General features: G+C 69.3%; 104 protein-coding genes and 3 tRNA genes (1 of these 107 running past the window's edge). 64 read left to right on the top strand and 43 right to left on the bottom strand.

From position 1 onward, the window contains the following. On the bottom strand, positions 1-656 hold the 5' portion of the coding sequence (locus BSP109_RS05420) for a LysR substrate-binding domain-containing protein (RefSeq protein WP_101599646.1). It extends 247 nt beyond the left edge of the window; 656 of the gene's 903 nt are visible here — the first part of the coding sequence; it begins with the start codon at positions 654-656; the stop codon falls past the left edge of the window. Between the two features lie 114 nt (positions 657-770). Here BSP109_RS05420 and BSP109_RS05415 point away from each other — a divergent pair, with 114 nt between their 5' ends. From BSP109_RS05415 to BSP109_RS05395, 5 genes are all read left to right on the top strand, one after another. Continuing rightward, positions 771-1,718, top strand: a complete 948-nt coding sequence (locus tag BSP109_RS05415) for a CoA transferase subunit A (protein ID WP_101599645.1) — start codon at positions 771-773, stop codon at positions 1,716-1,718. Further along, entirely contained in the window at positions 1,718-2,494 is a 777-nt protein-coding gene (locus BSP109_RS05410) for a CoA-transferase subunit beta (RefSeq protein WP_101599644.1), read from the top strand. The genes BSP109_RS05415 and BSP109_RS05410 overlap by 1 nt, the downstream gene beginning before the upstream one ends. A gap of 48 nt (positions 2,495-2,542) precedes the next feature. After that, complete coding sequence (locus BSP109_RS05405) at positions 2,543-3,727, top strand: CaiB/BaiF CoA-transferase family protein (RefSeq protein WP_101599643.1); 1,185 nt, start codon at positions 2,543-2,545, stop codon at positions 3,725-3,727. Positions 3,728-3,733: 6 nt separating this feature from the next. Then, positions 3,734-5,149: an MFS transporter gene (locus tag BSP109_RS05400; protein WP_087009097.1), complete on the top strand. Its 1,416-nt coding sequence runs from the start codon at positions 3,734-3,736 to the stop codon at positions 5,147-5,149. 123 nt (positions 5,150-5,272) lie between these two features. Beyond that, a complete protein-coding gene (locus BSP109_RS05395; protein WP_146001086.1) occupies positions 5,273-6,697 on the top strand; it encodes an MFS transporter in 1,425 nt (474 codons plus the stop codon). 103 nt (positions 6,698-6,800) lie between these two features. Here BSP109_RS05395 and BSP109_RS05390 read toward each other — a convergent pair whose 3' ends face one another. After that, positions 6,801-7,556: an SDR family oxidoreductase gene (locus BSP109_RS05390; protein WP_101599641.1), complete on the bottom strand. Its 756-nt coding sequence runs from the start codon at positions 7,554-7,556 to the stop codon at positions 6,801-6,803. A 306-nt stretch (positions 7,557-7,862) separates the two neighbouring features. Between BSP109_RS05390 and BSP109_RS05385 the strand changes: the two genes are divergently transcribed. Then, positions 7,863-8,465 carry an SRPBCC domain-containing protein gene (locus BSP109_RS05385; RefSeq protein WP_101599640.1) on the top strand — a complete coding sequence of 201 codons (603 nt, stop codon included), beginning with the start codon at positions 7,863-7,865 and terminating at the stop codon, positions 8,463-8,465. Between the two features lie 134 nt (positions 8,466-8,599). On the opposite strand, the gene BSP109_RS05380 is transcribed toward BSP109_RS05385, so the two are convergent. Both BSP109_RS05380 and BSP109_RS05375 read right to left on the bottom strand, forming a co-directional pair. After that, complete coding sequence (locus BSP109_RS05380; protein WP_101599639.1) at positions 8,600-9,661, bottom strand: GTP-binding protein; 1,062 nt, start codon at positions 9,659-9,661, stop codon at positions 8,600-8,602. Between the two features lie 9 nt (positions 9,662-9,670). Beyond that, positions 9,671-11,359 carry an amidohydrolase gene (locus BSP109_RS05375; protein ID WP_101599638.1) on the bottom strand — a complete coding sequence of 563 codons (1,689 nt, stop codon included), beginning with the start codon at positions 11,357-11,359 and terminating at the stop codon, positions 9,671-9,673. Between the two features lie 127 nt (positions 11,360-11,486). On the opposite strand from BSP109_RS05375, the gene BSP109_RS05370 reads away from it, so the two are divergent. From BSP109_RS05370 to BSP109_RS05355, 4 genes are read left to right on the top strand one after another with little or no spacing between them, the layout of a single operon-like run. Continuing rightward, complete coding sequence (locus BSP109_RS05370; RefSeq protein ID WP_101599637.1) at positions 11,487-12,371, top strand: DUF5926 family protein; 885 nt, start codon at positions 11,487-11,489, stop codon at positions 12,369-12,371. Next, positions 12,368-13,183: a glycosyltransferase family 2 protein gene (locus BSP109_RS05365; RefSeq protein WP_101599636.1), complete on the top strand. Its 816-nt coding sequence runs from the start codon at positions 12,368-12,370 to the stop codon at positions 13,181-13,183. Before BSP109_RS05370 ends, BSP109_RS05365 begins: the two co-directional genes overlap by 4 nt. Next, positions 13,180-14,193 carry a prephenate dehydratase gene (gene pheA / locus BSP109_RS05360; protein WP_101599635.1) on the top strand — a complete coding sequence of 338 codons (1,014 nt, stop codon included), beginning with the start codon at positions 13,180-13,182 and terminating at the stop codon, positions 14,191-14,193. The genes BSP109_RS05365 and pheA overlap by 4 nt, the downstream gene beginning before the upstream one ends. Positions 14,194-14,230: 37 nt before the next feature. Then, complete coding sequence (locus tag BSP109_RS05355) at positions 14,231-15,307, top strand: LCP family protein (RefSeq protein WP_087009079.1); 1,077 nt, start codon at positions 14,231-14,233, stop codon at positions 15,305-15,307. 93 nt (positions 15,308-15,400) lie between these two features. Here the strand turns inward: BSP109_RS05355 and BSP109_RS05350 are convergent, their stop codons facing one another. Both BSP109_RS05350 and BSP109_RS05345 read right to left on the bottom strand, forming a co-directional pair. Next, positions 15,401-16,339 (bottom strand): NAD(P)-dependent oxidoreductase, encoded by a 939-nt coding sequence (locus BSP109_RS05350; RefSeq protein ID WP_101599634.1) that lies wholly within the window; start codon positions 16,337-16,339, stop codon positions 15,401-15,403. Positions 16,340-16,397: 58 nt separating this feature from the next. Then, on the bottom strand, positions 16,398-17,171 hold the full coding sequence (locus tag BSP109_RS05345; protein WP_101599633.1) for an enoyl-CoA hydratase: 774 nt from the start codon (positions 17,169-17,171) through the stop codon (positions 16,398-16,400). 127 nt (positions 17,172-17,298) lie between these two features. Between BSP109_RS05345 and clpB the strand changes: the two genes are divergently transcribed. Further along, positions 17,299-19,917, top strand: a complete 2,619-nt coding sequence (gene clpB / locus BSP109_RS05340) for an ATP-dependent chaperone ClpB (protein ID WP_101599632.1) — start codon at positions 17,299-17,301, stop codon at positions 19,915-19,917. An 87-nt stretch (positions 19,918-20,004) separates the two neighbouring features. On the opposite strand, the gene BSP109_RS05335 is transcribed toward clpB, so the two are convergent. From BSP109_RS05335 to BSP109_RS05305, 8 genes are all read right to left on the bottom strand, one after another. Further along, positions 20,005-20,724, bottom strand: coding sequence for a prepilin peptidase (locus tag BSP109_RS05335; protein ID WP_180959622.1), 720 nt, complete (start codon positions 20,722-20,724; stop codon positions 20,005-20,007). Continuing rightward, positions 20,708-21,109 (bottom strand): hypothetical protein, encoded by a 402-nt coding sequence (locus BSP109_RS16885; RefSeq protein ID WP_146001085.1) that lies wholly within the window; start codon positions 21,107-21,109, stop codon positions 20,708-20,710. Before BSP109_RS16885 ends, BSP109_RS05335 begins: the two co-directional genes overlap by 17 nt. 5 nt (positions 21,110-21,114) lie before the next feature. Beyond that, a complete protein-coding gene (locus tag BSP109_RS05330) occupies positions 21,115-21,669 on the bottom strand; it encodes a hypothetical protein (RefSeq protein WP_146001084.1) in 555 nt (184 codons plus the stop codon). Between the two features lie 86 nt (positions 21,670-21,755). Then, positions 21,756-23,258 (bottom strand): hypothetical protein, encoded by a 1,503-nt coding sequence (locus BSP109_RS05325; RefSeq protein ID WP_101599629.1) that lies wholly within the window; start codon positions 23,256-23,258, stop codon positions 21,756-21,758. Between the two features lie 141 nt (positions 23,259-23,399). Continuing rightward, on the bottom strand, positions 23,400-23,813 hold the full coding sequence (locus BSP109_RS05320; protein WP_101599628.1) for a hypothetical protein: 414 nt from the start codon (positions 23,811-23,813) through the stop codon (positions 23,400-23,402). Continuing rightward, positions 23,813-25,048: a hypothetical protein gene (locus tag BSP109_RS05315; RefSeq protein WP_101599627.1), complete on the bottom strand. Its 1,236-nt coding sequence runs from the start codon at positions 25,046-25,048 to the stop codon at positions 23,813-23,815. The genes BSP109_RS05320 and BSP109_RS05315 overlap by 1 nt, the downstream gene beginning before the upstream one ends. Then, complete coding sequence (locus BSP109_RS05310) at positions 25,045-25,503, bottom strand: DUF192 domain-containing protein (protein ID WP_101599626.1); 459 nt, start codon at positions 25,501-25,503, stop codon at positions 25,045-25,047. The genes BSP109_RS05315 and BSP109_RS05310 overlap by 4 nt, the downstream gene beginning before the upstream one ends. A 14-nt stretch (positions 25,504-25,517) precedes the next feature. Continuing rightward, on the bottom strand, positions 25,518-27,389 hold the full coding sequence (locus BSP109_RS05305) for an OmpA family protein (protein ID WP_101599625.1): 1,872 nt from the start codon (positions 27,387-27,389) through the stop codon (positions 25,518-25,520). Positions 27,390-27,593: 204 nt separating this feature from the next. Here BSP109_RS05305 and BSP109_RS05300 point away from each other — a divergent pair, with 204 nt between their 5' ends. The 15 genes from BSP109_RS05300 to BSP109_RS05235 all read left to right on the top strand — a co-directional run bounded on the left by BSP109_RS05300 (position 27,594) and on the right by BSP109_RS05235 (position 42,585). Continuing rightward, entirely contained in the window at positions 27,594-28,442 is an 849-nt protein-coding gene (locus BSP109_RS05300; protein ID WP_101599624.1) for a hypothetical protein, read from the top strand. Beyond that, on the top strand, positions 28,439-29,212 hold the full coding sequence (gene cpaB, locus BSP109_RS05295) for a Flp pilus assembly protein CpaB (RefSeq protein ID WP_101599623.1): 774 nt from the start codon (positions 28,439-28,441) through the stop codon (positions 29,210-29,212). Before BSP109_RS05300 ends, cpaB begins: the two co-directional genes overlap by 4 nt. A gap of 35 nt (positions 29,213-29,247) precedes the next feature. Continuing rightward, a complete protein-coding gene (locus BSP109_RS05290) occupies positions 29,248-31,011 on the top strand; it encodes an AAA family ATPase (protein WP_180959621.1) in 1,764 nt (587 codons plus the stop codon). Between the two features lie 8 nt (positions 31,012-31,019). Further along, a complete protein-coding gene (locus BSP109_RS05285) occupies positions 31,020-31,466 on the top strand; it encodes a TadE/TadG family type IV pilus assembly protein (RefSeq protein ID WP_101599621.1) in 447 nt (148 codons plus the stop codon). Position 31,467: 1 nt separating this feature from the next. Beyond that, on the top strand, positions 31,468-32,832 hold the full coding sequence (locus BSP109_RS05280; protein ID WP_101599620.1) for a CpaF family protein: 1,365 nt from the start codon (positions 31,468-31,470) through the stop codon (positions 32,830-32,832). Position 32,833: 1 nt separating this feature from the next. Then, complete coding sequence (locus BSP109_RS05275; protein WP_101599619.1) at positions 32,834-33,763, top strand: type II secretion system F family protein; 930 nt, start codon at positions 32,834-32,836, stop codon at positions 33,761-33,763. Continuing rightward, the gene (locus tag BSP109_RS05270) at positions 33,763-34,653 is read left to right on the top strand and encodes a type II secretion system F family protein (RefSeq protein ID WP_101599618.1); all 891 of its coding nucleotides are present in this window, start codon (positions 33,763-33,765) and stop codon (positions 34,651-34,653) included. Before BSP109_RS05275 ends, BSP109_RS05270 begins: the two co-directional genes overlap by 1 nt. Beyond that, entirely contained in the window at positions 34,653-35,957 is a 1,305-nt protein-coding gene (locus BSP109_RS05265) for a sensor histidine kinase (RefSeq protein ID WP_101599617.1), read from the top strand. Before BSP109_RS05270 ends, BSP109_RS05265 begins: the two co-directional genes overlap by 1 nt. Continuing rightward, positions 35,954-36,724 carry a response regulator transcription factor gene (locus tag BSP109_RS05260; protein ID WP_101599616.1) on the top strand — a complete coding sequence of 257 codons (771 nt, stop codon included), beginning with the start codon at positions 35,954-35,956 and terminating at the stop codon, positions 36,722-36,724. The genes BSP109_RS05265 and BSP109_RS05260 overlap by 4 nt, the downstream gene beginning before the upstream one ends. A 170-nt stretch (positions 36,725-36,894) precedes the next feature. Continuing rightward, positions 36,895-37,143 carry a hypothetical protein gene (locus BSP109_RS17245; RefSeq protein WP_180959620.1) on the top strand — a complete coding sequence of 83 codons (249 nt, stop codon included), beginning with the start codon at positions 36,895-36,897 and terminating at the stop codon, positions 37,141-37,143. A 22-nt stretch (positions 37,144-37,165) separates the two neighbouring features. Then, a complete protein-coding gene (locus tag BSP109_RS17240) occupies positions 37,166-37,822 on the top strand; it encodes a pilus assembly protein TadG-related protein (protein WP_180959619.1) in 657 nt (218 codons plus the stop codon). A 49-nt stretch (positions 37,823-37,871) separates the two neighbouring features. Further along, positions 37,872-38,411: a hypothetical protein gene (locus tag BSP109_RS05250; RefSeq protein WP_101599614.1), complete on the top strand. Its 540-nt coding sequence runs from the start codon at positions 37,872-37,874 to the stop codon at positions 38,409-38,411. A 100-nt stretch (positions 38,412-38,511) separates the two neighbouring features. Further along, positions 38,512-41,157 carry a hypothetical protein gene (locus BSP109_RS05245; RefSeq protein ID WP_101599613.1) on the top strand — a complete coding sequence of 882 codons (2,646 nt, stop codon included), beginning with the start codon at positions 38,512-38,514 and terminating at the stop codon, positions 41,155-41,157. A 57-nt stretch (positions 41,158-41,214) separates the two neighbouring features. Further along, positions 41,215-42,060, top strand: coding sequence for a lytic transglycosylase domain-containing protein (locus tag BSP109_RS05240; protein WP_101599612.1), 846 nt, complete (start codon positions 41,215-41,217; stop codon positions 42,058-42,060). A gap of 9 nt (positions 42,061-42,069) precedes the next feature. Then, positions 42,070-42,585 (top strand): hypothetical protein, encoded by a 516-nt coding sequence (locus BSP109_RS05235; protein ID WP_101599611.1) that lies wholly within the window; start codon positions 42,070-42,072, stop codon positions 42,583-42,585. Between the two features lie 36 nt (positions 42,586-42,621). Here BSP109_RS05235 and BSP109_RS05230 read toward each other — a convergent pair whose 3' ends face one another. Further along, positions 42,622-43,413 (bottom strand): exodeoxyribonuclease III, encoded by a 792-nt coding sequence (locus tag BSP109_RS05230; protein ID WP_101599610.1) that lies wholly within the window; start codon positions 43,411-43,413, stop codon positions 42,622-42,624. Positions 43,414-43,499: 86 nt separating this feature from the next. Here BSP109_RS05230 and BSP109_RS05225 point away from each other — a divergent pair, with 86 nt between their 5' ends. From BSP109_RS05225 to BSP109_RS17235, 7 genes are all read left to right on the top strand, one after another. After that, positions 43,500-44,414 (top strand): acyl-CoA thioesterase domain-containing protein, encoded by a 915-nt coding sequence (locus BSP109_RS05225; RefSeq protein ID WP_101599609.1) that lies wholly within the window; start codon positions 43,500-43,502, stop codon positions 44,412-44,414. Beyond that, positions 44,411-45,304, top strand: a complete 894-nt coding sequence (locus BSP109_RS05220) for an SDR family oxidoreductase (protein WP_087009064.1) — start codon at positions 44,411-44,413, stop codon at positions 45,302-45,304. The genes BSP109_RS05225 and BSP109_RS05220 overlap by 4 nt, the downstream gene beginning before the upstream one ends. A gap of 44 nt (positions 45,305-45,348) precedes the next feature. Then, on the top strand, positions 45,349-45,927 hold the full coding sequence (pyrE, locus tag BSP109_RS05215) for an orotate phosphoribosyltransferase (RefSeq protein WP_087009063.1): 579 nt from the start codon (positions 45,349-45,351) through the stop codon (positions 45,925-45,927). A gap of 146 nt (positions 45,928-46,073) precedes the next feature. After that, positions 46,074-46,973, top strand: a complete 900-nt coding sequence (locus tag BSP109_RS05210) for an ABC transporter ATP-binding protein (protein ID WP_257944567.1) — start codon at positions 46,074-46,076, stop codon at positions 46,971-46,973. A gap of 4 nt (positions 46,974-46,977) precedes the next feature. After that, positions 46,978-48,384 (top strand): ABC transporter permease, encoded by a 1,407-nt coding sequence (locus tag BSP109_RS05205; protein ID WP_101599607.1) that lies wholly within the window; start codon positions 46,978-46,980, stop codon positions 48,382-48,384. Then, the gene (locus BSP109_RS05200; protein ID WP_101599606.1) at positions 48,381-49,010 is read left to right on the top strand and encodes a TrmH family RNA methyltransferase; all 630 of its coding nucleotides are present in this window, start codon (positions 48,381-48,383) and stop codon (positions 49,008-49,010) included. Before BSP109_RS05205 ends, BSP109_RS05200 begins: the two co-directional genes overlap by 4 nt. Before the next feature lie 49 nt (positions 49,011-49,059). Then, on the top strand, positions 49,060-50,196 hold the full coding sequence (locus BSP109_RS17235; protein ID WP_180959618.1) for a hypothetical protein: 1,137 nt from the start codon (positions 49,060-49,062) through the stop codon (positions 50,194-50,196). A gap of 129 nt (positions 50,197-50,325) precedes the next feature. Here BSP109_RS17235 and BSP109_RS05190 read toward each other — a convergent pair whose 3' ends face one another. The 3 genes from BSP109_RS05190 to BSP109_RS05180 form a co-directional block, all read right to left on the bottom strand. Then, positions 50,326-51,486, bottom strand: a complete 1,161-nt coding sequence (locus BSP109_RS05190) for an acyl-CoA dehydrogenase family protein (protein WP_087009055.1) — start codon at positions 51,484-51,486, stop codon at positions 50,326-50,328. A 32-nt stretch (positions 51,487-51,518) separates the two neighbouring features. Then, complete coding sequence (locus BSP109_RS05185) at positions 51,519-52,712, bottom strand: acyl-CoA dehydrogenase family protein (RefSeq protein WP_087009054.1); 1,194 nt, start codon at positions 52,710-52,712, stop codon at positions 51,519-51,521. 71 nt (positions 52,713-52,783) lie between these two features. After that, on the bottom strand, positions 52,784-54,127 hold the full coding sequence (locus BSP109_RS05180) for an MFS transporter (protein WP_101599605.1): 1,344 nt from the start codon (positions 54,125-54,127) through the stop codon (positions 52,784-52,786). Positions 54,128-54,354: 227 nt separating this feature from the next. Between BSP109_RS05180 and BSP109_RS05175 the strand changes: the two genes are divergently transcribed. Together BSP109_RS05175 and fbaA are read left to right on the top strand one after the other, a co-directional pair. Beyond that, positions 54,355-56,349: a BCCT family transporter gene (locus BSP109_RS05175; protein WP_101599604.1), complete on the top strand. Its 1,995-nt coding sequence runs from the start codon at positions 54,355-54,357 to the stop codon at positions 56,347-56,349. 115 nt (positions 56,350-56,464) lie between these two features. Continuing rightward, positions 56,465-57,487, top strand: coding sequence for a class II fructose-bisphosphate aldolase (gene fbaA / locus BSP109_RS05170; protein ID WP_101599603.1), 1,023 nt, complete (start codon positions 56,465-56,467; stop codon positions 57,485-57,487). 3 nt (positions 57,488-57,490) lie between these two features. Here fbaA and BSP109_RS05165 read toward each other — a convergent pair whose 3' ends face one another. Beyond that, positions 57,491-57,994 carry a hypothetical protein gene (locus tag BSP109_RS05165; RefSeq protein WP_179207191.1) on the bottom strand — a complete coding sequence of 168 codons (504 nt, stop codon included), beginning with the start codon at positions 57,992-57,994 and terminating at the stop codon, positions 57,491-57,493. A gap of 128 nt (positions 57,995-58,122) precedes the next feature. On the opposite strand from BSP109_RS05165, the gene BSP109_RS05160 reads away from it, so the two are divergent. Then, entirely contained in the window at positions 58,123-59,409 is a 1,287-nt protein-coding gene (locus BSP109_RS05160; RefSeq protein WP_087009044.1) for an adenylosuccinate synthase, read from the top strand. Positions 59,410-59,530: 121 nt separating this feature from the next. Here the strand turns inward: BSP109_RS05160 and purL are convergent, their stop codons facing one another. Continuing rightward, positions 59,531-61,903 (bottom strand): phosphoribosylformylglycinamidine synthase subunit PurL, encoded by a 2,373-nt coding sequence (purL, locus tag BSP109_RS05155; RefSeq protein WP_101599602.1) that lies wholly within the window; start codon positions 61,901-61,903, stop codon positions 59,531-59,533. A 167-nt stretch (positions 61,904-62,070) separates the two neighbouring features. Between purL and BSP109_RS05150 the strand changes: the two genes are divergently transcribed. Further along, a complete protein-coding gene (locus BSP109_RS05150; protein ID WP_101599663.1) occupies positions 62,071-63,132 on the top strand; it encodes a Glu/Leu/Phe/Val dehydrogenase dimerization domain-containing protein in 1,062 nt (353 codons plus the stop codon). A 10-nt stretch (positions 63,133-63,142) separates the two neighbouring features. Next, the gene (locus tag BSP109_RS05145; RefSeq protein WP_087009038.1) at positions 63,143-64,033 is read left to right on the top strand and encodes a rhodanese-related sulfurtransferase; all 891 of its coding nucleotides are present in this window, start codon (positions 63,143-63,145) and stop codon (positions 64,031-64,033) included. 13 nt (positions 64,034-64,046) lie between these two features. Here BSP109_RS05145 and BSP109_RS05140 read toward each other — a convergent pair whose 3' ends face one another. The 4 genes from BSP109_RS05140 to purD all read right to left on the bottom strand — a co-directional run bounded on the left by BSP109_RS05140 (position 64,047) and on the right by purD (position 68,619). Next, positions 64,047-65,210, bottom strand: a complete 1,164-nt coding sequence (locus BSP109_RS05140) for a DUF6882 domain-containing protein (protein ID WP_101599601.1) — start codon at positions 65,208-65,210, stop codon at positions 64,047-64,049. A 39-nt stretch (positions 65,211-65,249) separates the two neighbouring features. Then, positions 65,250-66,026, bottom strand: a complete 777-nt coding sequence (gene purQ, locus BSP109_RS05135; protein WP_256970410.1) for a phosphoribosylformylglycinamidine synthase subunit PurQ — start codon at positions 66,024-66,026, stop codon at positions 65,250-65,252. Next, the gene (gene purS / locus BSP109_RS05130; protein ID WP_087009034.1) at positions 66,023-66,289 is read right to left on the bottom strand and encodes a phosphoribosylformylglycinamidine synthase subunit PurS; all 267 of its coding nucleotides are present in this window, start codon (positions 66,287-66,289) and stop codon (positions 66,023-66,025) included. Before purS ends, purQ begins: the two co-directional genes overlap by 4 nt. A gap of 77 nt (positions 66,290-66,366) precedes the next feature. Continuing rightward, positions 66,367-68,619, bottom strand: coding sequence for a phosphoribosylamine--glycine ligase (gene purD, locus BSP109_RS05125; protein ID WP_101599600.1), 2,253 nt, complete (start codon positions 68,617-68,619; stop codon positions 66,367-66,369). Positions 68,620-68,717: 98 nt separating this feature from the next. On the opposite strand from purD, the gene BSP109_RS05120 reads away from it, so the two are divergent. The 11 genes from BSP109_RS05120 (at position 68,718) to purM (ending at position 79,074) form a co-directional block, all read left to right on the top strand. After that, positions 68,718-69,584 (top strand): ABC transporter permease, encoded by an 867-nt coding sequence (locus BSP109_RS05120; protein ID WP_101599599.1) that lies wholly within the window; start codon positions 68,718-68,720, stop codon positions 69,582-69,584. Further along, a complete protein-coding gene (locus tag BSP109_RS05115) occupies positions 69,568-70,341 on the top strand; it encodes an ABC transporter ATP-binding protein (RefSeq protein WP_101599598.1) in 774 nt (257 codons plus the stop codon). Before BSP109_RS05120 ends, BSP109_RS05115 begins: the two co-directional genes overlap by 17 nt. Beyond that, positions 70,338-71,429 carry a glycosyltransferase family 2 protein gene (locus BSP109_RS05110; RefSeq protein WP_257944566.1) on the top strand — a complete coding sequence of 364 codons (1,092 nt, stop codon included), beginning with the start codon at positions 70,338-70,340 and terminating at the stop codon, positions 71,427-71,429. The genes BSP109_RS05115 and BSP109_RS05110 overlap by 4 nt, the downstream gene beginning before the upstream one ends. A gap of 5 nt (positions 71,430-71,434) precedes the next feature. Then, entirely contained in the window at positions 71,435-72,424 is a 990-nt protein-coding gene (locus BSP109_RS05105; protein WP_101599597.1) for a hypothetical protein, read from the top strand. Between the two features lie 34 nt (positions 72,425-72,458). Beyond that, positions 72,459-72,923, top strand: coding sequence for a DUF3151 domain-containing protein (locus BSP109_RS05100; protein WP_087009024.1), 465 nt, complete (start codon positions 72,459-72,461; stop codon positions 72,921-72,923). A gap of 5 nt (positions 72,924-72,928) precedes the next feature. Next, positions 72,929-73,951, top strand: a complete 1,023-nt coding sequence (locus tag BSP109_RS05095) for an asparaginase (protein WP_101599596.1) — start codon at positions 72,929-72,931, stop codon at positions 73,949-73,951. After that, on the top strand, positions 73,948-74,346 hold the full coding sequence (locus tag BSP109_RS05090) for a sterol carrier family protein (protein ID WP_087009020.1): 399 nt from the start codon (positions 73,948-73,950) through the stop codon (positions 74,344-74,346). The genes BSP109_RS05095 and BSP109_RS05090 overlap by 4 nt, the downstream gene beginning before the upstream one ends. A gap of 109 nt (positions 74,347-74,455) precedes the next feature. Then, a complete protein-coding gene (locus BSP109_RS05085) occupies positions 74,456-75,898 on the top strand; it encodes an aldehyde dehydrogenase family protein (RefSeq protein ID WP_087009243.1) in 1,443 nt (480 codons plus the stop codon). 65 nt (positions 75,899-75,963) lie between these two features. Continuing rightward, complete coding sequence (locus BSP109_RS05080) at positions 75,964-76,410, top strand: hypothetical protein (protein ID WP_087009018.1); 447 nt, start codon at positions 75,964-75,966, stop codon at positions 76,408-76,410. After that, positions 76,397-77,962 carry an amidophosphoribosyltransferase gene (purF, locus tag BSP109_RS05075; protein ID WP_087009016.1) on the top strand — a complete coding sequence of 522 codons (1,566 nt, stop codon included), beginning with the start codon at positions 76,397-76,399 and terminating at the stop codon, positions 77,960-77,962. Before BSP109_RS05080 ends, purF begins: the two co-directional genes overlap by 14 nt. Positions 77,963-77,964: 2 nt before the next feature. After that, positions 77,965-79,074 (top strand): phosphoribosylformylglycinamidine cyclo-ligase, encoded by a 1,110-nt coding sequence (purM, locus tag BSP109_RS05070; protein ID WP_087009014.1) that lies wholly within the window; start codon positions 77,965-77,967, stop codon positions 79,072-79,074. A 127-nt stretch (positions 79,075-79,201) separates the two neighbouring features. On the opposite strand, the gene BSP109_RS05065 is transcribed toward purM, so the two are convergent. Next, the gene (locus BSP109_RS05065) at positions 79,202-79,399 is read right to left on the bottom strand and encodes a DUF3073 domain-containing protein (protein WP_087009012.1); all 198 of its coding nucleotides are present in this window, start codon (positions 79,397-79,399) and stop codon (positions 79,202-79,204) included. Positions 79,400-79,615: 216 nt separating this feature from the next. Here BSP109_RS05065 and BSP109_RS05060 point away from each other — a divergent pair, with 216 nt between their 5' ends. The 3 genes from BSP109_RS05060 to BSP109_RS05050 all read left to right on the top strand — a co-directional run bounded on the left by BSP109_RS05060 (position 79,616) and on the right by BSP109_RS05050 (position 82,708). Then, positions 79,616-80,434 carry a hypothetical protein gene (locus tag BSP109_RS05060; RefSeq protein ID WP_101599595.1) on the top strand — a complete coding sequence of 273 codons (819 nt, stop codon included), beginning with the start codon at positions 79,616-79,618 and terminating at the stop codon, positions 80,432-80,434. A gap of 90 nt (positions 80,435-80,524) precedes the next feature. Further along, a complete protein-coding gene (locus BSP109_RS05055) occupies positions 80,525-81,784 on the top strand; it encodes an MFS transporter (protein ID WP_101599594.1) in 1,260 nt (419 codons plus the stop codon). A gap of 60 nt (positions 81,785-81,844) precedes the next feature. Beyond that, positions 81,845-82,708, top strand: a complete 864-nt coding sequence (locus BSP109_RS05050) for a fumarylacetoacetate hydrolase family protein (protein WP_101599593.1) — start codon at positions 81,845-81,847, stop codon at positions 82,706-82,708. A 15-nt stretch (positions 82,709-82,723) separates the two neighbouring features. Here the strand turns inward: BSP109_RS05050 and aqpZ are convergent, their stop codons facing one another. The 4 genes from aqpZ to BSP109_RS05030 all read right to left on the bottom strand — a co-directional run bounded on the left by aqpZ (position 82,724) and on the right by BSP109_RS05030 (position 86,125). Next, the gene (gene aqpZ, locus BSP109_RS05045; protein ID WP_257944565.1) at positions 82,724-83,494 is read right to left on the bottom strand and encodes an aquaporin Z; all 771 of its coding nucleotides are present in this window, start codon (positions 83,492-83,494) and stop codon (positions 82,724-82,726) included. 70 nt (positions 83,495-83,564) lie between these two features. Next, positions 83,565-84,599, bottom strand: a complete 1,035-nt coding sequence (locus tag BSP109_RS05040) for an acyltransferase (protein WP_087009006.1) — start codon at positions 84,597-84,599, stop codon at positions 83,565-83,567. Between the two features lie 68 nt (positions 84,600-84,667). Then, positions 84,668-85,810 (bottom strand): acyl-CoA desaturase, encoded by a 1,143-nt coding sequence (locus BSP109_RS05035; RefSeq protein WP_101599592.1) that lies wholly within the window; start codon positions 85,808-85,810, stop codon positions 84,668-84,670. Between the two features lie 111 nt (positions 85,811-85,921). Next, a complete protein-coding gene (locus BSP109_RS05030) occupies positions 85,922-86,125 on the bottom strand; it encodes a cold-shock protein (RefSeq protein ID WP_087009002.1) in 204 nt (67 codons plus the stop codon). A 505-nt stretch (positions 86,126-86,630) separates the two neighbouring features. Here BSP109_RS05030 and BSP109_RS05025 point away from each other — a divergent pair. Next, complete coding sequence (locus BSP109_RS05025) at positions 86,631-87,842, top strand: globin domain-containing protein (RefSeq protein WP_087009000.1); 1,212 nt, start codon at positions 86,631-86,633, stop codon at positions 87,840-87,842. A 142-nt stretch (positions 87,843-87,984) separates the two neighbouring features. On the opposite strand, the gene BSP109_RS05020 is transcribed toward BSP109_RS05025, so the two are convergent. From BSP109_RS05020 to BSP109_RS05005, 4 genes are all read right to left on the bottom strand, one after another. Further along, positions 87,985-88,704, bottom strand: a complete 720-nt coding sequence (locus tag BSP109_RS05020; protein ID WP_087008998.1) for a helix-turn-helix domain-containing protein — start codon at positions 88,702-88,704, stop codon at positions 87,985-87,987. Positions 88,705-88,994: 290 nt separating this feature from the next. Further along, positions 88,995-89,070 (bottom strand) — tRNA-Phe (locus BSP109_RS05015). Between the two features lie 92 nt (positions 89,071-89,162). Continuing rightward, positions 89,163-89,236 (bottom strand) — tRNA-Asp (locus tag BSP109_RS05010). A 45-nt stretch (positions 89,237-89,281) separates the two neighbouring features. Further along, positions 89,282-89,354: transfer RNA gene (locus BSP109_RS05005), tRNA-Glu, on the bottom strand. Positions 89,355-89,513: 159 nt separating this feature from the next. On the opposite strand from BSP109_RS05005, the gene BSP109_RS05000 reads away from it, so the two are divergent. Both BSP109_RS05000 and ybaK read left to right on the top strand, forming a co-directional pair. Next, positions 89,514-89,873: a metallopeptidase family protein gene (locus BSP109_RS05000; RefSeq protein WP_180959617.1), complete on the top strand. Its 360-nt coding sequence runs from the start codon at positions 89,514-89,516 to the stop codon at positions 89,871-89,873. Positions 89,874-89,961: 88 nt separating this feature from the next. Next, on the top strand, positions 89,962-90,459 hold the full coding sequence (gene ybaK / locus BSP109_RS04995) for a Cys-tRNA(Pro) deacylase (RefSeq protein ID WP_087009238.1): 498 nt from the start codon (positions 89,962-89,964) through the stop codon (positions 90,457-90,459). A 143-nt stretch (positions 90,460-90,602) separates the two neighbouring features. Here the strand turns inward: ybaK and BSP109_RS04990 are convergent, their stop codons facing one another. Then, positions 90,603-91,229 carry a YigZ family protein gene (locus BSP109_RS04990; protein WP_101599591.1) on the bottom strand — a complete coding sequence of 209 codons (627 nt, stop codon included), beginning with the start codon at positions 91,227-91,229 and terminating at the stop codon, positions 90,603-90,605. A 117-nt stretch (positions 91,230-91,346) separates the two neighbouring features. On the opposite strand from BSP109_RS04990, the gene BSP109_RS04985 reads away from it, so the two are divergent. Beyond that, positions 91,347-92,699, top strand: a complete 1,353-nt coding sequence (locus tag BSP109_RS04985) for an aspartate aminotransferase family protein (protein ID WP_101599590.1) — start codon at positions 91,347-91,349, stop codon at positions 92,697-92,699. Beyond that, a complete protein-coding gene (locus tag BSP109_RS04980; RefSeq protein ID WP_101599589.1) occupies positions 92,699-93,469 on the top strand; it encodes a GPP34 family phosphoprotein in 771 nt (256 codons plus the stop codon). The genes BSP109_RS04985 and BSP109_RS04980 overlap by 1 nt, the downstream gene beginning before the upstream one ends. Positions 93,470-93,478: 9 nt before the next feature. Here the strand turns inward: BSP109_RS04980 and BSP109_RS04975 are convergent, their stop codons facing one another. Together BSP109_RS04975 and BSP109_RS04970 are read right to left on the bottom strand one after the other, a co-directional pair. Then, positions 93,479-94,210: a DUF6308 family protein gene (locus BSP109_RS04975; protein ID WP_101599588.1), complete on the bottom strand. Its 732-nt coding sequence runs from the start codon at positions 94,208-94,210 to the stop codon at positions 93,479-93,481. Between the two features lie 154 nt (positions 94,211-94,364). Next, a complete protein-coding gene (locus BSP109_RS04970; RefSeq protein WP_087008988.1) occupies positions 94,365-95,021 on the bottom strand; it encodes a TetR/AcrR family transcriptional regulator in 657 nt (218 codons plus the stop codon). A gap of 149 nt (positions 95,022-95,170) precedes the next feature. Here BSP109_RS04970 and BSP109_RS04965 point away from each other — a divergent pair, with 149 nt between their 5' ends. From BSP109_RS04965 to BSP109_RS04955, 3 genes are read left to right on the top strand one after another with little or no spacing between them, the layout of a single operon-like run. Then, positions 95,171-96,319 (top strand): phosphotransferase family protein, encoded by a 1,149-nt coding sequence (locus BSP109_RS04965; RefSeq protein ID WP_101599587.1) that lies wholly within the window; start codon positions 95,171-95,173, stop codon positions 96,317-96,319. Then, positions 96,312-97,961, top strand: a complete 1,650-nt coding sequence (locus BSP109_RS04960) for a class I adenylate-forming enzyme family protein (protein WP_101599586.1) — start codon at positions 96,312-96,314, stop codon at positions 97,959-97,961. Before BSP109_RS04965 ends, BSP109_RS04960 begins: the two co-directional genes overlap by 8 nt. Positions 97,962-97,974: 13 nt before the next feature. Then, positions 97,975-99,387 (top strand): short-chain fatty acid transporter, encoded by a 1,413-nt coding sequence (locus tag BSP109_RS04955; RefSeq protein WP_101599585.1) that lies wholly within the window; start codon positions 97,975-97,977, stop codon positions 99,385-99,387. Between the two features lie 10 nt (positions 99,388-99,397). On the opposite strand, the gene BSP109_RS04950 is transcribed toward BSP109_RS04955, so the two are convergent. The 6 genes from BSP109_RS04950 to BSP109_RS04925 all read right to left on the bottom strand — a co-directional run bounded on the left by BSP109_RS04950 (position 99,398) and on the right by BSP109_RS04925 (position 106,832). Beyond that, positions 99,398-101,026 carry an amidohydrolase gene (locus tag BSP109_RS04950; protein ID WP_101599584.1) on the bottom strand — a complete coding sequence of 543 codons (1,629 nt, stop codon included), beginning with the start codon at positions 101,024-101,026 and terminating at the stop codon, positions 99,398-99,400. Between the two features lie 43 nt (positions 101,027-101,069). Further along, positions 101,070-102,779, bottom strand: a complete 1,710-nt coding sequence (locus BSP109_RS04945) for a thiamine pyrophosphate-dependent enzyme (RefSeq protein ID WP_101599583.1) — start codon at positions 102,777-102,779, stop codon at positions 101,070-101,072. 109 nt (positions 102,780-102,888) lie between these two features. Then, a complete protein-coding gene (locus tag BSP109_RS04940; protein WP_087008977.1) occupies positions 102,889-103,674 on the bottom strand; it encodes an amino acid ABC transporter ATP-binding protein in 786 nt (261 codons plus the stop codon). A 48-nt stretch (positions 103,675-103,722) separates the two neighbouring features. After that, a complete protein-coding gene (locus tag BSP109_RS04935) occupies positions 103,723-104,517 on the bottom strand; it encodes an amino acid ABC transporter permease (RefSeq protein ID WP_218777960.1) in 795 nt (264 codons plus the stop codon). Between the two features lie 146 nt (positions 104,518-104,663). After that, positions 104,664-105,497: an ABC transporter substrate-binding protein gene (locus BSP109_RS04930; protein ID WP_087008968.1), complete on the bottom strand. Its 834-nt coding sequence runs from the start codon at positions 105,495-105,497 to the stop codon at positions 104,664-104,666. Positions 105,498-105,674: 177 nt separating this feature from the next. Continuing rightward, a complete protein-coding gene (locus BSP109_RS04925) occupies positions 105,675-106,832 on the bottom strand; it encodes an MFS transporter (protein WP_257944564.1) in 1,158 nt (385 codons plus the stop codon). A 326-nt stretch (positions 106,833-107,158) separates the two neighbouring features. Here BSP109_RS04925 and BSP109_RS04920 point away from each other — a divergent pair, with 326 nt between their 5' ends. The 4 genes from BSP109_RS04920 to BSP109_RS04905 all read left to right on the top strand — a co-directional run bounded on the left by BSP109_RS04920 (position 107,159) and on the right by BSP109_RS04905 (position 112,302). Next, complete coding sequence (locus tag BSP109_RS04920; RefSeq protein ID WP_257944563.1) at positions 107,159-107,950, top strand: 1-acyl-sn-glycerol-3-phosphate acyltransferase; 792 nt, start codon at positions 107,159-107,161, stop codon at positions 107,948-107,950. A gap of 177 nt (positions 107,951-108,127) precedes the next feature. After that, a complete protein-coding gene (locus BSP109_RS04915; RefSeq protein ID WP_101599581.1) occupies positions 108,128-108,907 on the top strand; it encodes a glucose 1-dehydrogenase in 780 nt (259 codons plus the stop codon). A 99-nt stretch (positions 108,908-109,006) separates the two neighbouring features. Continuing rightward, positions 109,007-110,221 (top strand): cysteine desulfurase family protein, encoded by a 1,215-nt coding sequence (locus BSP109_RS04910; RefSeq protein WP_101599580.1) that lies wholly within the window; start codon positions 109,007-109,009, stop codon positions 110,219-110,221. A gap of 107 nt (positions 110,222-110,328) precedes the next feature. Continuing rightward, on the top strand, positions 110,329-112,302 hold the full coding sequence (locus tag BSP109_RS04905; protein WP_101599579.1) for a DNA/RNA non-specific endonuclease: 1,974 nt from the start codon (positions 110,329-110,331) through the stop codon (positions 112,300-112,302). A gap of 12 nt (positions 112,303-112,314) precedes the next feature. Here BSP109_RS04905 and BSP109_RS04900 read toward each other — a convergent pair whose 3' ends face one another. After that, positions 112,315-112,923, bottom strand: a complete 609-nt coding sequence (locus BSP109_RS04900) for a hypothetical protein (RefSeq protein ID WP_087008959.1) — start codon at positions 112,921-112,923, stop codon at positions 112,315-112,317. Between the last annotated feature and the right edge of the window lie 143 nt (positions 112,924-113,066).

Genomic DNA, 113,066 nt, shown 5'->3' with positions numbered 1-113,066 from the left:
CGGGGGGTGAAGCCGGCGGCGTAGCACCACTGGAGCGTCAGGTCGCGCATCGTGGACCCGGGATCGGCCGGGAGCAGGATGAACGCCTCGTCGCGCAGTTCGTCGACGGTGACGGACGAGCGGCCTGCCAGGCGATGGTCGGCGTGGACCGCGACCATGGGCCGCTCGATGATCACCGGACGGCCGATGACCCCGGGCGGCTGCGTCTGCCAGCGGACCAGTGCGAGGTCGAGCGAGCCGTCGTGCAGGCGAGCGATCGCTTCCTCCGAGTACACGTTGCTCTCCATCTCCACGGTGATGCCGGGCTTGCGGCGGTGCGTCGCGGCGACCATCCGGGAGGCGACGCGGTGGGAGGACAGCGTGCCCAGGCCCAGGCGCACGCGGCCGATGTCACCCGCGGATGCCATCTGCACGGACTGCTCTGCGGTCTCTGCGGCTGCGAGCAGGGCGCGGGCCGGACCCAGCAGGGCTGTGCCGGCCGGTGCGAGCGCGACCTGTCGGGTGGTGCGGTGGAAGAGTTCGGTGCCCAGTTCATGCTCGAACTGGCGGATCGCACGACTGAGCGGCGGCTGCGCGATGCCCAATCGCTCTGCCGCACGTCCGAAGTGCAGTTCCTCTGCGACGGCGAGGAACGCACGTACCTGCTGGAGCTCCATGGGGTGATTATGCCACGATTCATGCCCTCTTGGTAAGTATCGCCACTGGATTCCCTGTCGAAACTGACTTAATCTATCTGGGTCACAGTTGACCGATGAGGGGTGGAAGAACACATGGCGAAGGACAAGGTCCTACCGCTGCCGGAAGCGATCGCATCGCTGGTGCGCGACGGTGACACGATCGCGCTCGAGGGGTTCAGCCACCTCATCCCGTTCGCCGCGGGCCACGAGATCATCCGACAGAAGCGCCGCGGCCTGACCTTCTGCCGCATGACGCCGGATCTCATCGCGGACATGATGATCGCGGCCGGGTGCGTCGATCGACTGGTCTGCTCGTTCTTCGCGTCCGGATCTGCGGGCAGCCTCTACGAGATCCGCCGTCGGCTCGAAGACCACGACCCCGCGCCCCTGGCGGTCGAGGAGTACAGCCACCACGCGATGGTCCTGCGCTACCACGCGGGCGCATCTCGCCTTCCGTTCATCCCGATCCGCTCCTTCGCGGGCTCGGACCTGCCGAAGGTGAACCCGGACATCCGGCTGGTCGACAACCCCTACGGCGAAGGCACCGCGTACGTCGTCCCGCCGCTCAACCCCGACGTCACGATCATCCACGCGCAGCGTGCGGACAGCCGCGGCAATGCGCAGATCTGGGGCATCACGGGAGTGCAGCAGGAGGCCGTCTACGCGGCCGAGCGCGTCATCGTGACGGTCGAGGAGATCGTCGACGACGAGGTCATCCGCTCCGACCCCAACCGCACGCTCATCCCGGCCCACGCGGTCGATGCCGTCTGCGTCGTGCCGCGCGGTGCGCACCCGTCCTACGTGCAGGGCTCGTACGACCGCGACAACGCCTTCTACCGAATGTGGCCGAAGATGGCGAAGGACCCTCAGCGCCTGCAGGAGTGGCTCGACGAGCACATCCACGGCACCGCCGATCACGCGGAGTACCTCGCGACGATCGGTGAGGAGCAGCTGGACTCGCTGCGGGTCGCGTCGAAGCCGTCGCAGCCGGTGGACTACGGCAGGCGCATGCTCGCGGCCGCGAATGGAGGAGAAGCGTGATGACGACCGCCCCGGACTACTCCCAGACAGAGCTCATCGTGTGCGCGGCATCGAAGATGCTGGCCGACAAGCGCACGGTGTTCGCGGGGATCGGCCTGCCGACCCTCGCCGTGGACCTCGCACACCGCACCCTGAACCGCGACATCGAGCTCATCTACGAATCGGGTGTCGCCGGCGCCCATCCGGAGGCGATGGCCGAGGGCATCGCCGATTCGGTCGTGGTGTCCGGCTCGGAGTCCGTCGTGAGCATGCAGGCGCTGTTCGGCTACGTCCTGCAGGGCGGCAACGTCGACGTGGGCTTCCTGGGCGCCGCGCAGATCGACCGCCACGGATCACTCAACACGACCGTGATCGGCGACTGGGAGAAGCCCACCGTGCGGCTTCCCGGTTCCGGCGGTGCGGCGGACATCATGGCGAACTCGGGCGAGATCTTCGTGATCATCCGCCGTCACGATCATGCGTCGTTCCCCGCAGAACTGGATTTCATCACATCTGCCTCACCCGTCGCGGCGGCGGAGTCCGGCGACGGCATCCAGCCGCAGGGGCACGGCGTGAGCGTGGTCATCACACCGCTGGGCGTCCTGCAGCGGGCTGACAAGTTCGGCGAGCTCGTCCTCACGCACACCCACCCCGGCGTCACCGTCGACCAGGTGAAGGAGGCGACCGGCTGGGATCTCCAGGTCGCAGACGAAGTGCTGTCGACGATGGAGCCCACGGTCGAAGAGGTGCGACTGCTGCGCGACGAGATCGACACCGTCCGCCTCTACCTCCGCTGACCCTCGGATGACGACGCTCATCACCACGAACAAGGAGTACCCACGCACATGAGCACTGAAGACCTCCACGAGATCTTCGACCGGAAGGGCAGCGGTCCGCTGTCCGGGATCGTGGTCGCGGACTTCTCCCGCGTGCTCGCGGGCCCCTACGCGACGATGATGCTCGCGGATCTGGGCGCCACCGTCATCAAGGTGGAGGGCCCCGGCGGTGACGACACCCGCCTGTGGAGGCCGCCGGTGCGCGACGAGGACGCGACCTACTACCTGTCGATCAACCGCAACAAGTACGACGTGGTGCTCGACTTCAAGGACTCCGGCGACCTGGAGCTCGCGCGTGAGCTGGCGCGTCGCGCGGACGTCGTCGTGGAGAACTTCAAGCCCGGGGGCCTCGTGAAGTTCGGGCTCGACTACGACTCGGTGGCGAAGGACAACCCGAACGTCGTCTACTCGTCCGTCACGGGCTTCGGCCCGTCGAACCCGCAGCCGGGCTACGACCTGCTGGTCCAGGGGCTGTCCGGCTTCATGAGCCTGACGGGTGACGCGGACGGGCCTCCCTTCCGCGCGGGCGTCGCGATCTTCGACGTCATCACCGGTCTGCACACGACCATCGGCATCCTCGCCTCACTGCAGCACCGACTCAACACCGGCGAGGGGCAGAAGGTCGATACGAACCTCCTGTCATCGGCCCTGTCCGGGCTGGTCAATCAGACGTCCGGGTACGTCGCGGCGGGCAATGTCCCGCATCGGATGGGCAACGAGCACCCCAGCCTGTACCCCTATCAGCCGATGCCCACGAAGGACGGCGACCTCATCATCGCCTGCGGCAACGACCGCCAGTTCGTCATGCTGGCCAACGGCGTGGGTCGACCGGAATGGCTCGAGGACGACCGGTTCGCCACGGCCTTCCCCCGCAACACGCACCGGAAGGACCTCGAGCCGCTGCTCACAGAGGCCCTCTCGCACAAGGACGCGCAGGAATGGTACGAGATCCTCTCTGCTGCGGGCCTGCCGTGCGCACCGATCAACACGGTCGAGCAGGGCGTCCAGCTCGCCGAGTCGATGGGACTGGACCCAGTCGCCGAGGCCGGATCCGGTGACCGTGTCATCCCCACCGTCCGCAATCCGATCACGATGTCGAAGACGAAGGTCTCCTACGACCTCGCGCCGCCCACTCTGGGGCAGGACTCCGAGCGGGTCCGCGCGTGGCTGAGCACTCCGACGCAGGAGGACTGACCCGGGATGAGTCGACCGCCGGGACGTGGAGACGGGACACCCGGCGACCCTCCGGATGATGCGGGCGGCGGTGCGCCGTCACGGGTGCCGGGGCGCGCGGCGTACGTCGCGCTGCTGGGCACGACCTCGGCCGGCACAGTGGGCGGCACGATCATCAACGCGCCGCTGGACTGGATCAAGGAGGACTTCGGGGCGTCCGACAGCCGCGTCGTCCTGAGCATCGCGGCGTACACCGTCGCGATGGCCGTCTTCGTCCCGCTGGCCGGCTGGCTGTGCGACCGTCTGGGCGCCATCCGCGTCGTCGCGGTGGGGCTGGGCCTGCTGTCCGTCGCCCAGCTCGCCGCAGTCTTCTCGACGAGCCTGGAGATGCTGATCGTGCTGCGCGCCGTCCAGGGGATCGCGTGCGCGACGTTCCCACCGGGCGTGCAGAGGTCCCTGCCCGCGCTGTGGCCCGCCAAGGGCGCCTCCGCGCTGGCTGCGTGGGCGGCCGCGATCGGTGTCGGCCAGGCGATGGGTCCGCCCATCGGCGGTCTCGTCGCCCAGTTCTTCGGCTGGCGCGGCGTCTTCGGCTTCGCCGGGATCTTCTCCGCGATCCTCCTGGTGGCAGTACTCGTGACGGTGCCGCATCTCCCGGGCCGCAGGGTGCCGATCCATGCGCCGGGCGTCGTCGTCCTCATGCTGTCGATCGGGCTGTTCGTCGTGGCCGCCACGATGGTCGGCCAGCGCGTCGCCTGGGGCCCGGATGTGATGGTGGGCCTCGCCGCGCTGGTGAGCGGCGTGATCTTCCTCGTGATCGCGGCGAAGCGGCCGGACAGGCTCCTGCCGCCGAGGTCCCTGCTGGAGCGCAGGTACGCTCGCGCGACTGCGATGGCGGCGACGACGATGTTCATCATGGGGATCGTGCTGTCCTCGCTGCCGCTGTGGATCGCGCAGGAGCTGGGTCTGGGACCCGGCCCGGTCGGAGTGATCGTCTTCGCGATGGCGGCTGCGATGGCGACATCGGCGCGACTGACGTCTGCCCTGCGGACGAAGCTGGGCGGCTGGAGAGCCGCGATCACCTCGCTGGGCGCCCTGATCGCCGTCCCGCTGCTCCTGGGCGTGTGGATGGACTGGGGGCCGGGCACGGCGCTCGTCGGCGTGCAGTCGGTGGGCATCATCATCGCCCTGCTCCTGATGGGCGTCGCGATCAACGCGGGCCAGAGCATCTCCGCCTTCTCCGTGTCGCTGTCGCAGACGGGGAAGAACTCCCTGGCGTTCGGCATGCACAACACGGCGCGCTTCATGGGACTCGCGACGGGCTTCGCCTGGACGGCGCTGCTCTACCCGGTCGGGTCGATGCTGCTGCTGTTCGCCGGTGCCGCGGTCGCGGCCGCTGCGGCGATGTCGCTGGTGGTGTCCGGGGGACCGCTCACGGACCGGTGAGGCGCGTGCCGCCCAGCCAGCCCGTAGCCTGCTGCCTGACCCTCCGGTTCGAGAGCACCGCCGTGGTCTAGAGTGACGTGGAGTCGCTGTTTCTATCGAGTGTTCGACAAAGGTGTGGTGCAGATGCAGGAGTCGTCGCGACCCACTGTTTGGCCCCTCTACGTCGTCACCTTCCTCGCCACGTACACGATCGCCGTCGCCGCGATCTCCGCTCCCGGCATCCAGTACGGTCTGCAGATCTCCGAGTCCGGAACCTCCCTGGTCGTCGGCGCGTACTCTGCGACCTTCGCCGCGGGCCTCATCTTCTTCGGTCGTCTGGGAGACCGGTGGGGGCGCCGGCGCATGTTCCGCGCAGGCACCCTGGCCCTGGCGATCACGGCTCTTCTCACGGCCAGCGCCCCGACGATGGAGTTCCTCGTCGTGGCGCGCCTGGTGCAGGGCTGCGCGGCGGCGGTCACCACGCCGCAGGTGCTCGCGAGCATCCAGTCGATCCTCCAGGGGAGTGCGCGACTGCGAGCGGTGGGGCTCTACAGCGTCTTCGCCGGCAGCGGCACGGTGGCCGGACAGGTGATCGGAGGACTGGTCAACAGCGCATTCGGCCCGGACCTGGGATGGCGGGCGGCGTTCGCCACCGTGGGCGTGCTCGCCGTCATCGCGTGGGTCGGTGCGCGTCACCTCACGGAGACCCGATCGCCGAAACCACTGGGACTCGACGCTCGCGGATCGGTGCTCGTGGCGCTGGCGCTGCTGCTCCTCATCGCCGGGCTCACGAATGTCGCGGCCATCGACCTGGTCGCGCCGCTGTCTCCACCGGGCCCGCTGCTGTGGACCGCGGGACTGCTGGGGGCCTCGGCGGTGTGCTTCGGCCTGCTGGCCCTGCACGCACGCCTGCGCGAGCGCTCGCAGCGTCCCTCGATCCTGCCGCTGGAGGTCATGCGGGAACCGGCGGTGCGCACCGGGATGGCGCTCGCGTGCCTGCTGTTCATGATGATCGGCGGGTTCGCCTACAACTACGCGATCCTCAGCCAGCAGGGCTATGGGCTGGCGCCCTGGGAATCGGGACTGGCGACCGCGACACTGGCGCTCGCCTTCGTCATCGCATCCGCCCTGGCCCCGCGGATCGTGGTGCGGCTGGGCGGCACAGTGCACGGAGGGCGGCGGACGCTGCTCATGGCATCGGTGATCCAGGGCGTCGGGCTCGTGGGCCTGGGCATCGTCGCGATCGTGGGCGTCGACCACTTCTTCGTCTGGTACCAGTTCGCAGGGGTGCTGATCGGCGGCGGACAGGGGCTCATGATGGGGCCGCTGGTGTCCGTCGTCATGGCCGCGGTGCCCGATGAGGCGGCGGGGCTGACCGGCGGGCTGGTGGCCACGGCGCAGCAGACGGGGATCGGGCTGGGCATCGCCGTGCTGTCGACGATCTTCGCGGGGCTGACCCAGCTGCTGCCGATGACGACCGCGTATGGCTGGACCACCCTGGCGACCGTGCTGCTCACGGTGCTGTTCGCCCTCTTCGCCGCGCGGATCGTGGAACAGGCTGAGGAGTAGCGGAACGGGCTGAGGGGCAGGGGCGCGTCACGCCTCCCCTGCCCCTCAGCCTGCACGCCCCGCGGAGGATCTCCGTCAGGGCACGTCGGTCAGAGTGTCGCCCTCAGGCGCCTCCGCCCAGGGTGACGCCGCCGTCCGCGACGACCAGCTCGCCGGTGATCCACGAAGCCTCGTCCGACAGGAGGAAGGCGGCCAGGGCCGCGATGTCCTCCGGGACGCCCAGGCGCTTGGCCGGGTAGGCGGCCGCGACCTTCTCCTCGCCCTCCTCGTAGAGCTTCTCCGCGAACTTCGTCTTCACGACGGCCGGGGCGATCGCGTTGACGCGGATGTCCGGGCCGAGCTCCATCGCGTACTGCTTGGTGATGTGCGTGATCATCTGCTTCGTCGCGCCGTAGAACCCGATCATGTGGGGCTGGCGGACTGCGGCGACCGACGACAGGTTGACGATCGATCCGCCGCGCTCCTTCATCGACGCCGCGTAGACCTTGCGCGTCCACTGCATGGTGGAGAGGACGTTCACGTTGAACAGCTTCGAGATCGCCCGGTCCTCCATGTCGATGAGGGGGCCGTAGACGGGGTTGATGCCGGTGTTGTTCACGAGGATGTCGACGGGTCCGAAGGCCTCGGTCACCTGGGCGATGGCCGCATCCTGGTGGGCGTCGTCGTCGCCCTTGCCGGCGGCGTAGATCGCTTTGTCGGGTCCGCCCAGCTGCTCGACCGCCTCTTTGAGGGCGTCCTCGCCGCGAGCGGTGAGCAGGACGCGGGCGCCCTCATCGACGAGCCGCTGGGCGATCCCCAGCCCGATGCCGCGCGATGCGCCGGTGACGATCGCGACCTTGTCCTGGAAACGTGCTGACATGTTCTCTCCTTCGAGCGGGGTCAGATCAAGTGCGTGGACACGGGTCCCGCACTTCTTATCGTTCGTTCAGAATCTTTCACACCTGCGTGTGCGGGTCAACGGAATTGAGGACGATCTCAAGTGACGGACTCATCGGCCTCTGCGGTTCGTCCTCCGCTGTGCGGACCCGGCCGGGCTCGCCGCAAGGACCCAGCCGGGCTTACTGTGCGGAGCCTGCCCGGCGCGTCGCTCGGAGCCGGCCGGGCAGACCGCTCGGATAGGGTCGGATCGGATACGTCCCCCGCGCACGTGCAGAAGGAGTCCCGCATGCCGCTGACCGATCAGACCGTAGCCGCCGTCACCGGTGCGCTCGCCTCCCTCCCGGTGTCCGCGGAGTCGCAGTCGCTGTCGCACGGTACGACGCTGCTGACGCTGGGTCTGACGGTCGATGCTACTGCGTCGCGGGTCTGGGACCATCTCACGCAGCCGGAGCTGCTGGCGCTCTGGTCGCCGATCGTCCCTGACCGTCCACTCACCGAGGTCGGCCCGGCCCAGTCCCATGAGACCCCCGACGCGCCCACGACCGAGGCCCGGGTCATCGAACTCGAGCCCGGCACCGTCCTGCGCCATGCCTGGGGCATGGGCGAGGTGCTGTGGGAGCTCACGGAGTCCGAGGTTCATGCCGGAGCCGAAGCGGCCGACGGGCCGACTGGGGGCTCCGCCGCAGCGACGCATCTCGCACTCACCCAGACCTTCGCGCAGCAGGACCTGGTGCCGATGACGGCCGCAGGCTGGCACGTGTGCTTCACGGTGCTCTCGCTGGTGCTCGACGGCCAGGACGTCGAGCGGGTCGTCGGCGAGGACGCGCTGGCCGTGGGCTGGGAAGCCCTGCGCGACGCCTACGTCCGCAACTTCAACCCCACCGACTGACGCTTACGGACCCAGCCACCGGCGCCAACAACCAGCCCCCCCCCGCGCGAAAGCACAACATCCGCACGGTTCTGGGCCGCAGATCGTGCGGATGTTGAGCATTCGAATCCGCAGCACCGCCGCCGAGGTCCCGGTCACCGTCCGTGCCGACCCGCCAGTTCCTGCGCGGCTCGCTCCAGTGCCTCATCCGCGTCGGGCCCTGCCGCGATGAGGACGATGGCAGACGAACGGGCATCCGAGGCAGCGGACCCGGAAGCAGCCGAGCCAGCAGCTGCCGTCGCTGTCTCGACCGTCACCTCTCCTCCTGCCAGCTGCACCGCGACCCACGTGCCCGCCGCGTCCTGCACGATCCCCTTCGCCCGTACCAGGTGAGCGGCGTGCGATCGCAGCACCGCGATGATCGCGTCGACATCCGCGGGGCGTGGCACGTCGACGGTGACCGTCGAGTGGACCGCCGCATGCTCCATCGGGCGTGCTGGTGTGCGGTCCGTCGAGCGCGCAGTACGCACCCCCGCGCGGCTCGGCACCCTCTCGACGGCCCGCACCTCAGCGTCGGCCCGCACCTCGGCGCCGGTACTCACCTCGGCGCCGGCCCGCACCCCCTCGAGAGCCCGCAGCACCGGCGCCCAATCGTCGTCCCGCACGACCTCGACTGGCACCTCGGCCGCGATCGTCCCGCACGCCTCCACGGTCAGCGAGACCGCCGCCGTCCCCGCCGCTTCCGCCTTCGTCACCACCAGCAGGTCCGCAGCCTGAATCTGCGCCTGGACGACGTCGGCCACGAACTCGTCCCGCAGCCGCCTCACCGTCATGCCGGCATCGACGCACACGACGACGCCACCGGGTCGGAACCCCGGGTAGGTCCTCCACGCGCCTAGCTGCGCAGGGTCGCCGATCCCGCTCACCTCGCACACGACGTGGTCCAGGTCGTCGCGCGCCGCGAGCACGCCCATGGTCCGCTGCACGTCGTCCGTGATCTGGCAGCAGATGCACCCGTTCGTCAGTTCGATCGTGTCTGCACCGGACGACCGGATGAGCGCCGCATCGATGTTCACGTCGCCGAAGTCGTTGACGACGACCGCAGCCCGCCCCAGCGCTCCGCTGCGCAGGACGTGGTTGATGAGCGTCGTCTTCCCCGATCCCAGGTAGCCGCTCACCAGCGTGAGCGGCTTCGTGACGTCCGCCGAGGCCCCCATCAGATCACCTCACCGCTCCTGCACGTTGCTGGCGAAGTGCCGGCCTCCCACCACCGTGCCGTGGATGCGGATGTCGCCCATGGCCTCGGGCGCGACCGCCAGCGGATCCTCCGCCAGCACCGCCAGGTCTGCGAACTTGCCCGGCTCGATCGATCCGACCTCGTCGTCGCTCTTGAGCATGTACGCGCTGCCCAGCGTGATCGCCTCGAGTGCCGCCTCCGCACTGATCCGCTCCGTCTCGCCCATGACGCGCCCGGACTGCGTGAGGCGAGTCGTCGCGTGCTTCGCCGACGCGAGCGGACCCAGCGGGGTGATGGGCGAGTCCGAGTGCACGCTGATCGGCACCCCGCTTCGCAGAGCAGTGGCCGCGGCGTTGTTCCTGCGCGCCCGATCGGGCCCCATCGTGAGGTCCAGGTGCTGGTCGCCCCACTGCCAGATGTGGTTGGAGAAGATGTTCGCGCACGCGCCCAGGGCCGCGAGCCTGCGGTACTGGGCGGGTGTGGACATCTGCGAGTGCGTGCACGTGTGGCGGTGATCCGGCCGGGGGTGCGCGATGAGCACCCGCTCGAGCGTGTCGAGGAACAGCTGGGTCGACTGGTCGCCGTTGCAGTGGACGTGGATGAGGAGGCCGGCCTGGTGGAAGACCTCGAAGGCGCGGTGGAACTCCTCCGGACTCACGTTCCACATGCCGTTGGGCTGGTCGCCGTAGTAGCCGGGTTCCCGCACCCGGGCGGTGAAGCCCTGCAGGGTCCCGTCGAGCATGAGCTTCACCCCGCCGAAGCGCAGCGTGTCGGTCGACGAGTCCCGCAGCTCGACGAGCCGCTGCGCGTCCTCGACGAGCCCGGAGGACATCGGCCCCACGCCCGCACCGAAGTGGAAGACGTGCATCCGCGCCGGATAGTCCTCGCCCACCGATGTGCGGTAGAGGTCCACCCCCTCGTCGCTCATGAGCACGCGCGATCCCAGGTCTGTCACGGTGGTCGTGCCGGTGTTCACCGCGTTCTGCCCGAACTTCGCCAGTGCCTCCGCATCGACGCTCAGCAGGTCGCTGTTCTTCGCCAGCTCCTGCACGAGCCCCATCGCCACGAACTCGTGCAGCTCGCCGTTGGGCCTGCCGTCCGCGTCGAGGGCGACGCCGTCGACGCCCGCCGCCTCGTCCACCCCGCACCGCTGCATCGCCACGGTGTTGATGGTGCACGCGTGGCCGCTCGCCTGGTTGATGTAGATCGGGCGCGTCGTGGACACCCGGTCCAGGTCCGTCGCCGTGAGCGGCTCTCCGTCGAAGAAGATCGGGTCCAGGCCCCACGCGATCATCGTCTGCTCCGGGTCCGCGATCTTCGCCTCCTCCGCCTGCAGCCGGGAGATGACGTCCGCGACCGAACGGCAGCCGGGCCAGTGCACGCCGTCGGGATCCGTGCGGTCGACGAACCCGACGTACGTCCCCTTCCACACATTGCCGGTGCCGCCGTGGCTGTGCGCCTCGACGAACCCGGGCAGCAGGACCGCGTCCTTGTACCGATCGTCGACGACGGCGCGTGGGTAGGTGAGCAGCTCCTCCACCGTCCCGACGGCGCGGAAGCGGTCTCCGCGCACCGCGACGGCCTCGGCGGTGGGGCAGGTGGGATCCATCGTCCGCACCAGCCGTGCGGGGTAGATGATCGTCGGTTCTGTGGCTGACCGCTGGGTCGAGTCAGTCATGGGAGGCTCCTTCGCCGTGTCCGATGATGCGGGCTGTGACGCTCACCTCATCCTGCCAAACCACCCGGCCCCCCGTCCCACCGCATCTCACACTCCAGCCCTCCCCACCCCACGTAGACTCATCCGCATGGGAAAGAAGTCCAAGAAGTCCAAGGAAGAGATCATCGCCAAGCGCCTCGCGAAGGCGAAGGCCGGCGCATGGGTGCCCAGGCCGTTCGAGGGCCTGCCGTTCGAGGCGGACCTCGTCTGCCTGCGCGAGCTGGTCCCCGCCGCCACCGCCACCGCGAAGCTGACGGAGGAGTACGGGGGCCGTGAGGTCACCTTCGCCTCGCTGCTGCCGGCGGCCTGGCAGGCGCTGCACCGTCAGGACGGTCTCCTCATGGCGGGTCTGCAGGTGCCGTTCTCGTCGCCGGATCCGTCCCGCGACATCGCCGCCGCACTGCTGGCCGTCGCCGAGGGTGAGCCCGGCACGTTCCGCGAGGTCGACTCCCAGCCGGGTGAGGGCCCGCGCCTGCAGGACATCCTCGACCTGTCCGTGCCCTTCGACGTCACCGTCCACGAGACGTTCGACTTCTGGCTGCCGGAGGACGAATCGCAGCGTGACGAGGACGTCGTCGCCGCGCTCGATCAGGCCAACGAGGCGATCAGCCCCACGGAGAAGCTCGTGTCCGCACCGGCCGCCTACTGGACCAACATGGCCGGCCGCGTCTACGTCCGCTGGGCGCACACGGAGCAGGAGGACGTCGTCCTCAATGCCCTTGCCCGCCTCCATGCCAAGAGCGGCAACGACATGGGCGCGGACAGCGGCAAGTACCTGGGCTGCTTCCGCGCCCACGGCATCGCAGTCCCCGTCTGGGAGTTCGCTCCGGACACGCAGCCGGACGACCTCGAGGAGGGCCTCGCGGCCTTCGTCGCCCGGTTCGACGAGGCTGCAGCTGTCACGTCACCGCTCGATCACGAAGAGCGCCGAGCGAAGGCCGGCGTGGTCTCACGCCAGCTGACCATCCGATGAGCTCACCCGCGCAGAACTCCGCCGCCGAGGTCCCGGCCGGCGCCCCGCATGCCGTCGCCGTGATCATCCCGGCGAAGGACGAGGAGGATCGGATCGCGGCGACCGTCGCCTCGGCGAAGCGGATCCCGGGAGCGGATCTCGTGCTCGTCGTCGACGACGGGTCGTCGGACGGCACAGGGCCGCGTGCCCGCGCCGCCGGCGCCCAGGTCGTCACCCACCGCACCAACAAGGGCAAGGCCCAGGCGATGATGACGGGTTCGTTCGCCGTGCGGAACCGGGAGATCTCCGAGCTGGCCCCGGGGGAGCAGGCGCGCCACCGCGCGCTGCTGTTCATCGACGGGGACCTCGAGGACTCCGCCGTGAACACGGCACCGCTGGCCGGGCCGGTCCTTGCCGGCGAAGCGGACGCGACGATCGCGGTCCTGCCCGCGCAGAAGCGTGCGGGCGGCGGGTTCGGCTTCGTCGTCGGCCTCGCGAAGAAGGGCATCGAGCGGCTGTCCGGGTTCCAGGCCACCCAGCCGCTGTCCGGCATGCGCTGCATGACCCGGGAAGCGTTCACGGCGACCCAGCCGTTCGCCCCGGGGTGGGGCGTCGAGACCGGCATGACGATCGATCTCGTCTGGGCCGGCATGCGCGTGCGCGAGGTCGAATGCGACCTCCACCACCGCGTGACGGGCCGCGACCTCCGAGCACAGCTGCACCGCGCCGCCCAGTACCGGGACGTCGCGCGTGCGCTCGCCGCCCGTGAGCTGCGCGGTCGTGTGAGCGGTGGCCGACGGCCGGGTCGCGAAACCGGAGGCGCGCTCTCGTGACGGACCAGTCCAGCACGCGGTACGCCTACCTGGGCCCCGCGGCGACCTTCACCGAGGCCGCCCTGATCGGCCTCCTCACGGAGCGCGGAGTGCTCGAGACGGCCGAGCGCATTCCGATGCGCTCCGCCGACGCGATGCTCGAGGCGGTGCGCGCGGGCGAGGTCGATGCGGCGGTCGTGCCCATCGAGAACTCGGTCGAGGGAGGCGTGCCGGCCACCCTCGATGCGCTGACCCGCTACGGTCGGCTGCAGATCGTCGCCGAGGCCGTCGTCCCCGTCCGCTTCGTGCTCGCCGCCCTGCCGGGGACGGTCACGCGCGAGACGCTCAGGTCCTACGGCACCCACCCGCACGCGGAGGCGCAGACGCGGCTCTGGATGCAGCGGAACGCGCCCCAGGCCGAGTACCGGGTGACGTCCTCGACGGCGGCGGCCGCGCAGGAACTGGCGGCGTCCGCGGAGCCGGCGGGGGCCTCGGCGGGGGTGGCGGGTTCGACGGACCTGCCCTACCAGGCGGTCATCGGGCCGCTGCTGGCGGCGCAGACGTACGGGCTCGAGGTGCTCGCCGACGACATCGGCGACAACACGCTGGCGGAGACGCGGTTCATCTGCGTCGAGCGCCCGGGCGCGATCCCGGAGCCCACCGGCTGGGACCGCACGACGATCGTCGTGGGACTGGCGAGCGACAGGGCCGGTGCGCTGCTGGAGATGCTCGAGCAGCTGTCCGCCCGCGGCGTGAACATGTCACGCATCGAATCGCGGCCCACCGGCGACGGGCTGGGCCTGTACCAGTTCTCGATCGACGTGCTGGGGCACGTGGCGGAGGCGCGTGTGGCCGAGGCGCTGCGCGGCATCCACCGCGTTGCGGGGTCCGTGAAGTTCCTGGGCTCGTACCCCATGGCATCGGCCACCCGCACAGAGCTGAACGGAACGAAGAAGGCCGTCGATCCGCGGGTCGCGGACGACGCGTTCGACCGGGCGCAGGCGTGGCTCGACGACGTGACGGGCCGGTAGACTGCGGTGAACTCCGACCCGACCCGCAAGGACGCCTGTGTCTCAGAATCCTGACTTCGATGCGATCTTCGGCTCCGACGATGCGACGACTGCATCGGGCGGGGCCGCTGCGACGCGGACCGCTGCCCGCCCGCGCAAGAAGAAGACCGGTCGGAAGCTCCTGGCGATCCTCCTCGTCCTGGTCCTGCTCGTCGTCGCGGCCATCGCCGCCTACGTGTTCTACCTGGGCAGCCTGTGGAACGACAACTCGAACCAGATGGGTGAGGACGCGGTGTTCGGCGGCCAGCAGCCGGTCGCGGAGGACGACGGGGCCCTGAACATCCTCCTGCTGGGCTCCGACGCCCGTGACGAGGACGTCGACTACTCCGGCGATTCCAGCGGCAACCGCTCGGACACGATCATGGTCATGCACCTGAGCGGTGACCGCCAGGGCGCGCAGATCATGTCGATCCCCCGCGACACCTGGGTGGACATCGAGGGCCACGGGCAGGGGAAGATCAATGCGGCCATGAGCCACGGCGGACTCCCGCTCGCCACGCAGACCGTCAGCGACTTCATCGACGCACCCATCCACCACGTCGCGATCATGGACTTCGAGGGCTTCCAGGCGCTCACTGACAGCGTGGGCGGCGTGACGGTGGAATCGGAGAGCTCCTTCGAATCCGGCGGCCATTCCTTCACCGAGGGCGCGAACGAACTCTCCGGCGAGGAAGCGCTGGCGTTCGTCCGGGCGCGCAAGAACTTCGCGGACGGCGACCTCCAGCGCATCCGCAACCAGCAGGCGTTCCTCTCCGGACTCATGGACGAGATCATCACGGCCGGCACCCTGGGCAACCCCGTGAAGGTGGCGGGCTTGGTGCGGGACTTCTCCCCCTACATGACGGTGGACGACAAGCTGGACTCCTCGAAGATCGCATCGCTGGCCTACGAGATGCGCAGCATGCGGTCGGGGGACATGCAGTTCTTCTCCGCTCCGATCGCAGGTGCGGGCCGGTCGGGCGACGGGCAGGCGATCCTCAACGTCGACGAGGAGGAGCTCGAGACGATCAGGGACGCGTTCGCCGACGATGCCGTGGACGAGTACGCGGACAGTGCGGAGTCAGTCCACCTCTGACGGGGCGGAGGACGGCTCGAAGATGCCTCACGAATGAGTTCTGGTCTTTGAGCTGAGCCTGTCGTGCGTTCTGCGAACAGGCCGTCGACCCGTTCAGTCCTGCGGCGAGAGGTGCTGGACCGGCTCGATGTCCAGCAGGGAGCGCAGGCGCGACAGGTCGTAGGTCCGCTCCCGCACGTACGCCTCGATCTCCGCGGTCGTGTGCGGCGGACGGTTCCTGGCAGTCGGCGCCTTGATGCGCTTCTGGGCGATCCACGCGCGCGCCTTCGCCAGGTCGGCCGGACGAGAATCGAGCGTCATATGCGGGTGATCCGTCCGCGCGATGTAGGTGTTGATCGCCTCGTGGAGCACGTAGGGCTGCGGATCCGCGATGTTCACCGGGCCGCTGACGCGTGGGCGGTCGAGTCCCGCGATCGCTGCGGCGACGACGGTGTCCACATGCGCGAGCATCGTCTGGTTCTTCGCACCGTCAGGCAGGGTGAGGACGCCCCGTCGTGAGAAGCGCGTGAGCGTCTCGATCACGCCGTCGTCCTGACCGGGGGAGTAGAGGCGTGCGGGACGCAGCACCAGGGCGTCGGGGCGGACGCGCGTGAGCACGCCCTCTGCGAGCGCTGCGGTCCGCGCGAACTCATCGCGGTACTCGTCGATGTCGAGCGGCCCGGCCTCCTCGTAGAGCCGCGCATGATCCCGGTGCAGTCCGTAGACGGCGGTCGAGGACAGGTGGATGAAGCGTGCGCGGGGGAAGGCGTCGAGCACCTTCCGCGTGCCGACGACGTTGATGTCGTGGAAATCCTCCGGCGCACCCCAGTCGGTGCTCAGTCGGGCGCAGTGGACGACCGCGGTGACGCGTCGTGCGAGCGCCGTGACGTCGACGGGTGCGTCCTGGCGGAGGTCCCAGTCGATGTGGTGGACGTGCGACGGGAGGTCGGGGTTCTGTCGGCCGACGGTGAGGACGGGGGTGCCGCGCGCCAGCAGATCGCGCACGACGGCCTCTCCGACCAGTCCGGTGGCGCCGGTGACGATGACGGTCATGGGGTGGCGGGCTCCTCATTCCAAGGGGGTCGGCACCAGGCTAGCCTGTGGCGCGGGTTCAGCGGCCCTTCCACTCCGGTGCGCGCTTGGTGAGGAACGCGTCGATCCCCTCCTGCGCGTCATCGAGCACCGCGTTCGCGGCCATCGTCTTCGACATCTCCTGGTACGCGTCCTCGACGGGCATGCTGACCTGGCGGTAGAACGCCTCCTTGCCGATCGCCACGGTGGCGGAGGACGCCTGCGCGATCTTCACCGCGAGTTCGTCCGTGGCGCGGATCAGCTGGTCGTCGTCCACGACGTCCGACACCATCCCCAGCTCCAGCGCCCGCTCCGCGCTGACGGGGTCGCCGGTCAGCAGCATCCGCATGGCCTGCTTGGTGGGCAGGGCGCGCGCGATGGCCACGCCCGGGGTGGAGCAGAACAGTCCGATCTTCACGCCCGGCGTGGCGAAAGCGGCGGACTTCGCCGCGACCACCAGATCGCACGTCGCCGCCAGCTGCGCACCCGCAGCGGTCGCCAGCCCGTGGACGCGGGCGATGACGGGCTGGGGGATCCGCTGGATCGTGAGCATGAGCTCCGTGCAGACGTCGAAGATCTCCTGCTGGCGGGCGTGATCCGCGCCCCGGACCTCCTTGAGGTCGTGGCCGGAGGAGAAGGTGGGGCCCTCTGCCGCGAGGACGACGACGTGCACGGAGGTGTCCTCGCCGATCGCCGCGAGTGCGTCGCGCAGTCGACTCATGAGTTCGGTCGACAGCGCGTTGCGGGTCTGCGGTGAGTTGAGGGTGAGCGTCGAGACGGTGCCCTGTGTGGAGGAGAGGATCAGATCAGCCATGCCGCCATGCTAGGCGTCACATCATCCTGGCGACAGGACGTTCCAGAAACTTTGCCTTGAGTGGAATAGGCTCAACTTTGATGACGTTCTTCTGGCATACGAATCACCCCTGTGGGAAGAAGGACCTATGGAAGCGAAGTTCACCACCAAGAGTCAGGAAGTGCTGGGGGCTGCGGCGAAGGATGCCGTGGCTCGCGGTCACGGCCACATCGAACCCGCCCATCTGCTCGCCCAGCTCGTCGCCCAGCCGGACAGCATCGCGGTGTCGCTGCTGGAAGCGGCGGGGGCCTCGGCGGCGGATGCGGCGAGTGCCGCGAAGCGAGTGCTCGACGGCCAGCCGACCGTCTCCGGGTCGTCCGTGACCCAGCCGGGCCTCTCGCGGCCGTCCATGCAGCTCATCAATGCGGCGGAGCAGGAGATGCAGGCGCTGGGCGACCAGTTCGTCTCCACCGAGCACCTGCTGCTGGGGGCGGCGGCGGACACCGGCGACATCGGCCAGGCGCTGCAGCGCGCCGGCGCGGGCCGCGACGCGCTGCTGGCCGTGCTGGACCAGGTGCGCGGCGGGAAGAAGGTCACCAGCGAGGACCCGGAGTCCACGTTCCAGTCGCTCGAGAAGTTCGGCGTCGACCTCACCGCGGTCGCGCGCGAGGGCAAGCTGGACCCCGTGATCGGCCGCGACGCGGAGATCCGCCGGGTCGTGCAGGTGCTCAGCCGCCGCACGAAGAACAACCCGGTGCTGATCGGCGAGCCCGGCGTCGGCAAGACCGCCGTCGTGGAAGGCCTCGCGCAGCGCATCGTCGCCGGTGACGTGCCGGAATCGCTGCGGAACAAGCAGCTCGTCAGCCTGGACCTGTCCGCGATGGTCGCGGGCGCCAAGTACCGCGGCGAGTTCGAGGAGCGGCTCAAGGCCGTGCTCGAGGAGATCAAGGAGTCCGACGGCGAGGTCGTCACGTTCATCGACGAGATCCACACGCTCGTCGGCGCGGGCGCCGGCGGCGATTCGTCGATGGACGCCGGCAACATGCTCAAGCCCATGCTGGCGCGCGGCGAGCTGCGCATGATCGGCGCGACCACACTGGACGAGTACCGGGAGAACATCGAGAAGGACCCCGCGCTGGAGCGCCGCTTCCAGCAGGTGTTCGTGGGCGAGCCCAGCGTCGAGGACTCCGTCGCGATCCTCCGCGGGCTCAAGGAGCGCTACGAGGCGCACCACAAGGTGACGATCGCGGACTCCGCCCTGGTCGCCGCGGCGTCGCTGTCGAACCGGTACATCGCTGATCGGCAGCTGCCGGACAAGGCGATCGACCTGGTCGACGAGGCCGCCTCCCGCCTGCGCATGGAGATCGACTCCGCACCCATCGAGATCGACGAGCTGCAGCGCTCCGTCGACCGCCTCAAGATGGAGGAGATGGCGCTGTCGAACGAATCCGACGCGGCATCGAAGGAGCGCCTGAAGGCGCTGCAGCAGGAGCTCGCGGACAAGCAGGAGGACCTGGCCGGCCTCACCGCCGTCTGGGAGCGCCAGCGTGCGGGCCTCAACCGGGTGGGCGACCTCAAGGAGAAGCTCGACGACCTGCGCAACCAGGCCGAGGTCGCCCGCCGCGACACGGACCTGGCGACCGCCTCCCGCCTGCTCTACGGGGAGATCCCCGCCGTGGAGAAGGAGATCGCCGCCGCCGAGGCCGCAGAGGCCGAGGATGCGGGCTCCGGTTCCGGGACGGGCACCGGCCGGCCCATGGTGGGCGACCACGTGACGGCGGACGACATCGCCGAGGTCGTCGCCGCCTGGACCGGCATCCCCGCCGGCCGCCTGCTGCAGGGGGAGCGGGAGAAGCTGCTCCACGCGGAGGACGAGATCGGCAGGCGGCTCATCGGCCAGCATGCGGCGGTCGAGACGGTGTCGGACGCGATCAGGCGCTCACGCGCGGGAGTGTCCGATCCGGACCGGCCCACGGGCTCGTTCCTGTTCCTGGGCCCCACGGGTGTGGGCAAGACGGAGCTGGCGAAGTCCCTGGCCGACTTCCTCTTCGATGACGAGCGCGCGATGATCCGCGTCGACATGAGCGAGTACGGCGAGAAGCACTCCGTGTCCCGCCTGGTCGGCGCGCCTCCCGGGTACGTGGGCTATGAGTCCGGCGGTCAGCTCACCGAGGCCGTCCGCCGGCGACCGTACTCCGTCGTGCTGCTGGACGAGGTCGAGAAGGCCCACCCGGACGTGTTCGACATCCTGCTGCAGGTTCTGGACGACGGCCGGCTGACGGACGGGCAGGGGCGGACCGTGGACTTCCGGAACACGATCCTCATCCTCACGTCCAACCTGGGCTCGCAGTTCCTGGTGGATCAGAGCCTGGCCAAGGATGAGCAGCGGGCGAAGGTCATGGACATCGTGAACCTGTCGTTCAAGCCGGAGTTCCTCAACCGCCTGGATGACGTCGTCGTCTTCGACGCACTGAGCACGAAGGAGCTCTCCCGCATCGTCGACCTGCAGATCGGGCTGATGCAGAAGCGGCTCGCGGAGAAGCGGATCACGCTCACCGCGACGGACGCGGCGAAGGACTGGCTGGCGATCGAGGGCTACGACCCCGCCTACGGCGCTCGCCCGCTGCGCAGGCTCGTGCAGCGTGAGATCGGCGACCGGCTGGCCAAGCAGATCCTGTCCGGCGACATCCACGACGGCGATGCCGTGACGGTGGACCGACCGGCGGAGTGCGAGGAGAAGGGCCTGCGGCTGACCGCCGTGCGGTGACGCGAGCGGCACGCAGCACGATGAGCAGGGGCGTCCGACAGCAGATGCTGTCGGACGCCCCTTGGCGTGTGCTGTGCTGCCCGAGTCTCAGGCGTGCAGGACCAGGCCCAGGACGATCGTGGCACCCACGAGGAACGGGCCCATGGGCAGTGTGGTCTTCGCCCCGCGGGTGGACCGCCCCCGCAGGCGCTGCAGGAGGAGTGCGGACAGGCCCCAGAGGAGCGCGGCGACGAAGCCCAGGAAGACGCCCCCGACGATCTCCATCCAGCCGAATGCGCCCAGACACGCACCCAGGGTGGCGCCCAGCTTCACATCGCCCAGGCCGAAGTCGCCGCGGCTCACTATCGCCAGGACGAAGAAGACTGCAGTGAGGGCGACCAAGCCCAGCAGTGCGCGCCCCCCGGTCCCCCACTCGCCCAGCACCGTCGCGTGGACGGCGAGTGCCAGAGCGCTCGCCCCCGCCAGCGGCAGGCTCAGCAGATCGGGGATGCGCCGCTCCCGCACGTCGACCAGCGCGATGAGGGGCCCGCAGGCACTCAGCAGCGCCAGGGGGAGGACCCCCGCGAAGTCCCAGCCGTGCAGCGCGATCTGCACGAGAGCCAGGCCCAGACCCAGCCCCACGACTGCACTGACCACGAACCGGGATGGCGCCTCACGGCGGAAGACCCGCCACTCGAAACGGTCGGTCGCCGTGTCGCCGTCCGGGGCCGGACGCGTCGATGCCGACCGGACTGCGACCGACCCGTCGGAGGCCGGTTCGCCCGTCGTCGTGTCACCCGGTCGTGCTGCGTCAGCGTGCGTGCTCATGCGCATACCCCCGTGTCTCCGGTGTGTGCTCCAGCAGGGAGACGCGCACGAACGCGCTCAGCCCGAATCCGACGGTGGCCGCTGCCACCGCGATGACAGGGGAGACCCCATAGGCCCACGGCATGCCCGCGAACACGCCGCTGAACGCCGCGATGATCGCCTGCGACACCGCCAGCACGACGGGCACCGCGAAGACCGCGATGAGGTGGTCGCGCTCCAGCGGCCGTCCGTGCAGGGCGTGCACCCAGTCCGCCGCGACCGCGGCGAGGAACGGGCACATCAGGAACCAGAGCGGATCGGTCGTGCCCACCAGCAGGGAGATGAGCAGGTCGAGGGTGAAGTACACCCCGATCGCCCACAGCCAGGGTCGGATGAACTCCCGCATCCCGGTCAGCTCTCCGCCGAGGGATCGAACTCCAGCGAGTTGCGGATCTGTTCGATCTGGTCCTCGCTGAGGCCGCCCTCCGTGTTCGTCGTGAGCTCGACGACCGCGGTCTTCCCGCTGGACCGGTCCGCCACCGCCCAGAAGCGGCCGGTGTACGTCGCGCCGTCGCCGGCACCGGTGAACTCGAACTGCATCTCCTGGGCCTGGTCCGCGCCGTCGACGGAGATCTCCGATTCCGTGCCCTGCTGGAACGTGCCGCCGTACCAGCCCTCGAACGTCGCGCGGGAGGACACCTCCGACAGCGCCGAGGTCGCGTACGGTCCGGAGTCCAGCTCCGGTGCGATGCGCACGCGGGCCGTCGCGCCGTCCACGGAGCTGTCCGCGCCCACCGTCCACATGTCCGACAGTGCCTCGGAGGGGGAGTCCACCCACTCCTCGGGCACGGAGACGGTGACGGGGCCCGCCTGGATCTCACGCCCCGCGGGCTGACCGCAGCCTGACAGGAGGAGCATCGTGAGCCCCATCGTCGCAGCCAGCGCCATCCGTGCTCTGTGCATCATCGTCCATTCCTCTTTCCGTCGACGTCTTCGATTCCGACCACCGGACACCGGCGAGACGGCCGCTGTCCGTGCGCCTGCGGCGCTGCTCACTGTCCCAGGCAGTCCACGTTCTGGATCCTCTCCCAGCCGTTGGGTCCATGCCGCCACACGTACGCGTCGTTCAGGGTGCTCGACGACGAGTCGTCGTTGAAGCCGTAGCCCAGGCCGATGCCGAAGAGCTTGCCGCCCCACTCGTCGCCGTCGTCGTTGAAGACATTGTCGTAGTAGGTCTCCGTCAGATCCGTGACGTCCGGATCCTTGATGATATCCATGAGCCCCTGCTGCTCCGGGGTGAGCGCACCCTCGAACCCGTTGTTCTCGATGTCGCTCAGGTTGGGGATGCCGCCCGGGTTCTGGATCCAGGCCTCGAACTTCGCACGTGCAGCCGGGTCCGTCAGGTCGAAGTCCGCACTGTAGCGGACCGCGCTGCTGTCACTGGTGCCGTCGCCGCCGGCTTGGAACACCTGGGTGATGTCCACGCCCACCACATTGCCGTCGTTGTCGACGGTGTAGGAGAGGATCGTGCCCGTTCCCGCATTGCCGCCGATCGACTCGTCCAGGACACCGCCCTCGCCGGAGACGTCGCCCTTCAGCTCGATCGAGTACGTCCGCTGGTCATCGGCGGTGGAGTCGCGGTCGGATCCGCGATCGTGCTCGACGATGACCTCACCGCCCAGCGACAGTTCGCCCCCGGCCTCGGGCAGCAGGTCGACGATCTGCTGGGGGACGTTCGCGCCTCCATCCGACTCACCTTCGCCTGAGTCGCCGGATCCGTCCCCGCTGCCGTCCCCGCCGGATCCGTCCCCTCCGGATCCGTCTCCCGTGTCGTCACCGCCGCCCAGGTCGATGCCCGCATCGCCGCCGCCGTGCAGGTCCAGTTCGTACTGGTCGTACGTCTTCTGCGGGTCCGACGGCGGTTCGTGCGGGTTGAGCCAGGGGCCCACGAAGGGGACTTTGTTCCGCCAGTCCTCGACGCGGTCCTGCTGGTCCTGCGCGAACTGCTCCGCGTCCTCCCACGAGTCGAAAACCCAGGTATCGCCGTTGCCGTACGTGAAGGTGCCGCCCGCACCCAGATCGATCTCCACGTAATCGCCGGCCTTGACTTTGCCCGCATCGACGTCGACCCCACCGCCCCACTGGTCGACCAGGGAGACCTCCGCGGTGCCGTCGGAGTACTTGGTGATCTTCAACTGGACGCCGCCGTCCAGCGTGATGAAGAGGACGTCGACCTTGGAGCCGTGGCCGTCGGTCTCCTCCGACACCATGCAGGTGGGCAGATCGTCCTCGGGGCTCTCCTGCCCCTCGCAGGCACCGCCGCCACCGCCGGGGATGTGGGACAGGATCGAGCAGATGCTCTTCTCGATCCCCGCGTTGAGGTCCGCCTTCCACGGTGTCGCGGCGGTCGCGATGATGACGATTGAGACGACGACGATGACGCCCACGTACTCGACCGTGCTCGCTCCCCGCTCGCCGCGGGTGCGCCAGAGGCGTCGCAGATCGTCGAACCCGGACCGGGACGCGAAGCGCTCAGAGCGCGAGGAGGGGACCATGCCGTGATCGTATGGACGGACTCGCGCCGAGCGCATGGGCTCGAAGGCCCAAAGCGAGGCCCAACCTGGGGCCCAGACGGGGGCCCAGAACGGCCCCGTCCACAGCGGTTCCGGGCCCCGGCCTCGGCGGCGGTCACCGGTTCACGCACGGCGGGCTGTCCGCATCGCCCACAGGCAGCCGGCCGCTGCGGCGATGACCGCGGTGGCCGCGTCGATCCCCAGCCCTGCGAAGAGCAGCGGGTCCGGAGGCTGCGCCAGGAGGAGCGCGCAGACGGTGAACGGCAGGATGACCGTCGCCGTGCCCAGGAAGGCCCCCGGCAGGACGTTCGCGAACACGCGGCGCAGCGGTGCGCGACGGTCCAGCATCCCGCGAGCCACGATCTCCGAGTAGGCGAACCGGACCAGGCAGAGGGCGGCGACGAGGAGCACGACCGCGGGCATCGCCCCCAGCAGCATGCCCAACGCCGGTCCCGCGCAGATCGCCGCGACGATCATGACGAGGGTGATCGCCGCGTGGGACCACAGCGCGTGGAGGAAGGACGGACGGTGCAGCATCAGGCCGCATCCTCCTCGTCCGGCTGCTCCTCCGGATCGTCGCACGAGAGCAGCGGCTGGAGCTGCGAGCCCGCCACCGCCAGGTCCGCAGATCTCGCGTCGACCACCTGCTTCTCCATCGCCTGATCCGCGGATGACCGCACGATGCTCAGCCCCATCGACTCGACGAGGTCCTCCGGCTGCGCGTCCGGTCCCGTCGCGATGGTCGCCTCCGCGAAGACCGCATCGCCGGCGAGCCGGTCCTGGAGTGCGGCCGAGGCGTCGGTCCCGAACGCGTCCGCAGTGTCCCATGCGGCGTGGAAGACGGTCGCATTCGTCTGGCGGCGCAGGTCCAGCGAGTAGACCCGCCACACGGCACCGTCGTCGTCCAGGGAGAGCGAGCGGGACGGCTGGTCGCCGGCCGAGTCCGCGGCGCGCAGCGCATCGAGGCTCCACTGCTCGGAACCCCAGCCGGCGATCTCGACGCGCTGCGGCGTCCCGCCCTGCGCGTGCGTGACGCTCACAGACAGCAGTCCGGTGAGACCCAGCTCGGCTGCGAAGCGCGCCGCCTGGGGCTGCGGGGATGAACCGTCCTCCGTCCCCAGATCCAGGACGGTCACCCGGCGCGACGTGCCGGAGACCGAGTCGCGCTCCTCGAGTTCGCCCAGGACGCCGTCCCGGGGGCCGGTGCGCTGCGCGGTGGCGCGAGGTTCCTGCTCCGTGTCGCCGATGAGGCCGATCGTCCCGGCGGCTTCCCGGAACCCGTCCGCGACGCCGGCCGGGGCCGGACCGGCACCGGCGTCGATCGCGGCCGTCGCCGTCGACGATCCGGCCAGCAGCCAGCGCTGCGCGGCGGCACTGTCCGGGAACGCGTAGAGCAGCACGGAATCCTGCTGGTCCGGATCGTCGACGGCGACCTCGACCTGTCCGTCTCCGTAGGTCGAGGCGCGCTGCGCGCCGTCGATGCTGGTCGTGGAGAAGGCGAGCAACTGGCCGGCCATGAGCCGGTCGCGCCCCACCGCTTCGCACGTGGGCAGGACGGAGACGGGTTGATCGCAGCCGGTGCTGGAGCACACAGCGCCCGTCAGGCGGTTCCCCACGCTGCTGCCCACCGGCAGCAGGAGTGCCGCGACGATCGTGACGGCGATGAGCAGCTTGGGAGCGCGGGCGTCCGAGGCCGCCCGCCGCTCCTCCTTCGACGCCTTCTCTCGCGGCGGGAACACCGCGTGCAGCAGATCCCGCAGCCGGTCGTTCATGCCTGTGCCCCCAGCGCCGGGATGGGTTCCGGGACCACCCGGGCGCCCACCGTGATTCCCCAGCGCTCGAAGGACCCGGGCGCCGCCTCCAGCACCGCGACGCTATCGCGGACCAGGCCGTGCGCGTGCCACGGGCGCAGGGCGGCGGTTCGGAGGACCGTGCCGTCCTCCGCCAGGTAGGCCGTCTCGAGCGGCTGGGTCATCCCGATGCCGTGGACGGAGCTGCACGGGACGATGAGCAGGGCGGTCTCCCGAGACAGGAGGAGTCCGCGCAGGCGACGCAGTGAGTTCGCCGCGACCGGGACCTCGGGCGCGGTGCGATCCGAGGACGGGTCAGGGACCGGAGACGGCGCGTCATCTGCGTCTGCACCGGCGTTCGCCGCGGGCGGCTCGATGCGGAGGCGCGCGATCCGGGTCGAGGCGCGCAGCGGGGCGAAGACTCCTCGATGTGCCATGGGTCCGGGCCTCCTCAGCTCTGTGCGTCGGAAGGCTGTGCGTCGTCCGACTGAGCGTCTTCTGACTGCGCGTCGCCGGGTTGGGAGCCGTCCGCCTGCGCGTCGTCCGGCACCGGCAGGCGCAGCTGCGCGGTGTCGCTGATGCGCAGGACGACCTCGTCACCGGAGAACTCCGTGTCCGAGTAGTGGGCCCACAGGGTGAGCGGTTCGCCCGACAGGTCCGTGGCGATCGACGAACCCTGCGCGCACAGGCAGTCGGTCGACGCGGCGGTCGTGGGGGACAGGAGCGTCTGCGCGTCCTCGTCGAGGAGGCTGAAGTTCGCGGTCGTGGGGTAGGTCGACAGGGACGCATAGGGGTTCGGGCCGAAGTACTGCTCGCCGGCCCCCGGTCGCGTGACCGTCAGCGCGTCGTCCTCGTAGGACCCCGACGCCGTCGAGACCTGTGCCTCGAGGCGGATCCCGTCGTCGAAGCGCTCGAAGGCGGTGACGGACACCTGGATCTCCGAATCATCGCCGTCGCCGGTGCCCGTCATGACGCCCTCTGCGATCGCGTCCGGATTGGGAGTCGCGGCGTCCTCCATGTCCGGGATGTCCGGCAGCTCGCGGCCCGCATCGACCGCGGCATCGACGTCTTCGACGGACTCGAAGGAGAAGGACACGCGGCGGTTCTTCTCCTGGTTCGCCTCGATCGCCTGGTTCTGGGAATCGCGGTTGGGGAAGGCCGGGCGGGTCTCGCCGAAGCCCTCGGTCTCCAGCGTGATGTCGGAGCCCTCGAGACGGCCCGCCATCTCCTCCTCGACCGCGGCGGCGCGACGCTCGGAGAGTTCCTGGTTGTAGGGGTCCTCACCCTCGTCGTCCGTGTGGCCCTCGACCGTGACGGGCTGGCCTGCAGCATCCTCCTTCAGCTGCTCGGCGGAGTCGTCGAGGATGTCCTGGGCCTCGTCCGTCAGCTCGTCCGAGTCGAAGTCGAAGAGGACGTCCGCGGGCAGATTCACGCGCGTGATCTCCTGGTCCTTCTCCACGAAGGAGCCGCCGACCGTCTCCTCCGTGGAGGTGAGCGGGACGGAGCGCGAGACGGTGGCGCCGGCGCCGTAGCCCCACGGGAACTCCTGCGCGATGGACGAGCTGATCGTCACGTTCGTGAGCTCCTCGTCGTACGTCATCGCCTGCCCCTGGCTGACGGGCACATCTGCCAGCGGCTGGAGGGATTCGCCGGCGAGCACGTCGACCTCGTCGCTCGCAGGCGCGGGGAAGTCGAGGTAGAAGAGCTCGGTGGGGTCGCTCGACGGGTCGCTGGGCGTGGAGTTCGCGACCGCGGAGCAGACGCACTGCGTCTTGTGGACGGTGTCCGCCGCGGGACCGGCGTCCGGCACGTTCGCGGGGGAGCCGGGATCGAAGTTCCCGCTGCCGCCGTCGTGCTGGAGCGGTTCGAGCAGCGTGCCGGTCTCCCGATCGACGAGGCGCACCCACGGGCGCAGCCCCACACTCTCCGCGGAGCTCGTGAGGATGTCCGACGCCAGTCCCTCCCCGTCGACCGGCTGCAGCCAGGCGCCGATGAGGCGGACGGACTCCCCATCGGAGTCGAGCGAGACGATCTGCAGCTTCGCGCTCCCGGTCCCGCTCTCCGTGGGAAGAGTCACAATCTGCTCGGCCACCGGATCCGGGAGTGTGTTCGACCGGTGGAAGCCGCCCTCCTGGACGATCGCGGGCGGTGCGTCCGCCTGCTCCGAGGTGGCCGCACCGCTCTCGTCGGGCTCTCCGCCGCTCCCGTCCTCGCCCCCGGATGTGCACCCGGAGAGCAGGAGGACGGCGGTCGCGGCGAAGGCGCCCACGCGCCGGATCCCGAGTCCTGAGACGCGACGAACGTGCAGTGTCTGTGCGTGCATGGGGCAGACAGTACACGAGCCCAGAAGTCGTCAAAGTTTAAATGTATGCCGTATGACCTGCTGTGATACAAAAGGGGAGGCTTCATGAACGGCAGGTGACGGAGTGCGCGCAGCCAGTGGTTCGGTGGTAGCTTCACCGATGGACTGCGCCCGGGGTGCGGTAGCTGGACCACTTACTGAGAAGGATTCCGAAGAGAGGGCACGATGGCGGCGACGAGCTCCGCGATGCACCACGCCGCGCCTCCGCCGGCACCGACCGTGCCTCCACCGCCGGCCCAGGCCCCACCGCTGCAGGATCTCCCGCTCCGCATCGCGGGGCCGCCGGCCTCGATCGACGAGGCCCTGCGATCCGTCGCGGGGTCCGGTCCGGCCCTCGTCATCGTCGACGAGCGCGAGGCCACGGCACAGGAGCAGCTGGTCTCCCACGCCCGTGCCGCATCGACCTTCTCGGACGTGACGATCCACCGCTCGCGCCTGTCCCCGCTGGGCGTCAGTGCTCTGGTGCAGGCGGCGCGCTCGCTGGCCGAGGAGCTGCCCGCAGCTCGCGTGCACGATCTCCTGCCGCGGATCGAAACCTCGATCCGCTGCTTCGCCGTGCTCTCCACCGTGTCGAAGCTGCGCGACCCCAACCCGTCGCTGCTGCAGCACATGCGCAGTTGGTGGCCCACCACCCGCTTCCTCGTCGAGGCAGGCGGGACGGTGCATCGGTTCCGACCGCAGTCGACGACGGACCCGCTGGGCTCGCCGTCGGCCGGGACGCCCAGCGTGCTCCTCGTGGCGGGTGAGGATGGTGCCGTGCAGAACGAGCGCACAGGTCGGATCGTCCGGGGACTGGGTGCGGCCTCGGCGATGGCGAAGCAGATTCCCGCGCACACATGGTGGGGGACGAAGCCGATCGCGGAATACTGCCTCGCCCCGCTGGACCTGCACGGGATCATCACCGGCCACAGCGCGGAGGCACGGCACTGGCACTGCCCCTGGTGTCGGGAGAGCACCAGTGCTCACCCGTGCCGCCTGTGCGGCGGTCAGACAGAACAGGAAGACACTCCATGAATCCTCAGCAGCGACGCGGCGTCATCATGATGATCATCGCCGGACTGGGCGCTGTCGCCGTCTTCATCGCACTGGTCGTCTATGTGCAGTCGGTGAGTGCGGAGGTGGGGCCCCGCTCCACCGTCTACGTCGCGACGGAGGACATCCCCGCGCAGCAGTCGCTCGACGCGGCGCAGATGGAGACGCAGGAGGTGCCCAACAAGTACATCACTCCGCAGATGGTCACGAGCCAGGAGGAGCTGGCCGGGCAGAAGGCCTCCGTGCCGATCGCAGCGGGATCGTGGATGCAGACGGACATGATCGCGCCGGCCTCGGCCCTGGAGGACGGACAGCGCGAGATCTCCGTGAACTTCGAGGCGGACACCGGCATCAACGGGCGTGTGGCTCCCGGCGACACGGTCGACGTCATCGCGTCGTTCGCCAAGGAGCGCGAGAACGAGCAGGGTGCGGAGTCCTATCGCCGCGCGGACATCCCCTACAACACGGCGGGGATCCTGGTCCGCAATGCGCAGGTCGTGTCCGTGGGCCAGCCCGTCGACCCTAACGCGGCCGTGGGCGCGGCGGATGAGACCGGAGCGCAGGTGCAGATGGTGCCCGTCACCTTCGCCGTGAGTGTCGAGGACGCCGGCCGCCTGGCCTACGGCGAGTCCTTCGCGGTGAACATGCGCCTCATGCGGTCGGGCAACAACGAGACGGGCACGCAGGTGGACGAGGGCGCGACGACGTTCGACGACGTCGACCTGCAGGAGATCATCGGCAGCGACGGCTGACTAGTGGGCGATCGATGATGAGTGAGAAGGCAGGAATGAACGCATCCACCAGCACCGCCGTGCTCTGCTGCGCTGACAGCGGCCGAGCGTGGGAGATCCGCCAGGGATTCGCGGATACGGGCGTGAGCGTCGAGCGCCAGTACGGCTCGACAAGCGCTCTCATCCCTGCGCTCGCGGACCTCGACCCGGACTCCATCGATCTGCTGATCCTCGACGAGGGCGTCACCCCCATGAACGTGTGGGACCTTTGCCTGGAGGCCTCCGTCAAGCTGCCGTCCACGGCGATCATCCTCGTCCTCGACAGCCCGGACGGCACGAAGCTGTCGAAGGCGATGGACGTGGGCGCGCGCGGCGTCGTGGGATTCCCGCTCAGCTACGAGGACGTCGCAGCACGTGTGACATCCGCACTCAACTGGACGAAGACGGTGCGGACGGCTGTCCGCAGCCGCAGTGACGAGCAGCTGAGCGCGGACACGCGCGGCGGCTCGATGGTGACGATCGGTGCAGCGAAGGGCGGGACCGGAGCCAGCACCATCGCGCTGCACCTGGCCCGAGCTGCCCAGGCCGCACGCCCGCAGGCGAAGGTCGCCCTGGTCGATCTGGATCTGCAGAAGCCGGACCAGTCCATCCTCCTGAATGTGCCGCTGCACCGGACGGTGACGGACCTGCTGGGCGTCGTCGACGAGCTGACGCCACGCCAGCTGGAGGACGTGCTCTTCACGCACGAGGACGGCTTCTCCGTCCTCTTCGGCCCGCGCCACGGCGAGGAGGGCGAACTGGTGGGGGAGCGCGAGGCCCGGCAGATCCTGGGCATGCTCCGCTCCCGCTACGACGTCGTCATCGTCGACATCGGCTCCGTCATGGGAGAGGCCAACTCGACGGCCGTGGAGATGGCGGACGAGGCGTTCATCGTCTCGACCTCCGACGTCCCCTCCCTGCGCGGCGCGCGACGGCTCAGCGAGCTGTGGCAGCGGATCGGCGTGCGGAGCACGCAGGCGACGCGGATCATCCTGAATCGCTGCGATCGCACGGATGACATCCAGCCGGAGGCAGCGCGCAAGATCGTGAGCCTCCCCGTCGTCGACGTGCACCTGCCGGCGGACCAGCGCGCGCTGCAGTTGGCGGCAAACCGCCGCGATCCGTCGCTGGCACTGCCGGGCTGGACCAAGCGGATCCGTGAACTGGGAGTGGAGATGAAGGTCGTCCCGGCGGACAGCCTGGACCTGCCGGTCGAGCCGAAGGAGCGGAAGAGGAAGCGGCGCGGGAAGAAGGTCGCCGCTGCTGACCAGGACCTGTCCCTCGAAGGGGATGCCGCGGGCGGACCGGGGGAATCCGGTGGACGCGGTGATGCCCGAGGCGTCGACGGACAGGGCGCGGAATCGCTCGCACTGCCCGATGACCCGTCATCCGGCGATGCGGACGAAGTCCGCGGGGGGACCGGCAGGCGGGCGCTCAGCAGGCGTGCGGCAGCCGAGCGCGGCCAGTCGACGCTCGAGTTCGTGGGGCTCATCGCCCTGTTCGGACTCATCGCCGCAATCGGATTCCAGACGGTGCTCATCGGCATGACGTGGGTGTTCGCCGCGAACGCTGCGAACGAGGGCGCCCGGGCGGCGGCGGTGGGCGACAGCGCCCGCGCCGCGGCGGTGGCCCGCACCCCTGCCGCCTGGCAGGACGGCCTGAACGTGAGCGAAGGGACCTCCGAGGTGGACGTGCGCATGCGCACGCCGCTGCTGGTCGACATCAGCAAGGATCTGCAACTGGTGATCCCTGCCAGCGCCGGGATCGTGAAGGAGCCGTGAGGGGCACGATGACTAGGACCGAGGCCGTGCTGATCGACGCGGAGACGCCGGTGCAGACGCAGGGGAACAGACGGGCCTCGCGTGAGCGGGGGTCCGCGACGATCGAATTCACCGGGACGTTCTTCATCTGGCTCACCATCGTCATGGTGTGCCTCCAGGCGGCTCTTGCGATGTTCGCGCTCAGCCAGGCGAACTCCGCCGCCCGCAACGCGGCGCGCGCAGAGGTCGTGACGGTGGGCGCGGGACAGTCGGCGGGGAAGGCCGCGCTCTCCGCACCGCTGCGCAGCGGATCCTCGACCTCGTGCACCTCGTCAGCGATGGTGAGCTCGACGGGATCCGTCACGTGCTCCGTCACCGTCGCGATGCCCATCCTGGCGCTCGACTGGATCACCGAATGGGTGTCGCCGGTCACCGTCACGCGCGATGCCGAGCAGCCGATGACCGAGGTGCGCTGACATGTCACTGCTGCAGCGCGCGGAATACAGCCGCGAGGTGCGAGGGGAGGCGGACGACACCCGTCCCGCCGGACCGCGGACCCCGGAGGAGCGCTTCAACGACTCCGTCCGCGAGTACCGGCGTATGCTCCTGGACGAGATCGACCTCGAAGAGCTGGAGAAGCTGGGACCCTCGCAGCGGCGGGTGAGGCTCGAGCGGGTCATGAGCCACCTCGTCTCCCGCAACGGGCCGGTGCTGGCCGCGCGGGAGCGGCAGGCGATCATCAAGCGCGTCGTCGACGAGGCGCTGGGCCTGGGCATCCTCGAGCCGCTGCTGAATGATGAGTCGATCACCGAGATCATGGTGAACGGGCCGGACGACATCTACGTGGAGCGCAGCGGACGGCTGGAGCGCCTGCCGCTGTCGTTCTCCAGCGACGACCAGCTCATGCAGGTGATCGACAGGATCGTCGCCGGGGTCAACCGGCGCATCGACGAGGCCTCGCCCATGGTCGACGCGCGACTGGCGACCGGCGAGCGCGTGAATGTCATCATCCCGCCGCTGGCGCTGGACGGACCCACACTCACGATCCGACGGTTCCCCACCCCGTACTCGCTGGACGACCTGCAGGGCAAGGGCAGCTTCGACGCGCTCTCGCGCGAACTGCTGGCCGCCTGCGTGCGCGCGCGCTTCAACATCGTGGTGTCCGGCGGTACCGGTACCGGCAAGACGACGATGCTCAACGCCCTGTCCGGGCTCATCCCGGACGACGACCGCATCGTCACGATCGAGGACTCCGCGGAGCTCCAGCTCCAGCAGCCGCATGTCATCCGCCTCGAGTCACGGCCGGCGAATGTCGAGGGGCGCGGACAGGTGACGATCCGCGACCTCGTCCGCAACAGCCTCCGCATGCGTCCCGACCGCATCATCGTGGGCGAGGTGCGCGGCGGCGAGACCCTCGACATGCTCCAGGCGATGAACACCGGCCACGACGGGTCCCTCGTGACCGTCCACGCGAACAACACCCTCGACGCCGTCTCGCGTCTGGAGACCCTGGCCTCCATGAGCGAGGTGAAGATCCCGTTCGAGGCGCTGCGCGACCAGATCAACTCCGCCGTCGACCTCATCGTGCAGCTGTCGCGCGGAGCGGACGGCTCGCGCAGGATCACGGAGATCGCCGCGGTGACGTCGCAGAGCCGGGAGGAGTTCGAGCTCACGCCGCTCATGCGGTTCCGGTCGAACCCCGTGGGGGCGGACCGCCGCGTGTCCGGGGTCCACGAGATGCAGGAGATCCCGGCGATCGTGGCGGACCGGCTGTGGGGGGCCGGCCAGCAGCTGTCCGCGGGCTTCCGCATCGCCGCAGACTCACGGATCCCGAGGTCCTGACGTGCCCCTGTCCGTCGTGCTCGTCGGAGCCGTCGTCGTCCTCGTCATCGGTGCGATCGGCGTCACCTCCCTGGCGCTGGGCACCGCCTCGCAGTCCGATGTCGTCCGGTCGGAGCGCGGCGCGCGGGGCGCGAGCTTCCGCCACACCGTCATCCGCCGGATCAACTCCGCCTTCCTCCGCTTCCGCGTGGGCGAGGCGCTGTCGACCGCACTGATCCAGGCGAACATCCGACAGGTCTACGCGATCGAGTATTTCCTGGGCGGGCTGCTCGTCACACTGCTGGTGCTCGTGAGTCTGCTGAACGTGGTCGCGCCCTTCTACGCGCTGCTTCTGGCCGCACTGGTGGGCTGGGGGCTGTGGAGTCTCCTGTCGTACCTGCGCGAGAGGCAGCGCCAGCAGTTCATCGCTCAGCTGCCGGAGTTCGCCCGCATCATGGCGAACTCGACGAATGCGGGTCTGTCGATGACGTCCTCGCTGCGGGTCGCGGCGCATGAACTGGCGGACCCGGCCGGTCGCGAGCTCACGATCCTCGAGCGCGAGCTGGCCGTGGGTACGCCGCTGGATGTGGGGCTCGAGCGGATGTCCGACCGTATCAAGGGCCGCGACCTGGACGTCCTCGTCTCCACGCTCGTCATTTCGCAGCGTGCGGGCGGCTCGCTCATCAGTGCGCTGCGCGGTCTCTCGACCACACTCGAGGACCGCAAGGAGACCCGACGCGAGGTCAAGACGATCGTGACCCAGTCGAGCTTCACGGGGTACCTGGTCGTCGCCTTCGGCGTGGGCTTCGTCCTCGTGATGAACATGATGACCCCCGGTCTGCTGTACAAGCTGACCTCGACCGTCATCGGCCAGATCGCGATCGTGCTCGCCGCGCTCGCGTACGCCGCGGGCCTGCTCATGATCCACCGGCTCACGCGGGTGAAGCTCTGATGATCGCACTCCTCATCGCACTCGTGGGTGCGGGCATCGTCGTCATGGCCTACCTGGGGTACCGGAACTTCCGCGCCGACCCACTGGCCGAGCTGGCGCCCGAGGACCGCATCCTCGTGAACGAGCGCGGCCGCAGGCGGACGGCGACGGGACCGATCTCCCGCCTGGGGCAGCGCCTCAGCCCGCCGATGGCACGCATGCTGGGCACCGGGTACCGGAAGCAGTCGGACCACCAGATCGATCTGGCGGACGGGAAGCCGTACACGGATTTCGAGCAGTTCATGGCCTACAAGGTGTCGCTGGGCCTCGTCATGGGCGGTGGCGGTCTGGCCATCGCGATGCTGCTGAAGATGCCTCTGTTCATCCCGATCCTCCTGGTGCTGGGCTTCTTCCTCCCGGACCTGCAGCTGCGTCAGGCGGGGAGGAAGCGGCAGAGCGAGATCGACGATGCGCTGCCGGACTTCCTCGACGTGCTCGCGGTGACGGTCTCCGCCGGTCTCTCCTTCCGTTCCTCCCTGCGCAAGGTGGTCGAGCGGACGGATGGTCCGCTGGCCGTCGAGATGCAGCGGACCCTGCGCCAGATGGACGTGGGCGAACCACGGACGGTCGCCTTCACGAACCTGCGGAAGCGCACGGAGTCGGATGCGCTGGAGAAGTTCGTCGTCGCGCTGGTGCAGGCGGAGGAGTTGGGCGCCCCCCTGGTCGACGCCCTCGACCAGATCGCGCTCGACATGCGTCGCGACACCGCGCAGCGCGCCCGCCAACAGGCGTCCAAGGCGTCTCCGCAGATCGCCGGCGTCGTCACGATGGTCATGGTGCCCGGCACCATGGTGCTCATCCTCGCCACCATGTGGTTCGGTTCCGGCTTCGACTCGATGGAGCTGTTCTGATGGCGGGCGCGCGGGCGGTGGATGCACCGCGTGACTTCGCAGCGGCCGTGGGCAAGGTCGTCGTGACCGCCCGCATGCTCTTCGTCTACCCCGTGCTCCTGTCGTGGACGGAGCGGACCCCCACAGTGGGCGAGATCATCCTGGTCGTGGTCCTCGCCGGGCTGTCGCTGACCGCACTGCTCCGGTGGCGTTGGATGGCCCGCTTCATCCGCAGCCATCCGATCGTCCTGAGCTTCGAGATCCTCGCCGCCGTGGGGGTCATGATCCCTGCGGGGATCGATTCCCCCTATCTCCTGTACCTCAGCACCTCCGCCCTGCTCATCGGGATCCTCACCCGCGGACTGGGCCGGGCCCTGCTGGTTGTCACCCTTCTGCTGGGATACGCCATCAGCAGTCTCATCACGACGTCGCTGGGGGCGGTCATGGCGCCGGAGGAGTTCCTCATCCGCACCGGCACGTCGCTGGGCGGTCTGGTCCTCCTGTCCGTGCTCGTCTACCTGGGCAGCACGATCGACAGGCTGCAGGACCGCGTGGACCGTGCGGTGGAGCTCGCGACGCAGAACACGCGGGAGGCCGCGCTGGGAGAGGAGCGCAGCCGCGTGGCGCGGGAGCTCCACGACTCGACGGTCAAGTCGCTTGTGGGAATCCGCCTTCTGGCGAAGTCCACGACTCTGGACGCGTCGCAGACGGAGTCCGCGGTGAAGCTCATCGCGGACTCCGCGCAGGTGGCGATCGACGACTCACGTCGCATCCTGGCGAACCTGCGGACGGAGGAGGTGCCGCCGCTCTGGCCGTCCATCCGTCGAGTGGGGGCGGAACTGACCGCGCTCCACGGGCTGCCCGTCTCGATCGAGGGCGACACGACGGCGGAGCCCGTGTGCCGCATCCGCTACGGCGTGCGGAAGGTGCTCGAGGAGGCGCTCATGAATGCGGCGCTCCACTCCGGTGCAGAGCGGGTAGCGGTGCAGGCGGCTCTGGCTGCCGAGGGCCTGCAGATCGACGTGGTCGACGACGGGACCGGGTTCGACCTGGGCGATGCGGAGCGCGGCGGGCACTACGGGCTGGCTGGGATGCGCGAACGAGCGGCGGCACTGGATTGCCTGCTCCGCATCGAGTCGGCCACGGACGCGGGGACGACGGTCCGCCTCACGGTGCCGCTGGCACTGCTGGAGACGACCTCCGCCGAGGTCCCGTTCGGCGGAGTCGGTCCGGCTCCCCTCCCAGCCCAGGCCGTGGAGGACGACACACACGACGAGCGAGTGGAGAACGGGGCGGCGAACCTGGGAACGAGGGCGGGAACGTGAACAGACGACTCAGGGTGCTCATCGCGGACGACAATCCGATCGTGCGGATGGGACTCGAACGGATCATCGAGGCGAGTCCGGATCTGGAGCTCGCGGGATCCGCGCAGGACGGGGCCCAGGCGATCGAACTGGCCGCGGACGCGCAGCCGGACATCTGCCTGCTGGACGTGCGGATGCCGGGGACGAACGGGATCGAAGCCGCCCAGGCCCTCGCCACGACCTATGCGGTCGTCATGCTGACCCACAGCGAGGAGTCCGAGGTCATCACGGCCGCGATGCGGGCCGGCGCCCGGGGCTACCTCATCCACAGCGACCTGGAGATCGAGCACCTCTCCTCCGCGCTGCGGACGGTGGCCGCCGGTGGTCTCCTGTTCTCGCCCAGTGCCACTGCTGTCGTGAGCAGTGCGTTCGGTCCGGCTGCTCCGCAGGGGGAGCCGGGCGGAGACCCCACGGCGGCGACGGCCGCCAGCGCGGCGCAGACGGCCGTGCAGACCCGCCCCGCTGTGGGGACGGCCTCGCGCGGGGCCACCAGCGCGCTGTTCGGCGCGCGGACGGACGATCTGGGATTCGACCTCACCCGGCGCGAGACGGAGGTCATGGACCTCATCGCGGAGGGGTACACGAACAAGCGGATCGCGACGACCTTCTTCCTGTCGGAGAAGACCGTCAAGAACCACGTCAACAGCATCTTCTCGAAGCTGTCCGTCAGCTCGCGTGCGGAGGCCGTGAGCCTCTGGCTGCGCCGGGGAAACGGTAGCGAGTCGTGAGGGGACCCGGGTGCCGCATGGGTCCGCGGCTGGGCCTCCGGACCCATCTCCAGGATGAGCCCGCGATTGGGTCCAGGGTCTCTGTCAGCGGGACCGCCCGCCCGGAAGTATGGACACCGTCAGCACGACGGAATCCCCGGACAGGATCCGGACACGGAAGGAACAGAACGATGCAGAAGCTCCAGCGCATGGCCCTCACGATCGACAACCAGGCCAAGCAGTACGCAGAGGCCGCCAAGGGCGCTCTCGCGGATCGCCGCGAGGACGGTCAGGGCACCATCGAGTACGTCGGCATCATCGTCATCATCTCCATCGTCATCATCGCGGTCGCCGTGTTCTTCGAGAGCATCGGCACGGCGAAGCTCACGGAGGGCATCGGCACCGTCATCGACAACATCCTCGGCAAGACGGCCGCCTGAGCCACTGAGAGGCACACACCTCATGACGGATTTGTTCCGGCGGCGCGAGGACGGGCAGATGGCTCTGCCCGTCCTCCTGCTGTCCCTTGCGATCCTCGCCGCCACGATCGGCGGCTTCATCGTCGCCGAGGCGGTCGATACGCGCACGCGGGCCCAGAAGGGTGCGGACGCCGCAGCGCTCGCCGCCGCTCGCGACGTCCGGGACGACATGATCTGGACCTTCTCGCGCGGCCACATCGTAGTCTCGCCCGTGGGCCCGATCACCCGCTCCACGTGGCCCACAGCGTTCGGCATCTCGAGCATGAGCGGATCTCCGGGCGCCACGGACTTCGCCCGGCGCAACGACACGACGCTGTCCTCCTATCGACCCGGCATCCAGCGGATCACGACGGACGTGACGACCTCGTCGAAGGTCGAGTCACCCGTGGGCCGGAAGGCGCGGAAGTCCGTAACGGGCGAGGCGACCGCGACGGCCCAGATTGACTCGAGCGGCATCCGCTGCCGGCACCACACCATCATCCGGGAGCCGCGCACCCGCGTCATCGTCTCGTGGAAGGTCACGTGCCGGGGCAACGGTTCGGTGGCTCACGCGTCGTACACGGGACCCACGGCGCTCACTGCGGTCATCGCCAACGAGGACGCGTGGCGCAAGCTCTTCGACATCCGTTTGGTCGACTGATCAGACGCAGCGTCGCACGCACCATTCCACCCAGCAGCGAGGAGGCACCATGACAGACCAGCCGTGGCAGCAGGGACCGCAGCCGCGACCGCAGCAGCCCTACCGCTTCCGAATGCCGCAGTCCTGGCCGCGCTCGGTCCAGGACGTCCTGCCGGCCGGCGGTTTCGGCGGCCACATCTTCTCGCAGCAGGGCGTGCCCATGCTCGTCTCCATCGCGTTCTGGATCCTGCTCGTCAGCTCGGCGCTGGGCCTGATCCTGTCCGTCCTGGGACTCGTCGCGATGCTGGGCGTGGGCCTCTTCGCGTACAGCGGCGCCGTCGTGCCCGCGCTGGTCGCCACCGTGATCGTCGCACTCAGCGTCGTCATCTGCGCGCTGCAGGTGCTCCTGTCGTTCAAGATCCGCGAGGCCAGCGAATGGGCCCGCTTCGTGCTGTCCGTCCTCACCGTCGTGGGTCTCATCGTGGGAGCGGGCGGGCTCGTCGCCGGTGGCTCCGGCGGCGGGATGACCGGACTGCTGGGCATCGCCGTCGTGGTCCTCCTGTGGCTGCCGGAACCCAACGAGTGGTTCCTCGCGTCGCGGCCCTCGTAGTTCACATGCCGCTCACCTGGACCTGATGGTCTGCCCCCTGGCCCACGTGCGACAGCGCGAGGGCAGATCGTGCTCGAAGATCCAATTGGAGAACTGATCCGTGCCCCCTCCCGATTCCCGTCCGTTCTGGGGCGCCGCCCTCGCCGCTGCCCTCGTGGCCGCGCCTGCCCTCGCCGCGATCGCGATCCCACCCGGGGGCGCGGCCGCGCAGACGGCCTCCGCCGGCACCCTGACCGTGGGGTGGGGCGACACCGGTTTCGGCTGGTCTGACAAGGACGACGAGCCTCATGACGCCGCCGGCTCCGTGCTGACGCTGGACGACGGGCGAGCAGGTCTGTCGGTCGTTCCGCACTCGGACGGCGACACGGAGCAGCCGTACCCTCTGTCACTGCGCGGGGTCACCGCGCATCCGGTCGACGGGCAGGGCCGGATCGGCGAGACGATCGACGTCGACCCTCTGCTCTCCATCGACGAGGTGCCGCGCGAGGTCGAGGCCATGGATCAGGCGGACAGGTCCCTCCTGACGCCGCGCCGGCTGGCGGACTCCGGCCTGCCCAACAGCAGCGGCAGCGCGTTCGACATCGACCACGCACTCCACACGGAGTGGTCGTTCCTCATCCCCTCCGACGCGATGTCGGCAGAGACTGCGCAGGCGGACACGAGGGGAGGCATCGCCTACTGCGTCGCGGTGGAGACCGGCAGTGTCCGCACCGCGCAGAACGGCACGGCGGAGGGACACGGGGCGCAGTCCGTCCTCACATTCCGCGATGAGGACATGCAGCTGGAGCCGATGCCGGAGCCCACGAGGCCGGCCCCCACCCCCACCACGCTGCCGACGGGCACGCCCTCCCCGGTGCCGCCGGCGGACGAGGAGACACCCGGTCTGCGCGACGGCGAAACGGCCGGCGGTCTGGGCAGCACGACGGATGAGGAGCCCGGTCTGCAGGAGCCGGCGAACATCCCCTCGGCGATCCCGCCCACAGTCGATCCGGGTCCAGATCCCACGTTCACAGCGAACCCGCCCACGGCGGGGCCCACAGAGCCCGCTCCGACCGAGCCCGCGCCGGATCCCACGTTCACGGCGAACCCGCCCACTCTCGAACCCACCGAGGTCCCCACAGACGAGCCGACGGAGGAACCCGGTGACGCCACCTCGTGCGCTGAGACCGATGGCGCAGGTGAAACCGATGACCGGGGCGTGGGCGCGCCGGAGTTCGTCCACGGCTCCACGCAGGACGCGATCACGACTCAGGTCGATGCCGACGGCGAGCCCTACTTCCAGGTTCCCGCGCCGCAGCATGCGAACCCCGCCGCCGAGGTCCCGGTCGCCCAGGATCTGACCGGTCCCGGTCTGGACCTGGGAGTCTCCCTGATCTCGGCGCACAGCCTGGGCTTCCGGCTGACCGCGGCACCCGAGGACGGCGCGGTCACGTACCGCAATCAGACGGAGGACGGTGCGTTCGCGGATCGCGGTCATGCGCACCAGCGGATGCTGCTGGACCGCGACGTGCAGGTCGAGCACCGCTGGGCGCCCACGCGCGATGCGCACGCATCCTGGTCATTCACGGAGCGCGGTGTCTACTGCGTCGCGTACGCGGTGGACGGTCCGCGCGCCCGGGCGCTGGATACGGCGCCGGGTACGTCCAAGGGCCTGTCGCCGGATGACGTGCTGCGCTTCGTCGTGGGCGATGCGGATCCGACCTCGGTCGACTGCGCCCGGGAGTCCGAGGACGCGGTGATCTCGTTCCCCGCTGATGACGATGGGGACGGGGACGACGACGGCGGAGACGGCGACGGTCCCGGTGACGACGATGGCGTAGGCGACGACGACGGATCCGAGGGCGGCCTCGGCGGCGACGATGACGACGAGGACGGCGACCGCGGGGGCCTGGACGGCGGCGACCGCGACGACGACTCGTCGGAGGGCGGCATGGATGGTCGGTCCGATGACGAGGACGACGACGAGGATGAGACCCGGGTCGTGGCGGCTCCGGCCTCGGCGGCGGTATGCCCGGCGGACGGGCAGGTGCCGCGGCAGCTGCGCGACGGCGACTTCGCGCTGGCGCTGACAGATGACGGGATGCGGGTGACCGATGTGGCGACGGACGCGACGGTGCCGAACGGCAGCTCCGTCGTCGTGGGCGATACCTCGCGCAGGACGGGGGCCGCCGGCATCGACGGATTCGTGGCGCCGGGAGCGCAGTACCTGGCGACGGGGTCCACCGGTGCACCCAGCTTCACGTGGTCGGCCGGAGGGTTCGACGAGCCGCTCGACCTGCAGATTGAGCAGACGGACGGCGACGGACAGGTCCGGGTCTTCCTGGGCGAGGGAACCGGCGTGAGCGCGGACGGCGGGAGGCTGACGGTGGAACCGGAGTCCTCCGGCACGCTGCTGTTCGGGTTCGACCAGCCCGGCGAGTACGCGGTCACGCTGAGCGACGGAGGCGATCGGGAAGTCGAGTTGGAGTTCGTCGCCGGCGACCGGTACGCGTCCGCGCAGGCCGGAACGATGATGAACACCCTGTTCTCCACCTGCCCGGACGTGTCGTGGACGACGGACCTGCTGACCGCCCAGCAGTCGGAGACCGCTGAAGACTCCGAGCAGTCGGACGGGGCGCAGGCGCAGCAGCAGACCGGCAGCGGTCTGGGCCGCGGCTGGTGGGGCCTAGCCGGGGCGGGCATGACCCTGGCGGGTCTGCTGCTGGTCGCGATCCTGGTGGTCGTGATGCGGGAAGCGCGGCGCTGACGTGGACAGCGGAGCAGGGGCACGTGCAGGAGTGAGTGAACGGGAAGGGGCGCTGCGATGAGGCGACCGGCGAAGGTGTTCGTGGCGATCGCGGGCATGGTGGCCGCGGGACTTGCGGTGGGGTCGGGGACCCTGTTCCTCACCCTGGCGGGTCAGGCCGGGCAGTCGCAGGCGCAGGAGCAGTCCCAGGAGGGCGACGCGAGCCGGGAGGAGGCGGCACCGGACCTGCCGCTCCTCCCTCCGGCGGATCCCGCGGGCCGGGGCGAGCTGCCGCAGGTGGTGGACTCGGAGTGGCTGGATGCGACGGCGGAGGCGACCGGCATCCCCCGGCGGCCGCTGCAGGCGTACGTGGGTGCCGCCGCGTGGACGGCGGACCGGATGCCGTCGTGCGGCCTGGGCTGGAACACGCTCGCGGCGATCGGTCAGGTGGAGACGAACCACGGCCGCGTCGACGGGACGAGGATCCAGGATTCCGGTGACGTCTCGCAGCCGATCGTGGGAGTGGAGCTGAGCGGTGGGTCCGGTATGCGGACCATCGAGGACACGGACGACGGGGAGCTGGACGGGGACGACCAGTACGACCGCGCTGTGGGGCCCATGCAATTCATCCCGCACAGCTGGGCGATGCACGGCCGCGACGGCAACGGTGATCGCAAGGCGGACCCGCAGAACATCGACGACGCGGCGATGAGTGCGGCGGCCTATCTGTGCGCGGGCGGATCGCTCAACGGTTCGCAGGGCTGGGAGAATGCCGTCCTGTCGTACAACGACTCGCTCGACTATGTGCAGGCTGTCTATGATGCGGCGCAGAGGATCGTGGAGGCAACAGGGGAGGGGAGCCCCGCACCTCCTGCAGTGACAATCCCTGCGACGGATGAACCGACGGCGGACGACGAGACCTGAGCGACTCGCATGAACGTGGGAGTCCTGGCCTTCATCGTCGCAGCGGCGGGCTTCGTGGCCCTGCTGATCGGGACGATCGTCGTGGTGCTGTGGCTGATCCGCCGCTCACGGCCGGGTCGAGCACCGGCCCCTGCAGGACACGAGACGCTCGACGGGGTCATCCGGTGCGTGCTCGTGACGACCGTGCCGCGGTCGCGCGGCCAGCATCAGGACGACAACGACCAGCGGCGCGTGAGCGTGCTCATCGACGTCGAGAGCCCGCATGGACGCAGCCGGATCGTCGATCAGCCGGAGCGCCCCAAGTACCTGCCGTGGATCCTGCGGTGGAGGATCTTCACGAAGAACCCGTTCCGCTACGGCGATCTCCAGCTGCTGATCGATGATCCGGACGAGCGCCGGCTGGCAGCCGATGCCGCTCGCGCCGGCGGCTACGAGTTCCGCCTCGAGGAGCCGCTGCGCGTGCTGGTCACCGACACGGGAGGTCAGGGCCGCCGACCGCGCTGGCGGTTGGCCGACGCGCGGTGAGCACGCGGGCCCCTTCCCGCATCGACGTGAGGCTCCTCACACGTCGTAGTCGACGATGACCGGCGCGTGGTCGGAGGCGCCCTTGCCCTTGCGCTCCTCGCGGTCGATCATCCCGGCGGTGGCGGTCTGCGCGAGCGCGGGGGATGCGAGCTGGAAGTCGATGCGCATCCCCTCCTTCTTGGGGAAGCGGAGCTTCTGGTAGTCCCAGAACGTATAGACGCCGGGGCCGGGGGTGAACGGCCGTGAGGTCTCCGTGAGGCCCGCGTCCACCAGTGCCTGGAACGCCGCGCGCTCCTGATCGGACACGTGCGTCGCGCCGTCGAAGGCCTCCATGTCCCACACGTCCTCGTCCAGCGGTGCGACGTTGAAGTCGCCCGTCAGCACGAACCTCTCGTCGCCGTCGGCTGCCACCCGAGCGGCTGCGACCTCACGCAGCCGCTCGAGGAACTCGAGCTTGTAGGCGTAGTGGGGGTGGTCGAGTTCGCGGCCGTTCGGCACATAGAGGGAGTACACGCGCACACCGCCGGTCACCGCGGAGATCGCGCGCGCCTCCAGCGCGGAGTCCTCGCCGAAGCCGGGCATCCCGGCGAAGCCGATCTCCACGTCGTCCAGGCCGACGCGGGACGCGATCGCGACGCCGTTCCACTGGTTGAGTCCGTGGAACGCCACCTCGTACCCGCGCTCGTCGAAGATCTCATGCGGGAACTGCGCGTCCTTGCACTTGAGCTCCTGGATGGCCAGCACGTCCGCGTCGGAGCGGTCGAGCCATGCTCCGATCCTCTCCGCCCGGGCCCTGATCGAGTTCACGTTCCACGTTGCGATGCGCATGGCCCCACCGTAGCGGAGCGCGGCAGCGGCACGCTCACAGCGCCGGGTGGTCATGCATCGGGCCGAACGATCGATAGATTGGTGTCATGCCTGCAGCACTGAACCATCACATCGGCGCGGACGGCGAGACCGTCCCGCACGCGTACTTCGTCCGCACCGGGGAGCGCTCGTTCCGCTCGACCGTCCACTCCCAGGGCGCGTGGCAGGACGGCGAGCAGCACATGGCCGCCGCGTCGGGCCTCGTCATCCACGAGCTGGAGCGCGCGCTCCCGTCGTCCAAGCTCATCTCCCGGATCACCTTCGACATCCTGGGCGTCATCCATTCGGGTGAGTTCGACATCGAGGTCGACGTCGTCCGCCCGGGCCGCACGATCGAGCTGGTCGAGGCACGCATGGTCCATCGCGCGGAGCACACCGGCGCCGCCGAGGTCCCTGCCACTTCTGACCGAGCCGCGCGCCCGGCCGTGCCGGGCCGTCCCCGGACGTCCGTCACCGCGCGCGTGTGGCGGCTGGTCGCATCCGACACGTCCTCCGTCATGGGTGCGGAGGTGGATCCCCTCCCCGCGCGGGACGCGGGTGAGTCCCGGGACCTGTCCGAGGTCTGGCCCGGCGGGTACATCGGGTCGCTCACCGGCGCCGAGGTCCCGGGCGGCCGTCCCGGACGGCGCCGGCTCTGGGCGGACACGGACGTGCCGCTGGTCGACGGCGAAGCCGACGGTGACTATGCGGGCTTCGTGAAGTTCTGCGACGGGATGAACGGGTTCGCCGTGCGGGAGGACCCGCAGCAGGTGTTCTTTCCCAACGTCGACCTCACCCTCCACTTCATGCGGCAGCCGGTTCCCGGCCCCGTCGGGATGGACATCGACGTCGCGTTCGGCGACAGCGGGATGGGCGTCACCCACGGGGTCTTCCACGACGAGCGGGGACCGGTCGCGCACTGCGCGCAGTCCCTGACAGTCCGGCTCCCGCAGGGTTCGCAGCGAGCGGACCAGTCGGGATGACGGCGACCGACTCGGCGGCGACAGGTCCGACGGGGACCAGTCGGACAGGGGCCGGTTCGACAGTGGCCGGTTCGTCTGGGTCCCAGGGCCGGCCTCGGGCACTCATCACCGGCGCCAGCGCCGGTCTGGGCCGCGAGTACGCGCGACAGCTCGCCGCCGACGGCTACGACCTCGTGCTCGCCGCCCGCGGACGCGACGCCCTCGACGAGTGTGCCCGCGAGCTGGAGGCCGGCTTCGGGATCACCGCGGATGTGAGGGTGGTCGACCTCGCGACGCAGGAGGGGATCGACGACCTCGCGGATCTCATCGACCGCGTGCGGATCGATGTGCTCGTCAACAACGCGGGCTTCGGCCTCAAGACGTCGATGCGGGGCACGGACGACGAACGGCTCATCGCGAGCGACATGGTCATGCTGCGGGCGGTGACGATCCTCAGCGTGCGCGCCGCCCGGCGCATGGAGGAGCGGGGGAGGGGCGGGATCCTCACGGTGTCGTCCCTCGCGGCGCTGGGCGCCTACGGCGTGTACTCATCCGTGAAGAGCGCCGCACTGCTGGCGACGGAGGCGCTGGCCGTCGAGCTCGCTGACACCCCCGTCACCGTCACCGCGGTGCTGCCCGGGTTCGTGAAGACGGAGTTCCACGATCGGATGAGGGTGCGCCGCGCGGGCCCGTCCTGGGCGTGGCTGGACGCCGAGGACGTGGTCGCGGAATCGCTGCGCGACGCACGGTCGGGCGCTGTCGTGAGCGTGCCGAGCCTTCGCTACAAGGCGGTGTACGCCCTCGCGCAGTGCGTTCCGCGGTCACTCGTGCGCGACCTCAGCGGCGGATTCGGGATGGCGCGGAGGAAGGCGCAGGCGCGCTCCGGCGGACGCCGGGCGGCAGGGTCGTGAGACGCGTGATCCCCGACGGCGGCGGACGGTTCTAGGATGAGGGCATGACTGACAGTGCTGTGAACCGCTCGCGCCTCCTCGCGCTCATCGATGAACTCGCGGTCGTCCGCGGACGCGTCACCCTGGCATCCGGCATGGAGGCCGACTACTACCTCGACCTCCGCCGCGTCACTCTGGAGCACCGGGCGGCACCGCTCGTGGGCGATGTCGTCCTCGACCTCCTCCACGAGCACGGCATGCTGGAGGGCCCGGACGCGGTGCAGGCGGTCGGCGGCCTCACGATGGGAGCAGATCCCGTCGGCACGGCGGTCATGCACCGTTCCGCAGTCCGCGGCACCCCGCTGGACACCTTCGTCGTGCGGAAGGCCGCGAAGCAGTACGGCATGGGCCGTCGTGTCGAGGGCCCCGATGTCGCGGGGAAGCGCGTCATCGCCATCGAGGACACCTCCACGACGGGCGGTTCCGTGCTCGACGCGGTCGCGGCGCTGCGTGAGGCGGGCGCCCACGTCGTCGGCGTCGTCGTCGTGATGGACCGCGATACCGGTGCGAAGGAGCGTGTGGAGAAGGAAGCCGGGGTACCGTACCTCGCAGCGCTGAGCACACACGACCTCGGCCTGGAATGAGAACCATCGGCGGCTGAGAGGTTTCCGCGAAGCCTCTGACTTCAGCGCCGAGCGGTTTGCTCGCGGAGCCGCACGACAGCAGACTGACCTAGGCGTTCCAACAGCGTCTGCCCGTGTGTGCTCGCTGCGGCGTGCACACAACCGACATGCAGAAGGACGATCAAGTGCTCGAAGTGAAGGGGTTGACGGTCTCCCACGGCCGGAAGACCTACCTCAAGGACGTCACATTCTCCGCCGATTCGGGACGCCTCACCGGTGTGGTCGGCCTGCGCGGCTCGGGGAAGACGGAGCTGGTCCGCACGATCATGGGCCTCATCGACGCGGATGAGGGCACGATCGAACTGGCCGGCACGCAGCTGGGCTTCGGCGACCGCCAGAACTTCGGGTACCTCCCGAGCGAGCGCGGCGGCTACCCGCGGATGAAGGTGCTCGAGCAGATCGTCTACCTCTCCCGCCTCCACGGGATGACGCTCGGAGCGGCGGAGAAGAACGCCGTCACCCTCCTGGCGCGCCTCGACATGTCAGACCGGGCCTACGCCCAGCTGAGCCACCTCTCGGGCAGCGAGGTGGCGCGCGTGGACATCGCGGCGGTCCTCGCGGCGGACCCGGACGTCGTGCTCCTCGACGAGCCGTTCGACGGACTGGACGCGGAATCGGCGACAGCGGTCTTCCAGCTGCTGAAGGACCATGCGGACTCCGGCGTGCCGGTCCTCTTCACGACGGACAAGTGGCGTCTGGCCCAGGAGCACGCGGACGATCTCATCGTCCTGTCGCACGGACGGATCCTCGCGGAGGGGACGCTCGACTCCCTCCAGGGAGACACGACGACGTACTCGGTCCGCTACGCGGACGCAGCGGCCGCTGATGCCGCAGTATCGACGCTGGAGGACGCCGGCGCGACCGACGTCGTCGTCGATGCGGACACGGTCGCGTTCGGCGCGGTCGCGGAAGACGAAGCGGTCGCCGCCGTGCGCGCGACTGAGGGTGTACGCGCGTTCGGTCCGGTCAAGCGGGACCTCGCAGACCTGTTCAAGGAGTCGGTGTAAGCACATGGTGGACAAGAAGCGCAATGACGAGGTCGATCCGACGGACGACGTCCCCACCGACCCGGTGGTCGAGGACTCGTCGGTCGACGACGACACGATCGATGACGAGGCCCTGGCCGATGACTTCATCGACGTGGGCGACGCGGACGAGGTCCCCGAGGAGCTGCGGGAGGACCGACCGGATCCCGCTGCAGTGCCCAAGACCGGCCTCGTGAGCGAGTTCCACGATCTCTCCGCATCGCAGGCGGCCTATCTCGTGGCCCACCGGGAGACCTCGTCGGTCTCCCGCAGTCCGCTCTTCTACGTGACCTCCCTGCTGCTGGGCGTGGCCGTCATCGCCGCGATGATCATCGGATTCCAGCAGGCAGGCGCAGGTCCCGGCGAGGGCGAGGGCTCAGACACCCTCGCGATCGTCGGCGTGCCGCAGGAGCAGGTGGACGCGTTCTCACAGCAGCTCGGCCTCCCCGCCGTCGCCGTCGAGGACCAGGCGGCAGGCGAGGCGCTGCTGCGCAGCGGCGAGGCGGGCGCGGTCTACGTGCTCGACCCGACCGGAATGCAGCCCGCGTCCCTGCTCGCGCTCAACCGCGACCCGGAGGCGATCCTCGACAAGCTCAACCAGCCGGTCCCGGTCGACTACCTCGAGCAGCCCGCCGTCGCACCGGTCCTCGGTGATCCCGTGGCCTGGGGCCTCGGCATCGTCGTGGCACTCGCCGGCCTGACGCTGGGAGCAGCGCTCTACCAGAATCTCCGGACGGAGAAGCGGAACCGGCTCGCAGAGGTGATCGCCTCCACGATCCCCGCCCGCTCGTCCGCATGGGGACGCGTCTACGGACTCTCGCTGCTGTCGCTGACGTTCACGCTCATCGCCGCCGGCGTGCTGCTCATCGGCCTGTCGATCGGTCAGCAGACCACGATCGCGATGGCTCTGCTCCCCGTCCTGGGGTGGTTCGCGCTCATCGCGCTGATGACGGTGTTCATCATCCTCTCCGCACATCTATGGGTTGCGACGAGTGCATCGCGACGGGTGCGACGGATCGGCTATGCGGCCGTCGTCCTCCTCACCGTCGCCGGTGTGCTGGCACCGCTCGTGCTGCGGACGCAGGAGACCGTCATGCTCTGGCTGTCGTACACGCCGTTCACTGCTCCCGTCGCCATGCCGATGCGCTACCTCGCCGGCCAGGCCGAGTGGTGGGAGGGGCTCGCATCCGCAGGTGCTTCGGCCATTGTGGGAGTCATCGTGTTCTGGCTCGCATCCGCGGCCTACCAGCGCACGCTGCTGCGCGGCGCGGGCCGTTCGGGACGCAAGGCCAAGGCGGGCGTCGCGGCGAAGAGCGGCTCGACGGCGAAGAACGACTCGACAGCGAAGAGTGACTCGACGTCGAAGCGGAGCCCCGCGAAGTCGAAGGCGTGACCGAGTCCGACAGCACGCCTGTGGGGGTGGGGCCCTGGGAGGGCCCCACCCCCACAGGCGATCAGTGGGATCCCCAGCTGCTGGCGGACGGCGACCGCCGCAACGTGGTCGACGGCTACCGGTACTGGTCGATGGACGCGATCGTCGCGGACCTGGATCAGCGTCGTCACGGCTTCCACGTGGCGGTCGAGAACTGGCAGCACGACCTCAACATCGGATCCGTGGTGCGCACGGCCAACGCGTTCAACGCAGCCGCGGTGCACATCGTGGGGCGCCGCCGGTGGAACCGTCGCGGTGCGATGGTGACGGACCGCTATCAGCACCTCCACCATCACGCAGACGTCAGCGAGCTGGTCACCTGGGCGGAGCAGGCGGACATGCCCCTGATCGGCATCGACAACTTCCCCGATTCCGTCGACCTGGAGACGTACGAGCTGCCTGCGGAGTGCGTCCTGCTGTTCGGGCAGGAGGGTCCGGGGCTCAGCCCGGAGGCCCACGCCGCGTGCGACGCGGTGCTGTCCATCGCCCAGTTCGGGTCGACCCGTTCGATGAACGCGGCAGCGGCCGCCGCCATCGCGATGCACGCGTGGGTCCGCCGCCATGTCTTCGGACAGGTGCCTCGCTGACCCGCTGATAGATTGGCCCCAGTCGTACCCACGTCGAATGGAGCCCTCCATGGCCGCCCCCTCCCGGCACACCCGTTCCAGGCCACTCGCGGCGACGGCGGTCGCCGCCGTGCTGCTCTTCCTCCTGAGCGGCTGTGTGAAGCTGAACGCAGACTTCCAGGTGGATGCGGAGGAGAACCTCACCGGAGCGATGGAGATCCTCGTGGATCCCGTCGCGCTCGAGGACATGGGCTCGCCCGACCCCTCGCAGGAACTGGACGATGCCGTCCAGGAGGCGCAGTCGGACCCCGAGACCCCGGAGGGCACGACCGTCGAGCGCGTCGATGACGAGGAAGGCTACATCGGCATGCGCGTCGCGTTCGACGCCGTGCCGGCCTCCGAGTTCCAGAGCGGTGGAGGCGGGCTCGGAGACGTGGGTGTCGAGGGCATCCAGGTGGAGACCACCGACGGCGAGATCACCTTCTCCATGACGAACCCGCTCGTCGCGGGGATGGACACCGCCGACCCCTACGGATCCACGAGCGGGATGCCGTCGGCCCGGTCGATGTTCGATGAAGCGGTGGTCGCCGTGACGTTCCCCGGCAGCGTGGTCTCCGCAGAAGGCGCGGAGGTCGACGGGAGCACAGCGACGTGGAACCTCCGCGACTACGACGGCGATACTCTCAGCGCCACTGGCGAGGCCTCGAGCTTCCCCTGGGTGACAGTCCTCATCGTCGCGGGTGTGCTCGTCCTCCTGCTCATCATCGGGGGCGTCATCGTGCTGCTCGTCGTGCTGCGCAGGAAGAAGGCGCGGCAGGCCGGAGGACCGCAGCAGATGATGTATGCGGGCGCCGCTGGTGGACCGGGAGCCATGGGCCCAGGACCCGGACAGTACCCAGGAGGCCCACCGTCCGGGCCGCACACCGCAGGTGGGCAGCCGGGGCCCTACGGCCAGCCGGGACCGCAGGGGCAGCCCGGCCCATACGGACAGCCCGGTCCATACAGCCACCCAGGACCGCAAGGACAGCCGGGGCCTCACGGACAGCCAGGGACGTTCGGCCCCGGGCCCCAGGGACCCTACGGACAGCAGCCGGGCGGAGCCCCCTACCCGCCGTCACAGGGTGCGCCGAACGGCGGTGACGATGCTCGTCGCTTCGCGCCGCCGCCGCGGCAGGAGCCACCTCCCGGCTCCCACCCGAACAGCTGAGGGGAGGGGCCACCGGCACCCGGACCGCTGAGGCACCCGGGCCGCTGAGGCACGCGGATGAATGACGGAGGGGCCGTCCCCTGTGGGACGGCCCCTCCGCTGTGCCTGCTCTGCGCAGGTCAGGTCACCTCAGCTGAGGTCCGCGGCCTGCGGCTCGATGAGCCCGCCCAGCGATGCCAGCTCCTGCGACACGGTGTCGACGTCGTCGAACGTGCGCGGGATGACGGTGAGGCGCTTGGCGTAGTGACCGATGGGGTACTCCATCGTCATGCCGATGCCGCCGTGCATCTGGATCGACTCCTGGCTGATCTCGCGCGATGCGTCATCGATGATGAGCTTCGATGCGAGCACGTCGCGGTGACGCGACTTCGAATCGCCCGCGCCCTCGTCGGCGCTCTCCTCGCCGGTGATGGCGAGCTTCGCGTACAGCGCCATCGACTTCGCGCTCTCAAGCGTCGCGTAGGCGTCGGCGGCGCGGTGCTGGAGCACCTGGTTGACACCGATCGGAGCACCGAACTGCTCACGGGTCTTGAGGTACTCCGCCGTCATGGTGAGCGAAGCCTCCATCGCGCCCACCGCTTCCGCGGCGAGCGCCGCGTTCGCGGTGTCCACGACGCGTTCGATGACTGCGCTCGCGTCGCCGGCGCCCAGGCGAGTCGCCGGAGCATCGGCGAACACGACGGATCCGGTGCGGATGCCATCGGCCTGCATGCGTCCTTCGACCGTCACGCCCTGCGCGTCCGCATCGACGAGGAACAGGCCCACGCCGCCGTCCACGGCGGCGGACACGACGAACGTGTGCGCATCCGCGGCACCGAGCACGGACGACTTCTCGCCGCTCACGGCGAAGCCGCTGCCGGAATCCGCTGCGGTGGTCGAGGGAGCGGTGAGGTCGTAGCGGCTCGTGGGCTCGTAGCCTGCGAAGGCGAGCAGCTTCTCACCCTCGATGAGGCCCGTGAGGATGTCCTGCTTCTGCTCCGAGGTGCCCGCCGCGTCGACGAGTCCTCCGCCCAGGACGACCGTCGACAGGTAGGGCTCGAGGACGAGTGCGCGTCCGAACTCCTCCATGACGACGGCGACTTCGGCGAAGCCCATGTCCGCACCGTCGTAGTCCTCGCTGAACGGCAGGCCCAACAGGCCCAGTTCGGCGAATGTCTGCCACTTCTCCTCGCTCCAGCCCTTCTCCGAGCGGAGGATCTCTTCGCGTGCGGCAGCGTCGTACTCGGTGCGCAGCAGGCGCGCCACCGTCGACTTCAGTTCGCGCTGCTCATCAGTGAGTTCAAGGTCCATCTGTGTCTCCTAATCCGATGAAGTCGATTGTGTCAGAGGCCCAGGATGGCCTTGCTGATGATGCCGCGCTGGACCTCGGAGGAGCCTCCGTAGATGGTCACCTTGCGGTAGTTGAAGTAATCGCGGATCGCGTCGACCGATGCCGTGGGCAGATCCGTGAAGCCGTCCGCCGTGGCGGGCGCCTCGATGAAGTCCAGGCCCTGCGGGCCCAGCACGTCGACGAGCAGCTCGGTGATGTCCTGCTGCAGCTGCGAACCGTGCAGCTTGAGGACGGAGGACCGCGGGTCCGGCTGGTCGTTGCCCGCCACCTGCGTGGACAGGATGCGCAGCTGGGTGAATTCCAGAGCGGTGAGACGCGCCTCGAGCTTCGTGAGGCGTGCGGAGAACATCGGGTCGTCCAGGAGGGTGCCGCGCGACGTCCTCGTCATCGCCGCGTACGCCTTCGCGCGTGCGAGGTTCACCTTCGACATGCCGATGCGGGCGATGCCGGTGCGCTCGTTGCCCAGGAGGAACTTCGCGTACGTCCAGCCCTTGTTCTCTTCGCCCACGAGGTTCTCGACGGGGACTTCGACGTTGTCGAAGAAGACCTCGTTGACCTCGACGCTGCCGTCGATGAGCTCGATCGGCCGGACCGTGACGCCGGGCGTCGTCATGTCGATGAGGAGGAACGAGATGCCGGCCTGCTTCTTCACGGTCGGGTCCGTGCGGACCAGCATGAAGATCCAGTCGCCGTACTGTCCCAGCGTCGTCCAGGTCTTCTGGCCGTTCACGATGTAGACGTCGCCCTTGCGGACAGCGGACGTCTTCAGCGACGCGAGGTCCGAACCGGCGTCCGGCTCGGAGAAGCCCTGCGACCACCAGATGTCGATGTTGGCCGTGGCCGGGAGGAAGCGCTCCTTGATCTCCTGGCTGCCGAATGCCGCGATGACGGGGCCGACCATGGAGGCGTTGAATGCGAGCGGCTGGGGGACGCATGCCAGCTGCATCTCCTCGAGCCAGATGTGACGCTGCACGGGCGTCCAGTCCTGACCGCCCCATTCGACGGGCCAGTTGGGCACGGCGTACCCGTGCTTGTTGAGGATGCGCTGGGTCGTGACGAGGTCGTCCTTGCCCATCTCCTGTCCGGTGGCGACCTTGTACCGGATCGCCTCAGGGATCTCGGTGCGGTAGAAGTCGCGCATGTGCTGAGCGAACTCCCGCTCTTCCTGATTCAGTAACTGATCCATGAACACTCCTGTGTGGGAATCGGGGCGCTCCGGCGCATGCCGGATGCCGATCGTCGCAGTGATTCTACCAATTAACTGGACGATCGTTCAGCCGACAGCGACCCGGATTGTGACCGACGCAACGTCCAGAAGAGCAGAAGGCCCGCGATCAGCACCAGCGCGATGCCCAGAGCACCTGCCCGCTGGTACCCCAGGAGCGCGATGAACGTCGCGAACATGACGGGCCCCAGGAAGCTGACCGCGCGACCCGTGGTCGCGTAGAGGCCGAAGTTCTCACCGGCCTCCTCGGGGGGCGTGATCCGTGCGAGGTAGGCGCGTGAGGAGGACTGGACCGGACCGACGAACAGGCACATGAACACCGCGGTGGTCCAGAAGACGGCGGGCGAGTCGGAGATCGCGATGGGGACGGTTCCAGCGATGAGGCAGACGAGTCCGGTGATGATGACCGCGGAGGATCCCACCCTGTCATCGATCCAGCCCGCGGCGATCGCGCCGATCCCGGCGGAGACGTTCGCCGCGACACCCAGCATGATCACCTCGGACGCGGAGAGGCCGTAGGAGCCGGCGGCCAAAACCCCGGCGAACGCGAAGATCGCCGCGAGGCCGTCGCGGAAGACCGCGGAGGCGATGAGGAAGCGCAGAGTCAGGCGATCCTCGCGCCACATCCTGACGATGCGACGGATGAGGCGGCGGTAGTCGGCCAGGAAGAGTCGGATGCTGCTGAACAGTCCCGACTGCCCGCGCGCCGCGGCCTGGCCTGAGTCTTCGGATCCGGACGGGACGGGTGAACGAGGAGCGAAGAAGAGGACGGGCAGTGCGAAGACCGCGAACCACGCCGCGGCGAGCACCGCCACGATGCGGTAGCGCAGCCCGTCCTCGTCGACCGCGCCGAACCAGCCGACCTCCGGGTTGATGACGGTGAAGAGGAGGAGGACGAGGAGGGCCAGGCCGCCGAGGTAGCCCATGCCCCAGCCGATGCCGGAGATCCGTCCGACGGTGCTGGGGGTGGACACCGACAGGAGGATGCTGTTGTAGGACACTTCGGCGAATTCGAAGAACACGTTGCCGAGCGCCAGGAGGACCAGGCCCAGCCACAGGTGCCCCGATGTGTCCTCGACGAAGAACATGGCGGCCATGCAGGCGACGACGACGAACGTGTGGAAGCCCAGCCAGAACCTGTGCCGTCCGCCCGCATCGGCGCGGGTGCCGGCAGCGGGAGCCACGAGGGCGATGACGAGCCCCGCGGCGGCCGTGGCCCAGCCCAGCGCCTGCGAGCCCGCCTCCTCCGTCGCCGCGACGCCTGTGGTCAGGTACGGCGCGAAGACGAACGTCACGATGACCGCGTTGAAGGAGGCGGATCCCCAATCCCAGAGTGCCCACGAGGCAACGGCCCGACGGCCCCCAGTTCTCAGCATGCCTCCAGAGTAGTGCGCTCACGACTCGCCTCTTTCCGGAGACCCGGTCGGGACCGCCGCTTCTGTCAACCGAGAGTTCTCGCCAGAATTCGTGACAGGAGGCTGGATTCTTGTTTGACTGGGGGGCAACTGCAACGAACGAGCGAGCCGCTCGAATCCGTCGCCGCGTCCCCTGCCCTCGAAGCAGGAGGGGTGTGGTGTCGGAGCATCGGGCGAGGGGAGGCACCATGTCCAAGCCGGACGATGAGCACGTGGCGACAGGGGAGGGCATTCCCTCCGCAGAGCCGGGGGGCGCCTCGGGGCATCCTGACGGTCCGGAAGCGCCGGCGCGCGACCACGTCGCCATCACTGCAGATCCGGCGCCGGCGCCGATCTCGGACACGGACTCGGACGAGGAGATCACGGAGAAGCTCAAGCGCCAGGGAGTGCGGCTGGGCAAGGGGAGCATCGCTCCGGCCGTGTTCTGGCCGTCGCTGATCATCGTCCTCGCCTTCGCGCTCTTCGCCATCGTCTTCCCGCAGGCCGCGGACACGGCGCTCACGGGGACGCAGAGCTGGATCGTCGGCAATCTGGGCTGGTTCTACCAGATCGTCATCGCTGTCTTCATCGTCTACGCGATCTTCATCGCATTCTCCCGGTTCGGCAAGATCACGCTGGGCAGGGACGGTGAGAAGCCCGAATTCGGAGTGTTCTCCTGGTTCGCCATGCTCTTCGCGGCGGGTATGGGCATCGGTCTGGTGTTCTACAGCGTCGGCGAGCCGCTGACCTTCGCGACCAGCGGTCCGAAGCCCGGGTGGCCGGGCACTGAGACCACTGCAGAGGGCATCACCTCGGTCATCCCGGGGATGGAGATCGACGTGGCCCAGCTGGCCATGGCGCAGACGTTCGTGCACTGGGGCCTGCACCCGTGGGCCGCCTACGCCGTCATCGGCCTGGCCCTCGCATATGCGATCCATCGCCGCGGCCGCCCGGTCTCGATCCGCTGGGCGCTCGAGCCCATCTTCGGAGATCGTGTCAAGGGCTGGCTCGGAGACGTGGTCGACGTCCTGGCGATCTTCGGCACGCTGTTCGGCATCGCCACATCCCTGGGCCTCGGCGTGCAGCAGATCTCGTCCGGGCTGATGGCGATGGGCGTGGTCGACTCCGCGAGCAACGCGCTGCTGGTCATCCTCGTCGTGGTCATCACCTTCCTCGCGACGGCCTCCGTCATCACCGGTCTGGGCGCAGGCATCAGGTGGCTGTCCAACATCAACCTGTCGCTGGCGGGGCTGCTGCTGATCTCCGTGCTGCTGCTGGGACCCACGCTCTTCCTGTTCCAGAACTTCGCGCAGTCGATCGGCGTCTACCTCTCCGAAGTCCTCGGCATGACTCTGGACGCAGGGGCCTACACGGGTGATGCGGGCGCCGACTGGGCAGCGAGCTGGACGATCTTCTACTGGGGCTGGTGGATGGCCTGGGCGCCGTTCGTCGGTGTCTTCATCGCGCGCATCTCGCGTGGACGCACGGTCCGCCAGTTCATCGCCGGCGTCCTGCTGGTGCCCACCACCGTTGGATTCTTCTGGTTCTCGGTGATCGGCGGAGCCGGGCTGTACCGCCAGCTGTTCGGCGCAGGTGACCTCGTGGGCGAGGAGGGCGTACTCCCCGAGGCCGCGCTCTTCGACATGCTCGGAGGCCTCCCCCTGGGCGGGATCCTGTCGGTGATCGCGATCATCCTCGTGGCGATCTTCTTCATCACCTCATCGGATTCGGGTTCGCTCGTGGTCGACATGCTGGCCTCCGGCGGACACCCGAACCCCCCGACGTGGTCCCGCGTGATGTTCGCGCTGCTCGAGGGACTGCTGGCGATCGGACTCCTGATGTCGGGCGGGCTGACCGCGCTGCAGGCGGGGTCCCTGATCACCGCGCTTCCCTTCAGCGTGATCCTGCTCCTGATGTGCTGGGCGACATTCCGCAGTCTGAATGCCGATCAGAAGCGCAGGGACGAGCTGGAGAGGCGGGCCCGCTACGAGTGGTTCAGCGAGCAGCTCGCCGAGGACTTCGACGACACACTCGGGTACCAGGTCGATTCGCGGATCGACAGCCGAATCGACTACCGGCTCCGGCGCACGACGGGCCCCTTCGACCGCGGCTCGCAGGGATCCGGAGCCGCGCCGGGGTCCGGGACCCCGCAACAGACGGACGAGCGGGGTCGAGGGCTCTTCGGCCGTCGCAAGCGTGACTGATCCGCCCCGCGCGCCGGGCGTTCGGTCCGGCGCGCGGCGCGGTGCCGCCGCAGTGGAGGATTCCGCGATGGAATGACAGCATGAAGCAGGTCAGCACCACATAGAAGGAGTCGTCATGCCTATCGCCACCCCTGAGGTCTACTCCGAGCTCATCGATCGAGCGAAGGAGAACGGATTCGCGTACCCGGCGGTCAACTGCACGTCGTCGCAGACGATCAACGCGGCGATCCGGGGATTCGCGGAGGCGGAGTCCGACGGCATCATCCAGGTCTCCACCGGCGGTTCGGAGTACCTCTCCGGCCCCACGGTGAAGGACCGGGTGCGCGGTGCGATCGCGTTCGCGGTGTACGCCCACGAAGTCGCGAAGTCCTTCGACGTGAACATCGCCCTCCATACCGACCACGCCCCCAAGGACGCGGTCGAGGACTGGGTGAAGCCTCTGCTCGAGGTCTCCAGGGAGCGTGCGAAGCGCGGCGAGGGACCGCTCTTCGGATCGCACATGTGGGACGGCTCGGCCGTGCCGCTGCAGGAGAACCTCACGATCGCGGAGGAGCTCCTGGAGCTGTCGAACCAGGCGAACACGCTGCTCGAGATCGAGATCGGCGTGGTCGGCGGTGAAGAGGACGGCGTGGAGAACGCGATCAACGAGAAGCTCTACACGACCGTCGATGACGCGCGGGCGACGATCCAGGCGCTCGGTGCGGGCGAGAAGGGCCGCTATCTCACCGCCCTCACGTTCGGCAATGTGCACGGCGTGTACAAGCCGGGGCACGTGAAGCTCCGTCCCGAACTCCTGGGCGAGATCCAGGAGGTGATCGGCGCCGAGGTCGGGAAGGACCGGCCGTTCGACCTCGTCTTCCACGGCGGGTCGGGATCCTCGGAAGAGGACATCGCGACGGCGGTGCGCCACGGCGTGGTGAAGATGAACATCGACACGGACACGCAGTACGCCTTCACGCGTCCGGTCGTCGACCACGTCATGAAGAACTACGACGGCATCCTCAAGATCGACGGAGATGTGGGCGACAAGAAGATGTACGACCCCCGCGCATGGGGGAAGGCCGCCGAGGCCTCGATGGCCGACCGCATCGCCGAAGCGTGCCGGCACCTCGGCTCTGCCGGCAACCGTATGGCCTGAGGATCAGGCCCGCGCCCGCGCGACCGCGCGGAGGACCTCGTCGATCTCATCGGCGGTCCGTACCGCCTCGGGGGACCCCAGGCGGTACGGATCCGCGATGTCGTCCCTCCGCGTGAGCGCGGGGCGATCAGCGGACGGCGACGGCGCGCTCCACAGCGGGGACCTCGGCGCCGCCGCACGATCCCGGGCGTACGCCTTCATGACGAACGTCCGGTCGGCGAGGTCGGGCCACGCATTTACGACGAACGCGCGGTGCTCGCGCGTGGCGCAGAGGATCAGCCCTGAGGCGTAGGCGATCGGCTCCGTCAGCTGCCGTGCGCTGAACCCGTCAGCCGTGCCGCCGCGCTCGATCAGCACCTCTGCGAGGCTCTCATCCACGCCCCACCCCCGCATCGCGTGGGTGCCGGCGCTGGCGATGGCCGATCCGGGGAACAGCTGCTGCGCACGGCGCTCGGCATAGGCGGATCGGCAGATGTTCCCGGTGCAGAGGAAGAGGACGTCGACCATGTCGCCGATCCTAGCGGCCGCCCTCGACGGGGTGAACCGAGCGTGTCCGCAGGGACGATGCGCTCCGTGGACCCCGGTCGGCGGTAGGCTTGGCCCGCATAGTCCGTCTTCCGCGTGAGGTGATCGCAGTGCCAGCATTAGTCGTCGTCGGCGCCCAGTGGGGCGATGAGGGCAAGGGGAAGACGACGGACATCCTCGGCACCCGAGTCGATTACGTCGTCAAGCCGAACGGCGGCAACAACGCCGGGCACACCGTCGTCGTCGGCGGTGAGAAGTACGAGCTGAAGCTCCTTCCCGCCGGCATCCTGTCTCCCAACGTCACACCGGTGATCGGCAACGGCGTCGTCGTCAACCTCGAGGCGCTGTTCGAGGAGATCGACATGCTCGAGTCCCGCGGCGCCGACACGTCGAAGCTGCGCGTGTCTGCGGACGCGCACCTCGTGGCCCCCTACCACCAGGTGATCGACAAGGTCACGGAGCGCTTCCTGGGGAAGCGCGCGATCGGGACGACGGGTCGGGGGATCGGCCCCACGTACTCGGACAAGTCGGGCCGCCTGGGCATCCGCGTCCAGGACCTCTTCGACGAGTCGATCCTCCGCCAGAAGGTCGAGGGCGCGCTGCGGCAGAAGAACGAGCTGCTCGTGAAGGTCTACAACCGGCGGGCGATCCTCACCGATGAGATCGTCGACTACTTCCTGTCCTTCGCAGACCGCCTGCAGCCGTACGTCACGGACACCTCGCGCCTGGTGAACGAGGCGCTGGACCGTGACGAGCTGGTCGTCATGGAGGGCGGCCAGGCGACCATGCTCGACGTGGACCACGGCACCTACCCCTTCGTGACCTCGTCCAACCCCACCGCGGGCGGAGCCTGCGTCGGAGCGGGGATCGGCCCGACGCGGATCGATCGCGTCGTCGGCATCGTCAAGGCGTACACCACCCGCGTGGGTGCGGGCCCCTTCCCCACGGAGCTCTTCGATGAGATGGGCGAGCACCTGCAGAAGAAGGGCGGGGAGTTCGGCGTCAACACGGGCCGTCCCCGCCGGTGCGGCTGGTACGACGCGGTCGTCGCCCGCTACGCGGCGCGCGTGAATGGCTTCACCGACTACGTGCTCACGAAGCTCGACGTCCTGTCCGAGCTCGAGACCATCCCGGTGTGCGTCGCCTACGACGTCGACGGCGAGCGCGTGGACGAGATGCCGATGACGCAGACCGGCTTCCACCACGCGAAGCCGATCTTCGAGCACTTCGCCGGCTGGCAGTCGGACATCACCGGGGCCAGGACCTTCGAGGACCTGCCTCCGAACGCCCAGGCGTACGTGGAGGCGCTCGAGCGCCTGTCGGGCTGCCGGATCTCCGTGATCGGCGTCGGCCCCGATCGTGAGCAGTCGATCGTGCGCCACGACCTCATCGATTGACGAGAGCGGCCACGGGCATCGGTCCCGTCGCGGCGCACCACAGCACGCAGCGCTCCGCCTGCGCGGATGAGTGAAGCCCCCGGCACCTGCCGGGGGCTTCACTGCTGGGTCCGAGGACGTATCAGCCGAAGTGGCGGGGGAGCGGCGCACCGTGCGCGGCGGCCAGCTCATCCAGCGTCAGCGTGAAATGGTCGACGAACTCGAGCGCGTTCGGGTGCGACTCATCGCCCGTATCGGTCATGCCGATCCGCACGAACGGGAAGCGGCGAGCCGTGCACATGTCGGAGAAGCGCACCTCTTCGCTGCGCGGCACCGCGACGATCGCACGCGCCGTCGATTCGGAGAACAGCGCCGTGAAGAGGTCGATCCCGTCGCGCTCGAGCAGCTCCGTGAGCCAGACCCGCGCGCCGGCGCCCCACCGCAGCGAGGACTCCACGAGCGCCTGGGCGAGACCGCCCTCGGACAGGTCGTGCGCGGCATCGATCATGCCGTCGCGCGATGCGTTGATGAGGATCTCCGCGAGGCCGCGCTCGGCGTCAGGACGGTACTGCGGCGGGACTCCGCCCAGGTGGCCGTGGACCACGTCCGCCCACGCGGATCCGTCCAACTCGTCCGCCGTGGTGCCCAGCAGGTAGATCGTCTGGCCCGGCAGGCGCCAGCCGCTGGGGGTGGCGCGTCCGACGTCGTCGAACACACCGAGCACGCCCACGACCGGGGTCGGGTGGATGGCGGTGGTCCCCGTCTGGTTGTACATGGAGACATTGCCGCCGGTGACGGGGATGCCGAAGTCCACGCAGGCGGAGGACAGGCCCTCCACGGTCTGCCCGAACTGCCACATGATCTCCGGGTCCTCGGGGGATCCGAAGTTGAGGCAGTCGGTCACGGCCAGGGGGCGGGCGCCGGACGTCGCGACGTTCCGGTAGGCCTCTGACAGGGCGAGCTTGGCGCCGACCGACGGGTCGAGGAAGCTGTACCGGCCGTTCGCATCGGTGGCCAGGGCGATCCCGCGCCCCGTCTGCTCGTCCACGCGGATCACCCCTGCGTCGTCCGGGAACGACAGGGCGGTGTTGCCCTGCACGTACCGGTCGTACTGCTGCGTGATCCAGTCCTTCGACGCCAGGTTCGGGGAGCCGACCAGCGTGAGCAGGGTGTCGCGGATCTCCTGGTCGCTCTGCGGCGTGGCGAGTCCTGCGGCGGACACCGTGTCCTGCCGCGTCGCGTCGGTCCACGAGGGGACCTCCATCGGACGGTCGTAGACGGGACCGTCGTGGGCGACGGACCGCGGCGGGACGTCGACGATGACGTCGCCGTGCCATTCGATGACCAGGCGCTCGGTGTCCGTCACCTCGCCCAGCACGCTCGCCTCGACCTCCCACTTGCCGGTGATCGCGAGGAACTCGTCGAGCCGGTCCGGGCGGACGACCGCCATCATCCGCTCCTGGGACTCGGACATGAGGATCTCTTCGGGTGTGAGCGTCGGATCGCGGAGGAGGACGTCCTCGAGGGTGATGTGCATGCCGCCGTCGCCGTTGGAGGCGAGTTCGGACGTCGCGCAGCTGATGCCGGCGGCGCCGAGGTCCTGGATGCCTTCGACGGTGCCCGCGCGGAAGAGCTCGAGGCAGCATTCGATGAGCACCTTCTCCGCGAAGGGGTCGCCGACCTGGACTGCCGGCCGCTTGGAGGGCTTCGTGTCGTCGAACGATTCCGACGCGAGGATCGAGGCGCCGCCGATCCCGTCGCCACCCGTGCGGGCGCCGAAGAGGACGACCTTGTTGCCGGTGCCGGAGGCGTTGGCCAGGCGGATGTCCTCGTGGCGGAGGACTCCCACGGCCAGTGCGTTGACGAGCGGGTTGCCCTGGTAGCTGGCGTCGAAGACCGTCTCACCGCCGATGTTCGGCAGGCCGAGGCTGTTGCCGTAGCCGCTGATGCCGCCCACGACGCCGGGGAGGACCCGGGCGGTGTCCGGGTGGTCGATCTCGCCGAAGCGCAGCTGGTCCATGACGGCCACGGGGCGTGCGCCCATGGAGATGATGTCGCGCACGATCCCGCCGACGCCGGTCGCGGCGCCCTGGTAGGGCTCGACGTAGCTGGGGCTGTTGTGGCTCTCCACCTTGAAGGTGACGGCCCAGCCGTCGCCGATGTCGACGACGCCCGCGTTCTCTCCGATCCCGACCAGCAGGTCCTTCTTCATGTCGTCCGTGACGTTGTCGCCGAACTTGCGGAGGTGGACCTTCGAGGACTTGTAGGAGCAGTGCTCGGACCACATGACGGAGTACATCGCGAGCTCCGCCGACGTCGGGCGGCGCCCGAGCACCTCGCGGATCTTCTGGTACTCGTCGGTCTTCAGTCCCAGATCCGTGTACGGCTGGTCGACATCCGGGTGCTGTGCGGCGAACTCGACGGTCTCCTTGACCCTCTTCTCCGCGTCGTCCGAAGCGGGTGCCGCTGTGCGTGCCGGTGCGGAATCCGCGGGGGTCGAGTGGGTATGGGTCATGATCCTCAGGAGATCCTTTCGTGAAGACTGCGCCGGTGTCATCCTACCGCCGCCCCGAGTCCGCCGAGCGTCCGCCCGCGGGGTACGGTCGGGGCAGGCGGTCGCCCGCGATCCGGGCCCGCCGACTGTCGGAAGCCGTCACCCGGTCACGAACCGAAGGAGCCTTCGTGAAACTCTTCGATCACCCAGAATTCGACCACCACGAGCAGGTCGTCTTCTGCCACGATCCCGCCACCGGTCTGCGCGCGATCATCGCTGTGCACGACCGCTCGCTGGGACCTGCCGCCGGCGGCTGCCGGATGCACCCGTACGCCAGTGAGGAGGAGGCGCTCACCGATGTGCTGCGCCTGTCCCGCGGCATGAGCTATAAGAACGCCGTCGCCGGTCTGCCCCTGGGCGGGGGCAAGTGCGTGATCATCGCGGATCCCGCCCGCCCGGACAAGGCGGATGTGCTCCGTGCCTTCTCCCGTCACGTGCAGTCGCTCGGCGGTCGCTACTGGACCGCGATCGACGTGGGAGTGGGGCCGGAGGACGCTGACGTCCTCGCGGAGGAGTGCGACTTCGTCTTCGCCCGCGCCAGCCAGTTCCCGCCCGGCGTCAGCGCGAGCACCTTCACCGCGCTCGGAGCCTTCACCTCGATGCGCGCGGGCATCGCCCACGTCTGGGGCCGCGGTGACCGGGACACCAGTGATCTGCAGGGCATGCGGGTCGCGGTGCAGGGCCTCGGCGGCACCGGCCGTGAGCTGTGCCGACTCCTGCACGAGGCCGGCGCGCAGCTCGTCGTCGCGGACGTGGCCCAGGCCGCGGTCGACTCCGTCGTCGCGGATTTCGGAGCCGAGGCGGTGGCACCGGATCGCATCCATGCCGCCGACGTCGACGTGTTCGCCCCCTGCGCCCTGGGCGGGGTCGTGAACGGCGACACGATCGAGGAGATCACCGCGAAGCTGGTGAGCGGGATCGCCAACAACCAGCTCGCGGCCCCGGCGCACGGACGCAGGCTGCTGGAGAAGGGCATCACCTTCGTCCCGGACTTCGTCGCGAATGCCGGCGGAATGATGGCGGCGGGCGTCTCGATCTACGACGAGCTCTCGATCGATTCGGCGCGTGCGACCGTGCTCTCGCTCTTCGACTCGATCACCGAGGTGCTCACCGAAGCCGAGCGCGAGGGTCTGCCGACTGCGGAGGTGGCCGAGCGGATCGGACGCGACCGCATGGCGGCGGCGCTCTAGGATACTGCCCATGTCCGTCGCCAAGATCGTCCTCTTCTACGTCTTCACCCCGCTGTCCGATCCGGAGGCCGTGCGCCTGTGGCAGCACGCGCTCGCGGAGCGCCACGGGCTCACCGGTCGGGTCATCGTGTCCTCCCAGGGGATCAACGCGACCCTGGGCGGTGACGTCGCGGATCTCAAGCAGCACATGAAGGTGACGAAGTCCTACGCGCCGTTCCGCGGGGCGGACGTCAAGTGGTCGACGGGGACGGGGAACGACTTCCCGCGTCTGAGCGTGAAGGTGCGGGATGAGCTCGTGACCTTCAACGCGCCGGACGACATCGTCGTGACGCAGGAGGGTGTGCAGGGCGGCGGGGAGCACCTCAAGCCCGGCGCCCTGCACAAGCTCGTCGACTCACGGGGCGACGACGTCGTCTTCTTCGACGGGCGCAATGCCATGGAGGCGGAGATCGGCCGCTTCCGCGATGCGGTCGTCCCGCAGACGGACACCACGCGGGATTTCCTGGACGAGTTGGACTCCGGGAAGTACGACCATCTGAAGGACAAGGCGGTCGTCACGTACTGCACCGGCGGGATCCGCTGCGAGGTGCTGAGCGTGCTCATGAAGAACCGCGGGTTCCAGGAGGTCTACCAGCTGGACGGCGGGGTCGTCCGCTACGGCGAGACGTTCGGCTCCGCGGGACTGTGGGACGGGTCGCTGTACGTCTTCGACAACCGGATGCACATGGAGTTCGGCGAGGGCGTCGAATCGCTCGGCACGTGCGTGGAGTGCGGTGAGAGCACTCCGCTGTTCGTGAACTGCGCGAACGAGGCGTGCCGGTCCCTGTTCCTGCGGTGCGAGGCGTGCACCGCGGCCGGCCTGCACCGGACCTGCGGGACCTGCGAGCCGGCACCCGCCTGACGACCCCGTTCGGTCAGCGGCCGAACAAGCGGCGCAGCAGTCCCTTCTTCTCCTTCTGCGGACGCTCGGTGCCCTGTGGCGCGGCCGGCTCGTCCGGCGTCGCGGCGGCGGGCTCCGGCGCATCGTCGGTCGCCGGCTGGTCGTCGGCTGCAGCAGGCTCTGCAGGTGCCTGCGGCGCTGCGGCGGACGGGGCGGGCTGCTCTGCAGCCGGTTCCTGTGCTGCCGGCTCTTCTGCCGCAGCCTGCTCGCCGGTCGGGGCGACTGCCTCTGCAGGCGACGCCTCGTCTGAGGCTGCCGGAGCAGCTGTCGGGGTCGGTGCAGTCGCCGGAGCCGGCTCTGCAGCGGCGGGTTCGTCCACCGGTGCGTCGGTGACCGGCGCCCGCTCCTCGGGCGCGGCCTCGACCGGAGCGGGGAGTCCTGCGGCTGCGCCGCCGAAGATCGCAGTGCCGGTCACAGCTCCGACCTGCGCGAACTGCTCCGCCGCCTCGCCCTCGAGGGTCTGATGCGCCTGGCAGGACGCGATGCGCTCCTGCTCGTCGAAGGTGACGTCCGCAGAGCCGTCAGCGCAGAGGATCCGCACGCCGCCGTCCGGCAGCGGTGCCGTGCGCAGGCCGCGCAGCTGCGCGTAGGACGCGAGCGCGGTCCGGTGATCTGAGACCTCCAGCCCCGTGATGCCCGAGGCCAGCGCCTTGACGACGGGCTTGAGCTCCGGCTCGCCGAGCGCGAGCCGTTCGTCATCGATCAGCACCCACACGGTCGTGCCGCCGCCCGCCGCGACGGGATAGTGTGCCCACGCGCCGGTGAGGGCCTTCGACGAGAGCGTGAGGGCGAGGGGGAGGTCCTCCGGCTCCAGGGGCAGCTCTGCGTCGATGAGCTCTGCGACCCCGTGCGCGGAACCGTGCTCGCGCGCACGCGCGGACAGGGCCACGACCTGCTCCGGGAACTCGTTGACGTTGTCCCAGGCCCAGTGCCACGACTTCTCCCCGGGCCGGCTCACGGCGGTGCCCAGCATGTGGGGGCGGAAGTCGATCGGCTGGTCGCCGGTGAAGCGCAGTCGCGGAGCAGAGGAGAAGTCGATCTCGAACTCCCGCTCCGCGATGACGGCGCCGAACCTCTGCTGGACCTCTGCGGAGAGGAACGCGGCACGGTCGACCAGGCTCTGGAGGGAATCGCTCATGTCCTCCACCCTAGTGGAGGAGGAGCGCCCGCCCGCAGGTCAGGCGAGGAGGCTCCGCAGCACGGAGGTGAAGAACCCCTGCCCGTCGACGCCCGCACGCATGCCGTCCGCCGAATCGGTGCCGAAGCCCGCTTCCACCGCATGCTCCGGGTGGGGCATGAGGCCCACGACGTTGCCCGCCGCATTCGTGATGCCGGCGATGTCCCGCTGCGACCCGTTCGGGTTGAACCCGCTGTAGCGGGCCACGACGCGGCCCTCGCCCTCGAGCTCATCGAGTGTCGCCGGATCCGCGACGAACCCGCCCTCGCCGTTCTTCAGCGGGATGGTGATCGTCTCGCCTGCCGTGTAGTCGCGCGTCCACACAGTGTCCACGTTCTCCATGGCCAGGTCCTGATCGCGGCAGATGAAGTGCTGGTGGTCGTTGCGGATGAGCGCACCGGGCAGCAGGTGCGATTCGCAGAGGACCTGGAAGCCGTTGCAGATGCCGAGGACGGGCATGCCGCCCTTCGCCGCATCGACGACCGCCGTCATGAGCGGAGCGAAGCGGGCGATCGCGCCGCACCGCAGGTAGTCGCCGTAGGAGAAGCCGCCGGGCAGGATGACGGCGTCGACGTCGGACAGCGAATCGTCGCCGTGCCACAGCGGGACCGCCTGGGCTCCGGACAGCGTGACCGCTCGCTGCGCGTCGCGCTCGTCGAGCGATCCCGGGAACTGCACGACGCCCACGCGCAGGGCGTCTGCGCCGGGGATCGCTCCGCCGTCGCCGCGCGCGCCGATCAGGGGCGCTGCCGTCGCCATCGCGGTGCGGCTGCTCATCGGGAGGCCTCCGCGTCATCCGCCTCACGCACGGAGACGACGTCCTCGATGACGGGGTTGGACAGAAGCGAGGCCGCGGCCTCGCGCGCCTGCGCGAGCGCGTCGGCGGTCACCTCGCCCTCGACGGTCAGGTGGAAGAGCTTGCCCTGACGGACACCGGTGAAGCCGGACAGCCCCAGTCGCTCCAGCCCGGTGCCGATCGCCTTGCCCTGGGGGTCGAGGATCTCTGGCTTGGGCATGACTTCGACGACGATGCGACCCATGCGCGCGTGCTCCTTATGCGGTGGAAGAAGAGTGTGGACTCGGTGGAAGAAGAGTGTGGGATCAGTCTAGTCCGTCGTCACCCGGGGAACTGCTGGCCCGTGAGTCGTGCGAACGCGTCGATGTAGCGCTGGCGGGTGCGCTCGACGACAGCGGCCGGCAGCGGCGGGGGAGGAGTGTCCCCGGACCGGTCCCAGCCGGAGTCCTCCGACGTGAGCCAGTCGCGGACGAACTGCTTGTCGAAGCTGTCCTGCGGCTGCCCCGGCACGAACGACTCCGCGTCCCAGAAGCGGGAGGAGTCCGGTGTGAGGGCCTCGTCCCCCAGCACGACTGCACCGTTCGCGTCGCGGCCGAACTCGAACTTCGTGTCCGCGAGGACGATGCCCCTCTCTGCGGCGATCGTGCGCGCACGCTCGAAGACCTCGAGCGTGAGGTCGCGCAGGATGGCGGCGTCGACTGCGCCCAGCATCTCCGCAGTCCGGTCGAAGTCGATGTTCTCGTCGTGCTCGCCGACCGCGGCCTTCGTCGCGGGCGTGTAGATCGCGGGCTCGAGCGGGCTCGATTCGCCCAGCCCCTCGGGCAGCGCGTTCCCGCCCACGGTGCCCGCAGCGCGGTAGTCGGCCAGGCCGGATCCCGTGAGGTGGCCGCGGGCCACGCACTCGACGGGGAACATCTCCAGGCGCGTGCAGATCATCGCGCGCCCTGCGACGACGTCCGGCACGTCGACGCTCACGACGTGGTTGCCGACGAGGTCGGCGAGCTGGTCGAACCACCACAGGGTCAGCCCTGTGAGGACCTTCCCCTTGTCGGGAATCTCCGTGGGCAGCACCCAGTCATAGGCGCTGATGCGGTCCGAGGCGACCATGAGGATCTCCTCGGCCGTCTCCAGCGACCCGACACCCTCGCGGATGTAGAGGTCGCGCACCTTGCCGGAGTACGCGTGCGTCCAGCCGGGGACGGCGGGGGCCGCGGGCTGGGAGCCGGCGGCGGCCTCGGCGGCGGTCGGGTTCGACGGGACCCGGGCGGGCCCGGCTGTCGCAGCCGTTCCGAGTGCGGCCTCGGGAACGGTGATCGCGTCCTCTGCGGCCAGGAGCGCGATGTCCGTGCGCTTCTGCACGCCCTCCCAGTCGATGAGGTCGGCCGCCGCGTAGGCGCGGGAGCGGGCCGCGGCGATCCCGTCGCCCAGCCCGACGACGGACAGGACGCGTCCGCCGGAGGTGATGAATTCGCCCTGCTCGCCCAGCGCGGTCCCGGCATGGAAGACGTCGACGCCGTCCAGCGCGAGCGCCTCCTCGAGACCCGCGATCGGGTCGCCGGTGCGGGGAGCGCCCGGGTAGTTCTGTGCCGCGAGGACCACGGTGATCGCGGTGCGCTCGTCCCATTCCAACGGCGGATGCTGCGCGAGCGTGCCCTGCGCCGCGGCGAGCAGGAGGCCCGCCAGCGGGGTGCGCAGGCGGGCGAGCACCGACTGGGTCTCCGGATCGCCGAACCGCACGTTGAACTCGATGACGCGCATGCCCTGGGACGTGAGCGCCAGGCCGCAGTACAGGAGGCCCACGAAGGGGCTGCCGCGGCGGGCCATCTCGTCGACCACCGGCTGCGCGACGCGGGCGACGACGTCGTCCACCATCCCCTCCGGGGCCCAGGGCAGCGGCGAGTACGCGCCCATGCCGCCCGTGTTGGGGCCGGTGTCGCCGTCGCCGATCCGCTTGAAGTCCTGCGCGGGGGACAGCGGCACGGCGGTGGTGCCGTCGCAGACGACGAAGAGGGAGACCTCGGGGCCGTCCAGGTAGGCCTCGATGACGACGCGGTCGGCGACCGCGAGGCAGCTCTCCGCATGGGACAGCGCGGCGGAGCGGTCGTCCGTGACGACGACGCCCTTGCCCGCTGCCAGCCCGTCCGCCTTGACGACGTAGGGGGCGCCGAACCGATCGAGCGCCTCTGCGGCCTCCGCCGAGGTCGTGGCCGCCACCGCCTGCGCGGTCGGCACACCGGCGGCCTCCATGACCTCCTTCGCGTAGGTCTTGGAGCCCTCGAGCGTCGCGGCCTCCTGACCGGGGCCGAACACGGGGAACGATGCTTCCCGCAGCGCGTCCGAGACCCCGGCGACCAGAGGCGCTTCGGGGCCGACCACCACGAGGTCGACATCCAACTCCTGGGCCAGGCTCACCGCCGCGGCGGGATCCGTCTGGTCGAGCGGACGTGTGTCGCAGAGGAGGTCGATCCCCGGATTCCCGGGGGCGGCGATGACCGCCTCGACCTGAGGATCGCGGGAGAGTGCGGAGACGAGTGCGTGTTCCCGGGCGCCGGGACCGATGACGAGTACCTTCACGCCACCCAGAGTAGTCGGTGCGGAGCACCGGTGAGGGTGCACAGGGTTCGAGGGCTAGAATCGCGGTGTCCGTGTCCCTGATGAGAGCAACCCACTCGATGAGCAAGAGTTCCGAACTGGCGGAGAAGGCGGAGAGATTCGGCCTGGCCCGCGTCGGTGCCCGACCACCCCTCCCGTCGTATCTCAAGCAGGTCTGGGAGCGTCGGGACTTCACCCTGTCCCTGGCCCGCTACCGGATCCAGAGCGAGAACGAGCGCAACCGCCTGGGCATGGCGTGGGTGCTTCTGCGACCCAGCTTCCAGGCGCTGGTCTACGGCACCGTGTTCGGTTTCATCATGACGGGGAGCAGCAGGCCGGACAATTTCGTGTCCTTCCTCATCATCGGCGTGTTCTCGCTGGAGTTCTTCAACTCCTCGATGAACGGCGGCGCGAAGGCGATCATCTCCAACACGAGCCTGGTGCAGTCCCTGCCCTTCCCCAGGATGGTGCTGCCGGTGGCGAAGGTCCTGGAGAACCTCATGAACTTCATGCCGACTCTGGCGCTGATGTTCATCCTCGCGATCATCTTCGGGTCACGCCCGGACTGGTCGTGGTTCCTCTTCATCCCGCTGGTCGCGCTCTTCACGATCTTCAACCTGGGCATCGCCTTCATCTTCTCGCGGCTCACCGTCCACTTCCGCGACCTCAGCCAGCTGATCCCGTTCGTCTCCAGGATGATCTTCTACACATCCGGGGTCTTCTTCGACCCCAGCCGGCTGCTGGACGGACGACCGCCGATCTTCGCGGCGATCTATGACTGGCACCCGCTGCACAACGTCCTGTCGATCTCCCGCGGGATCCTGCTCGAGGACCATGAGCTGCCGGTCGAGTACTGGTTCAACTTCAGTGTGTGGGCGGTCGTCATGCTGGCCGTCGGCACGGTCTTCTTCTGGAAGGCGGAGGAGCGCTATGGCCGAGAGAACTGACACGAGCGCGCGGGACGGCGAGACGGTCGAGGACCCCGTCGTCATCTGTGACGACGTCCACGTCGAGTACCGCACGCTGGCGACCGGCAAGAAGGCGACGCCCGGCAGCACCTCCGGACTGCTGAACCGCGGCCGCTCGCTGCAGAAGGTGCACGCACTCAAGGGCATCTCCTTCACCGCGAACGCCAATGAGTCCATCGGCATCATCGGGACCAACGGGTCCGGCAAGTCCACCCTCATGCGGACGATCACCGGGCTCACGCCCGCGACGAGCGGAGCCGTGTACGCGAAGAGTCGTCCGAACCTCCTGGGCATCGGCGCGGCGCTGCTGAATGACCTCTCCGGCAGTCGGAACATCATCCTGGGCGGCCAGGCACTGGGGATGAGCCGGAAGGAGATCGAGGAGAAGTACGACGACATCGTCGAGTTCACCGGTCTGCGCGAATTCATCGACATGCCGATGCGCACCTACTCGTCCGGCATGACCGCTCGCCTGAAGTTCGGGATCGCGACGGCGAAGCACCACGAGATCCTGATCGTGGACGAGGCGCTGAGCGTGGGCGACCGTGAGTTCCGCAAGCGCTCCGAGCAGCGCATCCGGAACATCCGCGAGTCCGCCGGCACCGTCTTCCTCGTGTCGCACTCGATGCGGTCGATCCGCGACACGTGCAACCGCACGATCTGGATCGAGAAGGGCGTGCTCCGCACGGACGGGGATACGGCGGACGTCGTCAAGGAATACGAGAAGCACAAGTGAGCGCCACACGTCGTGGGGCGGGAAGCGCGCTCGCACCGGATGCGCTCCCTGCCCTGGAAGCAGTGCCCGGCGTGTCCTACATCATGCCCATCCTCAACGAGGCGGGCCATGTCGAGGAGGCCGTGTCGACGATCCTCGCCCAGGACTACCCGGGGCAGAAGGAGATCGTGGTCGCACTGGGCCCGTCGACCGACGGGACCACGGAGATCGTCCGCCGGATGGCCGCGGCGGACCCCCGGATCATCACGGTCGACAACCCCGCCGGCGACACCCCGATCGGCCTGAATCTGGCCGTCGCGCAGACGACGCACCCCGTCGTCATCCGCGTCGACGCGCATTCGGAGCTCACCGCGGACTACACCGCCCGCGGCGTGGCCGTCCTGCGGAAGACGCGTGCGGCGAACGCGGGAGGGCTCATGCGGGCCCGAGGCCGCACGGCCTTCCAGCGCGCCGTCGCACGGGCGTACATGTCGCGGATCGGGCTGGGCGGCCCCGCCTACCATGCGGGCGATGAGGCCCAGGAGGCGGAATCCGCGTACCTGGGCGTCTTCCGCCGCGAGGTGTTCGAGGCACTGGGCGGCTTCGACGGGACGCTGCGCCGCGGACAGGACTGGGAGCTCAACCTGCGCGTCCGCGAAGCCGGGGGCCTCGTCTGGTTCGCCCCGGAGCTGCAGGTCACCTACTGGCCGCGGGCCACGTGGTCGAACCTCGTCAAGCAGTTCTACGCCACCGGGGTGTGGCGTGCGGAGATCGTCCGCCGGTACGGTGCGCGGAACTCCGCGCGGTACTTCGCACCGCCCCTCCTGGTGCTGGGCGTGACCGCCTCGCTCGTCGAGGCGGTGCTGCAGCTGACCGGATCCACCCGGCGGTGGCCGCGGTTCGTGCGCGGCTTCACGTCGCTGGTGCACGTGCCCAGCGCCGCCTACGCGGCGGGCATCGTCACAGCGGTGTGGCGAGCCGACGACGCGGGGATCCGCGAACGGCTGTGGTTCGGACTGGTGCTCCCCTCCATGCACGTGAGCTGGGGAGCCGGGTTCCTGCGGGGACTGGCGACCGGTGCGGCGACCAACAGGGACAGGAGCAGGTGAGCAGGGTGGCGAAGAAGAAGCGCGATCGTCGCGACGACGACCGCATCGAGTCCCTGGCGGACCTGACCCCGGAGCGCGTGAAGGGCAGCAGGCGCAGCGGGACCGAACGCGCGAAGCCGGTGTCCGCGGAGGAACGGGCCGCGTGGGAGGAGCGCGTCGCAGAGGCGGAGGCGGCGAAGGCCGGACGCCGGACGTTCGCCCCGCTCATCGTCGCCGGCGTCGCCGCAGCGGCAGTGGTCGGCCTCATCGGCTGGTCCGTCCTGTCCGCCGAGGAGCCGCCGACGGCGGAGTCGCTGCCCGCGCCCGTCATCGCCGCCGACGGCGGGGGAGCCGCGGTGTATCCGGAGAATTCGGCGGAAGCCGTCCGGGAGAACGTGCGGTTCGGCTTCATGCCGGCGGTCGACCTCGTCGAGCTGGGTGACGGGACGATCGCCCTGGGAGCGGGCGGACCGGAGGCCGGCGAGGACGTGTACGGGAAGCCGTATGCGGACCTGACTGCTGAGGAGTTCGCAGACGGCACGATCCCCGCCCCCCGGGAAGAGACGAACTCAGGCTCCCCGGCGATGTGGGACGAGGTCTACGAGGACTTCAGCACCGACACGGTGTTTATGCCGTCGGTCGATTCCGACGCGGCGCTCGACGCGGTGCTCACCTCCGCCGAGGATGCGGAGCGCATCGACGCACTCATCGTGCGGACCGACGATGCGGCGCTCGCGGAGCGGACCGCCGACGCCGGAGCGGTGGCGCTCTTCGACGGCGACCCGGAGGGGACATCGCCCGCTGACCTCGCTGCGTCGGGATTCGGCATGGCGGCCGTGAGCGCCGATGCCGAGGACGTGGACGAATGGCTGGCATCGGACGTGGGCGTGTGGCTCACCGGTGTGGGGTCGGCACAGCAGCTGACCGAGCTGGGGGACGCGGGCGCACTGGGCGCGCTGACCGAGGATCCCTTCGCACTCCAGCCCGCCGAGGACGAGGACGGTGCCGAGGGCTGACCGCACGCTGAGGCGCGTGTCCTATTGTGAGGGCATGAGCCAGAACCTCGGTCACCCCTCGCACATCGGCAACCTCGACGCAGCGCAGCTGGGCCCGCAGCCCACCTACCTCCCCGACGACCACCCGGACGTCGATGCGAAGCGCCGCCTGGACGCGGGCGACGAGCCGATCGACGTCGCGAGCGTCCTCCCCTCGTCCTCCCTCGCCTGGGCCGAACTGTCGGACGAGGCCTTCGATGAGGGCCGCACCGTCGACTCCTACGCGTATGCGCGAGTCGGCTACCACCGCGGTCTCGACGCCCTGCGTGGTGCGGGCTGGCGCGGTGCGGGACCGATCCCCTGGACGCACGAGATCAACCGCGGGTTCCTCCGCTCGCTCTACGCGCTGGGACGCGCAGCTGCGAGCATCGGCGAATCGGAGGAGGCCGCACGGGTGGAGAAGTTCCTGAACGACTCCGATCCGACGGCGATGGAGCAGATCGCCGGACACCGGGGCTGACACCCGTGCAGACGGCTGAGACCTTCACCGCGGACGCCGCCGTCGAACTGGCGATCGTCGAGCGCTCGGGCTTCATCGAGTCCCGGCACATCGGCTCCGCCGTGCTCCTCGACCCGTCCGGAACGCCCGCCGCGACCCTCGGAGCAGTGGACGCACCGGTCTTCGTGCGCTCGACGCTCAAGCCGCTGCAGGCGATCGCGAGCATGCGGATGGGAGCGGAGCTCACAGGGCCGGCACTGGGACTCGCGACCGCCTCGCACCGGGCAGAGCAGCGGCACATCGATGTCGTGGCCGACATGCTGGCCTCCGCCGGTCTGGACGAGTCGCACCTGCGCTGCCCGGCCGTCGCGCCCGCCGACCGCGTGACGCGGGACGCACGAGCCGCCGCAGGACACCCCACCTCACGGCTGCACTTCAACTGCTCCGGGAAGCACGCCGCATTCCTCCTGGCCGCCGTCGCGGGCGGCCACCCCACGGACACCTATCTGGATCCGAACCACCCCGTGCAGCAGGAGGTCGAACGGGTGGTCGAGGAGCTCACCGGTGCCCCGCCCCTGGCGATCGGGGTCGACGGGTGCGGCGCGCCCGTCCACGCGCTCACGCTCACCGCGCTCGCCACCGCGATCTCGTACGTGGCGAGAGGGGCCGATGAGCTGAGCTCCCGGCTCATGGACGGCGTCTTCGCACATCCCTGGACGGTCGAGGGCCGCGGCCGGCCCAACACCACCGTCCTCGAGGAGCTGGGGGTCTTCGCGAAGTTCGGGGCGGAGGGCGTCATGGTCATGGCGACCCGCACGGGGTGGTCCGTCGCTGCGAAGTGCCTCGACGGCTCCTCGCGCCCCACCACCCTGACCGCGCTGCGCCTGCTGGAGGCGAGCGGCGACGTGCCCGCGGAGGCGGCCCAGCGGGTGCTCGAGGAACTGACCCAGCCCGTCACCGGCGGCATCGACGACGACGGGCGGACGGTCCACGTGGGCCGTCTGCGCGAGGGTGCGGCGCTGCGGACGTTCGGAGGAGGAGCACGATGAGCACGAAGCGCAGGACGGATCCCGCTGTCGGGCAGCAGGCCCTGGCCGCCTGGTGCACCGCCCGGACGTGCTCCGCGTCCGGCGTCGACCGCAGAACGCTCGCCACCGCAGTGCGCTACGCGCTCGAGGAGTTCGCAGCCCGTCATCCGGGCGGCAGCGTGGAGGTGCGGGTGCCGCCATTCGGTGTGACGCAGGCGGTCGAGGGCCCCCGGCACACGCGGGGCACCCCGCCCAACACCGTCGAGTCCGACCCGGACACGTGGTTGGCGCTCGCCACCGGTGCTGCTGACTTCGCCGAGGCCGTCGGACGGAACTCCGTCGCCGCGTCGGGCGTCCGGTCGGACATCGGCCATCTGCTGCCGCTCTTCGACGAGCAGGGCCGTTCCCTGAGCTGACGGTTCCCCGAGCTGACGGTTCCTTGAGCTAGCCGCCGCGGGCCGCTCACCGGATCCACTCACCGGACGTGCACTGGGGTTCAGCAGGTCCGTGGTGTTCAATGGCCTCATGACCGCTCCCACTCTGCAGACCACGTCATTCATCGGCGGCCGGCACCTCCCGACGCTGAAGACCTACGCCAACATCGACCCCGCCACCGGGGACGTGATCGGCGATGTCTCCCGCGCGAGCGCCGATGAGGTCGATCAGGCCGTGGCGGCGGCGGCGAAGGCGCAGCGCGAATGGCGTCGCAGCTCGCCGGAGCAGCGCTCGACGCTCCTCGTCGCGGCGGGGAGCCGCATCCGCGCGAACCGCGAGGAGCTGGCGCGCCTGGAGTCGGAGGACACGGGCAAGCCGCTCACCCAGGCCTACGCGGACGTCGACGTCTGCGCCCGCTACTTCGAGTACTACGGCCACACGATCGAGGCGTACTACGGGCACCAGATCCCGATGGCCGACGACATGCACGTCTACACGCGCCGTGAGCCCTACGGCGTGACCGGACACATCGTGGCCTGGAACTACCCGCTCCAGCTCATCGGCCGTGCCGCGGCGACGTCGCTGGCGACAGGGAACTGCGCCGTCGCGAAGCCGGCCGACGAGACCCCGCGCACCACGGTCCGGCTCGCGGAGATCATCCAGGAGGCGGGCTTCCCCCGCGGAGCCTTCAACGTGGTCGTCGGGCTCGGGGCGGAGGCAGGCGATGCGCTGGCGAAGCACCCCGGCGTCGCGCACCTCGGATTCGTGGGCTCGACCGCGACCGGTTCGCTCATCGCGCACGCCGCAGCGGACCGCGTCATCCCCACCGTGCTCGAACTGGGCGGGAAGTCCGCGAACGTCGTCTTCCCGGATGCGGACATCGACGGTGCGGTGCCCAGCCTGGTCCGCTCCTTCATCCAGAACGCAGGTCAGACCTGCTCTGCGGGCGCCCGCCTCCTCGTCCACGCGTCAGTGCACGACGAGGTCATCGAGAAGATGCGTCGGGCGGTGGGGGAGATCACCGTGGGCCGCGGCACCGACGATCCGGGCCTGGGCCCGCTCGTGTCGGCCAAGCAGATGGACCGCGTGCAGGGGTTCCTGGACGAGCTCGACCCGTCGCAGGTCGCAGTCGGCGGAGGTCGGCCCGCGGGGCTGGGCGGTGCGTTGGAGAACGGCGCGTTCGTCTCCCCGACGATCGTCACGGGGGTGGACCCGTCCCAGCGGATCTTCCACGAAGAGGTGTTCGGTCCCGTCGTCGCCGTGTCGACCTTCGAGGACGACGAGGAGGCCCTCGCACTGGCCAACGGCACGGAGTACGGACTGGTGTCGGCCGTCTGGACCCAGAACCTGTCGCGTGCCCACCGGATGGCGCATGAGATCGAGGCGGGCCAGGTGTTCGTGAACACCTACGGTGCCGGCGGCGGCGTCGAGCTGCCGTTCGGCGGATACAAGAAGTCCGGCTACGGGCGCGAGAAGTCCATCGAGGCGTTCGACGAGTACACGCAGACGAAGACCGTCGTCATCAAGCTGTGAACCGGAACTGCGGCGACGACTAGAATGGTGGCGTCCAGTCACCCCCCGTCACTGAGCAGGAGCCGATGAGCGACCCCGATATCCGGATGACAGACGACGTCGACGTAGTCGTCCGCCGCACGCCCCGCTTCGGGACCTTCCTCCTGCTGGGGGTGCTCCTCGGCTTCATCGCCGCGGGTGTGCTGGTCGTCCTGCCCGTGGACACATCGGTGCTCACGAGCGACTACTCGCTCGGTGCGACGATGGCACTCCTCATGCTGCTGCTGGGCCTGGTCGGCGCGGCGCTCGGGCTGTCGGTGGCCCTCATCCTCGATCGCGTCAATGCGAAGAGGGCCCGCACCTACACGGTGCGGGGCGAATACGTCGCCAGGAAGGCCCCGGCCGCGCCGGAATTCGGGGAGAACGGCAATGCCGCCGCGGCCTCGGCGGATGACCGGACCGCGGACGGCGCGGACGGTTCCGCACCGGCGGCGGACGGCGAGCAGGAGCCGAACGGCGATGTGGAACAATGACGACGTGCCAGCCGTGAACCTGTCCCGCGTCGCCCGCGACGCGAGCACCCCCACGCCCACGCAGTCCTCCGAACGGCCCGACGGCCCCGAAGCGCCCGACGGCCTCGAACCGCCACCAGGGGAGGAGTGCGGCGTCTTCGGCGTCTGGGCCCCCGGCGAGGAAGTGGCCCGGCTGACGTACTTCGCCCTGTATGCCCTGCAGCACCGCGGCCAGGAGTCCGCGGGGATCGCGGCGAGCAACGGCGAGCAGATCCTCATCTACCGGGACATGGGGCTCGTGTCCTCCGTCTTCAAGGAGTCCGACCTCGGGACCCTGCCCGGCCACATCGCGCTGGGCCACACGCGGTACGCGACGCACGGCGCCTCCTCCTGGGAGAACGCCCAGCCCACGCTGGGACCCACGCCGTTCGGCACGCTCGCACTCGCGCACAACGGCAACCTCACGAACGTCGAGACGCTCGAGGAGATGGCCGAGGACGCCCACGCGAACCACCAGCAGACCGTGGCGCGCGCGACGAACAAGACCCTGCGCACCCGCGGCCACCGGGACTCCTCGAGCGATACCTCGCTCATCACGAAGCTGCTCGGGTCCTCGGAGAAGGAATCGCTGCACGATGCGGCGATGGAGCTGCTGCCGTCGCTGGAGGGCGCCTTCAGCCTCGCGTTCATGGACGAGGGGACGCTCTACGCCGCTCGCGATCGCCACGGCGTGCGCCCTCTGGTGCTGGGCCGTCTGGACCGCGGCTGGGTCGTCGCATCGGAGACGGCCGCACTGGACATCGTCGGCGCCACGTTCGTCCGCGAGGTGGAGCCGGGCGAGCTCATCGCGATCGATGAGGACGGACTGCGGTCGGAGCGCTTCGCGGAGACGACGCGTGCGCAGTGCGTCTTCGAGTACGTCTACGTCGCCCGGCCGGACAGCGTGCTGGCCGGTCGCACCGTCCACGCCGCCCGTGCGGAGATGGGCCGCGTCCTGGCGCGCGAGCACCCCATCGACGCGGACATGGTCATAGCGACCCCGGAATCCGGAGTGCCCGCAGCGGTCGGCTATGCGGAGGAATCCGGCATCCCGTTCGGTCAGGGACTCATGAAGAACGCCTACGTGGGCCGGACCTTCATCCAGCCCACGCAGTCGCTGCGCCAGCTGGGCATCCGCCTCAAGCTCAACCCGGTGCGCGAGAACATCGAGGGCAAGCGCCTGATCGTCGTCGACGATTCGATCGTGCGCGGCAACACCCAGCGCGCGCTCGTGAAGATGCTGCGCGCCGCAGGGGCGAAGGAGGTGCACGTCCGCATCTCGTCGCCCCCGGTGAAGTGGCCGTGCTTCTACGGGATCGACTTCGCCAGCCGCGCAGAGCTGATCGCCAACGGCCTGGACGTGGACGAGATCGGCCGGAACCTGGGTGCGGACAGCCTGGGCTACATCTCCCTGGACGGAATGATCTCCGCGACCCATCAGCCGCGCGCGGACCTCTGCACTGCGTGCTTCTCCGGCAGCTACCCGATCCCGGTGGAGGGCCCCGGGATGGAATTCACCCACACGAGGACATGACGATGACGCTTCCGCACGACGATTCCCAGCCATCCGGCACCACCTACGCCTCCGCCGGCGTGGACGTGGAGGCCGGTGACCGCGCAGTCGAGCTCATGAAGGCGGCCGTGTCCGCGACCCACACCCCGCAGGTGGTGGGCGGCGTGGGCGGATTCGCCGGGCTCTTCGACGCCACCGCGCTCAAGGACTACCGCTCACCGCAGCTCGCGACCTCCACGGACGGCGTGGGGACGAAGGTCGCACTGGCGCAGCAGCTGGACATCCACGACACGATCGGCCACGACCTGGTCGGGATGGTCGTCGACGACATCGTCGTCATCGGCGCCAAGCCGCTCTTCATGACCGACTACATCGCGTGCGGCAGAGTCGTGCCGGAGCGCATCGCGGCGATCGTGCGCGGCATCGCGGAGGCGTGCCAGAGCGCAGGAGTCGCGCTGATCGGCGGCGAGACCGCTGAGCACCCCGGGCTGCTGGGCGAGGACGAGTACGACGTGGCCGGCGCGGCGACGGGCGTCGTCGAGGCGGACGAGGTCCTGGGCGCCCACCGCGTGCAGGCGGGCGACGTGCTGGTGGGCCTCCCGGCCTCGGGCCTGCACTCGAACGGCTACTCGCTGGTGCGCCGCATCATCGCGGACGCAGGCTGGTCGCTGGAGCGCGAGGTCGCGGAGTTCGGCCGGTCGCTGGGCGAAGAGGTCCTCACTCCCACGCGCGTGTACGCGGGGCCGCTGCTGGCGCTCATCTCAGAGCTCCCGGGCGCCGTCCACTCGATCTCCCACGTGACGGGCGGCGGGCTCAGCGCGAACGTCGCACGGGTCCTCCCGCAGGGCACGGTGGGCGTCATGCGCCGCGATTCGTGGACCGTTCCGGCGGTGTTCGATGTGCTCGGCGACCTCGGACGCGTCCCCAGGCTCGACCGCGAGCGCACGTGGAATCAGGGCGTGGGCATGGTGCTCGCGGTCGATCCCGCGCGCGTCGACGACGTGCTGTCCGCGTACCCCGGAGCATGGGCGCTGGGCGATGTGCGCACCGATGATGGTGCCTTCGGGGCGGACGCGGCGTATGTCCAGGGTGCGAAGGGCGTCGACGCCGGCGCTGCGATCCTCGTCGACTGACGGGGGCTGTGAGGCTGCGGGGCTGCGGGGGCTGCAGGGCGGCCCCGCACCACGGCTGAATGCGTGAGGGGCGGGAAGACCGGATGGTCTTCCCGCCCCTCACGTCATCTGGTGACGACGGTGTCCGTCAGCGCTCGTCGCTGCTGTCGTCGTCTTCGTCGTCCTCGTTGTACTTGTCCGCGTACATCGAGAAGTCGTCGTCATCCGACACCGCGGATTCCTTGCCCAGCTCACGCTGCAGTGCGCTGAGGTCCGTTTCCGGGCTGTAGTACTTGAGCTTCCGAGCGACCTTGATCTGCTTCGCCTTGGCGCGACCGCGACCCACTGGCCTGACCCCCTCCGTGCTCATCCAGGGCGGGTGACATGAGGTCCCTGGCCTGTCTTGAATCGTTCTCCGGAGCATCCTACCTCTTCACGGTAACCGTAGCCATTCCGGGTCACGGTCCGAAGCCGGGTTCGAACACCGGCCTTCCATATGGCGGACAGTGTTTCGGACGCTCCCTGGGCGCAGTCCGCCACCCGCGGCGATAGGCTGGTGCCCATGTCATTCACACGTCCGTACGAACTCTGCCTGCGGGTCTTCGAGCCCCTCGCCGCTCATCCTGAGTGGCAGCGCAGCGGCCTGGAGGCCAACAGGGAGCGGATCGAGTCGGCACTGCGGCAGGACGCGGACGACCGACTGGTCGTGCTGCCTCCGGAGCCGATGCCTCCCGCGACACCGAGCATGCGGATGTACCTGCCTGCCTCGCAGACCTCCGACGGGATCGACAGGGTCTGGCCCGTCCAGCAGGACGTGCTGTCCTGGAGCGCGATCCGGGACCTGGAGGAGGCCGTTCCCACCGCCCTGCTCGACCCGCTCGTGCCGCGCAGCGTGCGCCGCGAGGCGTCGATGGAGCGGATGGACTGGCTGCGTCGCGAGGACGGCGACCTGGTGTACGCGCAGATGGGCGCGTGGCACGTCCCGTTCCAGTGGTGGCTGGCCTTCGACGAATCGGTCGACCAGGTCATCGAGGAGGAGGGTCCGGACGGATCGACGCACATCCGCATGCGCGCGGAGATCATGAGCGCATCCGCCCGCGTCGACTGGGACCGCGACATCCTGGTGGGCAGCACCCCGCCCGGCGGCGCGGGGACGATCGTCTCCGAATTCGCCGAGTGGCTGGACGGCTTCGACTTCAACTCGATCCTCGAGCTCGACCTGGGCGGGATGTCCGCGTCCCATTGGGAGAACGACCTGCGCGCACTGGTCGAGGAATGCGTGAATGCGCTGGGTGACGATGACGCGGACCGCGCGGCGGACGCCTTCGGCCGGTACATGCACGGTGTGGAGACACAGCGCCTGCAGTCGCGCGCGAACTGACGTGCGTACGACCGCTGTGCGCGCGACTGACCTGCGTACGACTGCTGTGCACACAGGCACCGCAGTCGCATCGAGGCTGAGGAGTGTGATGTGAGCGGGTCCGGCAGCCGGTGGCTGTGGCTGCTCGTCGGCTCCGCGATCCTCACGCAGACGACGCTCAACATCGTCCGTCCCACCATCAGCTACCAGCTGCTGGGGATGGGCGCGGACGCGGGAGCGGTAGGAATGGTCACCTCCGCCTACGCCCTGCTCCCGCTCGTGCTGGTGCTGTGGCTGGGGCGGCTCACGGAGAAGACTCCCCGGCTGTCCGTCCTGATCGCCGTGGGCGCCGTGATCTTCGCCGCGTCCTGCCTGCTTCTCTCGATCGCGACCAGTGTCTGGGTCGTGGCCCTGGCCTCCGTCGTGCTGGGCGTCGCCCACATCGTGTTCACGATCGCCGGGCAGGCCGCGATCGCGCGCTACCTGCCGTCCGACGAGCTGGATCGGGGGTTCGGCTGGTTCACGGCCGGGTTCGCGGTCGGTCAGCTGATCGGTCCCGTCCTCGGCGGCATGCTGCTGGGCACCGGTGCGGACCCGGACGAGCGCACCGCGACCATCCGCATGATCATGCTGATCGGTGCGGCGGTGTCGCTGGCGGCGGTCCCCGTGATCGCTCCGCTCATCCTCGGCATGTCACTGCCCGGCTCGCACACTGACGACGCGGCTGAAGACGGTCCGTCGCCGAGGTCCCGGTCGGCTTCCGCTGAGGAGGGGCCCGCCGCAGACCCCGCCGCCCCCACCATGCTGGGGATCCTGCGCGTGCCGTCCGTCCCCTCGCACATGGTCGCCTCCCTCGCCCTGCTGGCGATGGTGGATCTGCTCATCGCGTTCCTCCCGGTCGTGGGGGAACAGCGCGGAGTGTCCCCGGTGTGGGTCGGCGTGTTCCTCGCGGTGCGCGCTGCTGCCACGATCCTGTCGCGGATCTGCCTGCCGTGGCTGTCTGCGCGCTCCAGGCGGTCGGACCTGGTGATCGTCAGCCTGCTGGGAGCGGGCGTCATGATCGTCGCGACGCCGTCGACCCTCACCTGGCCGACTGTCACGATCGTGCTCATGGCGATCGGCGGATTCTTCCTGGGCCTGGGGCAGCCGCTGACCATGACCCTGATCGTGCGGGCGGTGCCGATGACGTGGCGGAGCACCGCGCTGGCGGTGCGGCTCATGGGGAACAGGCTGGGGCAGGTGGCGCTGCCGATGGCGGCGGGCGTCGTCGCCTCGACCGTGGGGCCGGCCGGCGCGATCTGGTTCGCAGGACTGCTGCTGGTCATCAGCGGCGGGGAGAAGACCGTGAGACGGTATCGACGGACGACGTGACCGCGTGTCGATGATCTGGAGCACCGTGGAACGACGGTGCCGTGACGAGAGGATGAGGCGATGAGGCTGGGCAACCAGGATGGACGGGCAGTGCTGCTGCTCGAGGACACGGCAGTGGACGTGGCAGAGCAGTCGGACGGGCGCTTCGGCCCGGACCTGATGGACGTCTACGAGAAGTGGGAGGAGTTCTCCGCCTGGGCGAAGGCGGCGACGCCGGGCGCCGGCCGACCGGTCTCCGCCGCGCAGCTCGGGACTCCGGTCCCGCGGCCGCGCCAGATCTTCGGCATCGGGCTGAACTACCGGGACCACGCGGATGAGGCGAACCTCGCGCACCCGGAGAACATCGTGGTCTTCACGAAGTTCGCCTCATCGCTCGCGGGACCCGAATCCACCGCGGCGGTGTCATCGGACTCGGTCGACTACGAGGCGGAGCTGGTGGTCGTGGTGGGTCGCGAGGCCCACCGCGTGGGCGTCGACGAAGCGGCCGACGTCATCGCCGGGTACTCGGTGGGGCAGGACATCAGCGATCGGGGAGTGCAGATGCGCCCGCCCGCTCCGCAGTTCTCGCTGGGCAAGTCCTTCCCCGGCTATGCGCCGGTCGGGCCTGCGGTCGTGACGCGGGATGAGCTCGCCGATCCGTCCGCGCTGCGCATCTCGTGCGCGTTCACGGGTCCGACCGCGCAGGCGCAGGGGGCCGACGTCTGGACTGCACAGGACGGCAGCACCGGCGACATGATCTTCTCCCCGGAGCGGATCATCTCCGACCTGTCGCAGGTCGTCACCCTCTACCCGGGGGATCTCATCTTCACGGGCACTCCTGCCGGTGTCGGCATGGCGCGCGGCGTCGCCGTCCAGCCCGGCGATGTCATGACGACGACCATCGAGGGGATCGGGTCGATCACCACGGAGTTCGTGGACGGCTGACGGGAGGCTCCGCCCTCAGGCCTTCGCGGCCGTGAGCATCTTGTAGGTCACCCCGGCGATCGCGGCGCCGATGAAGGGGGCGACGATGAACAGCCACACCTGTCCCAGCGCTGCCGGGTTGTACAGGGCCATGGCCAATGACCGCGCCGGGTTGACCGAGGTGTTCGTGACCGGGATGGCGATGAGGTGGATGAGTGTGAGGCTCAGCCCGATCGCCAGGGGAGCGAAGCCCGCCGGTGCCCGGTCGTCGGTGGCTCCGAGGATCACCCACAGGAAGACGGCGGTGAGGACGACCTCGATGACGAGGCAGGCGAGCAGGCTGTAGCCGCCCGGTGACAGGTCACCGAACCCGTTCGTCGCGAAGGATCCCGCGGCGGAGGGGTCGATGGCGAAGTCCTCCTGGCCGCTGGCGACGATGTAGATGACGGTGGCGGCGATCGCGCCGCCGATCACCTGGACGAGCATGTAGGGCGCCACGGCCCTGCCCTCGATGCGGCCGCCGCACAGTGCCCCCAGCGTCACCGCGGGGTTGAAGTGTCCACCGGAGATGTGGCCCAGAGCGTACGCACCCGTCACGACGGTGAGGCCGAACGCCAGTGCGACGCCGAGGAAGCCGATCCCCATCTGGACGCCGTCGCCGTCGATGACCTTCGCTGCGAGGACCGCGGCGCCGCAGCCGCCCAGCACCAGCCAGAAGGTGCCGAGAAACTCCGCCCACAGGCGGGCGCGCATCGGGATCAGGGGAGCGGGTGGAGCGGGAGCTGTGTGGGTGTGTTCCGCGGACATGGCCGTCTCCTCATGCAGGACGAGTGGAGTACGGACACTGTATGTCAGCTGCACACGCCTGTGGTAGAGATCACTCCTGCGCGTGTGCGTGTCGAGGGACGCCCGCTCCGCGCTGGCACGGTGCGACTCCGCTGGCGCGGTCGCCGGCGGGCCAGCGGAAGAGGATCGTGTTCCGCAGGGGCACCATCGCGAGAGGGACGAGGAGTCCGGCGATGAGGAGGAGCCCGATGACGGCCCACGGCGCTGTGATCCCCAGTGCATCGATGGACTCGAACGCGACGGTGATCGTCGTCAGATTGACCAGGTAGACGACGATCGATCCTCTGCCGACCCATTCGAGGAATCGGATCCGGGGAAGGCGCGGGGCGAGCCACAGCACCCCGAGCACCCCGACGAGCGAGAGGAGGAACGTCGAGAACCCCAGCGCTGTCCGCAGCTCGCTGTCATGGGCTGCGACGTATCCCCACGCGACGGTGAACGCGAGCATCGCGGCGGGCAGGGCGGGGTGGATCCGCTGCCACGTGCGGAGGTGCCTGCTCACGGTCGCGCCGGCGAAGAAGAACGCTCCGTACCAGAGGACCTTCTGGGCGTAGTCGCTCCATGAGCCGTCGCCGACGATGAACGTCGAGGCGAGAGCCATCGGGAGCGGGAGCGTCCACGCCGGCAGGAGGCGGGTGAGCGGTGCGACGGCATAGCAGACGATGAGCACCGACAGGAACCACAGGTGCTGCCAGCCCATGAGCATCGCGGGGACGTCCTTGAACAGCCACAGCGGATCCTCATCGGTCCAGAGGGCTTCGAAGCAGATGACGACGATGACGGTCCAGAGGGCGAACGGCCACACGAGCCCACGGAGCTTTCCCGCTGCGTAGTCCTTCATCGGCTTCGACAGCGACCGCGGCAGGAGGAGCCCGGAGAGGAAGAAGAGCAGAGGCATGCGGAAGGGCTGCATCGCCTCTCCGAACCGCATCAGCGCTTCGGGGGTTCCGGGGACGCGCTCGCCGACCGGGTACTGGATGTGGAACAGCGCGACAAGCAGCACCGCGAGCCCGCGGAGCATGTCCATCCACCCGGCACGCGTTCGTGCGGGTTCGGTGTCAGCCATCGCCACCAGCGTACGGGAGAGGTGCCGAGCAGCGGATGCGAAGCGGGCCTCGGCGGCGGTGGTGCGGGTCAGCCCCGGCGGTATTCGGCCATCATCGGGCAGTCGAACGGGTCACGTGCGGCGAGGCCCACACGATTGAGGTAGCCGATGACGATGCCATAGGACTGGAGCAGCCCGGTCTCCGTGTACGGGACACCCAGTTCGCGGCACTTCTCGATGACGATCCGGCGGGTCCTCGCGAGATGCCGGCGCGGCATGCTGGGGAAGAGGTGGTGCTCGATCTGGTAATTGAGGCCGCCCATGAACCAGGTCGCCCACCAGCCGCCGCGGATGTTGCGTGACATGCGGACCTGCTTCGAGAAGAAGTCCAGCTTGACGCTGTGGTCGATGACGGGCATCCCCTTGTGGTTCGGTGCGAACGATGCGCCCATGTAGACGCCGAACACCGCCAGCTGGACGCCCAGGAACGCGAAGGCCATGCCCAGCGGCAGGAACATGAAGAGGGGGATGAGGTACGCGGGGAAGCGGATGGCGAGCAGTGCGAGCTCGATCCAGCGGTGCTTGACCTTGCCGCGCGAGCACAGGTGGCGGATCCCCTGCACATGCAGGTTGAGACCTTCCAGGGTGAGGAGGGGGAAGAAGAGCCAGCCCTGGTAGCTCTGCAGCCACCGGATGGGTCCCTTCGCCTGAGCCGCGTCCGTCGCGACGAAGGACAGGACGCCCGGTGCGATGTCCGGGTCCTTCGAGACCTTGTTCGGGTTCGCGTGGTGGCGCGAGTGCTTCGAGTCCCACCACGAGTAGCTCATCCCGACGATCCCGCCGAAGAAGATCGAGAGGCGGTCGTTCGCGCGGCCGGACGACAGGATGGTGCGGTGCGCCGCCTCGTGCGCGAGGAATGCGACCTGGGTGAAGAGGATTCCCAGTGCCGCAGCGATGAGGAGCTGGAACCAGCTGTCACCGAGGAGGACGAATCCCACGCCGCATGCGACGAATCCGAGGATGAGGCCCGCGCCGATGAGCGCGTAGAACCACGGTGTCCGGGCAAGGAGTCCCTCGGCGCGGACGACCTTCGAGACCTCCAGGTACGACTTCGCCAGAGGGGGGAACGGGCGGGTGCGGACCACACCGGATTCCTTGGCGGGGGAGCTCGTGATGGGGCTGGGGGAGGAGGGACGGGAGATCGTGAGCTTTGAGGGCGCAGATGCAGGCATATGGGTCTACCGCTTCTCGTCGTGGGACGTCATCGTCGATGCCGGGGACGGCGTGGTGAATGGAGAACGGGGGTGGATGGTCGATGACCATCCACCCCCGTTCAGAGCAGATCAGAGAGCCTGGACTCGCGTCGCCTGCATGCCCTTGGGGCTTGACTCTGCGTCGAAGTCGACCGACTGACCCTCTTCGAGGCTGCGGTAGCCGGAGCCCTCGATAGCGCTGAAGTGGGTGAAGACGTCAGCGGACCCATCGCTGGGCTCGATGAAGCCGAAGCCCTTTTCCGCGTTGAACCACTTGACGGTGCCTGTAGCCATACTGCATATCCTTTGTGTACGGGCCACCCACCTGAGTGACCGTGTTTTCCGAGCCGATTGCCGGTCCGGAGATCTGGGGGATGCACACCTGAGAGTGTGCGGTGCATCCGACGCTGCGCGCCGGACGGGTGTGGGTCATCCGCGGTGACGGCTTGGTGTGGCACGCGACGATGCGTGCAGTGCCTGCCTGCGGACTGTGAGGGGTGAAGCGAGTGAAGAAGATGAAATGTCGTTTCGTCGGGCCTGTGAGGCTGGTCGAATATTCGCCGGGTGCAGATGGGCCTGTCGACCGGAGTGGCTCTCCCACTGACTCAGCGGTGGTGGCTGCTGGCGCCTTGTGAGCGTCCGGCTGCCGCACCGATTGATTTCATCCTAGCACGGCGGATCGGATTCGATGCATCGGCAGGATCCCGAATAATCACGGTCGAACCGGAGGCGCGCAATCGCGCGGCGGAGGAGGATCGGACCGTACTCACCCACCGTGACCACGAGAGGAAGGCACCCCATGAAGCTGTCCCCTGATTCTGAAGCCGTCGTCGCAGCGACGGCGGAGGTCGTCGCCGCGCATGCGGAGGAGATCACGACCGTCTTCTACCGCGACATGTTCGACGCGCACCCGGAGCTGCTCAACGTGTTCAACGTTGCCAATCAGGCGGTCGGGGAGCAGCCCAAGGCGCTCGCGGCCTCTGTGGTGGCCTTCGCGGTGAACCTCATCGATCCGGACGCGCCGGACTTCACCCCGATCATGCAGCGGATCGCGCACAAGCACGTGTCCCTGGGCATCAAGGCGCGCGAGTACACGATCGTGGGCCGCTACCTGCTGGGTGCGGTGGGGAAGGTGCTGGGCGACGCGGTGACGCCGGAGGTCGGCCAGGCGTGGGACGAGGTGTACTGGCTGTTCGCGACGTCGCTCATCGCGGAGGAGGCGAAGCTGTACGCGGAAGCGGGGACCGACCCGGAGGAGCCGTGGCGGCAGTACCGCGTGGTCGAGCGCTTCGAGGAATCCGACGAGGTCTTCTCCCTGCTGCTGGCACCGGTGTCGGGCCAGATCCCCAGCCACCGCACGGGCCAGTACGTCGCGATCGCCGTCGATGTCCCGGGTGGGACGCGGCAGCCGAGGCAGTACACGATCTCGTCCGGGCCGCGCGGCGATTCGATCCGCGTGACGATCAAGCGGGTCCGCGGTGTCGCCGGTGCGCCCGACGGCCAGGTGTCCGGATGGCTCCACGAGAACGCGGTGCCCGGTACCGTCCTCGACGTGTCGCAGCCTGCCGGCGACGTGATCCTGGATGAGTCCGATTCGCCGGTCGTCCTCGTGTCCGCGGGCATCGGGATCACGCCTGTCGCCGCGATCCTCGAGGACCTGTCCCGCCGGCAGCCGGACCGCACGGTGCGGCTCTTCCATGCGGACAAGTCGCACGGCCAGCACGCCCTGTACGACGGTCTGCGCCGGCAGGTGCTGGCGATGTCCGACGCGAAGGCGCAGAACTGGTACGAGGAGGAGGCGGAGTCCGCCCCGACCCTGCATCCCGCGCGCTCGGGCTTCATGGACCTCACCGACGTGGAGCTGCCGGCCGAGGCGCAGGTGTTCATGTGCGGACCGCTGCCCTTCATGCAGATAGCCCGGCGCACCCTGATCTCGCAGGGCGTTCCCAGCGACAGCATCCACTACGAGGTCTTCGGGCCGGATCTCTGGGTGCGGAACCCGGAGGGCTGATCGAGTCCGCGTGAGCTCTGCGGGTCGATCTGGCCGAGACGCCGGGGGTCGATCTGGCCGAGACGCCGGTTACCGGCTCGAAACCCCGCTTCCCGGCGCGGTGTTTCGAGCCGGTAGCCGGCGTCTCGCGTGGGTGATGGTCCTAGGACTGGTCCTGGAGTGAGCGGAGCGCGTTCGCTGCATGCTGTTCGAGTGCGGCGTCGTCCCTGTCGCCGTCGATCCCGCCCGGCCTGTTCGCCCGGGGCGCCTCTCCGGAGAGTCCCAGGACGAGCATGCACCGGTCCGGCCCCACGAAGGGGTGGAGCCTCTTCAGCTCGAGCGGTCCGGAGACCTGTTCGAGCTGGTGGCGGACGAGCTTGGCGTGGACGGAGCACACGAGCGGGCGTTCCTCATCGATGAGCTCCTGGTAGAGGCAGGGGACCAGGCCCACGGTGAGGTCGCGTTCGTCGACCTCCGGTTCGAGGCCGGCGTCGTCCAGATGCTCGTACAGCGCATCGAGCTGGTGGACCGCGTCGTCGCCCAGGTCGTCGCTGTGGTCGAGGTCGGGGTCGATGCGGCGCAGCATCGAGCCGCGTGATCTGGCCTCGCCAGCACGGCGCTGAGCTTCGGGGTTGTGCTCGGCGCGGGTCACGGGGGAGTAGCCCATCGGGGGACGGCCGCGTCTGCCGGTCTCGACGGGAGCGCTCACGACGAGCCCCTCCTCCTCGAGGACGCGCAGGTGATCGCGGGCGGTGTTGATGTGCACGCCGGCATCGTCGGCCAGAGCCGTCAGCTGCTGACCGGGTTTCCGGTGCACGGCCTGCAGCAGTCTCAGGCGGCTCACCTGAGTGAGCCCCCTGTAGTCATCGGTCCGGCGCGGCATGCTGTCAGTGTAGGGATCCGGTGGATTCGGTCGTGGAGTGCGGCTGAGCCCCGGACGTCTGCGTCCCAGTACGTGAGCCGCACTCTCGTCGTCCCCCTCATCGAGTGAGTGCAATCCGGCCCGAGATCTCTCGAACTGGGCCGGATTGCACTCACTCGGCGCGCGCTGATGGGGTGCCCTTCGTTGCGGCGCTCGGCGCTCGGCGGTCCGACGCGCAGCGGACCAGCGCGCGGCAGGCGGGCGATGCGGCACGAAGAAGCCCCCTGGCGGGCCAGGGGGCTTCTTCGTGATGGTGGCTCCGACCGGCGTCGATCCGGTGACCTTTCGATTTTCAGTCGAACGCTCTACCAACTGAGCTACAGAGCCATATTCTGTTGTCGGCCTGATCGGATGAGGGCGATCATCCGGACCGATGAAAGAACAAAGGCTCTTCCTTGAGAGAAGAGCCTTATGCTCCGCGACCCTGACGGGACTCGAACCCGCGACCTCCGCCGTGACAGGGCGGCGCGCTAACCAACTGCGCTACAGGGCCATATTCATTTGTGCGTGCGATGTGCGCAAACGCCTATCGTACACGTACCCCCAACGGGATTCGAACCCGTGTCGCCGCCGTGAAAGGGCGGTGTCCTAGGCCACTAGACGATGGGGGCTTCTAGCGGTCTACCGCCTTTCGGCCTGCGAACCTCCGTAAGCTTAGCCCCATCCTCAGGCGGTTCGCAAATCTTCTGAGCCGTGTGCTCCGTCACAGGGGCCGCCGCTGATCCGGGCGGCAGACTGCCCCTGCTCCCGCCCTCCGTAGACTGGCGCGCATGGACGTGAGTGAGGTCAGCGACGAGCTGTTCGACTCCCTGGTCGACCAGGCGGTGGAGGATCTGCCGCCCGGCGTCGTCGATCATATGGACAACGTCGCGCTCTTCGTCGAGCCGGAGCCGCCGGCGGACACCCCCGGGCTGCTGGGCATCTACGACGGCATCCCCCTGCCGGAGAGGGGAGGGGGTTCCTTCAGCTTCGTCCCGCCGGACACCATCACCCTCTTCAAGAACCCGCTGATCGCCTTCGCGGAGGATGTGGAGCATCTGGCCGACGAGATCCTCGTGACGATCGTCCACGAGATCGCTCACCACTACGGCATCGAGGAGGACCGGCTCCACGAGCTGGGGTGGGGCTGAGATCCCGGCCCAGAAGAGGTGGTGCGCCGTGTGACGCAGGTCGCTCGATTTCGTGTGCGTACAGCGCATCTCGTATCGTGGTCACATCATGTCCCGTCGAACTCAAGTGGTAGCCGCCACGCCCGCTCTGCGCGTCCTCGGATTGGCCGGTATCGAATACACGGTCCACGAGTACGAGCACGACCCTCGCGCTCGCCGCTACGGCAGCGAAGCAGCAGAGAAGCTGGGCGTCATACCGAACAGGATCTTCAAGACACTGCACATCCTCGTCGACTCGCAGCCGGTCAGCGCGCTGGTGCCGGTGTCGGGGCAGCTGGATCTCAAGGCACTCGCCTCCGCCGCGGGCGGCAAGAAGGCGACTCTCGCCGGCGTCGCGGAAGCGGAGCGCCGCACCGGGTACACCGCAGGTGGCATGAGCCCGTTCGGGCAGCGCACCTCCACCCCCGTCTACGTCGACGAATCCGTGGTCGGCCACGACACGGTGTTCATCTCCGCCGGTCGTCGCGGCCTCGAGATCGAGATGCGCCCGAATGACCTGCTGATGCTCACCAACGCAGCCGTCGGCCGCATCGCCCAGCTCGACTGATCGTCCGGCCAATTGACCGTACGGCCAACTGACCGTCCGGCCGACTGACCGTACGGTCACGTCGACCACCGCGCCCGAGGCCCCCGACCTCGGGCGCTTCTGTCTTTACTCCCAGCCCGTCGTCGTGCGGATCGCGGCTGCCCTCACGCGGACCACTCCGGTTCGCCGATCGCGGGCTCCGCAGAACCGGCGCTCACATCGGCGAGGCTGTGCAGGCCCGCGTCCAGTTCCGCGGGCGGGATGCGGACGGTGACGACGACCTCGGCGCCGTACTCCGACTCCGTCGTCCAGCCGGCGGCGTGCGCCATCCGATCGATCGCGGCGGCCAGCGCGTAGTCGACCGTCACCGTCACCGGCACGCGCTGGGAGTGCGTGACGATGCGTGCTGCGGCCACTGCCTGCGAGGTCGCGTCGCCGTAGGCGCGCACCAGACCGCCGGCGCCCAGCAGAGTCCCGCCGAAGTAGCGCGTGACGACCGCCAGCACGTAGGTCAGCTCATGGCCGACGAGGACGTCGAGGATGGGTGCGCCCGCAGTGCCGGCGGGTTCGCCGTCATCACTGAAGCGGCGCGTGCGGGAATCCGGGTCCAGGACGAACGCGGTGCAGTGGTGCCGTGCCTTGGGGTGCTCGGCGCGCCGCTGGGCGATGACCTCGCGGGCGCCGTCCTCATCCGCGACGGGAGCGAGGAGGCTCAGGAAGCGGGACCGCTTGATCTCGATCTCCGCCTCCGTGGCGCTGGTGAGCGTGCGATACGAGGTCGGGGAGGACATGCCGCGACTCTATCCGTCTGCGGGAACGGACCGTAGTGTGGGACAGGAGGCCGGGGAGGCTGCCCGGCACGTCACTGCGGTGAGGGCCGGCCCCACCCGGAAGCCTGGAGGACGACGATGCTGGATTTCTCGGAGGACGAGTTGGAGGAGCTGCGCGGGGAGTCGCAGCGCGCCTACGACCTGGACCGCGCGCACGTGTTCCATTCGTGGTCAGCGCAGAAGCAGATCACGCCGATGGTCGTGTCCCGCGCCGCGGGATCCTACGTGTACGACGGGGAGGCTCGGCCGCTGCTCGACTTCTCCTCGCAGCTGGTCAACACGAACATCGGCCACCAGCACCCCGCCGTCGTGCAAGCGATCAAGGATCAGGCCGACGTCCTCTGCACGATCAACCCGGCACACGCGAACGACAAGCGCTCCGAGGCCGCCCGGCTGATCGCCGAACGGCTGCCGGAGTCGCTCAACCGGATCTTCTTCACCAACGGCGGTGCGGACGCCGTCGAGCACGCGGTGCGCATGGCCCGCCTGCACACCGGGCGGCGCAAGGTCCTCTCCCGCTACCGCAGCTACCACGGCGGCACCGAGCAGGCCGTCAACATCACCGGTGACCCCCGGCGGTTCCGCAATGACATGGGCGACGCGGGGACGGTTCACTTCTTCGGTCCCTTCCTCTACCGGTCCGAGTTCCACGCGACGACCGAGGCGGAGGAGACCGACCGCGCGCTCACCCACCTGCGCCGCACGATCGAGCTGGAGGGACCTCAGACCATCGCTGCGGTCATCCTCGAATCGATTCCCGGCACGGCGGGCATCATGATCCCGTCGACGGAGTACATGCAGGGCGTGCGCGCGCTGTGCGACGAGTTCGGCATCGTCTACATCGCAGACGAGGTCATGGCGGGCTTCGGGCGATCGGGCAGGTGGTTCGCATTCGAGCACTTCGATGTCGTCCCGGACCTGGTGGCCTTCGCGAAGGGCGTGAACTCGGGCTACGTGCCGCTGGGCGGAGTGGCGATCAGCGATGCGATCTTCGATACCTTCGCGGACGTCGCCTACCCCGGCGGACTCACGTACTCCGGGCATCCGCTGGCCTGTGCCGCCGCTGTCGCGACGATCACGGCGATGGAGGACGAGGGCATGGTGGAGAACGCCGCGCACCTGGGCGAGGCCGTCGTGGGACCGAGGCTGCGCGAGATCGCAGCGACCTCGCCGATCGTCGGCGAGGTGCGCGGCACGGGGATGTTCTGGGCGATCGACCTCGTGACGGACAAGGAGACGAAGGAGCCGCTGGCACCGTACGGCGGATCGTCGCCGCAGATGAACGAGGTCATCGGGCGGATCAAGGCAGGCGGTGTCCTCCCGTTCGCCAACTTCAACCGCATCCACGTCGTCCCGCCGCTCAACGTGAGCGAGGCGGAGCTGCGGGAGGGCCTCGCGGTCCTGGAGCGCGCGTTCACGGAGCCGATCTGATGCTCATCTGCGAGGAGATGCTGCTCCTGCTCACCCGCGACGACGGTCGGACCGAGGCCTGGGTGAGCTACCGCGACTACGCGCTGGCGGCCGGACTCCTGGCCGATCTGGCGCTGGCCGACTGCGTCGAGTTCGAGGACCGGAAGAATCCGAAGGTCTGGCTGGCCGGTGAGGTCGGAGGCGGCGCCGGGCAGGCCCGGAGCGAGGCACGGAGCACGTTCCCGGCGCCGGGAGCCGCACCGGGCGCAGCCGAGGACGCCGGGCCCGGAGCTGTCATGGAGTTCGGCATCCGGGCGCTCGCGGAGCGCTCGAAGCCACCGCGGGTCCAGTCGCTCGTCACCGCGGGCTGGTTCAATCCGCGGGAGGTCGTCTCCCGGAGCCTCGTGGCCCAAGGAGTGCTGGATCTGGAGGAGGCGAAGTACCTCGGACTGCGACCCGAGCGGTACCCCGCCGTCGATGACGGGCCGGAAGCGCACACCCGTTCTCGCCTGCGAGAGGCACTGGCCGGCCGTGGGGAGATCTCCCTATCGGACGCGATGGTGCTGGGGATCCTGCGGGGCATGGACTCCGCGAAGGTGATCCTCAAGGAGGAGGCCGCGGCCGAGGGGCTGAAGGGCGGTGGACTGAACAAGCGCATCGAGCAGATCACCGACGAGCTGCCGGCTCTCGCCCAGCAGAGCGGCAGGGCCGTCAAGGCGTCCATCGACTCCATCAACGCGGCCATCGCGGCGGGGATCGCCGCGTCCGCCGCGGTGACAGCCCCGACGTAGTCGCTGGGGTCAGTCCCGGGCCTCGTGTTCGTCGCACGGTGCGGGATCCACATCCGTCGCGTGGACCCACAGGGCCGCGTCGAGGACCCGGAGCCGCTCCTTGTCGCTCTTCACGCGGCAGGGCGACGACGAGGCCAGATCCTTGAGGTCGTCGCGGAGGTCGTCGAGCACGTCGTCCACCTGCTCGTCGCGCATGAGCTCGCGGAACACCCGCCAGTCCTTCCCGAAGTCCCGAAGATCGGCAAGTCCCAGGAAGTCGCAGACCGCAGCATCGCGCACGGGGAAGAGGTCCGGACGCTTGCGTGCCGTCAGCTTGCTGGCCGTCACCCAGGGGTTCGGGTCCGCCGCGCCGGCCTGGCCCAGATTCGCCTTCACGAACTCGTAGAAGTCGCTCATGGGCGCGAAGTGCTTGCCCTTCGCATCCTCGAGTCGGCGGTCCGGCAGAGCCTCGAGCAGACGCCGCACCGTCTTGCGGGTGCCCTTGTCCTCGACGAACAGGCGCACGGAGTGCGCGGGGATCGAGACGGACAGCATGCTCGTCGCGAGGAGGTCTGAGGCGGAGATCGCATCGGACGGGTTCGGGGTGATCCGGGTGAAGCTCGCGCCGGCGTAATCGGTGTCGACGCAGTAGTAGCGCCGCAGGCGCTGCGGGGTCTCCGGACTCGTGAGCGCGGTCAGAGTCTGTTCGCGCGCGTGGTCGATGTACTGCTGCTCCACCTCTGGGAAGCCCTTGCGAGACATGATGTCTCCTCTTCTGCGCCGGAAGGCGTCCTCGTGGATTCGGTGTTCCCCGAGTGTATGCGCTCGCAAGGACCCCTGTGCTTCAGAGCCTCACGTGCGCTCAGCCTCGTGCGCTGCACAGCCTCGCCTCAGGTGCACTCAGCCGTGCATGGGCTCAGCCTCGTGTGACCGTGCGGCAGCCGACCGCGGCGAGTGCGATCGCGCAGTAGCGCTGCGCCAGTTCGGAGCTGCTGAGTGCTCCGTCCGGTCGATACCAGTGGGAGACGGACGTGCACATGGTCACGACCGCACGGCAGGCATCCCGCGGGTGGGCGGCCTCGAAGACGCCGTCGGCGACGCCCTGCTCCACGATCTCCTCCACCAGTCGCTGCTGGCGGTCCCGCTTCGCGATGTGCGCGGCGCGCGCCTCCGCGTCGAGGCTGCGGATCTCCGTCAGCGCGATGAACGCGTCATCTCTGCGCTGGGTGTGGAATTCGAGCAGGCACGTGATCACGTCGGTGAACCGATCGACGGGGCCCTCAGCCGCGGCGTCCGCGGCGGTGGAGCGCTGCCAGAGGTCCTCCATCGCCTGGCTCATGACGGCGACGAGGATCGCATGCTTGGACGGGTAGTGGTGGTAGACACCCGCGACGGACAGGCTGCTCTCCGCGGCGATCATGCGGATGGTCGTGCCGTGGTACCCGTGCAGGGCGAAGCAGCGCAGCGCCCCCTCCAGGACGGGGTGCAGCCGCGAGCGCCCGTAGTCGTGCCACGTGTCCGCGGCGTCGGCGTCAGCGTCGGTGCCGACGCCGGTGCTCACAGAATCGCTCATGGGGCCTCCTTCGCTGCGGGACCTCGGACGGCGGCTCATTGACACGGATCATGATGTGGACCACAGTACTGTGAAAGCTCACCGAGCGCTCACTCGGTTCACGCTGGCAGCGCAGACGACGGTCGATGAGGACGGAAGAGGTGCGGTGAATGGACGAGCAGTCCGCAGGAACCCAGGTGGACGCCGGTGGCACACAGCCCGGCACGGCACAGCACAGTGATGAGGATCCGTTCGCGCCGGAGGTCGTCGCGACCGCAGCGGACGTGCCGCCGGAGGCGCTGTCGCCCCTGCTGATCCTCGACGTGGTCGAACGGTTCCTCGATGCGCACGGGATCGGGACGGGTCCGGTCACGGCCGCGCGGATCGGCGACGGGCACTCGAACGTGACCTTCCGGGTGACGCGGGACGGCGCCGACGTCGTGCTGCGCCGCGGGCCGCGACCGCCGCTGCCCCGATCCGCGCATGACATGGTGCGCGAGGCGCGGATCCAGCAGGCGCTCGCCGGGAACGGCGTGCCCGTCCCACGGATCCTCGCCGTCTGCGACGACCCGGATCTGCTGGGAGTTCCCTTTTACGTCATGGACCACCTGGACGGCGACGTCATCACGGATGTGGAGCCGCAGCGGATCCAGACGCCGCAGGCCCGCCGCGCGGTCGCGATGAACATGGTCGACACCCTCGTGTCCCTGCACCGCATCGACGTCTCCGCACCGCCCGTTGCAGACATCGGCAGGCCCAGCGGCTACCTCGATCGGCAGGTGGCCACCTTCCGCAGGCTCTGGGACGTGAACACGCAGCGTTCGGTCCCGGACGTGGTGCGGGTGGCGGACCTCCTGGCCGCGGACGTTCCCCGCACCCAGCGCCACGCCGTGGTGCACGGCGACTATCGACTGGGGAACCTCATGATCACCGGTTCCGGTGACCCTGAGGTCAAGGCGATCCTCGACTGGGAGATGGCGACACTGGGGGATCCGCTCGCAGACGTCGGCTATCTGCTGGCGAACTACTCGGAGGCAGGATCGCCGGACTCGGCACTCGATCTGTCGCCGGTCACCCGCCGCGACGGGTACCCCTCGGCGGCAGAGCTCGCGCAGCGGTACGCAGAGGCATCGGGCCTCGACCTCAGCGACCTCGGGTGGTACCGCGCGCTCGCCAATTGGAAGTCCGCTGTCTTCTGCGAGGCGATGTACACCCGCTATCTGGCGGGCGAGCGCCCCGGAGACGACTTCGCACCCCAGCTGGAGGTGGGCGTGCCGGAACTGGCCAAGCGCGCACTGGAGGCATTGGGCCATGGCTGATGAACCGATCTGGACCGCTCTGTACCCGGACGGCCTCAGCGCTGCCCCGCCGCACGTCCCCACCTCCCTCGTCACGGCGTGGCGCGACCGCGTCGCCGCGTCCCCGGAGTCGCCCTGCCTGATCTACTTCGACAGCACGCTCACGGTGCGACGGGTCGATGACGACTCCGACGCGCTGGCCGCCCATCTGCAGGACCGCGGAGTGGGTCGCGGGGACGTGGTGGGCGTCCAGCTGCAGAACATCCCCCAGTTCGCGATCGCGATGCTCGCGCTGTGGAAGGTCGGGGCGACGGTCCTCATCCTCAACCCGATGTACCGGGGCGGCGAGCTCCGTCGCCTCATCGACGACTCCCGCGCGATCGGCTTCATCGGGCTCGACCGGGAGGGCGAGGAGGCGGCTTCGACACTCGCCGGGTCCACGGTGGCGTGGCGCATGACCACCAGTGACCTCGACCTCCAGTCGGAGGACGATCCGCGCCTCTTCGAGGATGCGGCACGTGTGGTCGTCGACGGCGCCGACGACCTCCTCACCGCGGTGCAGGAGAACGCGGGCCGGACCCCCTCCGCCGCCGAGGTCCGGGCTGAGGATGCGGCACTGCTCACCTACACGTCCGGGACCACGGGCCCGCCCAAGGGCGCGCTCAACACGCACCGCAACGTGCTGAGCACTGCGGTCTCCTTCAACGCGTGGCAGGGGATCGGGGCCGGGGACGTGGTGCTCGCCGTCGCCCCGCTCTTCCACATCACCGGCGCCGTCGCCACCGCCGCGGCGACGCTCATCTCCGACGCCCCGCTCGTCTTCATCAACCGCCTGCACCCCGAGGTCATGCTGGAGTCGTTCAACCGGCACCGCGTGAGCGTGACCGTCGGCGCGATCACGGTCTACAATGCCCTCCTCGCCCTGGATCGCGGCGATGCGGCGGACCTCGGCTCCGTCCGGTGGCTGTACTCCGGAGGTGCGCCGATCCCTCCGTCGACCGTGGAGCGGTTCCAGGAGAGGTTCGGCCACTACATCCACAACATCTACGGCATGACGGAGACCGCGTCCGCCGTCATCGGCGTGCCGCCGGAGGCGCGTGCGCCGGTCGATGACGGCAGCGGAACGCTGTCGATCGGCGTGCCCCTGCCGGGCCTCGACGCCCGTGCCGTGGACACCGACGGTCGTGAGGTCGCGGCGGGACAGGAGGGGGAGCTGCAGATGCGCGGCCCCCAGGTCATGCCGGAATACCTGCGCAAGCCCGAGGAGACCGCGCACGTCCTCTCCGCAGACGGCTGGCTGAGCAGCGGAGACGTCGCGATCATCGACGAGGACGGCTGGATCTACCTGGTCGATCGACTGAAGGATCAGATCAACGCGTCCGGCTTCAAGGTCTGGCCCCGCGAGGTCGAGGACGCGCTCTACGAGCATCCGGACGTGTACGAGGCCGCAGTCGTCGGCGCTCCTGATGAGTACCGCGGGGAGACCGTCACCGCCTACGTCTCACTGCGCCCGGGATCGTCCACGACGGCCGCAGCGCTCCAGGAGTTCACGAAGGAGCGGCTGGCGGCGTACAAGTACCCCCGACACGTCCACATCATCGACGAACTGCCCAAGACCCAGACGGGGAAGATCAAGCGCCGCGACCTGCGCGACGCACTGTGAAAGGCCACCGATCATGCTGAGAGCACTCACCCGGCCCGTCGTCTATCTCGTGGAGAGATGGTTGCCCGGCCCCCTGATCCTCGCGATCATCCTCACGATCATCGCGGCGATCGCCGCACTGACCATGACCGATACGACGCCGGGCGAACTCGTCATGGGCTGGGGTGAGGGACTCACCGGCCTCCTCGCGTTCATGACCCAGGTCTGCCTCGTGCTGCTCCTGGGCTACACGCTCGCGAACACCAGGCCCGTGCACCGCCTGCTCACCGGCATCGCGTCGGTGCCCAGGACGCCGGTGGCTGCGTACGGCTTCGTCACCGTCGTCGCGGGCCTCGCGTCGCTCATCAGCTTCGGTCTGGGGCTCGTGGTGGGCGGCGTCATGGCCATCGAGGTGGCGCGCGCCGCGAAGGAACGGGGGATGAAGCTCCACTATCCGCTGCTCGTGGCATCCGGCTACAGCGGGTTCGTCATCTGGCACATGGGGTATTCGGGGTCGGGACCCCTCAACGCGGCGACGGAGGGCGGCGCCTACTCGGACCTGCCCGGTGGACTCGTCGACATCACGCGCACGACGTTCTCGTGGTGGAACATCACGGCCGCGATCGTCACACTCGCCGTCGTCACGATCGCGATGATGATGCTGGCCCCGAAGAAGGACGACCAGATCGTGACGGCCCCGGGCCGCGTGTTCGACCGTCCGGGTGACGGTGGTGATGAGGCACGCGCCGGCGACAACAGCCTCGGTGACGGTGCGGAGGGCGACGCCCCCGCAGCGGTGACGACTCGGACGAAGAGGACGCCGGCGGAGTGGATGGAGGGCTTCCGCGGCTTCACGACCATCCTGGGCGTGTTCCTGGGCATCTACCTGGTCATGTACTTCGGGAGCAACGGCTTCAACCTCACACTGGACATCGTCAACTGGACGCTGCTGTGCCTGGTGCTCCTGCTGGTGGGCAACGCCCGCGAACTCGCGAAGCTCGTCGCGGAGGGCGGACACACCGTCAGCGAGGTGCTGCTGCAGTACCCGCTCTACGCGGGGCTGATCGGCATGATGGGTGCCAGCGGACTGACCGTGATCATCAGTGAGTTCTTCATCGACATCTCCACACCGGCGACCCTGGGCTTCTTCGCGTTCCTCGCAGCCGGACTGCTCAACGTATTCATCCCGTCCGGCGGCGGCCAGTTCGAGGTCATGGCACCCCTCTTCGCCGCCCCGGCCGATGCGCTGGGCGTCCAGCAGGAGGTCGTCATCATGGCGATCGCGTACGGCGATCAGTGGACGAACATGATCCAGCCCTTCTGGGCGATCCCCCTCCTGGCCGTCGCGGGGATCAAGGTGCGGGAGATCCTCGGGTACACGACCGTCACCCTGGTCCTGTCCGGCATCGTCCTGGGCGCGACGCTGCTGCTGGTCGGGGCAGGGTGAGGCGGTCTCGTCACAGGGTCGAGTGCGTGAAGTCCCCGCCTACGAGTGTTGCGACGACGTCGATGTCCTTGATCGTCGTCGGATCGACGGAGAGCGGGTCGTCGCCCAGCACCACCAGGTCGGCGAGCTTGCCGGGTGTGAGAGTCCCCTTCACCGCACCGTGGCCGGAGGCCTCAGCCGCAGTGCGGGTGTAGGCGGTGACCGCCTGCTCCGCGGTGAGGCATTCGTCCGCCGAACCCATGACATCGCCCGTGCTGGTCAGACGGTCGACGAAGGCCTGGATCCCGCGCAGTGCGTTGCCGTCCGCGCACGGGCGGTCGGAGGACCCGGCGAGCATGACTCCCGCGTCGACGAACGAGCGGGCGCGGTAGAGGAGCCGGCGGCGGTCGGGTCCCGCGGACACATTCATCCCCGCGCCGATGTCGCGGGCGAAGGCCGCCTGCGGGGTGACGGCGATCCCGTACTCCGCCAGTGCGGGCAGATGCTCGTCGTGGACCGTTCCCGCGTGCTCGATGCGGTTCGGCACGCTGCGGCGTCCGTACGTGTCCACCGCTTCGACGATGTTGCGCACCGCATGGTCGACTGCGAGGTCGCCGATCGCGTGGACGGCCAGTGACCAGCCGGACCGGTACGCGTCCAGGATCGTCCGGCGGAGCTTCTCCGGGTCGTCCTGCAGGTAGCCAGCGGTGTCGCGGCCGGCGTAGTCCTCCCGCATCGCGGCGGTCTCACCGCTCATCGCTCCGTCCATGAAGATCTTCACGGGGCCGATGCTCAGCCAGTCATCGCCGAATCCTGTCCGCAGGCCCGTGTCCAGACCGATCCCGTAGCCGTCGGCGGAGTGCGATGCGATGGAGTGCAGGCCGTCGGCCATCGGGAGGAGCTGAGCGCGTGCTCGCAGCTTCCCCTGTTCCCGCGCCAACTGATAGGCGTGCACCTCGAGGGGCGAGTGCCCGATCCAGCCGGCGAAGATCCCGCATTCGCCGAAGCTCGTGATCCCCTCCGACGCGTAGCCGGCGGTCGCGCGGTCGACGCAGTCGACCACGGTGTCGAGTGAGTACGGGCGGACGAGGTCCTGGATGAGTTCCTGCGCGGTCTCCTCGACGAGACCGGTCGGCCGGCCCCCGGCATCGCGCACGACTCTTCCGCCCACCGGGTCTGCGAAGCCGGGCGCGAGCATGCCGGCGCGCTCCATCGCTGCGGTGTTGACGATGGCCGAGTGCCCGGACTGCTGACGGAGGAAGAGAGGACGGTCGCCGGTGATGCGGTCCAGCACGTCCAGATCCGGGTACTGGCCGCCGTAGTCCCGGTGACCGTATCCGGTCGCATTGATCCAGTCGCCTTCCGGAGTGGTGCGGGCGGCGTCCTCGATCCGGCGGTAGACCTCGTCGAGGCCGCCGGGCAGCGCGGTGCAGTCGATGCTGGCCAGCGTGAGCCCGTACCACGTGGTGTGGCAGTGCACGTCGTTGAAACCGGGCAGCACCGTCGCCCCGTCGAGGTTGATCCTCCGCTTCGCGTTGAGGCTGCGCACGTCGTCGTCGAAGCCGACGATCCGTCCGCCCCACAGGCCGATCGTCCGCGCGCCGGGGCGGTCGTCGTCCAGGGTGCGGATCCGGGCGTTGTCGAGGATCAGATCGAGCATCGGGGGTCTCCGTTCGACGATCGTGCAGCGGTGACGGTGAGTGTCAGACCCGGGGCAGCCGGACCTCTGGATCCGTCTGGATGTGGAGGAGGGCCGGACCGTCGTACGCGAGCGCCTCCTTCAGCATCGGCACGAAGTCGTCCGTCCGCTTCACGGAGAATCCTCGTCCGCCGTACGCATCGGCCAGTGCGGCGAAGTCCGGGTTGGTCATCGTCGTGCCGGAGGGGCGGCCGGGGTACTCCCGCACCTGGTGTCCGACGATCGTCCCGTAGACGGAGTTGTCATCCACGATGACCGTGATGTTGAGGCGTTCGTGGACGGCGGTCGCGAACTCCTGGCCGTTCATCATGAAGCAGCCGTCACCGGCCAGTGCCACGACGGTGCGGTCCGGGAACGTGAGCGCCGCCGCCACGGCCGCGGGCGTCCCCATGCCCATGGCCCCGTTGCGCGGTGCCGCGACGGATCCCGGGCCGTGCAGCGGCCAGTACCGCAGCGCCCAGGCGGAGTAGTTCCCCGCCCCGTACGTGAGGATCACGTCGCGAGGGAGGACGTCCGCCGCATCCCGGTAGGCCCGATCGCGGTCGATGAACGCGTCGCTGCGCTCGCCGCCGACGACACTGGTGCGCCAGTGGACGTACCGGTCCCGGTAGTCCGCGTACCAGGCGGCGCCCGAGGTGCCGGCTGCGCGGGCGCCCGCGGAGACTCCGGCGGGGTTCCCTGCCGACCCGCTGTCTGCGGCAGAGGACGACAGTGCCCGGGACAGGGCCTCCGGGGTCGTGAGGATCTGCCGGTCCAGCGGCCCGAAGTGCCCGTGGGCGTCCGGGTCCGGTCCCGCGACCAGCGTGCTGTCCGGGCTCACGCCGAAGGAGTATCCGCCCGTCATGACGTCGGCGCGCACGCAGCCGATGAACACGTGGAGGTCCGCGTCTTCGAGTGCGTCCCGTGTGCCGGGCCAGCTGGAGTATCCCAGCGGTCCCAGGAAGACCGGCTCGTCGTGATCCACAGCGTCGTGCGCGCGGAAGTCGGCGACGACGCCGACCCCACGGCTGCGGGCCCAGGCGGTGATCTCAGAAGCCGCACCGTCCGTCCAGCCCTGCCCGCCGACGATGAGCAGCGGCTTCTGCGCGGAGGCGACGGCCGATTCGAGGGCGGCGACGTCCTCGGGAGTGGGGGCGGGGGCGGGCCGTGGACGGGGCGCGACCGGCTGGGAGGTCGTCTGCTCGAGCAGCGTCTCCTCCGGCAGCCCCACGATGACCGGACCGGGGCGGCCGGAGGCGGCCGTGTGGAGTGCGTCGGCGACGATCCGTGCCGCGGAATCCGGGTCATCGAGGATGAGCACCTTCTTCGCGGTGGAGCCGAACCATCCCGCGAGGTCGAACTCCTGGAAGGCTTCCCGACCGCGCTGCGCAGTGGGGATGAGCCCGACGAAGAGGACGAGCGGTGTCGCATCCTGGTACGCCGTGTGGACGGAGATCATCGCGTTCGAGGCGCCCGGCCCGCGGGTGACCATGGCGATCCCGGGACGGCTGGTGAGGCGGGCCTCCGCGAGTGCGGCGTAGCCCACTCCGCCCTCCTGGCGGCACACCACCGTGTGGATGGGGGAGTCGTAGAGCCCGTCGAGCACGTCGAGGAACGATTCGCCCGGAACGTTGTAGATCCGCTGGACCCCCTCCGCCTCCAGCTGACGGACGATGAGATGACCTGCGGACATGGTGGCTCCGGCGGCGGTGGCGGAGGCTGTGGCGTCGCTCATGTCCACAGTCCTATCACGCGGCCCGGACGCGGTGCAGTCCCCGTCTCGCTCGCAGGACAGGAGCCGGGACGGGGACTGCAGGGCGGGGGAGCGCAGGGCAGCGAGCGGCTCAGCCGTCGACGGTGCCGTCCGGGTGGAGGACGCGGGCCAGGAACGACTGCGTGCGCTCGTGCTGGGGGTTGCCGATGACCTCGCGCGCGGGCCCCTGCTCGACGAGGACGCCGCCGTCCATGAAGAGGACGCGGTCAGCCACGTCGCGGGCGAAGCCCATCTCGTGGGTGACGACGACCATCGTCATGCCGGCCTCCGCCAGCTGGCGCATGACGCCCAGCACGTCGCCCACGGTCTCCGGGTCCAGCGCGGAGGTGGGCTCGTCGAAGAGCATGAGGGACGGCTGCATCGACAGGGCGCGGGCGATCGCGACACGCTGCTGCTGACCGCCGGACAGCTGATCCGGGAACCGGTCGGCCAGGTGCGCGAGCCCCACCTGCTCCAGGTGCTCCCGCGACTGGGCATCCGCCTCGTCCTTGCTCCGCTTGAGGACGCGCCGCTGAGCGATCGAGCAGTTGTCCAGCGCGCTCATGTGCGGGAAGAGGTTGAAGCTCTGGAAGACCATGCCGACGTGCGCCCGCATGTCGTCGAGCTGCACATCCGGGTCCGTCGCGTCGAAGCCCGCCACGGTGATCGTGCCGTCGTTCGGCTGCTCCAGGAGGTTGATGCAGCGCAGCAGCGTCGACTTGCCGGAGCCCGACGGGCCGATGAGGCAGACGACCTCTCCCGGCTTCACATCGACGCTGATCCCCTTGAGGACCTCGACGTCACCGTAGGACTTGTGGAGGTTCGTGATCGTGCAGCCCTGTGCTGCGGGCGCGTGAGGGGTGGCGGGGGTGCTCATGGGCGCTCCTTGTGCGGGTTCGGGACGGCGGTGCTCATCGACCCGGCCCTACGTTCTCGACAGCTTGGCGGTGCGCGATTCGAACCTGCGGGCCAGCATGCCCAGCGGCACGGTGATGACGAGGTACGCGGCGCCCGCGATGACGAGGGGGGTGAGGCCCGCGTTCGGCGACGAGATCGCCTCGCGGCCGAACTTCGCCAGCTCGTATTGGCTGGCAGTGAGTCCCAGCAGGTAGATGAGCGAGGAGTCCTTCGTCATCATGATGATCTCGTTGGTGAGCGGGGGCAGGATGATGCGGATCGCCTGCGGGATGACGATGGTGATCATCGCGCGAGTGTGGCTCATGCCCAGCGAACGAGCGGCCTCGTACTGGCCCTTCGGGACCGCCTGCAGACCCGCTCGCAGGGTCTCCGCGATGTAGGCGGACTCCACCATGCCCAGCGACAGCATGACGGTGGTGTAGGTGTCGAGCCGGATGCCGAAGGCGAACGGGACCGCATAGCCGAAGGCGATGAAGACGAGCAGCGCGGGGACGCCGCGGAAGAACTCGATGTAGAGCGTCGCGAGCCACCGGTACGGTCCCACGGAGGAGATCTTCATGAGCGCCAGGAGGAGGCCCAGCGCTAGGGCGAGGACGAAGCCCAGCGCGGTGTAGATGATCGTGTTCTTCAGGGCGACCGTGACGACGCCGGGGAACTGCTGGAGTGCGATCTCCGGGTTGAAGAACTTCTCTCCGACCGTCTGCCAATCGGTGACGAAGGCGGCTGCAGCGGCAGCGACGATGAGGATCGCGTACTGCACGATCCTGGACGTTTGTGCGCGCTTGCGCGGACTCATTGCCACGGGGGCTCTCCTCGATCAGAGGTGGGTGTGCAGAGGCGGGTGTGCGGGCTGCGCCCCGCTGCGTGAGGGGGGCGCAGCATCGTGCGGGGGCCAACGGGTGATCGTAGCCGACCCGGTGGCCCCCTGGATGCGTCACTCGGGACGGGTCACTCGGAGGCGGACCCCGCGTCGGCCTCTTCAGCGCTCAGCCGAGCCGCGTCCGCGACCTCGCCGAACCACTGGTCGACGATGTCGTCGTACTCCCCGGACTCGCGCAGCTCCGTCACCGTCGTCTCGAACTGCTCGAGCATCGCGGAGTTGTCCTGCTTGACCGCGGCGCCGATGACCTCGCCGGTGTCGAACTCCTCGACCAGGTGGAGGGTGTCGTCGGATTCCGTGGCCGCGAAGATCGTGGAGATGTTCGCGATGACCGCGTCGACCTGTCCGGACTGGATGCCCTGGGTCATGAGGCCCGCGTCTTCGAACTGGACGGGAGTGACGCCGTTGTCCGTGGCGTACGCCTCGCCGGTCGTCGCCTGCTGGACACCGGCCTCCTCGCCCTGGATGTCCTCGATGCTCTCGACGTCCGAGTCCTTCTTCGTCATGAGGGCGAGGTTGTCCTTGAGGTACGGCTTGGAGAAGTCCATCTGCGTCTGGCGCTCCTCCGTGATCGTCATGCCGGACAGGGCGATGTCGCACTGGCCGGTGTCCAGCGCGGATCCGGACTGGATCGCTTCGAAGGCGGTCGTGATGACTTCGAGTTCGACGCCCATGCTGTCAGCCGTCGCCTGCGCGAGGTCGATGTCGAAGCCGACGTTCTCGCCGTCCTGGACGAACTCGAAGGGCTCATAGGGGATGTCGGAGCAGAGCGTCAGCTTCCCCGCGCTGACCAGCTGGACTCCGTTGACCTCCTCCGCCGCATCGGGATCATCCCCTCCGCAGCCGGACAGTGCGAGGAGCGCTGCGGCGCTCGCCGCGATGGCAGGCAGGATCTTCTTCACGTGGTGCCTCCTGGGACCGAGTGTGCGGCGGGTGGAGGAGGCGGGATGGCCGACCTGCCCGGTCCGCGGACATACAGGTGAAATATACCTGTGGTTCACGTCACTCGTCACGTGATGGGTATGGATGCGGCGCGGGCCGACGCTTCTGCGGGATCGGTGCCAGCGATGTCAGCAGCGTCAGGCGATGCGCTGGCGGTGGCGCCGGCGGCCCATCCCGAAGGCGATGAGCAGGACGGCGGTGCCGGCGATCGAGCAGAGGACGCCCACTGCGGCAGGAGCCCGGTAGCCCAGACCGGCGGCGACGACCACGCCGCCCAGATAGGCGCCCAGCGCGTTCGCGGCGTTGAACGCGGCGTGGTTCATCGCCGCTGACATGTTCGGGGCCTCGGGGGACTCGCGCAGCAGGCGCGCCTGCAGGCCGTTCGTGAAGAGGCTCATCGCGATGCCGTTGAGGAACAGCAGTGGCAGGGCGATCCACCAGATGTGGGCCAGCAGGGCGAAGAGTGCGAGGATCACGCCCATGCCCGCGACGCCGGCCAGTGCGGACTTGTCGATGGACCGGTCCAGGCACGGTCCTGCGACGAGTGAGCCCGCCGTCATGCCGCAGCCGTAGAGGACGAGGACCCACGGCAGGAGTCCGCCCGGGATGCCCGTCACCTGTGTGACGGTCGGCGTGATGTACGTGTAGAGCGCGAACGAGCCGCCGAATCCGACGGCTCCTGCGAGCAGTGGCAACCAGACCTGAGGGCGGGTCATGGTCTTCAGCTCCGCCCTCGCAGACGACGTGGGCCGTGCGGGGACCGCCGGCAGGAACGTCAGCAGTCCGACGATCGTCGCGAGGCCGATCACTGCGATGACCACGTAGGCGGCTCTCCAGCCGGCAGCGCTTCCCAGCGCCGTCGCCGCGGGGACGCCCACGATGTTCGCGATCGTGAGACCCAGCATCGTCCGCGAGATCGCGGTGCCGGACCGTTCGGGCGGCACCAGGCCCGCCGCGACGATCGCTGCGATGCCCAGGGTGATGCCGTGGGGCAGTCCGGTGAGGAACCGGACGCCCAGGAGCATCGGCAGATTCACCGCGAGGATCGTGAGCAGGTTGCCGAGCGTGAAGGCGGAGGCGGCGAGGATGAGCAGCAGCTTGCGGTCCATCCGCGGCGTGAGTGCGGTGAGCAGCGGGGCGCCCACGACCACTCCGATCGCGTATGCGCTGACGGCCATTCCGGCCTGGGGGATCGTGATGCCCAGGTCCTCGGCGATCCAGGGCAGCAGCGTCATGGACGCGAACTCGGTGGTGCCGACTGCGAAGCCGCCCGCTGCCAGGGCGGTGAGCGCCATGCTGGGGGAGCGGGGAGCGGAGGGGCGATCTCCGAGGGGACGGCCGCGGGCCATGGGGTTCCAATCGGGCAGGCGGTGCGCCGGGCTGCGGCTCCGCGCACGAAGACTCGATTCTAGGCCTCCTCACCGGCGGGGCGACAGGCGAGAAGGGCCGAGGTGACCGTTCTCACCGGATCGGAGCCGAGGAGGTTCGGCGAGGCGGTTCGGCGAGGCTGTTGTGCGGCGCGCGTTCGGCCGGTGGTTACGATGTTCCTAGCATTCAGTCAGGAAGACGGCGTCGCGGCACCCGAGGGGCTGTGCCCGTGCGGGAGGACAGCAGTCAGGACATGAGTCACGAGATGGATGACGGTACGGCGGAGCGCCCGGGCGAGCACGAGGCGACCGGATCGGAGATCGAGCGAGCGGCCGACGAGGGCGGCAGCAGCGGTCTTCCGGTGGGTGTCGGCGACGAGCAGCTCTCGTTCAAGTACAGGGCCATGCGCTCGATGTTCCGCGGATCCATCCGAGCCGCGCACCGGCCGACGGTCACGGGCATCACGAACGTCCCCAAGACGGGGCCCGTGATCATCGCGAGCAACCACCGCTCCTTCGCGGATTCGATCTACCTGTCCGCTCTGTCGCCACGGCGCGTGAGCTTCATGGCGAAGGCCGAGTACTTCGAGCGCAGGAACACCGTGAACAAGATGGTGGGTGGCTTCATGAGCGCGGTGGGGGCGTTCCCGGTGGAGCGCGGATCCGCTGCGGCGGCGGTCAAGGCGTTGGAGACGGGTGAGGAGATCCTGCGCGCGGGCGGCGTGTTCGGCATCTACCCGGAGGGCACGCGCAGCCGTGACGGCTCGATCGGCGAGGGGAAGACCGGGGCTGCGGAGCTGGCGATCCGGACGGGTGCGACGATCGTGCCCGTCGGCATCGTCGGCACGGAGGACGTCATGCCCGTCGACGCGAACGCACCCCAGCCCAAGACGTTCTCCATGACGTTCGGCAAGGCGATCCCCGCCCCGCCGCGCGCGCATCCCGCCGGGCCGCAACGCCGTGAGGTCACGGAGCAGATCATGTCCGCGATCCGCGCTCTGGTCGAAGAGGCCGAAGCGGAACGGGACGCCAAGCGCCGACGCTGACGTGCGGGTGCGTGCCGCTGACGCGCGAGCTCGAACCGCTGACGCGCGCCGTCGCTGACGAATCCTGAGAATCGGGAATCAAACTCGGTAGTTGAAGGTTGTACGAGATAGAGGGGCGCATCGTCCTTCTGACTGCCGGGCGGAGGCCCGGTCCGTACGACGAGGAGTGGTTCTCACATGGCACGTTTCTCTGGCAAGACCGTCATCATCACGGGCGCAGGCTCCGGGCTGGGGCAGGCGACAGCACTGCGCCTGGCGCAGGAGGACGCGAATCTCGTCCTGGTGGACATGAGCGCCGAAGGTCTCGAGGAGACCGGGAAGCTGGTCGAGACCGCAGGCGCAGGCGGCGTCGAGCTCGTCACGGCGAACGTCACGAAGTCCGAGGACGTCCAGAAGTACGTGGACACCGCTGTGAACACGTTCGGCTCGATCGACGGCTTCTTCAACAACGCGGGGATCGAGGGACGGCAGAACCTCACCGAGGAGTTCGGCGACGATGAGTTCGCCAAGGTGCTCGCCGTCAACCTCACAGGTGTCTTCGCCGGCATGGCGGCCGTCCTCAAGCAGATGCGGAAGCAGGGCTCCGGCTCGATCGTCAACACGGCGTCGGTGGGTGGCATCCGCGGCGTCGGCAACCAGTCCGGCTACGCCGCCTCGAAGCACGGAGTCGTGGGCCTGACCCGCAACTCCGCCCGCGAGTACGGCGAGCACGGCATCAGCATCAACGCGATCGCTCCGGGTGCCATCATGACCGCGATGGTCGAGGGCTCGCTGCGCCAGCTGGGCGGTGAGGACTGGGAGGCCGCCGGCAAGGAGTTCGTGTCGGTGAATCCCATGAAGCGCTTCGGCAGGCCGGAGGAGGTCGCGGCACTCGTCGCGTTCCTGCTCTCCGAGGAGTCCGGCTTCATCAACGGCACGATCGTCCCGATCGACGGCGGTCAGCACGCGATGTACTGAGTCGCAGCCAGCGTCACCGGACAACCGAGTCACCGGACGACCGAGTCGGTGGACGACTGAGGCGGTGGACTACTGACTCAGCGGGGGAGACTGGGAGGCATGGCAGCCTCGCAGTCTCCCCTCTCCGCGTCTGACCCCGTCTACGCCGACTACAACGGCACCACGCCCGTCGACCCCCGCGTCGTCTCAGCGATGGGCCCGTACCTGTCCGCGCACTTCGGCAACCCCTCCAGCTCCCACGGGTTCGGAACAGCGCCCGCCGAGGCGGTGGCGCGCGCCCGATCCCAGGTCGCCTCGCTCATCGGTGCGGCCTCGCACCACGAGATCATCTTCACCGGCAGCGGCACCGAAGCCGACCACCTCGCGATCCGAGGCGTGCTGCGGGCGGCGCGGGCGGCCTCGGCGGCGGGTGCGGGAGCCCCGACCCACGCTGCCGGTTCCGGCGCCGGCGCGGCCCGTCCCCACCTGGTGATCCAGGAGACGGAGCACCCTGCGGTGCTGGCCGCCGCCGAGGTCCTGGCTGAGGACGGCGTCGAGGTCACCGCCCTGCCGGTCGACTCGGAGGGACTCGTCGACCCCGCGTCGCTCGCCCGCGCTCTGCGACCGGACACGGTCCTCGTGTCGATCATGCACGCGAACAACGAGACCGGGGCGATCCAGCCGATCTCCGCACTGTCGCGGATCGCTCGGGACGCAGGGGTGCTGTTCCACACGGACGCCGCGCAGAGTGTCGGCAAGGTGCCCGTCGACGTCGACGCGCTGGGCGTCGACCTGCTGACGGTGGTGGGCCACAAGCTCTACGCGCCCAAGGGCGTGGGCGCGCTGTACGTGCGCGCGGGCACGTCGATCGCGGCGCTGCTGCCCGGCGGAGGGCAGGAGGCGGGGCTGCGAGGCGGGACGGAGAACGTCGCCGGGATCGTGGCGTTCGGTGAGGCGGCGCGGCTGGCGGCGGACGACCTCGAGGCGGGTTCGCGGGAGCGCATGCGGGCTCTGCGGGATGCGCTGGAGTCCAGGCTCGCCGACCTGCTGCCGGGACGAGTGCATCTGAACGGTCCCCGGGAGGAGCGGCTGCCGCAGACACTCAACGTGAGCATCGCGGGCGCCCGCGGTGTCGACGTGCTGGCGGGAGCGCCGGGTGTATCTGCGTCCACGGGGTCTGCCTGCCACGCGGGCACGGATGCGCCCTCGCCGGTGCTGACCGCGATGGGAGCGGACGCGACGCGGGCGATGGGTGCGCTGCGCCTGTCGCTGGGTCGGTGGACGACCGAGGCCGACGTGGCGCGGCTCGCCGAGGAGATCGCAGCACAGGTCTGAGTGCGGCTGGCCCCTGACAGCCGCTGGCCCCTGAGGGCCCCGCCGCTCTCAGTCGTTGCTCAGCCTCTCGCCACATCGGCGACACGTGGAGGGCAGACACTGAGTGCATGGCACAGGAATCCGATACGCCCGACAGCTCCGCCGCCGCCCCGAACTCTGGCCCGACCTCCGACTCGAGCTCCGACTCGCGAGCCGTCTCGACGCCGCGCCTCGAGCGCATCCGCGCGTGGATCCGACGGTACGGGCGCCACTACCTGGACGATCCGAACGTCACGTCCGTGGGCGTCGGGTACAAGGAGAAGGACGGGTCGCGCACCGATCAGCTGAGCCTGCAGTTCACAGTGCGGACGAAGGCCGCCGGCGCGCAGCTCGAGCAGATGGACACGACGGCCATCCCGGAGACGCTGGAGATCGACAGCGACCCCGTCGTCACCGATGTGGTCGAGCGCGCCTTCGTCCCCGCGTACCGCGTCATCCCGGAGGCGGAGCGCAGCGAGCGCAAGACGCGCAGGGATCCGCTGGAGCCCGGTGTGAGCATCTCCCATCCCGACGTCTCCGCGGGGACGCTCGGAGTGATCGTGCACGATCGGACGACCGGCAGGCCCGCGGTGCTGTCGAACTGGCATGTGCTGCACGGGCCGACCGGCACCATCGGCGATCCCGCGCTGCAGCCGGGCAGCCACGACGACAACTCCGGCGACCCCCGCAACGAGTTCGGCCGTCTGCTCCGCTCCCACCTGGGCGCAGCGGGAGACGCCGCGCTCGCCTCCATCGAATCCCGCCGGGTCGATCCTGCGATCATGGGCCTGGCCGTCGTGCCGGAGGAGATCGCGGACCCTGATCTGGGCGATCGCGTCGTGAAGTCGGGCCGCACCACCGGCGTGAGCCATGGCGTGGTCAGCCGCATCGAGACGATCGTGTCGCTGGACTACGGCGAGGGCGTCGGTGAGACGTCCATCGGCGGGTTCGAGATCGAGCCCGATGAGCGCCGGGACAACGAGGACGACCCCGCCGGCACCGGGATGCTGAGCGACGGCGGGGATTCGGGCGCCGTGTGGATGCTCAAGGCCGGCAACGGCCACACCTCGCGCGTGATGGCGGGGCTGCACTTCGCGGGAGCGGACTCGCTGAGCGGAGACGAGCGGGCGATCGCATGCCTCGCGTCGTCGGTCCGTGGCGTGCTCGACTTCTCGCTGGACGGTTCCGTCGCGCAGGAGACCGCCGCCGAGGCCGCGGTCGGCTCCGGCTTCGACGAGGACTTCCTTGCCGTGCCGGTGGCGGTGCCGACGTTCGCCTCCACCGCGTCGCAGGCGGACGAAGAGCTCGGCGCTGATGACGCTGTCGAGGTCGACGGGTCGACCGTCGTGCCGTACACCCACTTCAGCCTGACGATGAGCCGGGCGCGGCGGTTCGCCCGCTGGGTCGCGTGGAACGTGGACGGCGACGACATGCGCCGCCTCTCGCGTGACGGCATCGACTTCCGCCTGGACGAGCGGCTGCCGGCCGATGTGCAGGCGGGGGAGGACCTCTACGCGACGAATGACCTGGATCGGGGCCACATCGCGCGGCGGGCCGACCTCCTGTGGGGTCCTCGTGCGGAGGCGGAGCGGGCGAACGAGGACTCGTTCCACTTCACGAATATCGTCCCGCAGATGAACACCTTCAACCAGGCCGGACGATCCGGGGTGTGGGGAGAGCTGGAAGACGCCCTCTTCGACGCCGTCGATGTCGCCTCGCTGCGCATCAGCGTCGTCGCCGGGCCCGTCTTCAAGGCCGCTGACCGCGAGTACCGGGGATTCCGCATCCCGCGGGAGTTCTTCAAGGTCGTCTACTACGTCGTCGACGACGAGCTGCGCGCCGCGGCGTTCGTGCTGACGCAGGACCTCGACGACCTTGAGATCGTCGACGGGCTGAAGGACTTCTCCACCTATCAGGTGACGCTCGCGGAGCTGACCGAGAAGACCGGGCTGGAGTTCGCCGAGGCCGTGGAGGCGGAGGTCGGCGCGGAGGCCCGCGCGGAGGCGCGTGCTGGTGCCGGGAGTCCCCGCCGGGTCGGATCGGCGTCCGACATCAGGTGGTGAGGCGCCCCCGCGTCAGAGCGCGCCGTGCTTCTTCATGCCGTCCCGGCCCACCAGCCAGAGGATGAGCCCCAGCAGTGTGACCGCGCCGAATCCCAGGGCACCGAACACACCCACGAGCACGCCGCCGACCCCACTGAGGATTCCACCGACGTTCGTGGGCGGCGCCACGACCACGTCGATGCCTGCATCGGGGCTGCATGTGACGGTGTAGGTGCCCGCCTCCTCTGCGGTGAACCCGCCGTCGCTCACGCGGGTGCCGCCGCTGCTGGACGAGGTGTGCTTCGTCCCTCCGGGCCTGATCTCCACGACGGCGGGGCCGGTCGCAGAGCAGCCAGCGGATCCGGCGGCGACGTAGTCGGGCGAATCGGAGTCGTCGTCGGAGCCGTATCCTGAACCGTTCGTCGACCCCTGTGTCGTCGGGTCGATGACGCCGGGCACGTAGTACAGCATCTGGTCACCGGCCTCGAGGTCGATCTGCGTGGGGCCATCGACGGGATGCGAGATCGAGGCGGTCTCCGCGAGACGGGTGAAGCCGGAGACGGCGAGGATGATTCCTCCTGCGATGCAGATGACGGTGAGGACTCCGCCGATCCAGAAGAGCAGGCGCCCGATGCCGCGCATCCGTGCGCCGGGAATGGGGCTCTTCGTAATTGAGGGTGTAGACCCCAGGTGCTGAAGGCCGGGTCGTGTCGCTCCACGGATAGACGTCGAGGTCTCCCGATGATGGAAGTTCTCACACACTCCATCCGGAAGACCTCGACATG

Source organism: Brevibacterium sp. Mu109 (assembly GCF_900169375.1).
In the GTDB taxonomy this organism is placed as follows: Bacteria; Actinomycetota; Actinomycetes; order Actinomycetales; family Brevibacteriaceae; genus Brevibacterium; species Brevibacterium yomogidense_A.
The sequence above is the reverse complement of the archived record's forward strand: the minus strand, read 5'-3'. Positions and strand labels throughout refer to the sequence as shown.

What these genes read in the sequence shown, in the direction of transcription:
- BSP109_RS05400 (WP_087009097.1), top strand. Translation starts at nt 3,734, where the DNA reads ATGAGTCGACCGCCGGGACGTGGAGACGGGACACCCGGCGACCCTCCG.
- BSP109_RS05375 (WP_101599638.1), bottom strand. Translation starts at nt 11,359, where the DNA reads ATGACTGACTCGACCCAGCGGTCAGCCACAGAACCGACGATCATCTAC.
- BSP109_RS05290 (WP_180959621.1), top strand. Translation starts at nt 29,248, where the DNA reads ATGAACGCATCCACCAGCACCGCCGTGCTCTGCTGCGCTGACAGCGGC.
- BSP109_RS05305 (WP_101599625.1), bottom strand. Translation starts at nt 27,389, where the DNA reads ATGCACGCACAGACACTGCACGTTCGTCGCGTCTCAGGACTCGGGATC.
- clpB (WP_101599632.1), top strand. Translation starts at nt 17,299, where the DNA reads ATGGAAGCGAAGTTCACCACCAAGAGTCAGGAAGTGCTGGGGGCTGCG.
- BSP109_RS05100 (WP_087009024.1), top strand. Translation starts at nt 72,459, where the DNA reads ATGAGCCAGAACCTCGGTCACCCCTCGCACATCGGCAACCTCGACGCA.
- BSP109_RS05140 (WP_101599601.1), bottom strand. Translation starts at nt 65,210, where the DNA reads ATGAGCGATTCCCTCCAGAGCCTGGTCGACCGTGCCGCGTTCCTCTCC.
- BSP109_RS05190 (WP_087009055.1), bottom strand. Translation starts at nt 51,486, where the DNA reads ATGGACCTTGAACTCACTGATGAGCAGCGCGAACTGAAGTCGACGGTG.
- BSP109_RS05090 (WP_087009020.1), top strand. Translation starts at nt 73,948, where the DNA reads ATGAGCACGAAGCGCAGGACGGATCCCGCTGTCGGGCAGCAGGCCCTG.
- BSP109_RS04955 (WP_101599585.1), top strand. Translation starts at nt 97,975, where the DNA reads ATGCTGAGAGCACTCACCCGGCCCGTCGTCTATCTCGTGGAGAGATGG.
- BSP109_RS05050 (WP_101599593.1), top strand. Translation starts at nt 81,845, where the DNA reads ATGAGGCTGGGCAACCAGGATGGACGGGCAGTGCTGCTGCTCGAGGAC.
- BSP109_RS04940 (WP_087008977.1), bottom strand. Translation starts at nt 103,674, where the DNA reads ATGAGCACCCCCGCCACCCCTCACGCGCCCGCAGCACAGGGCTGCACG.
- BSP109_RS05120 (WP_101599599.1), top strand. Translation starts at nt 68,718, where the DNA reads ATGAGCAAGAGTTCCGAACTGGCGGAGAAGGCGGAGAGATTCGGCCTG.
- BSP109_RS05030 (WP_087009002.1), bottom strand. Translation starts at nt 86,125, where the DNA reads ATGGCTACAGGCACCGTCAAGTGGTTCAACGCGGAAAAGGGCTTCGGC.
- BSP109_RS04985 (WP_101599590.1), top strand. Translation starts at nt 91,347, where the DNA reads ATGCTGGATTTCTCGGAGGACGAGTTGGAGGAGCTGCGCGGGGAGTCG.
- fbaA (WP_101599603.1), top strand. Translation starts at nt 56,465, where the DNA reads ATGCCTATCGCCACCCCTGAGGTCTACTCCGAGCTCATCGATCGAGCG.
- BSP109_RS05230 (WP_101599610.1), bottom strand. Translation starts at nt 43,413, where the DNA reads ATGCGCATCGCAACGTGGAACGTGAACTCGATCAGGGCCCGGGCGGAG.
- BSP109_RS05235 (WP_101599611.1), top strand. Translation starts at nt 42,070, where the DNA reads ATGAACGTGGGAGTCCTGGCCTTCATCGTCGCAGCGGCGGGCTTCGTG.
- BSP109_RS05020 (WP_087008998.1), bottom strand. Translation starts at nt 88,704, where the DNA reads ATGCCGCGCCGGACCGATGACTACAGGGGGCTCACTCAGGTGAGCCGC.
- BSP109_RS05405 (WP_101599643.1), top strand. Translation starts at nt 2,543, where the DNA reads ATGAGCACTGAAGACCTCCACGAGATCTTCGACCGGAAGGGCAGCGGT.
- BSP109_RS17240 (WP_180959619.1), top strand. Translation starts at nt 37,166, where the DNA reads ATGACGGATTTGTTCCGGCGGCGCGAGGACGGGCAGATGGCTCTGCCC.
- BSP109_RS17235 (WP_180959618.1), top strand. Translation starts at nt 49,060, where the DNA reads ATGGCCGCCCCCTCCCGGCACACCCGTTCCAGGCCACTCGCGGCGACG.
- BSP109_RS05325 (WP_101599629.1), bottom strand. Translation starts at nt 23,258, where the DNA reads ATGGTCCCCTCCTCGCGCTCTGAGCGCTTCGCGTCCCGGTCCGGGTTC.
- BSP109_RS05000 (WP_180959617.1), top strand. Translation starts at nt 89,514, where the DNA reads ATGGACGTGAGTGAGGTCAGCGACGAGCTGTTCGACTCCCTGGTCGAC.
- BSP109_RS05240 (WP_101599612.1), top strand. Translation starts at nt 41,215, where the DNA reads ATGAGGCGACCGGCGAAGGTGTTCGTGGCGATCGCGGGCATGGTGGCC.
- aqpZ (WP_257944565.1), bottom strand. Translation starts at nt 83,494, where the DNA reads ATGTCCGCGGAACACACCCACACAGCTCCCGCTCCACCCGCTCCCCTG.
- BSP109_RS05270 (WP_101599618.1), top strand. Translation starts at nt 33,763, where the DNA reads ATGATCGCACTCCTCATCGCACTCGTGGGTGCGGGCATCGTCGTCATG.
- ybaK (WP_087009238.1), top strand. Translation starts at nt 89,962, where the DNA reads ATGTCCCGTCGAACTCAAGTGGTAGCCGCCACGCCCGCTCTGCGCGTC.
- cpaB (WP_101599623.1), top strand. Translation starts at nt 28,439, where the DNA reads ATGAATCCTCAGCAGCGACGCGGCGTCATCATGATGATCATCGCCGGA.
- BSP109_RS05060 (WP_101599595.1), top strand. Translation starts at nt 79,616, where the DNA reads ATGTCATTCACACGTCCGTACGAACTCTGCCTGCGGGTCTTCGAGCCC.
- BSP109_RS05025 (WP_087009000.1), top strand. Translation starts at nt 86,631, where the DNA reads ATGAAGCTGTCCCCTGATTCTGAAGCCGTCGTCGCAGCGACGGCGGAG.
- BSP109_RS05265 (WP_101599617.1), top strand. Translation starts at nt 34,653, where the DNA reads ATGGCGGGCGCGCGGGCGGTGGATGCACCGCGTGACTTCGCAGCGGCC.
- BSP109_RS05370 (WP_101599637.1), top strand. Translation starts at nt 11,487, where the DNA reads ATGGGAAAGAAGTCCAAGAAGTCCAAGGAAGAGATCATCGCCAAGCGC.
- purS (WP_087009034.1), bottom strand. Translation starts at nt 66,289, where the DNA reads ATGGGTCGCATCGTCGTCGAAGTCATGCCCAAGCCAGAGATCCTCGAC.
- BSP109_RS05410 (WP_101599644.1), top strand. Translation starts at nt 1,718, where the DNA reads ATGACGACCGCCCCGGACTACTCCCAGACAGAGCTCATCGTGTGCGCG.
- BSP109_RS04990 (WP_101599591.1), bottom strand. Translation starts at nt 91,229, where the DNA reads ATGTCCTCCCCGACCTCGTATCGCACGCTCACCAGCGCCACGGAGGCG.
- BSP109_RS05315 (WP_101599627.1), bottom strand. Translation starts at nt 25,048, where the DNA reads ATGAACGACCGGCTGCGGGATCTGCTGCACGCGGTGTTCCCGCCGCGA.
- BSP109_RS04945 (WP_101599583.1), bottom strand. Translation starts at nt 102,779, where the DNA reads ATGAGCGACGCCACAGCCTCCGCCACCGCCGCCGGAGCCACCATGTCC.
- BSP109_RS05225 (WP_101599609.1), top strand. Translation starts at nt 43,500, where the DNA reads ATGCCTGCAGCACTGAACCATCACATCGGCGCGGACGGCGAGACCGTC.
- BSP109_RS04970 (WP_087008988.1), bottom strand. Translation starts at nt 95,021, where the DNA reads ATGAGCGATTCTGTGAGCACCGGCGTCGGCACCGACGCTGACGCCGAC.
- BSP109_RS04925 (WP_257944564.1), bottom strand. Translation starts at nt 106,832, where the DNA reads ATGGCGCTCACCGCCCTGGCAGCGGGCGGCTTCGCAGTCGGCACCACC.
- BSP109_RS05205 (WP_101599607.1), top strand. Translation starts at nt 46,978, where the DNA reads ATGGTGGACAAGAAGCGCAATGACGAGGTCGATCCGACGGACGACGTC.
- BSP109_RS04905 (WP_101599579.1), top strand. Translation starts at nt 110,329, where the DNA reads ATGGCACAGGAATCCGATACGCCCGACAGCTCCGCCGCCGCCCCGAAC.
- BSP109_RS05080 (WP_087009018.1), top strand. Translation starts at nt 75,964, where the DNA reads ATGAGCGACCCCGATATCCGGATGACAGACGACGTCGACGTAGTCGTC.
- BSP109_RS05280 (WP_101599620.1), top strand. Translation starts at nt 31,468, where the DNA reads ATGTCACTGCTGCAGCGCGCGGAATACAGCCGCGAGGTGCGAGGGGAG.
- BSP109_RS04915 (WP_101599581.1), top strand. Translation starts at nt 108,128, where the DNA reads ATGGCACGTTTCTCTGGCAAGACCGTCATCATCACGGGCGCAGGCTCC.
- BSP109_RS05335 (WP_180959622.1), bottom strand. Translation starts at nt 20,724, where the DNA reads ATGAGCACGCACGCTGACGCAGCACGACCGGGTGACACGACGACGGGC.
- BSP109_RS05415 (WP_101599645.1), top strand. Translation starts at nt 771, where the DNA reads ATGGCGAAGGACAAGGTCCTACCGCTGCCGGAAGCGATCGCATCGCTG.
- BSP109_RS05345 (WP_101599633.1), bottom strand. Translation starts at nt 17,171, where the DNA reads ATGGCTGATCTGATCCTCTCCTCCACACAGGGCACCGTCTCGACGCTC.
- BSP109_RS05285 (WP_101599621.1), top strand. Translation starts at nt 31,020, where the DNA reads ATGACTAGGACCGAGGCCGTGCTGATCGACGCGGAGACGCCGGTGCAG.
- BSP109_RS05320 (WP_101599628.1), bottom strand. Translation starts at nt 23,813, where the DNA reads ATGCTGCACCGTCCGTCCTTCCTCCACGCGCTGTGGTCCCACGCGGCG.
- BSP109_RS04900 (WP_087008959.1), bottom strand. Translation starts at nt 112,923, where the DNA reads ATGCGCGGCATCGGGCGCCTGCTCTTCTGGATCGGCGGAGTCCTCACC.
- BSP109_RS17245 (WP_180959620.1), top strand. Translation starts at nt 36,895, where the DNA reads ATGCAGAAGCTCCAGCGCATGGCCCTCACGATCGACAACCAGGCCAAG.
- purQ (WP_256970410.1), bottom strand. Translation starts at nt 66,026, where the DNA reads ATGAGCAGCCGCACCGCGATGGCGACGGCAGCGCCCCTGATCGGCGCG.
- BSP109_RS05250 (WP_101599614.1), top strand. Translation starts at nt 37,872, where the DNA reads ATGACAGACCAGCCGTGGCAGCAGGGACCGCAGCCGCGACCGCAGCAG.
- BSP109_RS05145 (WP_087009038.1), top strand. Translation starts at nt 63,143, where the DNA reads ATGTCCGTCGCCAAGATCGTCCTCTTCTACGTCTTCACCCCGCTGTCC.
- BSP109_RS05300 (WP_101599624.1), top strand. Translation starts at nt 27,594, where the DNA reads ATGGCGGCGACGAGCTCCGCGATGCACCACGCCGCGCCTCCGCCGGCA.
- BSP109_RS04965 (WP_101599587.1), top strand. Translation starts at nt 95,171, where the DNA reads ATGGACGAGCAGTCCGCAGGAACCCAGGTGGACGCCGGTGGCACACAG.
- BSP109_RS04950 (WP_101599584.1), bottom strand. Translation starts at nt 101,026, where the DNA reads ATGCTCGATCTGATCCTCGACAACGCCCGGATCCGCACCCTGGACGAC.
- BSP109_RS05330 (WP_146001084.1), bottom strand. Translation starts at nt 21,669, where the DNA reads ATGATGCACAGAGCACGGATGGCGCTGGCTGCGACGATGGGGCTCACG.
- BSP109_RS04910 (WP_101599580.1), top strand. Translation starts at nt 109,007, where the DNA reads ATGGCAGCCTCGCAGTCTCCCCTCTCCGCGTCTGACCCCGTCTACGCC.
- BSP109_RS05395 (WP_146001086.1), top strand. Translation starts at nt 5,273, where the DNA reads ATGCAGGAGTCGTCGCGACCCACTGTTTGGCCCCTCTACGTCGTCACC.
- purF (WP_087009016.1), top strand. Translation starts at nt 76,397, where the DNA reads ATGTGGAACAATGACGACGTGCCAGCCGTGAACCTGTCCCGCGTCGCC.
- BSP109_RS05085 (WP_087009243.1), top strand. Translation starts at nt 74,456, where the DNA reads ATGACCGCTCCCACTCTGCAGACCACGTCATTCATCGGCGGCCGGCAC.
- BSP109_RS05165 (WP_179207191.1), bottom strand. Translation starts at nt 57,994, where the DNA reads ATGGTCGACGTCCTCTTCCTCTGCACCGGGAACATCTGCCGATCCGCC.
- BSP109_RS05390 (WP_101599641.1), bottom strand. Translation starts at nt 7,556, where the DNA reads ATGTCAGCACGTTTCCAGGACAAGGTCGCGATCGTCACCGGCGCATCG.
- BSP109_RS05310 (WP_101599626.1), bottom strand. Translation starts at nt 25,503, where the DNA reads ATGGCACATCGAGGAGTCTTCGCCCCGCTGCGCGCCTCGACCCGGATC.
- BSP109_RS05350 (WP_101599634.1), bottom strand. Translation starts at nt 16,339, where the DNA reads ATGACCGTCATCGTCACCGGCGCCACCGGACTGGTCGGAGAGGCCGTC.
- BSP109_RS05175 (WP_101599604.1), top strand. Translation starts at nt 54,355, where the DNA reads ATGTCCAAGCCGGACGATGAGCACGTGGCGACAGGGGAGGGCATTCCC.
- BSP109_RS04920 (WP_257944563.1), top strand. Translation starts at nt 107,159, where the DNA reads ATGAGTCACGAGATGGATGACGGTACGGCGGAGCGCCCGGGCGAGCAC.
- BSP109_RS05220 (WP_087009064.1), top strand. Translation starts at nt 44,411, where the DNA reads ATGACGGCGACCGACTCGGCGGCGACAGGTCCGACGGGGACCAGTCGG.
- BSP109_RS04960 (WP_101599586.1), top strand. Translation starts at nt 96,312, where the DNA reads ATGGCTGATGAACCGATCTGGACCGCTCTGTACCCGGACGGCCTCAGC.
- BSP109_RS05035 (WP_101599592.1), bottom strand. Translation starts at nt 85,810, where the DNA reads ATGCCTGCATCTGCGCCCTCAAAGCTCACGATCTCCCGTCCCTCCTCC.
- BSP109_RS05385 (WP_101599640.1), top strand. Translation starts at nt 7,863, where the DNA reads ATGCCGCTGACCGATCAGACCGTAGCCGCCGTCACCGGTGCGCTCGCC.
- BSP109_RS05115 (WP_101599598.1), top strand. Translation starts at nt 69,568, where the DNA reads ATGGCCGAGAGAACTGACACGAGCGCGCGGGACGGCGAGACGGTCGAG.
- pyrE (WP_087009063.1), top strand. Translation starts at nt 45,349, where the DNA reads ATGACTGACAGTGCTGTGAACCGCTCGCGCCTCCTCGCGCTCATCGAT.
- BSP109_RS05040 (WP_087009006.1), bottom strand. Translation starts at nt 84,599, where the DNA reads ATGGCTGACACCGAACCCGCACGAACGCGTGCCGGGTGGATGGACATG.
- BSP109_RS05180 (WP_101599605.1), bottom strand. Translation starts at nt 54,127, where the DNA reads ATGCTGAGAACTGGGGGCCGTCGGGCCGTTGCCTCGTGGGCACTCTGG.
- BSP109_RS04980 (WP_101599589.1), top strand. Translation starts at nt 92,699, where the DNA reads ATGCTCATCTGCGAGGAGATGCTGCTCCTGCTCACCCGCGACGACGGT.
- purM (WP_087009014.1), top strand. Translation starts at nt 77,965, where the DNA reads ATGACGCTTCCGCACGACGATTCCCAGCCATCCGGCACCACCTACGCC.
- BSP109_RS05210 (WP_257944567.1), top strand. Translation starts at nt 46,074, where the DNA reads ATGCAGAAGGACGATCAAGTGCTCGAAGTGAAGGGGTTGACGGTCTCC.
- BSP109_RS05185 (WP_087009054.1), bottom strand. Translation starts at nt 52,712, where the DNA reads ATGGATCAGTTACTGAATCAGGAAGAGCGGGAGTTCGCTCAGCACATG.
- BSP109_RS05365 (WP_101599636.1), top strand. Translation starts at nt 12,368, where the DNA reads ATGAGCTCACCCGCGCAGAACTCCGCCGCCGAGGTCCCGGCCGGCGCC.
- BSP109_RS16885 (WP_146001085.1), bottom strand. Translation starts at nt 21,109, where the DNA reads ATGCGGGAGTTCATCCGACCCTGGCTGTGGGCGATCGGGGTGTACTTC.
- purL (WP_101599602.1), bottom strand. Translation starts at nt 61,903, where the DNA reads ATGACCCATACCCACTCGACCCCCGCGGATTCCGCACCGGCACGCACA.
- BSP109_RS05380 (WP_101599639.1), bottom strand. Translation starts at nt 9,661, where the DNA reads ATGGGGGCCTCGGCGGACGTCACGAAGCCGCTCACGCTGGTGAGCGGC.
- BSP109_RS04975 (WP_101599588.1), bottom strand. Translation starts at nt 94,210, where the DNA reads ATGTCTCGCAAGGGCTTCCCAGAGGTGGAGCAGCAGTACATCGACCAC.